This is a genomic window from Promicromonospora sp. NPDC090134 (assembly GCF_044746965.1).
Lineage (GTDB): Bacteria > Actinomycetota > Actinomycetes > Actinomycetales > Cellulomonadaceae > Promicromonospora.
This window is the reverse complement of record NZ_JBIVCZ010000010.1, coordinates 14,165-129,507: the sequence shown is the minus strand read 5'-3', so window position 1 is coordinate 129,507 and position 115,343 is coordinate 14,165. Positions and strand designations below refer to the sequence as shown.

At 72.3% G+C, this 115,343-nt stretch carries 95 protein-coding genes and 2 riboswitches (1 of these 97 cut by a window edge); of the genes, 68 read left to right on the top strand and 27 right to left on the bottom strand.

Annotation, left to right across the window (positions count from 1 at the left end; translation table 11 throughout):
• From ACIPN7_RS24050 to ACIPN7_RS23950, 21 genes are all read left to right on the top strand, one after another.
• Positions 1–5,943, top strand: the 3' portion of a protein-coding gene (locus ACIPN7_RS24050) for an RHS repeat-associated core domain-containing protein (protein WP_400548394.1). The gene continues 2,688 nt to the left of window position 1, outside the view; only the last 5,943 of its 8,631 coding nucleotides appear in the window; its start codon lies beyond the left edge, outside the window; its stop codon occupies positions 5,941–5,943.
• Entirely contained in the window at positions 5,943–6,386 is a 444-nt protein-coding gene (locus tag ACIPN7_RS24045; RefSeq protein ID WP_400548391.1) for an SUKH-3 domain-containing protein, read from the top strand. The genes ACIPN7_RS24050 and ACIPN7_RS24045 overlap by 1 nt, the downstream gene beginning before the upstream one ends.
• 220 nt (positions 6,387–6,606) lie before the next feature.
• Positions 6,607–8,184: a UDP-N-acetylmuramoyl-L-alanyl-D-glutamate--2,6-diaminopimelate ligase gene (locus ACIPN7_RS24040; protein ID WP_400548388.1), complete on the top strand. Its 1,578-nt coding sequence runs from the start codon at positions 6,607–6,609 to the stop codon at positions 8,182–8,184.
• A 70-nt stretch (positions 8,185–8,254) separates the two neighbouring features.
• Complete coding sequence (gene murF, locus ACIPN7_RS24035) at positions 8,255–9,724, top strand: UDP-N-acetylmuramoyl-tripeptide--D-alanyl-D-alanine ligase (RefSeq protein WP_400548385.1); 1,470 nt, start codon at positions 8,255–8,257, stop codon at positions 9,722–9,724.
• Positions 9,721–10,803: a phospho-N-acetylmuramoyl-pentapeptide-transferase gene (mraY, locus tag ACIPN7_RS24030; protein ID WP_400548382.1), complete on the top strand. Its 1,083-nt coding sequence runs from the start codon at positions 9,721–9,723 to the stop codon at positions 10,801–10,803. The genes murF and mraY overlap by 4 nt, the downstream gene beginning before the upstream one ends.
• Complete coding sequence (murD, locus tag ACIPN7_RS24025) at positions 10,800–12,296, top strand: UDP-N-acetylmuramoyl-L-alanine--D-glutamate ligase (protein WP_400548379.1); 1,497 nt, start codon at positions 10,800–10,802, stop codon at positions 12,294–12,296. The genes mraY and murD overlap by 4 nt, the downstream gene beginning before the upstream one ends.
• A gap of 19 nt (positions 12,297–12,315) precedes the next feature.
• The gene (gene ftsW, locus ACIPN7_RS24020; RefSeq protein WP_400548376.1) at positions 12,316–13,563 is read left to right on the top strand and encodes a putative lipid II flippase FtsW; all 1,248 of its coding nucleotides are present in this window, start codon (positions 12,316–12,318) and stop codon (positions 13,561–13,563) included.
• A gap of 93 nt (positions 13,564–13,656) precedes the next feature.
• Entirely contained in the window at positions 13,657–14,811 is a 1,155-nt protein-coding gene (gene murG / locus ACIPN7_RS24015) for an undecaprenyldiphospho-muramoylpentapeptide beta-N-acetylglucosaminyltransferase (protein ID WP_400548373.1), read from the top strand.
• Positions 14,808–16,310 carry a UDP-N-acetylmuramate--L-alanine ligase gene (gene murC / locus ACIPN7_RS24010; RefSeq protein WP_400548370.1) on the top strand — a complete coding sequence of 501 codons (1,503 nt, stop codon included), beginning with the start codon at positions 14,808–14,810 and terminating at the stop codon, positions 16,308–16,310. Before murG ends, murC begins: the two co-directional genes overlap by 4 nt.
• A complete protein-coding gene (locus tag ACIPN7_RS24005; RefSeq protein ID WP_400548367.1) occupies positions 16,310–17,323 on the top strand; it encodes a cell division protein FtsQ/DivIB in 1,014 nt (337 codons plus the stop codon). The genes murC and ACIPN7_RS24005 overlap by 1 nt, the downstream gene beginning before the upstream one ends.
• Positions 17,324–17,561: 238 nt before the next feature.
• Positions 17,562–18,902 carry a cell division protein FtsZ gene (ftsZ, locus tag ACIPN7_RS24000; protein ID WP_400548364.1) on the top strand — a complete coding sequence of 447 codons (1,341 nt, stop codon included), beginning with the start codon at positions 17,562–17,564 and terminating at the stop codon, positions 18,900–18,902.
• A 22-nt stretch (positions 18,903–18,924) separates the two neighbouring features.
• Positions 18,925–19,719 (top strand): peptidoglycan editing factor PgeF, encoded by a 795-nt coding sequence (gene pgeF, locus ACIPN7_RS23995; RefSeq protein WP_400548361.1) that lies wholly within the window; start codon positions 18,925–18,927, stop codon positions 19,717–19,719.
• A gap of 270 nt (positions 19,720–19,989) precedes the next feature.
• The gene (locus ACIPN7_RS23990) at positions 19,990–20,460 is read left to right on the top strand and encodes a cell division protein SepF (protein ID WP_182614681.1); all 471 of its coding nucleotides are present in this window, start codon (positions 19,990–19,992) and stop codon (positions 20,458–20,460) included.
• Between the two features lie 123 nt (positions 20,461–20,583).
• Positions 20,584–20,880 (top strand): YggT family protein, encoded by a 297-nt coding sequence (locus tag ACIPN7_RS23985; protein WP_400548357.1) that lies wholly within the window; start codon positions 20,584–20,586, stop codon positions 20,878–20,880.
• A 264-nt stretch (positions 20,881–21,144) separates the two neighbouring features.
• Positions 21,145–21,786, top strand: a complete 642-nt coding sequence (locus tag ACIPN7_RS23980; RefSeq protein WP_020016671.1) for a DivIVA domain-containing protein — start codon at positions 21,145–21,147, stop codon at positions 21,784–21,786.
• 198 nt (positions 21,787–21,984) lie between these two features.
• Complete coding sequence (locus tag ACIPN7_RS23975) at positions 21,985–22,452, top strand: TraR/DksA C4-type zinc finger protein (protein ID WP_036966460.1); 468 nt, start codon at positions 21,985–21,987, stop codon at positions 22,450–22,452.
• Between the two features lie 308 nt (positions 22,453–22,760).
• Entirely contained in the window at positions 22,761–23,267 is a 507-nt protein-coding gene (locus ACIPN7_RS23970) for a hypothetical protein (protein WP_377237124.1), read from the top strand.
• Between the two features lie 251 nt (positions 23,268–23,518).
• Positions 23,519–24,187 carry a signal peptidase II gene (locus ACIPN7_RS23965; protein WP_400548353.1) on the top strand — a complete coding sequence of 223 codons (669 nt, stop codon included), beginning with the start codon at positions 23,519–23,521 and terminating at the stop codon, positions 24,185–24,187.
• Positions 24,187–25,116 (top strand): RluA family pseudouridine synthase, encoded by a 930-nt coding sequence (locus ACIPN7_RS23960; protein WP_400548350.1) that lies wholly within the window; start codon positions 24,187–24,189, stop codon positions 25,114–25,116. The genes ACIPN7_RS23965 and ACIPN7_RS23960 overlap by 1 nt, the downstream gene beginning before the upstream one ends.
• 62 nt (positions 25,117–25,178) lie before the next feature.
• Entirely contained in the window at positions 25,179–28,727 is a 3,549-nt protein-coding gene (gene dnaE / locus ACIPN7_RS23955; protein WP_400548347.1) for a DNA polymerase III subunit alpha, read from the top strand.
• Positions 28,715–29,248: an NUDIX domain-containing protein gene (locus ACIPN7_RS23950; RefSeq protein WP_400548754.1), complete on the top strand. Its 534-nt coding sequence runs from the start codon at positions 28,715–28,717 to the stop codon at positions 29,246–29,248. The genes dnaE and ACIPN7_RS23950 overlap by 13 nt, the downstream gene beginning before the upstream one ends.
• A gap of 234 nt (positions 29,249–29,482) precedes the next feature.
• Here the strand turns inward: ACIPN7_RS23950 and ACIPN7_RS23945 are convergent, their stop codons facing one another.
• The 3 genes from ACIPN7_RS23945 to ACIPN7_RS23935 form a co-directional block, all read right to left on the bottom strand.
• Entirely contained in the window at positions 29,483–29,743 is a 261-nt protein-coding gene (locus tag ACIPN7_RS23945; RefSeq protein WP_400548344.1) for a hypothetical protein, read from the bottom strand.
• A gap of 10 nt (positions 29,744–29,753) precedes the next feature.
• Complete coding sequence (locus ACIPN7_RS23940; protein ID WP_400548341.1) at positions 29,754–30,689, bottom strand: hypothetical protein; 936 nt, start codon at positions 30,687–30,689, stop codon at positions 29,754–29,756.
• Positions 30,690–31,288: 599 nt separating this feature from the next.
• A complete protein-coding gene (locus ACIPN7_RS23935) occupies positions 31,289–35,695 on the bottom strand; it encodes a S8 family serine peptidase (RefSeq protein WP_400548338.1) in 4,407 nt (1,468 codons plus the stop codon).
• A 170-nt stretch (positions 35,696–35,865) separates the two neighbouring features.
• Here ACIPN7_RS23935 and ACIPN7_RS23930 point away from each other — a divergent pair, with 170 nt between their 5' ends.
• Positions 35,866–36,318 (top strand): cupin domain-containing protein, encoded by a 453-nt coding sequence (locus ACIPN7_RS23930; RefSeq protein ID WP_400548335.1) that lies wholly within the window; start codon positions 35,866–35,868, stop codon positions 36,316–36,318.
• Between the two features lie 9 nt (positions 36,319–36,327).
• Here the strand turns inward: ACIPN7_RS23930 and hisD are convergent, their stop codons facing one another.
• The gene (gene hisD / locus ACIPN7_RS23925; protein ID WP_400548333.1) at positions 36,328–37,653 is read right to left on the bottom strand and encodes a histidinol dehydrogenase; all 1,326 of its coding nucleotides are present in this window, start codon (positions 37,651–37,653) and stop codon (positions 36,328–36,330) included.
• Positions 37,654–37,689: 36 nt separating this feature from the next.
• Here hisD and ACIPN7_RS23920 point away from each other — a divergent pair, with 36 nt between their 5' ends.
• A complete protein-coding gene (locus ACIPN7_RS23920; protein ID WP_400548330.1) occupies positions 37,690–37,932 on the top strand; it encodes an RNA-binding S4 domain-containing protein in 243 nt (80 codons plus the stop codon).
• Between the two features lie 3 nt (positions 37,933–37,935).
• On the opposite strand, the gene ACIPN7_RS23915 is transcribed toward ACIPN7_RS23920, so the two are convergent.
• Positions 37,936–38,340 (bottom strand): pyridoxamine 5'-phosphate oxidase family protein, encoded by a 405-nt coding sequence (locus ACIPN7_RS23915; protein WP_400548327.1) that lies wholly within the window; start codon positions 38,338–38,340, stop codon positions 37,936–37,938.
• A 143-nt stretch (positions 38,341–38,483) separates the two neighbouring features.
• On the opposite strand from ACIPN7_RS23915, the gene ACIPN7_RS23910 reads away from it, so the two are divergent.
• Positions 38,484–39,809, top strand: a complete 1,326-nt coding sequence (locus ACIPN7_RS23910) for a carbohydrate-binding protein (protein ID WP_400548324.1) — start codon at positions 38,484–38,486, stop codon at positions 39,807–39,809.
• 75 nt (positions 39,810–39,884) lie between these two features.
• Here ACIPN7_RS23910 and ACIPN7_RS23905 read toward each other — a convergent pair whose 3' ends face one another.
• On the bottom strand, positions 39,885–40,754 hold the full coding sequence (locus ACIPN7_RS23905; RefSeq protein ID WP_400548321.1) for an oxidoreductase: 870 nt from the start codon (positions 40,752–40,754) through the stop codon (positions 39,885–39,887).
• 102 nt (positions 40,755–40,856) lie between these two features.
• Here ACIPN7_RS23905 and ACIPN7_RS23900 point away from each other — a divergent pair, with 102 nt between their 5' ends.
• The 8 genes from ACIPN7_RS23900 (at position 40,857) to ACIPN7_RS23865 (ending at position 49,006) form a co-directional block, all read left to right on the top strand.
• Positions 40,857–41,744: a helix-turn-helix domain-containing protein gene (locus ACIPN7_RS23900; RefSeq protein WP_400548318.1), complete on the top strand. Its 888-nt coding sequence runs from the start codon at positions 40,857–40,859 to the stop codon at positions 41,742–41,744.
• A gap of 67 nt (positions 41,745–41,811) precedes the next feature.
• The gene (locus ACIPN7_RS23895; RefSeq protein ID WP_400548315.1) at positions 41,812–44,331 is read left to right on the top strand and encodes a RecQ family ATP-dependent DNA helicase; all 2,520 of its coding nucleotides are present in this window, start codon (positions 41,812–41,814) and stop codon (positions 44,329–44,331) included.
• Between the two features lie 70 nt (positions 44,332–44,401).
• Positions 44,402–45,595 (top strand): histidinol-phosphate transaminase, encoded by a 1,194-nt coding sequence (locus ACIPN7_RS23890; protein WP_400548751.1) that lies wholly within the window; start codon positions 44,402–44,404, stop codon positions 45,593–45,595.
• The gene (gene hisB / locus ACIPN7_RS23885; RefSeq protein ID WP_377250375.1) at positions 45,592–46,191 is read left to right on the top strand and encodes an imidazoleglycerol-phosphate dehydratase HisB; all 600 of its coding nucleotides are present in this window, start codon (positions 45,592–45,594) and stop codon (positions 46,189–46,191) included. The genes ACIPN7_RS23890 and hisB overlap by 4 nt, the downstream gene beginning before the upstream one ends.
• Positions 46,192–46,196: 5 nt before the next feature.
• Entirely contained in the window at positions 46,197–46,799 is a 603-nt protein-coding gene (locus ACIPN7_RS23880; protein WP_400548311.1) for a hypothetical protein, read from the top strand.
• A gap of 2 nt (positions 46,800–46,801) precedes the next feature.
• Positions 46,802–47,446, top strand: a complete 645-nt coding sequence (hisH, locus tag ACIPN7_RS23875) for an imidazole glycerol phosphate synthase subunit HisH (protein ID WP_400548308.1) — start codon at positions 46,802–46,804, stop codon at positions 47,444–47,446.
• 97 nt (positions 47,447–47,543) lie between these two features.
• Positions 47,544–48,281, top strand: coding sequence for a bifunctional 1-(5-phosphoribosyl)-5-((5-phosphoribosylamino)methylideneamino)imidazole-4-carboxamide isomerase/phosphoribosylanthranilate isomerase PriA (priA, locus tag ACIPN7_RS23870; RefSeq protein ID WP_400548305.1), 738 nt, complete (start codon positions 47,544–47,546; stop codon positions 48,279–48,281).
• Positions 48,278–49,006, top strand: coding sequence for an SseB family protein (locus ACIPN7_RS23865; protein WP_400548302.1), 729 nt, complete (start codon positions 48,278–48,280; stop codon positions 49,004–49,006). The genes priA and ACIPN7_RS23865 overlap by 4 nt, the downstream gene beginning before the upstream one ends.
• Before the next feature lie 9 nt (positions 49,007–49,015).
• Here the strand turns inward: ACIPN7_RS23865 and ACIPN7_RS23860 are convergent, their stop codons facing one another.
• Genes ACIPN7_RS23860 through ACIPN7_RS23850 form a run of 3 tightly spaced genes read right to left on the bottom strand, consistent with a single transcriptional unit; the run spans position 49,016 to position 50,678 of the window.
• Positions 49,016–49,753, bottom strand: a complete 738-nt coding sequence (locus ACIPN7_RS23860; protein WP_400548299.1) for a S1C family serine protease — start codon at positions 49,751–49,753, stop codon at positions 49,016–49,018.
• The gene (locus ACIPN7_RS23855) at positions 49,750–50,301 is read right to left on the bottom strand and encodes a hypothetical protein (RefSeq protein ID WP_400548296.1); all 552 of its coding nucleotides are present in this window, start codon (positions 50,299–50,301) and stop codon (positions 49,750–49,752) included. Before ACIPN7_RS23855 ends, ACIPN7_RS23860 begins: the two co-directional genes overlap by 4 nt.
• Positions 50,301–50,678 carry a DUF1844 domain-containing protein gene (locus ACIPN7_RS23850; protein WP_400548293.1) on the bottom strand — a complete coding sequence of 126 codons (378 nt, stop codon included), beginning with the start codon at positions 50,676–50,678 and terminating at the stop codon, positions 50,301–50,303. The genes ACIPN7_RS23855 and ACIPN7_RS23850 overlap by 1 nt, the downstream gene beginning before the upstream one ends.
• 141 nt (positions 50,679–50,819) lie before the next feature.
• On the opposite strand from ACIPN7_RS23850, the gene ACIPN7_RS23845 reads away from it, so the two are divergent.
• From ACIPN7_RS23845 to ACIPN7_RS23810, 8 genes are all read left to right on the top strand, one after another.
• Positions 50,820–53,879, top strand: coding sequence for an alpha-mannosidase (locus tag ACIPN7_RS23845; RefSeq protein WP_400548290.1), 3,060 nt, complete (start codon positions 50,820–50,822; stop codon positions 53,877–53,879).
• 136 nt (positions 53,880–54,015) lie between these two features.
• Entirely contained in the window at positions 54,016–55,293 is a 1,278-nt protein-coding gene (locus ACIPN7_RS23840) for an extracellular solute-binding protein (protein ID WP_400548287.1), read from the top strand.
• A 184-nt stretch (positions 55,294–55,477) separates the two neighbouring features.
• Positions 55,478–58,831: a GH92 family glycosyl hydrolase gene (locus ACIPN7_RS23835; RefSeq protein ID WP_400548284.1), complete on the top strand. Its 3,354-nt coding sequence runs from the start codon at positions 55,478–55,480 to the stop codon at positions 58,829–58,831.
• A 587-nt stretch (positions 58,832–59,418) separates the two neighbouring features.
• Positions 59,419–59,530, top strand: a riboswitch (SAM riboswitch).
• 424 nt (positions 59,531–59,954) lie between these two features.
• The gene (locus ACIPN7_RS23830; RefSeq protein ID WP_400548281.1) at positions 59,955–61,115 is read left to right on the top strand and encodes an LLM class flavin-dependent oxidoreductase; all 1,161 of its coding nucleotides are present in this window, start codon (positions 59,955–59,957) and stop codon (positions 61,113–61,115) included.
• Between the two features lie 38 nt (positions 61,116–61,153).
• Positions 61,154–61,507 (top strand): rhodanese-like domain-containing protein, encoded by a 354-nt coding sequence (locus tag ACIPN7_RS23825; protein WP_400548278.1) that lies wholly within the window; start codon positions 61,154–61,156, stop codon positions 61,505–61,507.
• On the top strand, positions 61,504–62,844 hold the full coding sequence (locus ACIPN7_RS23820) for an O-acetylhomoserine aminocarboxypropyltransferase/cysteine synthase family protein (RefSeq protein WP_400548275.1): 1,341 nt from the start codon (positions 61,504–61,506) through the stop codon (positions 62,842–62,844). Before ACIPN7_RS23825 ends, ACIPN7_RS23820 begins: the two co-directional genes overlap by 4 nt.
• Positions 62,841–64,193, top strand: coding sequence for an LLM class flavin-dependent oxidoreductase (locus ACIPN7_RS23815; RefSeq protein WP_400548272.1), 1,353 nt, complete (start codon positions 62,841–62,843; stop codon positions 64,191–64,193). The genes ACIPN7_RS23820 and ACIPN7_RS23815 overlap by 4 nt, the downstream gene beginning before the upstream one ends.
• 37 nt (positions 64,194–64,230) lie before the next feature.
• The gene (locus ACIPN7_RS23810; protein WP_400548269.1) at positions 64,231–64,737 is read left to right on the top strand and encodes an RDD family protein; all 507 of its coding nucleotides are present in this window, start codon (positions 64,231–64,233) and stop codon (positions 64,735–64,737) included.
• A 91-nt stretch (positions 64,738–64,828) separates the two neighbouring features.
• Here the strand turns inward: ACIPN7_RS23810 and ACIPN7_RS23805 are convergent, their stop codons facing one another.
• From ACIPN7_RS23805 to ACIPN7_RS23770, 8 genes are all read right to left on the bottom strand, one after another.
• Positions 64,829–66,196, bottom strand: coding sequence for an NtaA/DmoA family FMN-dependent monooxygenase (locus tag ACIPN7_RS23805; RefSeq protein WP_400548266.1), 1,368 nt, complete (start codon positions 66,194–66,196; stop codon positions 64,829–64,831).
• Positions 66,197–66,206: 10 nt separating this feature from the next.
• Entirely contained in the window at positions 66,207–67,394 is a 1,188-nt protein-coding gene (locus tag ACIPN7_RS23800) for an LLM class flavin-dependent oxidoreductase (protein WP_400548263.1), read from the bottom strand.
• Positions 67,395–67,654: 260 nt separating this feature from the next.
• A complete protein-coding gene (locus ACIPN7_RS23795) occupies positions 67,655–68,650 on the bottom strand; it encodes an aldo/keto reductase (RefSeq protein WP_400548260.1) in 996 nt (331 codons plus the stop codon).
• On the bottom strand, positions 68,647–70,134 hold the full coding sequence (locus ACIPN7_RS23790) for an LLM class flavin-dependent oxidoreductase (RefSeq protein ID WP_400548257.1): 1,488 nt from the start codon (positions 70,132–70,134) through the stop codon (positions 68,647–68,649). The genes ACIPN7_RS23795 and ACIPN7_RS23790 overlap by 4 nt, the downstream gene beginning before the upstream one ends.
• A gap of 69 nt (positions 70,135–70,203) precedes the next feature.
• The gene (locus ACIPN7_RS23785) at positions 70,204–71,868 is read right to left on the bottom strand and encodes a dipeptide ABC transporter ATP-binding protein (RefSeq protein ID WP_400548254.1); all 1,665 of its coding nucleotides are present in this window, start codon (positions 71,866–71,868) and stop codon (positions 70,204–70,206) included.
• A complete protein-coding gene (locus tag ACIPN7_RS23780; RefSeq protein WP_400548251.1) occupies positions 71,855–72,778 on the bottom strand; it encodes an ABC transporter permease in 924 nt (307 codons plus the stop codon). Before ACIPN7_RS23780 ends, ACIPN7_RS23785 begins: the two co-directional genes overlap by 14 nt.
• Positions 72,778–73,710 carry an ABC transporter permease gene (locus tag ACIPN7_RS23775; RefSeq protein ID WP_400548248.1) on the bottom strand — a complete coding sequence of 311 codons (933 nt, stop codon included), beginning with the start codon at positions 73,708–73,710 and terminating at the stop codon, positions 72,778–72,780. The genes ACIPN7_RS23780 and ACIPN7_RS23775 overlap by 1 nt, the downstream gene beginning before the upstream one ends.
• A gap of 1 nt (position 73,711) precedes the next feature.
• Complete coding sequence (locus ACIPN7_RS23770) at positions 73,712–75,346, bottom strand: ABC transporter substrate-binding protein (protein WP_400548245.1); 1,635 nt, start codon at positions 75,344–75,346, stop codon at positions 73,712–73,714.
• A 254-nt stretch (positions 75,347–75,600) separates the two neighbouring features.
• Between ACIPN7_RS23770 and ACIPN7_RS23765 the strand changes: the two genes are divergently transcribed.
• Together ACIPN7_RS23765 and ACIPN7_RS23760 are read left to right on the top strand one after the other, a co-directional pair.
• Entirely contained in the window at positions 75,601–76,656 is a 1,056-nt protein-coding gene (locus ACIPN7_RS23765) for an NADPH-dependent oxidoreductase (protein ID WP_400548242.1), read from the top strand.
• Between the two features lie 100 nt (positions 76,657–76,756).
• Positions 76,757–77,776, top strand: coding sequence for an aldo/keto reductase (locus ACIPN7_RS23760; protein WP_400548239.1), 1,020 nt, complete (start codon positions 76,757–76,759; stop codon positions 77,774–77,776).
• A 38-nt stretch (positions 77,777–77,814) separates the two neighbouring features.
• On the opposite strand, the gene ACIPN7_RS23755 is transcribed toward ACIPN7_RS23760, so the two are convergent.
• The 5 genes from ACIPN7_RS23755 to ACIPN7_RS23735 all read right to left on the bottom strand — a co-directional run bounded on the left by ACIPN7_RS23755 (position 77,815) and on the right by ACIPN7_RS23735 (position 82,421).
• Complete coding sequence (locus tag ACIPN7_RS23755; protein ID WP_400548236.1) at positions 77,815–78,378, bottom strand: flavin reductase family protein; 564 nt, start codon at positions 78,376–78,378, stop codon at positions 77,815–77,817.
• Entirely contained in the window at positions 78,375–78,959 is a 585-nt protein-coding gene (locus tag ACIPN7_RS23750; RefSeq protein WP_400548233.1) for an NAD(P)H-dependent oxidoreductase, read from the bottom strand. The genes ACIPN7_RS23755 and ACIPN7_RS23750 overlap by 4 nt, the downstream gene beginning before the upstream one ends.
• Before the next feature lie 311 nt (positions 78,960–79,270).
• Complete coding sequence (locus tag ACIPN7_RS23745; protein ID WP_400548230.1) at positions 79,271–80,245, bottom strand: glycosyl hydrolase family 18 protein; 975 nt, start codon at positions 80,243–80,245, stop codon at positions 79,271–79,273.
• Positions 80,246–80,436: 191 nt separating this feature from the next.
• Positions 80,437–81,885, bottom strand: a complete 1,449-nt coding sequence (locus tag ACIPN7_RS23740; RefSeq protein WP_400548227.1) for a catalase — start codon at positions 81,883–81,885, stop codon at positions 80,437–80,439.
• 74 nt (positions 81,886–81,959) lie between these two features.
• On the bottom strand, positions 81,960–82,421 hold the full coding sequence (locus tag ACIPN7_RS23735; protein ID WP_400548224.1) for a Fur family transcriptional regulator: 462 nt from the start codon (positions 82,419–82,421) through the stop codon (positions 81,960–81,962).
• A gap of 288 nt (positions 82,422–82,709) precedes the next feature.
• On the opposite strand from ACIPN7_RS23735, the gene infC reads away from it, so the two are divergent.
• The 10 genes from infC (at position 82,710) to ACIPN7_RS23685 (ending at position 92,337) form a co-directional block, all read left to right on the top strand.
• Entirely contained in the window at positions 82,710–83,789 is a 1,080-nt protein-coding gene (gene infC / locus ACIPN7_RS23730; RefSeq protein WP_400548748.1) for a translation initiation factor IF-3, read from the top strand.
• A gap of 103 nt (positions 83,790–83,892) precedes the next feature.
• On the top strand, positions 83,893–84,087 hold the full coding sequence (gene rpmI, locus ACIPN7_RS23725; RefSeq protein WP_020016628.1) for a 50S ribosomal protein L35: 195 nt from the start codon (positions 83,893–83,895) through the stop codon (positions 84,085–84,087).
• A gap of 69 nt (positions 84,088–84,156) precedes the next feature.
• On the top strand, positions 84,157–84,540 hold the full coding sequence (gene rplT, locus ACIPN7_RS23720) for a 50S ribosomal protein L20 (RefSeq protein WP_285101606.1): 384 nt from the start codon (positions 84,157–84,159) through the stop codon (positions 84,538–84,540).
• A gap of 50 nt (positions 84,541–84,590) precedes the next feature.
• The gene (locus ACIPN7_RS23715; protein WP_400548219.1) at positions 84,591–85,439 is read left to right on the top strand and encodes a TrmH family RNA methyltransferase; all 849 of its coding nucleotides are present in this window, start codon (positions 84,591–84,593) and stop codon (positions 85,437–85,439) included.
• A gap of 44 nt (positions 85,440–85,483) precedes the next feature.
• A complete protein-coding gene (locus ACIPN7_RS23710; RefSeq protein ID WP_400548216.1) occupies positions 85,484–86,080 on the top strand; it encodes a VanZ family protein in 597 nt (198 codons plus the stop codon).
• Positions 86,081–86,149: 69 nt separating this feature from the next.
• Positions 86,150–86,602: a hypothetical protein gene (locus tag ACIPN7_RS23705; protein ID WP_400548213.1), complete on the top strand. Its 453-nt coding sequence runs from the start codon at positions 86,150–86,152 to the stop codon at positions 86,600–86,602.
• 44 nt (positions 86,603–86,646) lie between these two features.
• Positions 86,647–87,243, top strand: a complete 597-nt coding sequence (gene thpR, locus ACIPN7_RS23700) for an RNA 2',3'-cyclic phosphodiesterase (protein ID WP_400548210.1) — start codon at positions 86,647–86,649, stop codon at positions 87,241–87,243.
• A 577-nt stretch (positions 87,244–87,820) separates the two neighbouring features.
• Positions 87,821–88,888, top strand: coding sequence for a phenylalanine--tRNA ligase subunit alpha (gene pheS / locus ACIPN7_RS23695; RefSeq protein WP_400548207.1), 1,068 nt, complete (start codon positions 87,821–87,823; stop codon positions 88,886–88,888).
• 1 nt (position 88,889) lies between these two features.
• Positions 88,890–91,442, top strand: a complete 2,553-nt coding sequence (gene pheT / locus ACIPN7_RS23690; RefSeq protein WP_400548204.1) for a phenylalanine--tRNA ligase subunit beta — start codon at positions 88,890–88,892, stop codon at positions 91,440–91,442.
• Positions 91,435–92,337: an SDR family NAD(P)-dependent oxidoreductase gene (locus ACIPN7_RS23685; RefSeq protein WP_400548201.1), complete on the top strand. Its 903-nt coding sequence runs from the start codon at positions 91,435–91,437 to the stop codon at positions 92,335–92,337. Before pheT ends, ACIPN7_RS23685 begins: the two co-directional genes overlap by 8 nt.
• Before the next feature lie 291 nt (positions 92,338–92,628).
• On the opposite strand, the gene ACIPN7_RS23680 is transcribed toward ACIPN7_RS23685, so the two are convergent.
• On the bottom strand, positions 92,629–93,897 hold the full coding sequence (locus tag ACIPN7_RS23680; RefSeq protein ID WP_400548198.1) for a GDSL-type esterase/lipase family protein: 1,269 nt from the start codon (positions 93,895–93,897) through the stop codon (positions 92,629–92,631).
• A 243-nt stretch (positions 93,898–94,140) separates the two neighbouring features.
• Here ACIPN7_RS23680 and ACIPN7_RS23675 point away from each other — a divergent pair, with 243 nt between their 5' ends.
• Positions 94,141–95,433, top strand: coding sequence for a hypothetical protein (locus tag ACIPN7_RS23675; protein ID WP_400548195.1), 1,293 nt, complete (start codon positions 94,141–94,143; stop codon positions 95,431–95,433).
• An 84-nt stretch (positions 95,434–95,517) separates the two neighbouring features.
• Positions 95,518–97,344: a glycoside hydrolase family 15 protein gene (locus ACIPN7_RS23670; protein WP_400548192.1), complete on the top strand. Its 1,827-nt coding sequence runs from the start codon at positions 95,518–95,520 to the stop codon at positions 97,342–97,344.
• Here ACIPN7_RS23670 and ACIPN7_RS23665 read toward each other — a convergent pair.
• The gene (locus tag ACIPN7_RS23665; protein ID WP_400548189.1) at positions 97,290–98,069 is read right to left on the bottom strand and encodes an LLM class F420-dependent oxidoreductase; all 780 of its coding nucleotides are present in this window, start codon (positions 98,067–98,069) and stop codon (positions 97,290–97,292) included. The two genes, ACIPN7_RS23670 and ACIPN7_RS23665, sit on opposite strands and share 55 nt — an antisense overlap.
• Positions 98,070–98,109: 40 nt before the next feature.
• Positions 98,110–98,202: riboswitch (TPP riboswitch) on the top strand.
• Here ACIPN7_RS23665 and ACIPN7_RS23660 point away from each other — a divergent pair.
• Positions 98,194–98,973 carry a TenA family protein gene (locus ACIPN7_RS23660; protein WP_400548186.1) on the top strand — a complete coding sequence of 260 codons (780 nt, stop codon included), beginning with the start codon at positions 98,194–98,196 and terminating at the stop codon, positions 98,971–98,973. It overlaps the preceding riboswitch by 9 nt.
• 37 nt (positions 98,974–99,010) lie before the next feature.
• Positions 99,011–99,442, top strand: a complete 432-nt coding sequence (locus ACIPN7_RS23655; RefSeq protein WP_400548183.1) for an SRPBCC family protein — start codon at positions 99,011–99,013, stop codon at positions 99,440–99,442.
• A 47-nt stretch (positions 99,443–99,489) separates the two neighbouring features.
• On the opposite strand, the gene ACIPN7_RS23650 is transcribed toward ACIPN7_RS23655, so the two are convergent.
• From ACIPN7_RS23650 to ACIPN7_RS23640, 3 genes are all read right to left on the bottom strand, one after another.
• Complete coding sequence (locus ACIPN7_RS23650) at positions 99,490–100,248, bottom strand: methyltransferase domain-containing protein (protein ID WP_400548180.1); 759 nt, start codon at positions 100,246–100,248, stop codon at positions 99,490–99,492.
• A gap of 98 nt (positions 100,249–100,346) precedes the next feature.
• Entirely contained in the window at positions 100,347–101,813 is a 1,467-nt protein-coding gene (locus ACIPN7_RS23645; RefSeq protein WP_400548177.1) for a family 43 glycosylhydrolase, read from the bottom strand.
• Between the two features lie 412 nt (positions 101,814–102,225).
• Complete coding sequence (locus ACIPN7_RS23640) at positions 102,226–103,209, bottom strand: quinone oxidoreductase family protein (RefSeq protein ID WP_400548174.1); 984 nt, start codon at positions 103,207–103,209, stop codon at positions 102,226–102,228.
• A 103-nt stretch (positions 103,210–103,312) separates the two neighbouring features.
• On the opposite strand from ACIPN7_RS23640, the gene ACIPN7_RS23635 reads away from it, so the two are divergent.
• The 12 genes from ACIPN7_RS23635 (at position 103,313) to ACIPN7_RS23580 (ending at position 115,211) form a co-directional block, all read left to right on the top strand.
• Positions 103,313–104,410, top strand: coding sequence for an N-acetyl-gamma-glutamyl-phosphate reductase (locus ACIPN7_RS23635; protein ID WP_400548171.1), 1,098 nt, complete (start codon positions 103,313–103,315; stop codon positions 104,408–104,410).
• Complete coding sequence (argJ, locus tag ACIPN7_RS23630; protein ID WP_400548169.1) at positions 104,407–105,588, top strand: bifunctional glutamate N-acetyltransferase/amino-acid acetyltransferase ArgJ; 1,182 nt, start codon at positions 104,407–104,409, stop codon at positions 105,586–105,588. Before ACIPN7_RS23635 ends, argJ begins: the two co-directional genes overlap by 4 nt.
• The gene (gene argB / locus ACIPN7_RS23625; protein WP_400548166.1) at positions 105,585–106,538 is read left to right on the top strand and encodes an acetylglutamate kinase; all 954 of its coding nucleotides are present in this window, start codon (positions 105,585–105,587) and stop codon (positions 106,536–106,538) included. Before argJ ends, argB begins: the two co-directional genes overlap by 4 nt.
• On the top strand, positions 106,535–107,833 hold the full coding sequence (locus tag ACIPN7_RS23620) for an acetylornithine transaminase (protein WP_400548163.1): 1,299 nt from the start codon (positions 106,535–106,537) through the stop codon (positions 107,831–107,833). Before argB ends, ACIPN7_RS23620 begins: the two co-directional genes overlap by 4 nt.
• On the top strand, positions 107,830–108,759 hold the full coding sequence (argF, locus tag ACIPN7_RS23615; RefSeq protein ID WP_400548160.1) for an ornithine carbamoyltransferase: 930 nt from the start codon (positions 107,830–107,832) through the stop codon (positions 108,757–108,759). The genes ACIPN7_RS23620 and argF overlap by 4 nt, the downstream gene beginning before the upstream one ends.
• Positions 108,759–109,268 (top strand): arginine repressor, encoded by a 510-nt coding sequence (locus ACIPN7_RS23610; RefSeq protein WP_400548157.1) that lies wholly within the window; start codon positions 108,759–108,761, stop codon positions 109,266–109,268. The genes argF and ACIPN7_RS23610 overlap by 1 nt, the downstream gene beginning before the upstream one ends.
• A 52-nt stretch (positions 109,269–109,320) precedes the next feature.
• The gene (locus ACIPN7_RS23605; protein WP_400548154.1) at positions 109,321–110,568 is read left to right on the top strand and encodes an argininosuccinate synthase; all 1,248 of its coding nucleotides are present in this window, start codon (positions 109,321–109,323) and stop codon (positions 110,566–110,568) included.
• On the top strand, positions 110,565–112,040 hold the full coding sequence (gene argH, locus ACIPN7_RS23600; RefSeq protein ID WP_400548151.1) for an argininosuccinate lyase: 1,476 nt from the start codon (positions 110,565–110,567) through the stop codon (positions 112,038–112,040). The genes ACIPN7_RS23605 and argH overlap by 4 nt, the downstream gene beginning before the upstream one ends.
• A gap of 76 nt (positions 112,041–112,116) precedes the next feature.
• Positions 112,117–112,668, top strand: coding sequence for a uridine kinase (locus ACIPN7_RS23595; RefSeq protein ID WP_400548148.1), 552 nt, complete (start codon positions 112,117–112,119; stop codon positions 112,666–112,668).
• Between the two features lie 40 nt (positions 112,669–112,708).
• Entirely contained in the window at positions 112,709–113,383 is a 675-nt protein-coding gene (locus ACIPN7_RS23590; protein ID WP_400548145.1) for a DNA-3-methyladenine glycosylase, read from the top strand.
• A gap of 62 nt (positions 113,384–113,445) precedes the next feature.
• Positions 113,446–113,808: a PadR family transcriptional regulator gene (locus ACIPN7_RS23585; protein ID WP_400548142.1), complete on the top strand. Its 363-nt coding sequence runs from the start codon at positions 113,446–113,448 to the stop codon at positions 113,806–113,808.
• A complete protein-coding gene (locus ACIPN7_RS23580; protein ID WP_400548139.1) occupies positions 113,808–115,211 on the top strand; it encodes a permease prefix domain 1-containing protein in 1,404 nt (467 codons plus the stop codon). Before ACIPN7_RS23585 ends, ACIPN7_RS23580 begins: the two co-directional genes overlap by 1 nt.
• Positions 115,212–115,343: the final 132 nt, after the last annotated feature.

Genomic DNA, 115,343 nt, shown 5'->3' with positions numbered 1-115,343 from the left:
CCGGAGCTCGCGCTCGGGTACTCGAGCGCCGCCCTGGACGGGCGGGTGTCCAGCACGAACAACCAGTCCTCGTGGGTCGGGGACGGGTGGGACATGACCAGCGGGTTCGTGGAGCGCCGGTACGTACCGTGCTCCGAGGACCGCGACGAGGTGGGCGGGCAGTCGCCGAACAACTCTTCCCGCAAGACGGGCGACCTGTGCTGGGACAGCGACAACGCGTTCCTGGTGTTCAACGGGATGTCTTCGGCCCTGGTGAAGGCCGACGACGCCGCGACGACCGGCGCCATCGAGTGGCGCCCTGAGTCCGACGACGGCACGCTCGTGCAGCAGTACGGGCGACCGACCGGGGACGCCGCCAAGACCGATGCGGGCTGGGCCGGGGAGTACTGGAAGGTCACCACGACCGACGGCACCACCTACTTCTTCGGCAAGGACGAGCGGTACTCCGGCGACACGCTGGCACAGAACTCCCGCTGGACCGTGCCGGTGTACTCCAACCACTCGAGCGAGCCCGGGTACAAGACCGCGTTCAAGGACTCGGGGCAGCAGATGGGGTGGCGGTTCAACCTCGACTACGTCCGTGACACGTCGGACAACACGATGACGTACCGGTACGCGAGCGAGACCAACCGGTACGGCTCCAACAACAACACGGGTGCGACACGTGCCTACACGCGCGGCGGCACGCTGGACTGGATCAGCTACGGCACGCGCGCCGGGTCCGAGCCGGTCGACGCGGGCGGCGCAGGCTCGCCGAACCTGGTCGACTTCGCCGTTGCCGAACGCTGCCTGGTCGCGGCGACGGACTGCGAGATCACCGACCGCGGGACGACGGCGGGCGCGGTGCGCTGGCACGACACGCCGGTGGACCTGGAGTGCTCGTCCAGCACCAGTTGTCCGGACGTGCGGAGCCCGGCGTTCTTCTCGACCAAGCGCCTGACGACCGTGGTGACGAAGGTCAACGTCGGTGGCACGCTGACGGCCAAGGACACGGTCGCACTGACCCAGAAGTGGCGTGACCCGGGCGACGGTACGGGCCGAATCCTCTGGCTGGACGCGATCAAGCGCACCGCTAACGGTCCCAGCAGCGCCACGACGGACGACGTCGTCGTCGACCCCATCAGGTTCACGGCCGGTGATCAGCTCCCGGGTCGTGTCGCGGACACCGTCGCTGACGGTCTGCCTGCCATGAACCGTGCCCGGGTCGAGGAGATTACCACCGAGACCGGTGCGAGGATCTCGATCGAGTACACCCCGACCGAGTGCACGGCCGGCACGCATCCCGCCGTCGCGCAGGGCTATATCCCGATCGCGAACCAGTCGGCGAACGTGTCGCGGTGCTTCCCCGTGGTGTGGCACCCGTGGGGCATGCCCAAGCCGCGCAGCGAGTACTTCCACTCCTACATGGTGTCCAAGGTGACCCAGTCACCGGGCGAGAGCGGCGCGCTCGGCGTTTCTGTCGTCACCTCGTACTCCTACAGCGACGGCATCAAGTGGGCGCGGATCGACGATCCACTCACGCCCAAGAAGGACCGGACGTTCTCGGTCAACCGCGGGTACAAGACCGTGACCACCACGACCGGGACGGGCTCTGTCGCGGCGAAGACCCGGACCCAGTACCTGCAGGGCACGGGTGCGATCCTTGACCTGTCCGTGGACTCGATCACCACCCGTAAGGTCACGGACCACGAGCGGTTCGCCGGGATGCCGGTCGTCAGCTCGGTGCTCAACGGCTCCACCGAGGTCTCCAAGTCCGTCACGATCCCCGAGGCCAAGCAGACGGCGAGCACCGGGAGTGCCGGGACGGACGACCTGCTCGTTGCATCGCGCACTCTCCGTGTGGACACGTACAACGCCTCGTACCTTGCCGACGGGTCGCTTGAGTACGTGACGCGAACTGACACGGACTATGACGCGAACGGTCAGGTCACCGAGGTCGACGACTACGGGGCCTTCTCCGAGTCCGCCGAGGACAACACGACATCGGACGACCTGTGCACCAGGACCACCTACCTGACCAACGGCAACCACCTGGTGGTGCCGAAGGAGACCGAGACCGTCAGCGTGAGCTGCGCGACGACACCGTCCAAGCCTGCCGACCTGGTCGGCGTGTCGCAGATCAGCTACGACGGTCTCGCCTACAACACCGTGCCCACCAGGGGCCTGCCCACGAGCGTGAAGACGAACGACAAGGACGGCGCCCTAAGCGCCGCGTCCCCGGTGGTGGGCACCACCTACGACACCCGCGGCCGGACGACGAGCTCGACCGACCCGCTGGGGCGGGTATCCAAGACCGCGTACACCGAGGCCAACGGGGTGCTCACCCAGGTGACCACCACCAGTCCGGACCCGGACGGAACGGGCGACGGCGACGGTGACGGCGTCACCCTGACCGAGCACGCCTCCACCACCACGCTGCAGCCGCTGCTCGGTGTACCCACCACAGTGAGCGACGCGAACGGCCGCCTCACGACGGCGACGTACGACGCCGCCGGCCGTCTGCTCTCCGTGACGTACCCGGACCGCGAGGGCAAGTCGGCCAACGTCACCTACGCGTACTCGACCTCGCGCAACGGCGTGAACACGGTCACCACCAAGACGCTCGCCGCGGACGGCGCCAGCTATCACACGTCGGTCGCCCTGTACGACGGTCTGCTCCGTCCGGTCCAGACGCAGACGGAGTCCCTGGACGGGGACGACGAGGCCACCCACGGCCGGATCGTCACGGACACGGAGTACGACGCCAACGGGCGGGTCTCGTTCGTCACCTCCGGCTGGTTCGCGACCGGCAACCCGAGCACGACCCTCGTGGGCGCGGCCGTGCAGCCGGACGCCACCACGGTCTACACGTACGACGGCCTGGGGCGGGTCCGGACCGAGGCCCTGTTCACGGGGACGATCACGAACCCGGCCTACGAGCAGTGGCGCACCACCACGTACTACGACGGTGCCACGACCACGGTCATCCCTCCGGACGGCGCGACCCCGACCCAGACCGTGGTCGACGCCCGGGGTCGGACCGTCGCGCTGAGCCAGTTCCTGCGCGACCCGGTCGAGCATGCGGCGGTTCGCTCGCTGGCCGGCGTCCTGGACCTGGACGAGCAGACGACTCGGTACCACTACGACAAGGCCGGGCGACTGGATGAGGTGCTGGACACCGACGGCAACAAGTGGTCCTACGTCTACGACAAGCTTGGCAGGCAGCGCGAGGCCGTCGACCCGGATGCCGGCAAGACGGTCACCGAGTACGACGCCGCGGGCCAGACCACGTCGGTGAGCAACGGCGCGGGCCAGAAGCTCTTCTACACCTACGACAAGCTCGGACGTCGCACGGCCGTCCGGCAGGACTCGACCACGGGCGCAGTCCGGGCCAAGTGGACCTACGACGTCCTCACGCCCTACGCGGGTACGAACCCGCCAAGTGCGAAGGGACAGGTCACCAGCTCCACGCGGGTCGCGACATCGGCTGACGGCGGCGGGGAGTTCGTCACTGCGCTGACCGGTTTCGACAAGGCGTACCGGCCGACCAGCACGGTGACCGTCATCCCGAGCACCACCAAGATGGCCGGCCTGGCAGGCACCTACGAGCAGAAGGCCACCTACACCGCGGACGGCCAGCTCGCGTCGACCACGTACCCGGCGGCTGGCGGTCTGCGCAAGGAGACAGTGACCACCCATTACGACGACGACACGAGCGTCGCCGAGTGGATGGGCGGCGGGTTCGGGTGGGGCACGTATGTCGCGTCCAGCCGCACCGACGTGTTCGGCAGGCTGTCGTACCTCGACCTCGGCAACACCTACGGCACGGTCGTGTCGTACGGGTACGAGACGGGTACCAGCCGGCTGTATCGCGTGAAGCTGGACCGGGAACGGATCGGCGGCACCGAGCTCGATCTGACCTACGCGTATGACGACGCCGGGAACGTGCTCTCGGTCAAGGACCGGCCCACCGCGACGGGCCGTGCGGCGGACCGGCAGTGCTACCAGTACGACGCGCTGCGACGTCTGACCGAGGCATGGACCCCGGCGACCGGCGACTGCGGGCTGACAAGGTCGATCCCCGCGCTGGGCGGAGCCGCACCGTACTGGACCTCGTTCGAGTACGACGCGCTCGGCAACCGCACGAGCGAGATCTACCGCACTCGCGGCCTCGCCGGTGACATCGATGGTGGGCAGACCACCACGATGGACTACTCCTACGCGGGTAGCCGTGACCTCAACGCGGACGGCGACTCCACGGACGCGGGCGAGTTCGCCGGGCCGCATGCGGTCACGTCGATCACGACGGACGGCCCGAGCGGGTCCACGGCGTCGACGTTCACGTACGACAACGCGGGCCGGACGCTGACCCAGACGCAGGACAGCGACTACCTGACCACCAAGCTGTCGCTGGGCTGGGACCACGAGACCGAGCTGGCCTCGACCAGCCTTGCGACCACCGTCTACGCGGAACCCGACCCAGGGTCCGGCGACGACGACACCGACGGTGACCAGTCCTCGGGGACGGGACCGGACCGGGGCACGGGCACGACGACGACCGCCGCCGGCCGCAACCTCTACACCGCTGACGGGGACCGCATCGTGCGGACTGCGCCGGACGGGTCGATCACGGTGTACCTGGGTGGTCAGGAGATCACCAAGGCTGCCAACGGCACGGTCACCGGGGCGCGGTACTACAGCTTCGGCGGGCAGACGGTAGCGATGCGTACCGTCAACGGGCTGGGCGGTGTGACGTCGCTGATCAACGATCCGCATGGCACGCCGCTGGCTTCGGTGCACAACACCAACTGGGCCACCACGAGCGTCGACAAGCACTACACGCTGCCGTTCGGCGAGCAGCGCGGTGGGGTCTCGGCGCCCGGTGACCACGAGTTCCTGGGCAAGGTTCGAGATGAGGGCACTGGTCTGACGTTGGTGGGGGCGCGATGGTACGACGAGACCACTGGTCGGTTCCTGACCGTGGATCCGGTGATGGATCTGACCGACCCACAGCAGTGGAATGCGTACGCCTACGCCAACAACAACCCGATCACGTATTCCGACCCGACGGGGCTGTGGTGGGAAGCGCTGCCGGTCTCCAACATGGTCCAGAACAGCGGGACCGTTGCCTCTGCAGGCACTTCCAACGGCATCGCAGGTGGGCCATCGTGTCGATATGCGTCATGCGATGGGACCAACACGGGAGGTGAGTTTGAGGATCCCTACTTCCGGGATGGTGCCGGATTCCGGCTCGCCGAAGCCGTAAAGGCAGAACGGACGGCCCAGTACTGGGCGGGCCTTACTCCCGAGGGGCGGGCGCTAGAAGAAGCTGTGGCGGCCGGCCAGGGGCAGATACTTCCGGACTGGGCGCACACAGTGCTCGACTTTATAGGCCTTGCGCCGGTCGTCGGTGAGCCAGCCGATGCACTTAACTGCGCTGCCTACGGTCTCGAAGGCGATGCGCTCAATGCAGGCCTCTCCTGTGGGGCAACAATCCCTGTCGTAGGCTCTGCCTTCACTATTGCGAAGGGCGCGAAGGGTGCGGTCGATGTCGCCACAACAGAGAAAGCACTCGTAGCGGCACGTGATACCGCGGATGCGGCGTCTACGGCCACTTCGCGTAAACTTAGGCCCGGTGCTGGCGAAGCCTTGATCACTCCTACAGGGGGACTGTACACGCACGCTAGTGTTACCGGCCAAAAGGTTCCTGAAATACACCCAAGAGTCCAGGAAATGCTGGGTACCGTGACGTCTCCGGGAAATGGCCATGGTCGTTGCGGGCTGGTCTTTTGTCTCTCTAACGCCCTGGCGCAAGGTGACGATCCGACTAACGGCGTCGCGGCGGCAATCATGGTTCGCTCACCGAATCACAGGGACTACGGTAAGGGGATTGGGCCGTGCGACAGTTGTAAGGTTCTCAGCGAGGGATTCAATTTGACATTTGTGACAGGAAGGAGGGAATAGTGTTCGACGAAATCACTGATGCGACACTTGCGAAGGCCGGCTGGTTTCCTGGCCGATCAGTGTCTATCGACTCCTGGGTAGCGCTTCTAAGTGCCGAGGGGATTGAAGTGCATCGGGCGGCTGCTGAGTTTCTCGCGGAGTTTGGCGGCCTGGTGGCAGAGCATGAAGGTCCAGGAATCTCTCGTGCCCGTGAGTCTTTCGACTTTGATCCTGAGGCCTGCGTGGGTGAGGGTGACAGGTTTATTGAATGGTCGCAGGATCTTGGTCGCGAGATCGTTCCGGTTGGGTCGCTAGACGACGGAAGATTTTTCCTGGGCTTGGATGAAAATTCCGAACTCTACTCCGTGGAGGCTTTCGTGGCGAGCTTCGGTCGAATGCCGTCTGGCATGATCAATTTGGTTCGGGGCGTGATGCCTGAAGTTGTTGATGAAACGGAAGTTTGAGGACTCAATTTCTGCTTGGCCTGGTTGCCGGTGCGGTCCGGGGTATATCTGGGTCGTGTCGGGAGCGATTTGTTCGCTCGGACCGCGTAGCCAGCTGCGTTGACACGCCTGGTTGTGGTGTCACACCTGACTTGTCCACCGACCGGACCGCCCCACAACCACCACCCAAGGCCCACACCCAGGACGAGACCCCGTCCCCAGAGACGGTAGGTTCTTCTCCGTGACATCCCCGATCGACCGGATCCGACCGGCCGCCACGACAGCGCGCCAGGTCTCGGACCTCGCCGTCGCGTTCGGTCTCACCATCGCCCCAGGTCAGCCCGCTGACGCCGCGGTCACCTGCGTCGCCTCGGACAACCGGGTCGCGCAGCCGGGGGACCTGTTCGTGGCCCTGCCCGGCGCCCGGGCACACGGTGCGCAGTTCGCCGCGGACGCCGTCAGGCGGGGGGCCACCGCCGTGCTCACGGACGCCCGCGGGGCCGAGCTGCTCGCGACCAGCAGCACAGTTCCGGTCATCGTCGCCGACGACCCCCGCGCCATCCTCGGCCAGGTCGCCGGCTGGGTGCTCGGGAACCCGGCCGAGGACCTGATGACCTTCGGCGTCACCGGCACCAACGGCAAGACCACCACGACCTACCAGCTCGACCACCTGCTGCGGGCCCTGGGCTGGACGGGCGGCCTGATCGGCACCGTCGAGACGCGCTCCGGCGACCGGGTGATCGCCAGCACGCTCACCACGCCCGAGGCCGCCGACCTCCAGGCGCTGCTTGCCGCGATGCGCGAGGACCACGTGCGCACGCTGGCCATGGAGGTCTCCTCCCACGCCCTGGCGCAGCACCGCGTGGACGGCATCGTGTTCGGCGTGGCCGGGTTCACCAACCTGACGCAGGACCACCTGGACTTCCACGGCGACTTCGAGTCGTACTTCAACACCAAGGCCGACCTGTTCACGCCCGCCCGTGCCCGCCGCGGCGTCGTCACCGTCGACGACGCCTGGGGCGAGCGCATGGCCCGGGCCGCGCAGATCCCCGTCGCCACCCTGACCACGCTGCCGGACAAGGCTGCCGACTGGGTCGTGACCGACGTCGCGCCCCACGGCACGGGGTCCGCCTTCACGCTGACGCATCACGACGGGCGCACGCTGCGCACCTCCACCTCGCTGCCGGGCGGCTACAACGTGGCCAACGCGGCCCTCGCCGTCGCGATGGTGCTGGAGGGCGGCTCGGACATCCGCGACGTCGTCGAGGCACTGGCGACCGCCGACGGCCTGAGCGCCACGGTGCCCGGCCGCATGGAGGTGCTGGCCACGGCCCCGCGCGTCGTCGTGGACTTCGCGCACAACACCGAGGCCCTGGAGCTCTCCCTCGCGGCCCTGCGCCCGACGACGTCGGGCCGGCTCGCCGTCGTCTTCGGCGCCACGGGCGATCGCGACCCCGGCAAGCGCCCCTTCATGGGCGCAGCGGCGGTGCACGGCGCCGACGTCGTCTACGTCACGGACGACGACCCCCACGACGAGGACCCCGCGAAGGTGCGGACCGAGGTGCTCGCCGGCACCGGCGTCGCCGCGCCGGGCGGCACCGTCGAGACCGTGGACGACGGCGGCTCGCGTACGGTGGAGGTCCACGAGGTCGCCCCGCGCGCGGACGCCATCCGCACCGCGATCCTGGCGGCCCGCCCGGACGACACCGTGCTGGTGGCGGGTCGCGGGCACGAGACGATCCAGGAGATCGCCGGCGTGGACCACGTGCTCGACGACCGGGTCGAGGCGCGCGCCGCACTGGCGGCCCGCGGCGCGTGACCCGGCAGACAGAGCAGCACCCAGCACGCGCAACCCCAGCAGGACCCACGCAGGAGAGGACGACACAGGCATGATCGAGCTGACTGCGGCACAGGTCGCCGCAGCCACCGGCGGGCGGCTGCACGCCGACCCGGACGTCACGGTCACGGGAGCGGTGATCATCGACTCGCGCGACACCGGGCCGGGTGCCCTGTTCGTGGCCCTGCCGGGGGAGCGGGTGGACGGGCACGACTTCGCGGCCCGGGCCGTCGCTGCGGGTGCCGCGCTGGTGCTGGCGGGCCGCGAGCTCGACGGCCTGCCGACCGTCGTGGTGGACGACCCGCAGGAGGCCCTGGGCGAGCTCGCCCGGTACGTGCTGGCGACGGTCCGCGAGGCGGCCGCCGACGGCGAGGCGCCCCGGGTGATCGGCGTGACCGGCTCGGTCGGCAAGACCACCACCAAGGACCTGCTGGGCCAGCTCCTGGCCCCGGAAGCGGGCGAGGACGCGATCATCGTCCCCACGGGCTCGTTCAACAACGAGATCGGCCTGCCGCTGACCGTCCTGCGGGTCACCCCGGCCACGCGCTACCTGGTGGCCGAGATGGGCGCCGACCGCATCGGCAACATCGCCTACCTGACGCGCATCGCGCCGCCCGACGTCGGCGTCGTGCTCGCCGTGGGCGTGGCGCACGTGGGCCACTTCGGCAGCGTCGAGGCCATCGCGAAGACCAAGGCCGAGATGGTCTCGGGCGTGGTCGACGGCGGCACGGTCGTGCTGAACGCCGACGACCTGCGGGTCGCAGCCATGGCCGGCCAGGCCGCCCCCGGCACGACCCTGCAGACCTTCGGCACCATCCCGTCCGCCGACGTCCGCGCCGAGGACATCACGGTCGACGCCACGGGCCGCGCGAGCTTCACGCTCCGCGTCGCGGGGAGCACAGCGCAGGACGGCGCCACGGGCGAGCAGCGCGCCGACGTCGCCCTCCAGCTCGTCGGCCCCCACCACGTGAGCAACGCGCTCGCCGCGGCGACGGTGGCCCTGCGCCTCGGGGTGTCCGTGCCCGACGTCGCGCAGCGGCTCTCGGCCGCCACCGCCCGCAGCCCGCACCGCATGGCCGTCACCGAGCGGCCGGACGGCGTCACCGTGATCGACGATGCGTACAACGCGAACCCGGACTCGATGAAGGCCGCCCTGCGCACCCTCGCCGTCATGTCCGGCCGCACCCGCCGCTCCGTCGCAGTGCTCGGCGAGATGCGTGAGCTCGGTGAAGGCGCGCGCGCCGCGCACGACGAGATCGGCCGCCTCGTGGTACGGCTGAACATCAAGCAGCTCGTCGTGGTGGGCGACGGCGCCTATCACATCCATGAGGGCGCCATGCAGGAGGGGTCCTGGGGGTCGGAGTCGATCTTCGTGCCCGACCTGGACGCCGCCCGCGCAATGCTGGACGAGTCGCTGGAGCCCGGCGACGTCGTGCTCGTGAAGTCCTCGCTCGGCTCCGGACTCTGGGAGCTCGGCGACCACCTGTCGATGGCTCTGACCGCTAAGGACAACAACAAGTGATCGCGATCCTGGTCAGCGCCGCGGTGGCGCTGCTCGTGGCCCTGCTGGGCACGCCGGTCTTCATCCGGTTCCTGGTCCACAAGAACTACGGCCAGTTCGTCCGCGAGGACGGCCCCACGGGGCACTTCACCAAGCGCGGTACCCCCACCATGGGCGGCGTCGTCATGATCGCGGCCACCCTGGTGGGTGTCGCGGCCTCCATGCTGGTGTCGGGGCGGCTGCCGAGCGTGTCGGCGCTGCTCGCGCTGTACCTCATGGCGGGCCTCGGCCTGGTCGGGTTCCTTGACGACTTCACCAAGATCCGCAAGCAGCGGTCGCTCGGCCTGACGGCGCGCGCCAAGCTGATCGGCCAGGGCATCGTCGGCATCTCGTTCGCCGTGCTCGCGCTGCAGTTCCCCAACGAGAACTCGCGCACCCCGGCTTCCACCAAGATCTCGTTCCTGCGCGACACCGAGTTCGACCTGGCGTTCGCCGGCGCGACCGTGGGCCTGATCCTCTTCGTGATCTGGGCCAACCTGCTGGTCTCCGCCTGGTCCAACGCGGTGAACCTGACCGACGGTCTGGACGGCCTGGCCACCGGCGTCTCGATCATCACGTTCGGCGCCTACGTGCTGGTCGGCATCTGGCAGCTCAACCAGTCCTGCCAGTTCCTGGCCACGGCCGGCCCACGCTGCTACGAGGTGCGCGACCCGCAGGACCTCGCCATCGTCGCGGCCGCCGTCACGGGCGCCTGCGTCGGCTTCCTGTGGTGGAACGCCAACCCCGCCAAGATCTTCATGGGCGACACCGGCTCGCTCGCCCTGGGCGGCGCCCTGGCCGGCCTGTCGATCCTGAGCCGCACCGAGCTGCTGGCCGTGCTCATCGGCGGCATGTTCGTGCTGATCGTCTCGTCCGTGGTGATCCAGGTCGGCTTCTTCAAGATGACCGGCAAGCGCGTGTTCAAGATGGCGCCGCTGCAGCACCACTTCGAGCTCTCGGGCTGGGGCGAGGTCACCATCGTGATCCGGTTCTGGCTCATCGCCGGCCTGCTCGCGGGCCTCGGCATGGGCATCTTCTACGCCGAGTGGGTGGCCTCGTGACCGAGGCCCCCGGCCCGGCCGGACCGCAGGGCGACACCTACGGCACGGTCGAGCCCCGCGTCCCCCTGGCTGACGCCCGCGTCGTCCTGGCGGGCCTCGGCGTCACCGGACGCTCGCTCCAGCGGGTGCTCGAACCGCGCGTGGCTTCCCTGGTCACCGTGGACGACAAGGCGCACGACGCCGACCACGGCGCGCTCGACGCCGACGGCGCGGCCGCCGTGCTCGCCTCGGCGGACCTGCTCGTCGCCTCGCCGGGCTTCCCGCCGCACCACCCCCTCGTCGCCGCGGCTCTCGCCGCGGGCGTGCCCGTGTGGAGCGAGGTCGAGCTCGCCTGGCGCCTGCGCGCGAACCGTCTCGGCACCGACGAGCCGGCCGCGTGGCTCGGGATCACCGGCTCCAACGGCAAGACGACCACCGTCGAGATGCTGGCCGCGATCCTGCGGGCCGCGGGCCTGCGCACCGCCGCCGTCGGGAACGTGGGCCGCTCGCTGGTGGAAGCGGCCCTCGATCCGGCGCTCGACGTGATCGCCGTCGAGCTGTCCAGCTTCCAGCTCCACTTCACGCACACGATGTCGCTCCAGGCCGGCGCCGTGCTGAACGTGTCGGCCGACCACCTCGACTGGCACGGCTCGCTCGAGGCCTACACGCGCGACAAGGGCCGCATCTTCGAGCGCGTCCAGGTCGCCTGTGTCTACAACGTCGCGGACCCGACGACCGAGGACCTGGTGCGCGAGGCCGACGTGGTCGAGGGCGCCCGCGCCGTCGGCTTCGCGGTGGGCACGCCCGGCCCGGGCGACGTCGGCCTGGTCGACGACGTCCTCGTGGACCGCGCCTTCCACGCCGAGCACGACGACCCGGACCGCCGCAAGAGCGCCGCGGAGCTCGGCACCCTGGCCGACCTGAAGCAGCTCGGCGACCACAACGGCGTCGTGCCCACACACATCGTGGCGGACGCCCTGGCCGCCGCCGCGCTGGCCCGGGCGCACGGCGTGCCCGCGGCCGCCGTCCGCGACGGCCTGCGGTCCTTCGGACCCAGCGAGCACCGCATCCAGCGGGTCGCGGAGGCGGGCGGCGTCACCTATGTGAACGACTCCAAGGCGACGAACGCGCACTCCGCGGCCGCGTCCCTGGCAGGCTTCGCGCACGGCACCGTCGTGTGGATCGCCGGCGGCCTGGCCAAGGGCGCCACGTTCGACGACCTCGTGTCGTCGCGCGCGGACCGGATGCGCGCCGCCGTCGTGATCGGGGCCGACCCGGGCCCGCTGGCCGACACGCTGGCCCGACACGCGCCCAAGGTCCCGGTTGTGGTGATCGATCCCGGTGACACTGAGACCGTGATGCGCCGGGCGGTGACGGCCGCACGCGACCTCGCCCAGGCGGGGGACACCGTGCTGCTGGCCCCGGCGGGCGCGTCGCAGGACCAGTTCGTCTCGTACGCCCAGCGCGGCGAGGAGTTCGTCCGCGTGGTGCGTGACCTCACCACCACGCGCTGAGCGCGGGAGGGGGCAGGGGATGGCCACGACGACCACGAGCCGCAAGGCACCCGACCGCAAGGCACCCGACCGCCCGTGGCTCGGTCAGTGGAACGCGACGGTGACCAGCTACTACCTCCTGGTGGGTACCACCGGCCTGCTGACCGTGATCGGCCTGATCATGGTGCTCTCCAGCTCGACGGTGACCTCCATCGCGGAGGGCCAGTCACCGTACGCGGCGTTCCTGGTCCAGGCGCAATACGCCCTGATGGGCCTGCCCGTGCTGCTGGTCGCCGCCCACCTGCCGATCCGTTGGTACAAGCGGCTCGCGCTGCCCGCCCTCCTGGTCGCGCTCACCCTGCTCGTCGCGGTGATCTTCCTGGGCTCCATCCGCAACGGCCAGCAGAACTGGCTGGAGCTCGGCCCGTTCTCGTTCCAGCCCTCGGAGCTGGCCAAGCTCGCGCTCGCGGTCTGGCTCGGCACCGTGCTGGGCCGCAAGCAGGCACTGCTCGGGAGCTGGTCGCACTCGATCCTGCCCGCGGTGCCCGGCGCCGTCGCCGTCATGGGCCTGGTGCTCGCCGGAGGCGACCTCGGCACGGCCCTGGTGATGGGCCTGCTCGTGGCCGGCGCCTTCCTGGTCGCGGGCGTGCCCCTGTCGCTGATGGGGCTCGGCAGCGCCCTGGCGGCGTTCGTGGTCGGGTACGTCTTCATCCTGCAGCAGGGGTCGGGGGACCGGCTCCAGCGCATCATCGCGACCTACGGCGCCGAGTGCGACGAGACCTCGGAGTGCTACCAGTCCTTGCACGGCCTGTTCGGCCTGGGCACCGGCGGCCTGTGGGGCGTGGGCCTGGGCGGCAGCCGCGAGAAGTGGAACTACCTGCCCGAGGCGCACAACGACTTCATCTTCGCCGTGATCGGCGAGGAGCTCGGCCTGTTCGGCACGGTGCTGGTCCTGGCGCTGTTTGCCGTGCTGGGCCTGGCGATGAGCCGCGTGATCCAGCGGCACAAGGACCCGTTCGTCAAGGTGACCACGGCCGCCGTCGGCTGCTGGATCGTGGGCCAGGCGTTCGTGAACATCGGCGTGGTCATCGGGGTGCTGCCGGTGATCGGCGTGCCGCTGCCGCTGGTGTCCGCCGGCGGCTCGGCGCTGATCACCACGATGGCCGCGCTCGGGATGGTCATATCGTTCGCCCGGACGGAGCCGGGGGCTGCCAAGGCACTCGCTGCACGCGGTAGCGTCGTCCGCAAGTCACTGGCCGTGCTGGGCGGCGCGGTCCGGAGACGGTAGAAATGTGCACGGCGGCCTGATCTGTGACCAGATCCTGCACGGCAGGCCGCGTCGCGATCGATTCGCCCGGGCCCGGGCGACGACGAGAAGGTGATGATGAGCTCAGCAGTTGTGTCGGTGGTGCTTGCCGGAGGCGGCACCGCGGGACACGTGAACCCCCTGCTCGCGGTGGCCGACGAGGTGCGGCGCCGGGAGCCCGGCGCGCGCGTGCTCGCGCTCGGCACCACCACCGGCCTGGAGGCCGACCTCGTGCCGTCGCGCGGCTACGAGCTGCGCCCGATCCCGCGCGTGCCGCTGCCGCGCCGCCCCAGCCCCGAGCTGCTGCGGCTGCCCGGCCGGCTGACGGCCGCCGTGCGCGCCGCGGAGGACGCGATCGACGAGATCGGCGCGCAGGCCGTGATCGGCTTCGGCGGGTACGTCGCCACCCCGGCCTACCTCGCGGCCAAGCGCAAGGGTGTGCCCATCGTGATCCACGAGCAGAACGCCCGGCCGGGCCTCGCCAACCGGCTCGGCGCCCGGTGGGCGTCGCGGGTGGGCGTCACCTTCGCCGGCACGCCGCTGCGCGGCGGCATCCTCACGGGCCTGCCGCTGCGGCAGGCCATCGCGGGCCTGGTCCAGGCGCGCGAGGCCGACGCCGCGGGCGTGCGCGCCCGGGCCGCCGCCGAGCTCGGCCTCGACCCCGCGCTGCCGACCCTCGTGGTCACGGGGGGCTCGCTGGGCGCCCAGAGCCTGAACCGTGCCGTCTCGGGCGCCGCCGCCCAGATCCTCGCGGCGGGCGCGCAGGTGCTGCACCTGACGGGCAAGGGCAAGGCCGACGAGGTGCGTGAAACCGTGGCCGGCGTGGACGCCGCGCGCTACCAGGTGCGCGAGTACCTCGAGCAGATGGAGCACGCCTACGCCGTCGCCGACCTCGTCGTCTGCCGCTCCGGCGCCGGCTCCGTCGCCGAGCTGGCCGCGCTGGGCGTCCCCGCCGTCTACGTGCCGCTGCCGATCGGCAACGGCGAGCAGCGGCTGAACGCCGCCCCGCTGGTCGAGGCCGGTGGCGGCCTCCTGGTGGACGACGCCGACGTCACGCCCGCCTGGGTGGCCCAGAACGTTCCCACGCTGCTCGCGGACCGCGAGCGGCTCGGTGTCATGGCGAAGGCCGCGGGGTCGGCCGGCACCAGCGACGGCGCGGCACGTGTCGTCGATCTCGTCGAGCAAGCCGTACGGTCAGCAGGTACCGACACCACGGAGGTCAGGTCATGAGCACCACGGTCACGGATCAGATGGCGGATCAGGTCGCGAAGCTCGGCCGCGTCCACATGATCGGCATCGGCGGGGCGGGCATGTCCGTCGTCGCCCGGCTGCTCGCCGGGCGCGGGGTGTCGGTGCAGGGCTCCGACGCCGCCGAGTCGGACACCCTCGCGGCCCTGCGCGCCGAGGGCGTCCAGGTGTGGGTCGGTCATGACCCGGCCCACCTGAGCGGTGTGGACACCGTGGTGATCTCCAGCGCGGTGCACGAGGACAACCCGGAGCTCTCCGCCGCCCGGTCCCGCCGTCTCAACGTGTTGCACCGCTCGCAGGCCCTGGCCGCGCTGATGGAGGGGTCGCGCGGCGTCGCCGTCGCCGGCGCGCACGGCAAGACGACCACCTCGGCCATGGTCGCCACCATCCTGCGCGAGGCGGGGCTGGACCCGTCGTACGCGATCGGCAGCACGGTGCGCACCGCCAACGGCTCGACGCCGGGCGGCCACCTGGGCTCGTCCGACGTGCTCGTGGCGGAGGCCGACGAGTCGGACGGCTCGTTCCTCAACTACACGCCGACCATCGCTGTGGTGACCAACGTCGAGGCCGACCACCTGGACCACTACGGCACCCCGGAGGCGTTCAACGGCGCGTTCATCCGGTTCGCGCGCCGCCTGGTGCCCGAGGGCTGGCTCATCGCCTGCGCCGACGACGAGGGCTCGCTGTCCGTGGGTGCCACGATCTGCGCCACCGGTGGCCACGTCATCACCTACGGCACCAACGACACGGCCCGCGTGCGGGTCACCGACATCTCCACGACGCCGGAGGGCACCACTGCCGTGCTGCGCGGCGACGTGCTGGGCACCAACGAGCAGGTGGCCGACGGCGCCGGCGTGTCCGGCACCGTGCCTGGCATCCCGATGCGCCTGTCGGTCCCCGGCAAGCACAACGTGCTCAACGCGACGGCCGCCGTCATCGCGTCGGTGCTGCTGGGCGTGCCCGCCGAGCAGGCGGTCGCCGGGGTCGAGGCATTCGTCGGCACGGGCCGCCGCTTCGAGGAGAAGGGCCGGGCCGACGGCGTACGCGTCGTCGACGACTACGCCCACCACCCCACGGAGATCAAGGCCGTGCTGACCGCTGCCCGCGAGATCGCCGACGGCGGCCGCGTGCTCGTGCTGTTCCAGCCGCACCTGTACTCGCGCACCAAGACGTTCGCCGACCGGTTCGCGCAGGAGCTGTCCGCCGCCGACGAGGTGGTGGTCACGGACATCTACGGGGCGCGCGAGGAGCTCGACCCGACGGTCACGCCGAACACGATCGTCGACCTCATGACCGACCACGGCGCCGCCTACGCGGTGCCGGACCGCCTCGACGCCGCGCACGTGATCGCCGACCTCGCCCGGCCGGGCGACGTGGTGCTCACGGTGGGCGCCGGCGACGTCACCCAGCTCGGACCTGCCGTCCTGGCGCGCCTCGCGGGCCGCGTGGCGACCGGTACGCCGGGGCTGGGCGAGGACTGATGCGCCCGCCCGCGCGCCCTCGCGCCGCGGGCACGGCACGGCCGCGCCCGGCGGACCAGGGCGCGGCCGCACAGGACCAGGCCCGGGAGGACCGGACCGCGGCCGGGCCGCGGCCGGGCCCGGCGCGCTCGGCTCGGCCGCGGCAGGCCGAGGAGCGCCGGACCGACGAGCACCAGGCCGAGCAGCGCGAGGCCCAGCCGGCCCGGCCCCGCGCGCAGGCTGCTCGCCCCGAGGCCGGCCGCGCGCCGTCGTCGGAGGGCCGGCCCGGCGTGGTCTCGGACCAGCTCGCCGACCGCCTCGCGGAGCGCACCGCGATGGCGCGCTACCGCGTGTGGCGCCGGATCGGCTGGACCGCGTTGGTGGTCGCGGTGGCGGCGGGCCTCGGGTGGGCGACGTTCTTCTCGCCGTTGTTCGCGCTCGACGCGGAGCAGGTCCGGGTCACGGGGGAGGGCACCACGGTCGACGTCGGCGAGGTGCGCGAGGCCGTGACGGGCGAGGCGGGCGTGCCGCTGCCGCGCCTGGACACCGTGGGCCTGCGCGAGGAGATCCTCGCGATGAACGCGGTGAAGAACGTGCGGATCACGCGGGCCTGGCCGGACGGGCTCACGGTGGAGCTCACCTCGCGCGAGCCGGTCGCCGCGGTGCCGCAGCCGGGCGACGTGTACGCCCTGATGGACGCCGAGGGCGTCCGCGTCGCGACCGCCGAGGAGGTACCCGAGGGCCTGCCCTCGATCGTGACCTCGCTGTCCGACGCCGGGGCCGGCCGCCGTGCCCTGGACGCGGCCCTCGCGGTGCTCGGCGCGTTGCCGCCGAAGCTGGCGGCCGACATCACGACGGTGAGCGCGGCCACGCAGGACGACGTGCGGACCACGCTGTCCGACGGGCGCGTGATCCTGTGGGGGAGCGGCGCGGACGTGCCGCTCAAGACGAAGGTCGCGCAGACGCTGCTGCGGGCGGAGCCCACGGCGACCACCGTCGACGTGTCGTCGCCCGGACTGCCGGTCACGCACTGACCAGGTCACCTGCCGAGCGGGTCGCGCACCGACTCACGCACCGACCAGGAATAACATCGCTGTGATTTCTCGCGTGCATCGTTGCGCGACACGCGCAACGATGTCTTCGACACACCCCGGCGGCGCACCTACCGTCGAACTCAGCAGCAACCTGACATAACTCTAACCCTCTACCTCAACCTGAGACTTTGGGAGGGATGAGAGTCGGGACTCGGGACCCGAATCGAAAGGCGACGACGTGGCAACTCCGCAGAACTACCTGGCAGTAATCAAGGTGGTCGGTATCGGCGGCGGTGGTGTGAACGCCGTCAACCGCATGATCGAGGTCGGCCTCAAGGGCGTCGAGTTCATCGCGATCAACACCGACGCGCAGGCACTCCTGATGTCGGACGCCGACGTCAAGCTCGACGTCGGGCGCGAGCTCACGCGCGGCCTCGGCGCCGGCGCGGACCCCGAGGTCGGCAAGAAGGCCGCCGAGGACCACGCCGAGGAGATCGAGGACGTCCTGCGCGGCGCCGACATGGTCTTCGTCACCGCGGGCGAGGGCGGTGGCACCGGTACGGGCGGTGCCCCGGTCGTGGCACGCATCGCGCGCTCGCTCGGCGCGCTGACCGTCGGCGTGGTGACGCGCCCGTTCACGTTCGAGGGCCGGCGCCGCGCGGTCCAGGCCGAGAGCGGCATCGAGAACCTCCGCGACGAGGTCGACACGCTGATCGTGATCCCGAACGACCGGCTCCTGTCGATGTCCGACCGGAACGTGTCCGCCATCGCGGCGTTCCACTCGGCGGACCAGGTGCTGCACTCCGGCGTGCAGGGCATCACCGACCTCATCACCACGCCCGGCCTGATCAACCTGGACTTCGCCGACGTGAAGTCGGTCATGCAGGGTGCGGGCTCGGCGCTCATGGGCATCGGCTCGGCGCGCGGCGAGGACCGCGCGGTGCAGGCCGCCGAGCTGGCGATCTCGTCGCCGCTGCTCGAGGCCTCGATCGACGGCGCGCACGGCGTGCTGCTCTCGATCCAGGGTGGCAGCGACCTCGGACTGTTCGAGGTGCACGAGGCTGCGCGCCTGGTGCAGGAGGCCGCGCACCCGGAGGCGAACATCATCTTCGGTACGGTGATCGACGACGCGCTGGGCGACGAGGTGCGGGTCACCGTCATCGCGGCCGGCTTCGACGGCGGCCTGCCCAAGGAGCGCAAGGACAACCGGGCGCTCGGCCAGGTCGCCGGTGCGGTCGGCGCGGGCTCGCGCAGCCCCGCGACGGCTCCGGTCCCGCTGCCCGACGTGTCGGACGCCGCTCGTCGCGCGCCCGAGTACACCGGGGTGAACGGCATGCCGCCGTCGGTGCCGCCGGCGCACCAGCCCGCGCCTGTCTCGACGCTGCCGCGCGTGATCGACGACGAGGGCTCGGACGACGTGCCGCGCACGCTGGACGAGCCGGCGGTCGTGGTGCAGGGCTCGTTCAACCGGCAGGACGTGAACCGCGAGCAGGGCGAGCGCGTCGAGGTCCCGCCGCTGTACGACGAGAACCCGCGCCGTACGGCGGAGGACCTGGACGTCCCCGACTTCCTGAAGTGACCGGCCGGGTAACCTCACACCCGTGAGCGAAACCCGGACTCTTGCAGGCGTGCACCCCGTCGACCTGGGCGACGGGGTGCACGCCTTCTTCACGTCCAGCGCGGGCGGCGTCTCGCCCGCTCCGTGGGCGGCGGCGGACGGCGGCGGCGGCCTCAACCTGGGCCTGAACGTGTCCGACGACGACGCGCGGGTCGCCGTCAACCGGTCCCGTGCCGCCGAGCGCCTCGGCGCGCCGGTCGCGTTCGCCACCCAGGTGCACGGTGACGCGGTGCTGGAGCTCGGCGCGGCCGAGCGCGCGCTGTGGGCCGCACCCCGGCCGCCGGCCTCTGTGGGGGAGGGCGACGCGCTCGTCACCTCCGAGCGCGGGCTGGGCCTCGGGGTGCTGGTCGCGGACTGCGTCCCGGTGCTGCTCGCCGACCCGGTCGCCCGGGTGGTCGCCGTCGCGCACGCCGGGCGCAAGGGGGTGCTGGCCGGCGTGGTGCACCGGGCGCTGGACTCGCTGGTCGCCCGGGGCGCGGACCCCGCGCGCGTGCGCGCCGCCGTCGGGCCCGCGGTGTGCGGGCGGTGCTACGAGGTGCCCGCCGCGATGCGCGACGAGGTGGCCGCCGCCGTACCGGAGACCTTCGCGACCACGAGCGACGGCACGCCGGGCCTCGACCTGCCCGCCGGTGTTGTCGCCCAGCTCGCCGCCCGGGGAGTGGCGGCGACGCGGGTCGAGCGCTGCACGCGGGAGGACCCCGAGCTGTTCTCGCACCGCCGGGCGAGCGTGACCGGCGTCACGACCGGCCGTCAGGCGGGCGTCGTGGCGCTGTTCTGAGTCGCTGTGGCGGATTCCGGCCAGATCCGCGACACGCCGATCACAGTGCCCTGACCTGCGAAATCACACGGATGTCGTTTTTAGCGAGCAATCGCTGAACAACTTTGGCAAAGTTGTTCGTGGCACGGCGTGTCGCACTTCCGGGTCGGATTGCGCCGGGCTACTTTTGTCAAGACGACCTCGGTCGGAGGTCAAGGTCGGACCTGTTGTACGGGCCCGCTGGGACACAGACAGAAGGACGCACAGCAGGCGACGAACGGAGAGTGAGCGATGGCCGGAGCGCTTCGCAAGACCATGCTGTATCTGGGCCTCGCCGACGATCAGGGCGAGCAGGAGTACCTCGACGAGTACGACGAGGGCCTGGAGGAGAACGTGGAGGACCACCGACACGCGCAGGTCACGCCGCTGCACCGCGATGGCGTGCCCCACCAGGCGCTCTCCACCGGGGAGCTGCGCCGCATCACGACCGTGCACCCGCGCTCGTACAACGACGCACGGAGCATCGGCGAGGCTTTCCGCGCCGGCACTCCCGTCATCATGAACCTCTCCGACATGGACGACGCCGACGCGAAGCGCCTGGTCGACTTCTCGGCCGGCCTCATCTTCGGTCTGCACGGCTCGATCGAGCGGGTGACCAACAAGGTCTTCCTGCTCTCTCCCGAGCACGTGGAGATCGCGGCCGAGGAGCAGGTCGCCACCGAGAAGCCGAACGGACGCGGCGGCTTCTACAACCAGAGCTGATCACCACGAGACCTGAGCGGGGGGCGGTCGCCACACGGCGAACGTCCCCCGCTCATGTCTGTTCCCGCACCGCATCCGCGCAGGTTCATGGGATCCGGGGTGCGAACACGTTAAGTTGTGCGTGTGACTCTGATCCTGCAGTTCATCGGCTTCCTGCTGTGGCTCTTCATCCTGTTCCTCATTGGACGGCTGATCTTCGACTGGGTGCAGTTCTTTGCCCGGGACTGGCGGCCGCGTGGTGTTCTGCTCGTGGTCGCCGAGGCGGTCTACACGGTCACGGACCCGCCGCTGCGGTTCCTGCGCCGGCTGATCCCGCCGCTGCGGCTGGGCCAGATCCAGCTCGACCTGGCCTTCATCGTCCTGTTCTTCGGCGTCTCGATCCTCTCCCAGCTCGTCGGTTCCTGGGCCAGGATGCTCTGACGCCACCGAAAAAGTGGTGGAGATGTGCCGGTTCTTGTCGGGGTGGCGCACGATTCATCGAGGTGAGGCACAAGAACATTGACCGATGCATGGATCCGGGCTGGGGTGACACGGCACACTCTGTGAGGAAATCGTGCCCGGGGGTGCTCCCGGTGTCCCGGGCCGATGTCGTCCGCTACCGTGGGCTTCGGCGAAGGGCGCGCCGCTTGCTAGCGCCGACGTCCGAGTTCAGCGTTCCTACGTTCTAACTTTCGAGGTGACACGATGGCACTGCTTACAGCAGAGGACATCCTCAACAAGAAGTTCTCCGCGACGAAGTTCCGCGAGGGCTACGACGTCGAGGAGGTCGACGACTTCCTCGACGAGGTCGTGCGGACGCTGACCAACGTCCAGGAGGAGAACGAAGGCCTGCGGCAGAAGGTCGCGGCCGCCGAGCGGCGCATCGCGGAGCTGTCGCGCAGCGACGCCGCCGCCCCCGCTCGCGCGCAGGCCGCGCCGGTCGCGGCGCCCGTCATGCCGACCGGCCCTGCCGGCCCCAAGGGCAACGGCCCGGAGCCCGAGTCGGCGACCGGCATGCTCCAGCTGGCCCAGAAGCTGCACGACGACTACGTGCGCTCCGGCCAGGAGGAGGGCGACCGCCTCATCACGGAGGCCAAGACCGAGGGTGCGCGGATCGTGCGCGACGCCGAGGAGACGTCGCACCGCACGCTCTCCCAGCTCGAGCAGGAGCGTTCGCTGCTGGAGCGCAAGATCGACGAGCTGCGCCTGTTCGAGCGCGACTACCGCACGCGCCTGAAGAGCTTCCTGCAGAACCTGCTGGGCGACCTGGACGCGCGGGGCTCGGCCCTGCCGCCGCGGAACAACCAGCAGTCCGGCCGGCCGGCCGAGATGGCCCAGGGCATCTGACGGCGATCTGACAGCAGAGCACTGCTCGACACGCACGGCGGCCCGGACGTCCCCACCTCACGTCCGGCCGCCGTGCGAGTTGTGCGGCACACGCTCATCATGGGGGCGCGCCACAACGGCGCGCCCCGTTGTGCGTCTGGCCGCTTGTGCTTACGCTTCGTGCACTTGACCACCGGGGGCGACCGCGAAGGGGAACCCATGACCAAGATCTCGACTGCGACGCGAGCGGCGATCAAGCAGGAGTTCCCGAACCTGACACGAGACGTGAAGAAGTTTCCCGTCCGTGACGGTGAAGAACCCTGGACCGTCCGTGAGGCGGAGGAGCTGGCCGCGCTGCTCCTCGAGGACAAGGAGCGGCTGGAGCGCGAGCTGCACGTCGCCGACCGTGAGCTGTCGGACCTGCTCCGCAACTCGGGTGACGGCGCCGGCGACGACCAGGCCGACTACGGCTCGAGCGCCCTGGAGCGCGAGCAGGAGCTGACGCTCGTCAACAACATGCGTGACCTCCTGGACCAGACGAACCACGCGCTCGACCGGATCCGGAAGGGCACCTACGCCACGTGCGAGCTCACGGACCTGCCGATCGGCAAGGCTCGGCTGCAGGCTTTCCCGAGGGCCACGCTGTCGGTCGAGGCGAAGGCGCGCGAGGAGCGCCGCGGGGCCTGAGCGGCCGGCGTGACGACGAGGCCGCGCCGGACCTTGCACTGGATCCTGCACCGGATATCAACGCTGTGATGTCTGAGTTACGTGCATACCTGATGCATTGCCATGGAGTTCGATCCTGGAATGTCGCATTTCCTTCTCCAGGCGCCCCGTGCGGCACGTCACGTTCCGATTGACAGGGTGAATTTCACCCCGGATGCTCGTCCAGGTGAATCACACACGTGTGGTTCACCGCTATTTCGACGGACGCTATTCGAGGGGGAAACACAATGATCCGAGGATTCCGTGCAACGTGTCGTGCGGGTGCGGCCGTGGCAATGTCGGCCGGTCTGGTCGTCGCCGCGGCGACGGGCGCCAGCGCGCTGACCCAGGGCGACTCGCCCGAGGCGCACGTGATCAGCTCGGCCGAGACCAGCGAGGTGCTCGGCGGGATCGACGGTGCCGTCGGCGTCGTCGGTGCCGACGGTGCGCTCGACGTGCTCGGTGCGACCCAGAACGCGGAGCTCCCCGAGGGGATCGACGGCGTGATGGTCCCCGAGGAGGTCGCCACGGCTGGTGACGTCGTCGAGATCGGTGGCGACGGCAGCTTCAACGCCCTGAACAACGTCTGCGTCGCTCCCTGGTACTGGGAGGGTCCGGGCAACGTGGGCAGCACCGCGAACCTGACCGACTACATGGCCTGCGACGACGGCGACGCCGTCATCGGTGGCGACGGCTCGGTCAACGTCCTGAACAACGTGTGCGTCGCGCCGTGGCACTGGGACGGCCCGCTGAACCTGTTCCAGACCGGCAACGTGACCGGCTACGCCGCTTGCTGACGCTCTGACGTCAATGGACTGTCGCCGCGCGGTGACGCGGTGACGTCGCATCAGGCGAGGCCCTTTCCCGGATCTCCGGGAAAGGGCCTCGCTGCTTGTGTGCGCCGTCATTGCGCATTTGCGGATCTTTGTCCATAGGCTCCGTTTTTCGAGGTGCGCGGCGCATGATGTTTCCGCACCCTTCCGCGGTTCTCCGGCGCGGCGCCGGACGCTGGGTCGGGCAGGGCTCGCGGCATGGGAGACTTTGCCTGATGTCTACTCCCGCTGAACCCTCCGCCGTGGCCGGCGACGAGACGAGTCCCGCAGCCACGCCCTCGCCGTCAGGCAGCCGCGTGCTCGTTGCCTGGACCGGCGTGCTCGCGGCCCTCGTCCTGGCCGCCGACCAGCTCACGAAGTGGTGGGCCGAGTCCGCGCTGACGCCGAACGCCGAGCCGATCCCGCTCGTGGGTGACCTGCTCGGCCTGCGCCTGATCTACAACCCGGGCGCCGCGCTGTCGATCGCCTCGGGCTACACCTGGATCCTGACCATCGTCGTGACGGTCGTCGTGGTCTTCATCGTCCGGGCGATCGGCCGCCTCGGGTCGCGCGGTTGGGCCGTCGCGCTCGGCCTGCTGCTCGGTGGCGCCGTGGGCAACCTCATCGACCGCCTGGCGCGCGAGCCCGGGTTCGCGCGCGGGCACGTCGTGGACTTCATCGACTATGCCGGCTTCTTCGTGGGCAACGTGGCCGACATCGCCGTCGTCGCCGCGGCCGTGCTGATCGCGCTGCTCTCCCTGCGCGGGATCGGCCTGGACGGCAAGCGGCACACGGGTGACGAGGCGGACGAGGCGTCCGCGGACGAAGTGGCGTCCGACGCGCCGGGTGAGCCGTCCGGCACGCCCTCCCCGAAGCCGGCCGGCGAGCAGGGCGACCCCGCCTGATGGCGCTGCGCACCCTGCCCGTCCCTGACGGGCTCGCGGGCGACCGCGTCGACGCGGCGCTGGCCCGCATGCTCGGCTTCTCGCGGACGCGCGCCGCGGAGCTCGCCGAGGCGGGCGCCGTGTCGCTCGACGGACGCCAGGTGGGCAAGTCGGACCGCGTGGTCGCGGGTGGCTGGCTCGAGGTGGACATGCCGGAGGAGCGGCCCGCCGTCGAGGTCGTGGCGGAGCCCGTGCCCGGCATGGGCATCGTGTACGACGACGACGACCTGGTCGTGATCGACAAGCCCGTCGGCGTGGCGGCGCACCCGTCGCCGGGCTGGACCGGGCCCACCGTCGTCGGCGCGCTGATCGCCGCGGGCTACCGCGTCTCCACGTCGGGCGCGGCGGAGCGGCAGGGGATCGTGCACCGGCTCGACGTCGGCACCTCCGGCCTCATGGTCGTGGCGAAGTCGGAGGTCGCGTACACGGGCCTCAAGCGTGCCTTCAAGGAGCGCACGGTCGACAAGGTCTACCACGCGCTCGCCCAGGGCCACCCCGACCCGACGGCGGGCACGATCGACGCGCCGATCGGCCGGCACCCCAACTCGGACTGGAAGTTCGCGGTCACGGCGGACGGCAAGCCGTCGGTGACGCACTACGAGACGCTCGAGATGCTGTCCGCGGCGTCGCTGCTGGAGGTGCACCTGGAGACCGGGCGCACCCACCAGATCCGGGTGCACTTCGCGGCGCTGCGCCACCCGCTCGTGGGCGACCTGACCTACGGCGCCGACCCCGTGCTGGCCTCCAAGGTGGGGCTGACGCGGCAGTGGCTGCACGCGCACCGGCTGGGTTTCGAGCACCCGGTCACCGGTCGTTGGGTCGAGGTCGAGTCCCCGTACCCGGCCGACCTGGAGGCCGCGCTCGACGTGGTGCGGGGCGCGTACACGTGATGTGAGAAGTGGCTCGGCGTTGCTGGGCCGGAGTGTCGGAGAGCCGTCCTAAGATCGTGGACATGCCCTCCGCCACCGCTTCGAAGAGCGACGACTTCGTCCACCTCCACGTGCACACCGAGTTCTCGATGCTGGACGGCGCGGCGAGAATCGGCGACCTCATGGAGGAGGTCGGGCGGCAGGGGCAGCACGCCATCGCGACGACGGACCACGGATACCTGTTCGGCGCGCACGAGTTCTGGGCGCAGGCGCAGAAGGCGGGCATCAAGCCGATCATCGGCGTCGAGGCGTACATCACGCCGGGCACCAGCCGGTTCGACCAGACCCGTGTGCGCTACGGCGAGGCGGGCCAGGAGTCGGACGACGTCTCGGCGCGCGGTGCATACACGCACATGACGCTGCTGAGCAAGAACAACACGGGCATGCACAACCTGTTCCGGGCGTCCTCCCTGGCCTCCCTGGAGGGCCAGATGGGCAAGTGGCCCCGGATGGACCGGGATCTGCTGGAGCGCTACTCCGACGGGCTCATCGCGACGACCGGCTGCCCGTCGGGCGAGATCCAGACGCGGCTGCGGCTGGGCCAGTGGGACGAGGCGGTCCGGCAGGCCGGAGAGCTGCAGGACATCTTCGGCAAGGAGAACTACTACGTCGAGCTGATGGACCACGGGCTCGACATCGAGACCCGGGTGACCAAGGAGCTTCTCGAGCTGTCCAAGGTGATCGGCGCCAAGCTCGTGGCCACGAACGACCTGCACTACGTGCGTGAGGAGGACTCGACCAGCCAGGAGGCGCTGCTGGCGATCAACTCCGGCTCCACGCTGGACGACCCGAACCGCTTCAAGTTCGACGGCTCGGGCTACTACGTGAAGTCCGCCGCGGAGATGCGCAAGGTCTTCAAGGAGCTGCCCGAGGCGTGCGACAACACGCTGCTCATCGCCGAGCAGTGCGAGGTCTCGTTCGACACCTCGGCCAACTACATGCCACGCTTCCCCGTGCCGGACGGCGAGGACGAGATCTCCTGGTTCATCAAGGAGGTCGAGGCGGGCCTGCTGCGCCGCTACCCGAACGGCTACTCGGACGCGGTGCGCACGCAGGCCGACAAGGAAGTCGAGATCATCATCCAGATGGGCTTCCCGGGGTACTTCCTCGTGGTCGCCGACTTCATCAACTGGTCCAAGGACCAGGGCATCCGGGTGGGACCCGGGCGTGGTTCGGCCGCCGGGTCGATGGTGTCCTACCTGATGGGCATCACCGAGCTGGACCCGCTGGAGCACGGCCTGATCTTCGAGCGCTTCCTCAACCCGGAGCGCGTCTCCATGCCCGACGTCGACGTCGACTTCGACGAGCGTCGGCGCGGTGAGGCCATCCGGTACGTCACCGAGAAGTACGGCGACGACCGCGTGGCCCAGATCGTCACCTACGGCACCATCAAGGCCAAGCAGGCCCTCAAGGACTCCGCGCGGCTGCTCGGCATGCCGTACGCCATGGGGGAGAAGCTCACCAAGGCCATGCCGCCCGCCGTCATGGGCAAGGACATCTCGCTGAGCGGCATCTTCGACCCCAAGGACAAGCGGTACTCGGAGGCGGCGGAGTTCCGCCAGGTGCACGAGGCCGCCCCCGAGGCGCAGCGCGTGGTCGAGCTCGCCCGCGGTATCGAGGGCCTGAAGCGGCAGTGGGGCGTGCACGCGGCCGGCGTCATCATGTCGAGCGAGCCGCTGATCGACATCATCCCGATCATGAAGCGCCCGCAGGACGGCGCGGTGATCACGCAGTTCGACTACCCGACGTCCGAGGGCCTCGGCCTGATCAAGATGGACTTCCTGGGTCTGCGCAACCTCACGATCCTCGACGACGCGCTCGAGAACATCGTGATGAACGGCCAGGACCCGATCGACATCGAGAAGGTGGCGCTCGACGACAAGCCCACCTACGACCTGCTGGCCAGCGGCAACACGCTCGGCGTGTTCCAGCTCGACGGCGGCGCGATGCGCGCGCTGCTGCGGCAGATGCGGCCCGACAACTTCGAGGACGTCTCCGCCGTCATCGCCCTGTACCGGCCCGGGCCCATGGGCATGAACTCGCACATCAACTATGCGATGCGCAAGAACGGCCAGCAGCAGATCGAGGCGATCCACCAGGAGGTCGTCGAGCCGTTCGCGGAGATCCTCGACGAGACCTACGGCCTGATCGTCTACCAGGAGCAGGTGCAGCGCGCCGCCCAGATCATGGCCGGCTACTCGCTCGGACAGGCCGACCTGCTGCGCCGCGCCATGGGCAAGAAGAAGCCCGAGGTGCTGGCCAAGGAGTACGTCAACTTCGAGAAGGGCGCCAAGGAGAAGGGGTACAGCGCCGGAGCGATCAAGGCGGTCTGGGACACCCTGGTCCCGTTCGCCGGCTACGCCTTCAACAAGGCGCACTCCGCAGGCTACGGCCTCGTCGCATACTGGACCGCGTACCTCAAGGCGAACTACCCCGCCGAGTACATGGCCGGCCTGCTGCAGTCGGTGGGTGACAACAAGGACAAGATGGCGCTCTACCTCAACGAGTGCCGTCGCATGGGCATCACGGTGCTCCCGCCGGACGTCAACGACTCCGCCGCGAAGTTCACGGCCGTGGGCGGTGACATCCGGTTCGGGCTCACCGGTGTGCGCAACGTGGGCCGCAACGTCGTGGACGCGATCGTCGAGGCACGCGAGGAGAAGGGCACCTACACGTCCTTCCAGGACTTCCTGGACAAGGTCCCGGCGCCCGTCTGCAACAAGCGCACCATCGAGTCGCTCATCAAGGCCGGTGCGTTCGACTCGCTCGGCCACACGCGGCGCTCGCTGCTGGTGATCCACGAGCAGGCCGTGGACTCCGTGATCGGCGTGAAGCGCAAGGAGGCCGAGGGCCAGTTCGACCTCTTCGCCGACTTCGGCGGTAGCGGCGACGACGAGGGCATGGGTTTCTCGGTCGACGTGCCCGACCTGCCGGACTGGGAGAAGAAGCAGAAGCTGCAGTTCGAGCGCGAGATGCTCGGCCTGTACGTGAGCGACCACCCGCTGTCGGGCCTGGAGCACGTGCTCCAGCGGGCGGCCGACACCTCGGTCGCCTCGCTGCTCGCCGACGAGAGCCGGCCGGACGGCTCGGTGGTGACCGTGGCGGGTCTGCTCACCTCCGTGCAGCGCAAGATGAGCAAGAACGGCAACCCGTGGGCGGCCGTGACCGTCGAGGACCTGGAGGGTGCCGTCGAGGTCATGTTCTTCGGCGAGACCTATCTCGCCTACTCGACGATGCTGGCCGAGGACCAGGTGGTCGTGCTGCGCGGCAGGGTGCGACGCCGTGACGAGTCCATGCAGCTGCAGGCCATGGAGGTGGCCCTGCCGGACATCACAGCGAGCTCCGACTCGCCGTTGTCCGTGACCATGCCGCACACGCGCGCGATCGAGTCGGTCGTGGTCCGGCTGCGCGAGGTGCTCGCGACTCATCCCGGATCGGCGGAGGTGCACATCGCCGTGGCAGAGCCCGGCAAGCGGACCGTGATCCGCGCCGCCGACACCCTGCGGGTCGAGAAGTCGCCCGCGCTGTTCGGCGACCTCAAGGCGCTGCTCGGCCAGGGCTGCCTCTCGTGACCGAGGCCCCCGACGCGGCGCCGACCGAGACAGACCGTTACGACGAGCGCGACCACGAGCGGTTCACACTCGTGCCCGCCGCCTACCTCTACTTCCGGCGCGAGGGCCAGGTGCTGCTCCAGCTGCGGCAGGGCACCGGATATCGTGACGGCTTCTGGGCCTGCGCGGCCGCGGGACACGTCGAGGAGGGCGAGTCGGTGGTCGACGCCGCCGTGCGCGAGGCCCGCGAGGAGCTCGGCGTGGAGGTTGCGCCCGGCGACGTCCGGCCGCTCACCGTGCTGCACCGCGGCGAGCCGGGCGGGCCCGCGATCGAGCAGCGTGTCGACTTCATGTTCGAGGTGACCCGCTGGACCGGGACGCCGTCGATCCAGGAGCTCGACAAGGCCGCCGACCTGGCGTGGTTCCCGTTCGTGGGGCTGCCGGACCCGGTCGTGCCGCACGAGCTCGCTGTGCTGCGGGCGGTGCACGACGCGGGCCGGCATGGCACGGAGATGCCGCGGCTCATGACGTTCGGCTTCTGACCCTCAAGGTGTCACAGGCGAGGATCTTTGCAGCCAGCTTCAGCAAGCGGTCGACCGGGTTGGCCAAGGCAAAACGCCACCATCCTCCTTCAAGCACCACGTGATCGCGGCCGGCTCGGATCGCGTAGTCCAGCGCATTCTCTGAGCTGGGTTGGCGGTAACCGCACCATAAAATGTCGTCGCTGCGGTCGTGAGATCGGGCGGCAGGTCAAATGACTTGCCGCCCGATCTGAATTAAGAGGCGTTGCGTTCCGTTTTCAGATCGGCACGGCGCCTAGCACGGATCGCGAAGAACGATCCGAGCAACAACCCGACGGCCCACGCGGAACTCATGTCGAGACGGGAAGCAGCAGTGCTCACGATGTTGACCGCAACTAGGTAGATGATTCCTGCGACGGCAAGCAGGGGCAGCCCGAAGGCCAGACGGAGTCTCAGAACCTGAGCCATGGCGAACCCGTATACTGCGGCGGCCACGAGCCAGAACGGGTCGGACAAACTTACGCTCCTATCTGCACCATGAGTTCCTGTAAATGAGGACATCCCAGCGTCTATTGGTTGCCCATGCGTTAAGCAAGAAGCAGTATCCATTGCGCTGTACTGTGTTGTCGAGAGTGACAGCAGCCGTGCAGACTGCACCCACGATTGCAGCGGCAACGGGCCCGGCAAGTAGCGCGGCTGTAGTGATGCCCGCGCAAACTATCAGCTTGCCGTCGGCGAAGTCTGCGGTGCGCGCCTTGTTCATATACACCTGAACCAAGGGGGTGTAGGCCCAAACTACTCGGAATCCACCTCTGGACCATACAGGATCAGCGACGATCGGATACGTGTACGCGCCCTTGTGAGAAACCTCCATGCGTATTGTGTCCGCGCCGACAACGTACTTCACAGGTACTTCGCGGCCCTCTGCGTCGTAGGCCCAAGGTGCGCTGATTACGCCACTGACCTCCATGACTCGCTCGATATCATTGGGCTCGCCAATTTCGGGATCGTCGACAGGGGTGCATGGAGTGGGCTGACCGTCATCGGTTTCGCAGTCGGTCGCTTCATCGACTGGGACTTCGTTGCCGATCAGAATTGAGCCGTCTTCTTGTACCTCGACCTGTGTTCCGTCGGGGACGTCGATCCTATACTTGTAGAGCTCAGGTGCTGCCGAGTCGCGGATTACCTCTACGATTCGGCCACCACTGGGGTCTGACTGGACGACCGTGTCGCCCAAGACCTTCGTAGACGTCGCACTCGTCCCCTCGAACGTCGTCGATCCCTCATTGACTGTGACGCTCTGCCCGGGATCGCCGAGTCGGGTCATCGAGAACTGCCCGGAGCCGAGGTCGGAATCCGTGAACCCGGGACTCTCGATGTGGTTTGCGATTGCTGGATCACCAACGGCATCGGCTGCCAGGTTCATCGGGTTTGCGCTGATGATCTGCTCGGCCTCCGTCACTGGCTGCCACGCTGCTGCAGACGCTTGGTCTGCAGGCTGAGGCTCAGCGGCAATGGCTGTCGTGAGTGGGGAAACGACAAGTGCTATGGAGAGCATGAGCGCGACGCCAGCTGGGCGCACTCTAGGTCTGGGCTGCAAGTGTTCTCCTTGGGTATCCGGATAGCTTGGCCTGCGGTCCGCCGGACGGCTGGCTGCCCTAGCATTTCGCAGCACGTGGTAGAAAGCAAGCAAAACGGGCAAAACGGGCAAAGTGTGCGTAGCGTGGGCATTGGCCGCGTCGCATGCGAGCTGGGTCAGACGTTGCGGTGCTTCGAGCAGCTCGAGTTAGAGCGGTTTGCTGAATCGATCGCGAGTGTGCGGCCTGAGACATCACGCTCGTCTCTCGCGCTCGCATCCACCCGGCAATGGCTGCCCACGTAGCCGGGACGCTTCGTTCGGACAGGCGGAGTTTGCAGTATCCGTCTGAGGCCGACACGACGCAGGCCTGCGCTGCCATAGCTGAGCGTGCGGTTGTTCGGCGCTTGAAACCCGCCCCAACGTGTCAGACGCTCAGGTCACCAGGGTGACCTGAGCGTCTGACACCTTCGGGGCGGTCTAGATCAGCAGATGCCTACCTTCTGCCAGGGGCCCCACGGGATGCCCGGCTCCTGGCTGCGGGTCCAGTACTTGGCCCGCCAGAGCTTGCCCTCGTGCTCGACGGTCTCACCGCCGGTGTAGATCCACGAGTTCGTCCAGGCCTGGTAGGTCTCGTCGCCGCAGACGACGTCGGCCCCGACCTTGGCCCACGGGCCCCACGGTGTGGCGCCCGGCTTCTGGCCCTTGGTCCACCACTGCGCGACCCACACGGAGCCGTCGTAGAGGACTTCGTCACCAGCGGTGTAGATCGCCTTGCGGTCCCAGGCGGGGACGTCCGGCACACCCGTCACGTCGACGTCGACCTCGGTCACGGCCGGTTCGTCGAACGGGTTGTCGGTGACGTGCTCGGCGGAGTTGGTGTACGTGCCCGTCACCGCGTCCGGGGCTACCGTGACCTCGTACGACAGGGCGACCGGGTCGAGATCCGGCGCCACGTAGTCGAGGCAGATCGAGCCACCCTCGGTCAGGACCGACGACGGGTCGCCCGCGTTCACGACGGCGGTGCCAGCCGTGCCCGCGAGGTTCTCGATCCCGATCGTGGCCAGGTCGGGCAGCGCGCCGACGTCGCCGTACTCGAAGGTGATCTCGGGCCGGTCATCGGACACCGAGTTGTAGATCCAGGTCTGGAACGTGCCCACGGAGTTGGACAGGTCGGCCGGGTCAGCACCCCAAGGGAACGGGTCGTCCCACTGGACCACCGCGACCTCGCCGCCGGACGTCGCCAGCCGTACTCCGCGGTCGTTCGCGAGCGAGAGCTGCAGGTCGGACCAGAGCGGCGCGATGACGCCGTTCGGGCCGTCCGTGGCCGGGATCTCCTGCGGCTCCCACGGCTTGCCGATGTAGCCGCCCGCGATCGTGACCAGGCCGTCGTCGGAGACGATGAGGCCCGGCGACTGGTCGCCGTAGTGCGGGAACGGCCCGATGTTCGAGAACGCGTTCACGGCCGCGCTGTCGCCGTCGAGCGTGCTGAACCCGACGCCGACCGTGCCGAGGTCCAGGAACCCGGCCCACGCCGCACACTGCGGGCTGTCCGCCGGCGTCGACGCCACGTACGAGCCCACCGCGCCCACCTGGGTGGGCAGTTCGACCTCCCAGGTGATGGTCTGCCCGTCGACGACGCCGTCACCGGTCACCGACGCCTCGTCGATGCTCAGCCCGTCCGGCACCGTGTCCGTGATCGTGTAGGTGAGGTCGTCGGGGGTCACGTTGGGCTGGACGGTGATGTCGTACCCGATGGTGTCGCCGATCCCGGCGGCGTCGACCGAGGCCGTCTTGGTCACGTCGTCGGCGACTCGGGAGATGCGGACCGGGATCTCGCCGATGTCGCCCGGGCTGTCGGGCGACGTGCCGAGCACCGCGGTGCCGAAGTACAGGTCACCCTCGTCGGCCGTGGGCAGGTCCCAGTGCAGCCGCACGTCGTACGGCTCGCCCACCGGCACCTCGCCGTCGGGTCCGGCCACCCCGGCGTTGCCGAGGTCCTCGGTCGGGACGACGGCGGTCGCCAGCGTGTGCGCGTCCGGCTGGTCGCCGGTGCCGGTCCAGTTCTGCACCAGCACCCACCACGTCCCGGACTCCGGGTCCGGGATGTCGCACGCCTCGGCGGCGGACGACGTCGTGGACGCGCAGACCTGGGTCGCCGGGCTCGGCGTGTCACCGGTGCCGACGAACATGTCGAGGTCCGGCGCCTCGGCGGCGGTGATCTCGGCCACGAGCCGCGCGGCGCCGTCGGGCACCTCCAGCGTGGTGACCTCGACCTGGCTCAGGTCGTCGAACGCGTCGGCGTTGGTCGGGTCCTGGCTGAGCGAACCCTCGTGCAGGTCCGCCTCGACGAGACCCTTCACCGAGCCGGTGAAGTCGCTGACCGCGATGGACTTCAGGCCGGTCACGGCCTGCGAGCCGGTGTCCCGGCGCGTGGTGACGTCGATCTCGCTCGGCAGGATCGCGCCGGACGGGACGACGGCGACCGGCAGGGTCACCGCGGGCAGGTCCTCGTTGCTCGGGGTGAGCGTGATGCGCCCGAACAGGGTCTCGCCGTCAGGGGCGCCGTCGACGTCCGCGGTGACCGAGATGCCGAGCGAGTCGCCGGGGGACACGGTGTCCGCCGACAGGTCCACCGACAGGGTCAGGGCGTCGTCGGACTCCACCGACGCCGTCCACGTGACGCCGGCCGGGGCCGACGGCGGCGCGACCGCCGTCCGCTCCCAGGAGCAGGTGGCGAGGCACTGGGTGTCGGCGAAGGACGGCAGGTTGAGCGTGCTCGGGTCGCCGCCCTGCTCCGGGTCGGCGGCCAGGTAGTTCGCGCCGGTCTCGTCGAACAGCAGGCCCGCCTGGACGGCGGCCCCGATGTCCATGTGCCCGCTGCCCTGCTCGTACGGCGTGGCGGGCGAGCCGTCGAAGTCCTTGACGGTGGTGCGCGCCGTGGTCATGAGTGCCGACTGCTGCTGCGCCGGGGTCCACTCCGGCCGCGCCTGTGTGAGCAGGGCACCCGCGCCGGCCACGTGCGGGCTCGACATCGAGGTGCCCGAGATGATGCCGTACTCGACGTGGTCGTACGCGCCGTCGGCGACGCCGTAGGCGGCGAGGATGTCGACGCCCGGGGCGGTGATGGACGGCACGATCGTGTCGACGGCCCGGTTGGGGCCGCGCGAGGAGAAGCTGGACATGGTGTCGCCCAGCGCGTCGTCCGTGATGAACGTGGTGCCGGCGATCGTGCCGGTGTGGTCCGAGCCCTCCGCCAGCCAGGCCCGCAGGGTCTCGCCGTCGGCGTAGCTGATGGCGACACCCGGGACGGCGAACGCGTCACCGAGCAGCGACCCGCCGTTGACCTCGTCGTTCGTCAGCACGAAGCCGGTGGCGCCCTGCGCCGCGACGTTGGAGGACTTCTCCACGCGGCCGTTGCCGCCACGGGCGCAGACCACGATCTTGTCGGCGTAGTCCGCCTCGTGGCCCGTGGTCGTGGTGCACTGCGGGTCGCCCACGGATCCCGCGTCGATGATCCCGGTCGCGGGCAGCGACCCGGTCAGGGACTTGCCGGTGAGGTCGGCCAGGTCGCCCGCGCTGCTGGTCAGGTCGCCCAGGGCGTTGAGCATGTGCCGGTTGTGCGTCGAGGCGCCCACCGACGTGATCCACGGTGCGTCGGCCGGGGAGCCCATCGTGGCGAACCCGGGGCCGTCGTTGCCGTTGGAGGTGGCGACGAAGATGCCCGCGGCGCGCGCGTTGAGGAACCCGAGCGCGTCGAAGTCGTTCCACAGGTCCGACGGCGACGAGGAGCCGATCGAGTAGTTGATGACGTCGACACCGTCGGCGATGGCCTGGTCGATCGAGGCCGTCAGGCCCGCGGTGGTGCAGCAGCCGCGGTAGCTGATGACGTTCGCGTGCGGGGCCACGCCCGAGACGTCGAACGTCGGCGGGTTCGTGCCCTCCGGCGCCGTCGGCGTCACGTCGTCGACCACGTTGCCGCCCGAGGTGGAGGCCGTGTGCGAACCGTGCCCGTCCTCGTCCAGCGCGCTGCGGTCGGCGGCGCTCAGGAACCCGTAGGCGCCGATGAGCTTGCCGTTGCAGGGGAAGTCGGGGTCGTACTGGTCGGTGTTCGCCGGGTCGCAGACGCCCAGGTAGTTGCCCGCGCCGAGCGGGTTGGTGTGGGTGTAGCCGTCGTCGCCGGTCTCGGCGAACGAGGGGCTGGAGGGGTGGATGCCCGTGTCGATGGTGCCGATCACGACACCCTCGCCCTTGTAGTCCTCCGGCAGGTCGAGCTCCTCGACGGCGTTCCACAGCGCGTCGGCGTTGCTCCAGGCCGGACCGGCGTCCGTGTGCAGCTCGTGCTCCTTGTCGAGCGCGATGTGCGCGACGGCGGGGTCCTTGGCGACCTCCGCGGCCTCCTGCGGCGTCAGGACGGCGGACAGGCCGTTGGCGGCGAACTGGTACGTGAACGGCACCTCGACGTCGTGGCCGACCTTCCGCTCCATGCGGGTGACGAAGTCGTCCTGCTCCGCCTCGAGGAACTCCGTGTACTCGCGCACCCGGGTGGTCGACGGGTCGAGCGTCCGGCCCGCGCGGGGTGCCGTGGCGGCCAGCCCCTCGACGCCACCGGCGTAGGTGGGCACGGCGGCGTCGGCCAGCCGGATGAGGTAGGTGCGCTCCGCCTTGCCGCGGCCGAGGGCGAACTTCTGGATGCCCGCGTCCCGCTCGACCCCGGCCTGCGGGGTGGTCTCCGCCGGCACGAGGTTCTCGGCCAGGGCGTCCCGGGGGTCGACCTTGTCGGCGGACGGTGGGGCGGAGGGGACCACGGCGGCGGCCGCGGGCGTGAACGCCGCCGCCAGTGCCGTGACCGCGGCCACGGCGAGCAGGGGCGTTCTGGACCTGTATGACATGGAGGCTCCCTCGGTACGGCAGCGATGGAACGAGCAACGTGCAGGTGTGCGACATTCCTCGCTTACCGCCTGGTGCCATGTCAATGCTTCTGTACAGGATTCACCCAGTCACAGATCAGGAGGGTGCGCGGTCGAGACGTCGAGACGAACACGACGAAAGGCGCAGCACCATGACTGAGAACCACGCGGAGCACCTGCACCAGGCCGGCGAGCACTCCGGGCCGGTGGCGAGCTGGATGACGGCGGCCACGATGCTGCAGGACGCGTCGCCGATCACGATCCCCGAGGGCGCCTCGGCGATGACCGTGCACGTCCAGTGGGAGCCGGGCGACGCGGGCACCCCGCCGCACCGGCACTCCGGGCCCGCCTTCGGGTACGTCATCCAGGGCGCGGTCCGGTTCGAGCTGGAGGGCGAGCCCGAGCGGGTCGTCGAGGCCGGCGGGACGTTCTGGGAGCCGGGCGGCGACGTCATCCACTACCAGGACGGCAACGCCCTGGACGACGCCCGGACCGAGTTCGTGGTGACCATGATGTGCGCCCCGGGCAAGCCGATGCTGGAGCTGGTGGCCGAGTCGGAGCTGGCGCAGCGCGCGCACCTGCGCGCGCCGCGCCCGGGGGCCTGACCTGACGAGCTAGTGGAACCGTCCGCGCACGGCCTCGCCGTGCGCGGGCAGGTCCTCGTCGTTGGCCACGGCCACGATGCGGTCGGCGAGCTCCTCGAGCGCGTCGCGCGTGTACTCGATCTGCTGCACCGACTTGAGGAAGGCGTGCACGCCCAGGCCGCTCGCGAAGTGCGCGGTGCCGCCGGTCGGCAGCACGTGGTTGGACCCGGCCATGTAGTCACCCAGCGACACCGGCGACCACGGGCCCACGAAGATCGCGCCCGCGCTGTGTACGCGCGACGCCACCCGGGCGGCGTCAGCCGTCTGGATCTCCAGGTGCTCCGCGCCGTACGCGTTCACCACGGCGAGCCCCGCGTCGATGTCGTCCACCAGGACGATCGCCGACTGCGGGCCGTCCAGGGCACGCGCCACGCGAGTGGCGTGCTTGGTGGCCGACGCGAGGTCCTGGACCCGCGCCTCGACGGCGGAGGCGAGCTCCACCGAGTCGGTGACCAGCACGGACGCCGCCATGGGGTCGTGCTCGGCCTGGCTGATGAGGTCGAGGGCCACGTGCCCGGCGTCGGCGGTGCCGTCGGCGAGGACGGCGATCTCCGTGGGCCCGGCCTCGGCGTCGATGCCCACGACGCCGCGCACCAGCCGCTTGGCCGCGGCGACGTACACATTGCCCGGGCCGGTGATGACATCCACGGGCTCGCACAGGGTCGTGCCGTCCTGCTCCGTGCTGCCCGCGGCGCCGTACGCGAACATCGCGACCGCCTGCGCGCCGCCCACGGCGTAGACCTCGTCGACGCCGAGCAGGGCGCAGGCCGCGAGGATGGTCGGGTGGGGCAGGCCCCCGTTGTCTTTCTGGGGCGGGGACGCCACGGCCAGGCCGGGCACGCCCGCCTCCTGCGCGGCGACGACGTTCATCACCACCGACGACGGGTATACGGCCAGGCCGCCCGGCGCGTACAGGCCGACCCGCTGCACGGGGATCCAGCGCTGCCGCACGACGGCGCCCGGCGCGAGCTCCGTCACGTGGTTGGCCGGAAGCTGCTCCGCGTGCACCCGGCGCACGCGGCGGATCGACTCCTCCAGGCCGGCGCGGACCAGCGGGGTAATGCTGTCGAGCGCGTCGGCCAGGGCGGACGCGGGGACCCGCAGGTGCTCGGGCGCGATCCCGTCGAACCGCAGCGCGATCTCGCGCAGGGCGGCCGCGCCGCCCTCCCGGACCTGGCGCAGCAGGGGCTCGACCACATGGACGGCCTCGTCCACCCCGACCTCGGCTCTGGGCAGGACGTCGAGGAGGGCGCGGCGGCCCAGGGACCGGCCGCGCAGGTCGATACGTTGGATCACCCGGCCAGTCTATGGCGGCAGGCGGGAGACAATGATGTGGTGTCCAACTCTGAGTCGAACGTCCCCGAGGTCCCGATCCGTGACGACGTCATCCGCCTGGGTCAGTTCCTGAAGCTCGCCGACCTCGCCGAGGACGGCGCGCAGGCCCGCGACCTGATCGCCGACGGCGAGGTGCGGGTCAACGGCGAGGTCGAGACGCGCCGCGGCCGCCAGCTCGTGCGCGGCGACCGCGTCAGCGTGCTGATGCCGGCGGGCGAGGTGGCAGCGGTCGTCGGCTGAGCGTCAGGACGCCATGTACGTCGACGCCATCACCTTGTCGACCGTCACGCGCAGCACGATGCGCTCCGGGTTCGGCCCCAGCTCGCGGTAGCGGCGCGCGTAGCGGGCGACGGCGTCGGCGATCTCGGCCTCGTCCTCGCTGACGGCGATCGTGCCCTCCAGCGTGATCCACCGGCCGCCGGAGACCTGGCACAGGGCGGCGCGGGGCTCCCCGCCGTCGGGCCCCGGGGCGGAGTGGCGCGCCTTGAACGACGCGCGGTTCGTGGTGATGCGCGCGACCCCGGCGTCGGCGTCCCAGGTGAAGGCCACCGGGACCACGTGCGGCGTCCCGTCGGGGCGCAGGGTGGTGAGGGTCGCGAGGTGGCGCTCGGTGACGAAGACGAGCTGCTCGGGGTTGAGTCGGATCACGCCGCGAGTCTAGGTCGGGGCGGGTGAGTGCCCGGCGTCGCCGTGTGGTCGGGGTGTGGGTTCCCCGTATTCCCGGGGGTCCGGCATTTGGCTAGCGTTCCTGACAAATGCCACGGCGACACACCACGGTCCTGAGGAGTGCCATGAGACGGCGTACATCGTTCCTGGCGGCGGGAGTCACCGCCCTGCTGGTCACCGGACTCGCCATACCGGTCGTCGTCGCGCAGGCCGGGCCGGTGGCCCAGGCCGCGGCCGCCGACTGCGCGGCGTCCGCCTGGGCGGAGGGCAGCTCCTATGCCGCCGGCGCGCACGTGACGCACCGCGGCCGGGCCTACACGGCCCTCGTGGCGCACACCGCGTACGTGGGCGCGGGCTGGAGCCCGGACACCACGCCCAGCCTCTGGTCGGACGACGGCGCGTGCGCCACGCAGCCCGACCCTGACCCGACCGATCCCACGCCCGACCCCACGCCCGACCCCACCGACCCGACGCCCGACCCCGAGCCGACGCCGACGGACTGCAGCCAGCGCCCGCGCCCGTCGGGCAAGGTGCTGCAGGGCTACTGGGAGAACTGGGACGGCGCGAGCAACGGCGTGCACCCCGGCCTCGGCTGGATCCCGGTCACCGACTCGCGCATCACGCAGCACGGCTACAACGTGGCCACCCTGGCGTTCCCGGTGATCCGCTCCGACGGAACGGTGCTGTGGGAGGACGGCATGGACTCCGGCGTCCAGGTGCCCAGCCCCGAGGAGATGTGCGCCGCCAAGGAGGCCGGCCTGACGATCCTGATGTCGATCGGCGGCGCCACCGCGGGTATCGACCTGTCCTCCCAGGCCGTGGCCGACCGGTTCGTCGCCACCATCGTGCCGATCCTGCGGGAGTACAACTTCGACGGCATCGACATCGACATCGAGACGGGCCTGACGGGCAGCGGCTCCATCACGCAGCTCTCGACGTCGCAGGCCAACCTCATCCGGATCATCGACGGGGTGCTCGCCGGGATGCCGGCCGGGTTCGGCCTGACGATGGCGCCCGAGACCGCGTACGTGACCGGCGGCAGCGTCACCTACGGCTCGATCTGGGGCTCCTACCTGCCGATCATCAAGAAGTACGCCGACAACGGGCGCCTCTGGTGGCTCAACATGCAGTACTACAACGGCTCGATGTACGACTGCTCCGGCAACTCGTACGCGGCCGGGACCGTGGCCGGCTTCCAGGCCCAGACCGACTGCCTCGACGACGGGCTCGTCATCCAGGGCACCACGATCCGCGTGCCGTACGAGAAGCAGGTGCCCGGGCTGCCCGCCCAGCAGGGCGCGGGCGGCGGGTACATGGCGCCCGCGCTCGTCTCGCAGGCGTACGGCTCGTACAACGGGGCGCTCAAGGGCCTCATGACGTGGTCCATCAACTGGGACGGGTCGCGCGGCTGGACCTTCGCCGACAACGTCAAGGCCCTGCAGGGCCGGTAGGGACGACGGCGCCGGGCGGGCGGACCTGGGGGTCCGCCCGCCCGGCGCCGTCCGTGCGCCGTCCGGGCGCGGGTGTCAGGCGCCGATCGCGTCCAGCACGGCCACCTCGTCGGCGGGCAGCGGGAGCCCGGCCGCCGCGACGTTCTCGCGCAGGTGGGCCACCGACGACGTCCCGGGGATCAGCAGGATGTTCGGCGAGCGCTGCAGCAGCCAGGCCTGCGCGACGGCGGCCGGGGTGCTGCCCAGCCGGGCCGCCACGGCGTTCAGCTCCGCCGACTGGAGCGGCGAGAAGCCGCCGAGCGGGAAGTACGGCACGTAGGCGATGCCCTGCTCGGCCAGCGAGTCGATCAGCGCGTCGTCGTGCCGGTTGGCAATGTTGTACATGTTCTGCACGCCCACGACCGGCGCGATCGTCTGCGCCTCGGCGACCTGCTCCGCCGTGACGGTGCTGACGCCCAGGTGGCTGATCAGGCCCTCGTCCCGCATCGCGGCCAGGGCGGCGAACTGCGGCGCCAGCGACCCGGGCTCCGGGGCCTCGAACCCGCCGACGCGCAGGTTCACGACGTCGAGCCGGTCCAGGCCGAGGTGCTCGAGGTTCTGCTCGACCTGACGCCGGAGCTCGTCCGGCTCGCGGCGGAACACCCAGTGCCCCTCGGCGTCGCGCACGGCGCCCACCTTGGTGACGATGTGCAGGTCCGCCGCGTAGGGGTGCAGGGCCTCGCGGATGATCTCGTTGGTGACGTGCGGGCCGTAGAAGTCGGCGGTGTCGATGTGGTTGACGCCGAGCGCGACGGCCTCGCGCAGGACGGCGACGGCCGCCGCGCGGTCTGCGGGCGGGCCGAAGACACCGGGGCCGGCGAGCTGCATGGCGCCGTAGCCGACGCGGTTGAGGGTCAGGTGGTCGGCGAGCGTGAAGGTGCCGCCGGGGAGTGTCTGTGTGCTCATGGCTCCACCGTGCGGCGGCCCGGCGCGGACAGGCAGTGCCCGGACGATCCTGGGAGTACGGGGACCAGGCACGCGCGTGCCGCCCGGCCTACGGTGGTGGGCATGAGCAGGGAGACCCAGCTGAGCGAGTACTTGCGGGCGCGCCGCGAGCTGGTGCGGCCCGCCGACGTCGGGCTGCCGGAGGGCGGCGTGCGGCGCGTGGCGGGCCTGCGCCGCGAGGAGGTGGCGCTGCTCGCGGGCATCAGCGCCGACTACTACCTGCGGCTGGAGCAGGGCCGCGACCGCAACCCGTCGGCGCAGGTGCTGGAGTCGCTGGCCCGCGTGCTGCTCCTGGACGAACCGGCCACGCGGCACCTGCTGGACCTGGCGGCACCCGCGCCGCGCAGGCGGCGTCGTCGGCCGCGCCGCGAGGTGGTGCCCGCCGGGACGCTGCGGCTCCTGGAGCGGGTGGGCATCCCGGGGTACGTCGAGGGGCGCTACTTCGACGTGCTCGCGGTGAACCGGCTCGCGGAGGCCCTGTCGCCCACCCTCCGGGTGGGCCGCAACCGGCTCCGCGACCTGTTCCTCGACCCCGCCGAGCAGGCGATGCACCCGGACTGGCCCGACGTGGCGCCCAAGATCGTCGCCCGGTTCCGCGAGGCGGTCGGCACGGACACGGACGACGAGCGCCCCGAACGGCTCGTCGGGGAGCTCTCGCTCGCCTCGGAGCGGTTCCGCACGCTCTGGGCGCGGCACGACGTGAACCTCGGGAGGCCGCACGTCACGCGCATGCTGCACCCCCAGGTCGGGGAGCTGGAGCTCGACATGGAGAAGCTGTCGATCACGGGCACCGACCGGCAGATGGTCGTGCTGCTGCACGCCGCCCCGGACTCGCCGAGCGGCGAGCGGCTGGCGCTGCTCGCGTCGCTCGCGGCGTCGGTGGGTTCGACGGGGATGCCGGACGACGCGGCGGCGCGCGCGGAGACGACGTCGGGATCGTCGGTCGAATAGTGTGCCGAGCGCGGCGGCTGTGGATAACCGGCTCGCGGTGTCGGTGGCTGCTCCTAGGATCGATGACGTGACCAAGGACCCCTTCGCAGACCTCCCCTTCGCCATGGAGGAGCCGCCCGACGACGCCCACCTGACCGACATCGGTGACCCGGGGCTGCCCCCGTCGGCACGCAACACCCCGGAGGCACAGGCGGCGAAGCTGCAGATGCTGCGGGGCCTGCTGCCCGACGGCGGCGTCGCGGCCGCGGCGCCCGTCCGCCGGTGGCCGCCCGCCGAGCCGGACGTGGCCGCGCCGGAGGCGGCGGAGCCGGGCGAGCACGCACCGGTTGTGGACGAGGCCGATGCCGCGGAGGCCGCCCCGGCCGCCCGCGCGGTCCCGGCCGCCTCGCCCGGCGCCTCGCTGCGCGAGGAGGCAGAGGCCGCGCTGCGCGAGCTGGTGGGCCGCGACGACGCGCGGCTGCGCGACGACCAGTGGACGGCGATCGAGGCGCTCGCGGCGTTCCACCGGCGGGCGCTCGTGGTGCAGCGCACCGGGTGGGGCAAGTCGGCCGTGTACTTCGTGGCGACCCGCCTGCTCCGGGCCCGGGGTGCCGGCCCCACCGTGATCGTCTCGCCGCTGCTGGCGCTCATGCGCGACCAGATCGCCGCCGCCTCGCGCGCGGGCATCCGGGCCGTGACGATCAACTCGGCCAACATGACCGAGTGGGACGAGGTGCACGCCTCGATCGCGCGCGGCGAGGTCGACGTGCTGCTGTGCTCGCCGGAGCGCCTGAACAACCCCGGCTTCCGCGACGAGGTGCTGCCGCGCCTGGCGGCCGACGCCGGCCTGGTGGTCATCGACGAGGCGCACTGCATCTCGGACTGGGGCCACGACTTCCGCCCCGACTACCGGCGCATCCGCACGCTCCTGGCCGACCTGCCCGCTGGCATCCCCGTGCTGGCCACCACGGCGACCGCGAACGAGCGCGTCACGGCCGACGTGGCCGAGCAGCTCGCCGTGCACGGCGACGCGGACGCCGGCGAGGACGTGCTGGTGCTCCGGGGCGGGCTCGACCGCGAGTCGCTGCACCTGGCGGTCCTCGAGCTCGGCGACCAGCCCACCCGGGTGGCCTGGCTGGCCGAGGCGCTGCAGGACATCGAGGGGTCGGGCATCGTCTACTGCCTCACGGTCTCGGCCGCGGAGCAGGTGGCCGAGCAGCTGCGCGGCTACGGCCTCGCGGTGGCCGCGTACACCGGCCGCACCGAGCCGGCGCAGCGCGAGCAGCTCGAGGCCGACCTCAAGAACGACGACGTCAAGGCGCTCGTCGCGACGTCCGCGCTGGGCATGGGCTTCGACAAGCCGGACCTGGCGTTCGTGGTGCACCTCGGCGCGCCGTCGTCGCCCATCGCGTACTACCAGCAGGTGGGCCGCGCGGGCCGTGGCGTCGACCAGGCGCTGGTGGTGCTGCTGCCCGGCACCGAGGACAAGGCGATCTGGGAGTGGTTCGGCGAGCAGGCGTTCCCCGCCGAGGGACAGGTGCGGGCCACGCTCGACGCCCTGGCCGGCGGCGGCACCATGTCCACGGCCGTGCTGGAGACACAGGTGGACCTGCGCCGTTCCCGCCTGGAGACCATGCTCAAGGTGCTGGACGTCGACGGCGCGGTCCGGCGGGTGAAGGGCGGCTGGGAGGCGACCGGGCAGCCCTGGTCGTACGACGCCGAACGGTACGCGCGCGTCGCGGCGACCCGGGCCGCCGAGCAGCAGGCGATGGTCGACTACGTGAACACCCCGGGCTGCCGCATGGCCTACCTGCGCGCCCAGCTCGACGACCCCGACCTGACCCCGGGCTGGGAGTGCGGGCGCTGCGACCGCTGCGGCACCATGGCGCTGCCCGAGGCGCCCGACGCCGAGGCCGTCGCCGCCGCGCGGGCCGAGATGGACCGTCCGGGCATGGAGGTCGAGCCCCGCAAGATGTGGCCCACGGGCCTGGCCTCGATCGGTCTGGACCTCAAGGGCAAGATCCCGCCCGCCGAGCTCCCTGAGCCCGGCCGGGCCGTCGCGCGGCTCGACGGCCTCGGCTGGTCCGGACCGCTGCGGGACCTGCTCGCCCCGAACGCGAACGACGCCGAGCTGCCCGTGCCGCTGCGCCGGGCCGCCGCACGAGTCCTGGACGAGTGGCCCGCGCTGCGCCTGCCCGTGGAGAACGGCGAGGCCGACGGCGGCGACGCCCCGGGCGGGGCCGAGCCCGGCCCGCTCGTGATCGAGGCCGTCGTTGCGGTCCGTTCGATCCGGCGGCCCCAGCTCTCCTTCCACCTGGCCACCGGGTTGGCCAAGTACCTGGGCGTGCCGATGATCGGTGCCGTCGGCCCGGTCGCGGGGCAGGAGGAGCCGGGCCGGCACGACGTGAACTCCGCGATGCGGCTCGCCGGCGTGGCCCGGCGCCTGCAGCTCCAGCTCGGCGAGGGTGCGCTGCGGGGTCTGCCGGGCCGGTCCGTGCTGCTCGTGGACGACTACACCGACTCGGGCTGGACCCTCACGGTGGCGTCCCGGCTGCTGCGCCAGGCCGGCGCGGCGGCGGTGTACCCGTTCGTGCTGGGCGTGCGGTGACCAGCGCCACCCGCCCGGTGGGCGGACGGGTGCCGGGTCCGCGTCGTGCGGTTCGTAGACTGGTGCGGTGATGACCAACACCGTCGACCAGCAGGGCGCGGGGGGCAGCGCCACGGCGTCCTCGGTGCGGCTGCCGCTGCGCCCGGAGCTGGCGGACGAGGAGCCGTACGGCGCGCCGCAGCTCGACGTCCCGGTGCTGCTGAACGTCAACGAGAACCCGTACCCGCCCAGCGAGGACGTGGTCGCGACCATCGCCGAGGACGTGGCCCGCGCCGCCCGCGGGATGAACCGCTACCCGGACCGGGACGCCACGGTCCTGCGCCAGGACCTGGCGGACTACCTCACCCTGGAGACGGGGGTGCGCCTCGACCACTGCGACGTCTGGGCGGCCAACGGGTCCAACGAGGTCATGCTGCACGTGCTGCAGGCCTTCGGCGGCCCGGGCCGCACCGCGCTGTCGTTCGCGCCCACGTACTCGATGTACCCGGAGTACGCGCGCGACACGCACACCACCTGGGTGGTCGGCCGTCGCGAGGACGACTTCACGCTCGACCCGGCGCACGCCGCCGCGAAGATCCGCGAGGTGCGCCCGTCGGTGATTCTGCTGGCCAGCCCGAACAACCCGACCGGCACGGCGCTGCCGACGGCCACCGTCGAGGCGATCTGCGAGGCGGCGCTCGGTGTCGACCTCGACGGCGCGCGCCCGGTCGTCGTGGTCGACGAGGCCTACGCGGAGTTCCGGCGCCCCGGGACGCCGTCGGCGGTCGCGCTGCTGGAGCGGTACCCGAACCTGGCCGTCTCGCGCACGATGTCCAAGGCGTTCGCCGCGGCCGGTGCGCGGCTCGGCTACCTGGTCGCGTCGCCCGACTTCGTGAACGCCCTGCGGATCGTGCGCCTGCCGTACCACCTGAGCGCCATCACGCAGGCCGCCGCCGGCGCTGCGCTGCGCCACCGCGAGTCGCTGATGGCACAGGTCGCCACGCTGCGCGCCGAACGGGACGCCACGGTCGCCTGGCTGCGCGAGCAGCGGCTCCCCGACGGCCTCCCGTTCGACGTCGCGGACACCGACGCCAACTTCGTGCTGTTCGGCACGTTCGGCGACCGGCACGCCGTGTGGCAGGGTCTGCTGGACCGCGGGGTCCTCATCCGCGAGACCGGCCCGGACGGCTGGCTGCGGGTGTCGATCGGCACGTCGTCCGAGATGGCCGCGTTCCGCGCGGCGCTCACCGAGGTACTGCGGGAGCAGGGGGAGGAACAGGCATGAGCAGGACAGCCCGCGTGGAGCGCGCCACGTCCGAGTCGAAGGTGCTGGTCGAGCTCGACCTCGACGGCACCGGGCGCACCGACATCAGCACGAGCGTGCCGTTCTACGACCACATGCTGACGGCGCTCGGCAAGCACTCGCTGATCGACCTCACCGTGCAGGCGACCGGCGACACCCACATCGACGCCCACCACACGGTGGAGGACGTCGCGATCAGCATCGGCGAGGCGCTGCGCCTGGCGCTCGGCGACAAGGCCGGCATCTCCCGGTTCGGCGACGCGCTCGTGCCGCTCGACGAGGCGCTCGCCCAGGCGGTCGTGGACGTCTCCGGCCGGCCGTACCTGGTGCACGAGGGCGAGCCCGCGGGCCAGGAGTACCACCTCATCGGCGGTCACTTCACGGGGTCGCTGACGCGGCACGTGCTGGAGTCCATCGCGCACCACGCGGGCATCTGCCTCCACGTGCGCGTGCTTTCCGGACGCGACCCCCACCACATCGTCGAAGCTCAGTTCAAGGCGCTGGCGCGTGCGCTACGCGCCGCCGTGGCCGTCGACCCCCGCGTCGACGGCATCCCGTCCACGAAGGGTGCGCTCTAGCAGCCATGTCCGAAAGCCCCAGGCCCGCGAACGACGGGTCCGACAGCAGCACGCCGGCCGGCGACGACCTGCCCGACTTCGACCTCGACAACCTCGAGATCCCCGACGACCTGTCCTCCCTGACCGGCACCGGGGAGCCCGAGTTCGCCGCGATCATCACCCAGATCGCCGGCGCCGAGCCGCTCGCGGCGGCCAGCTCCCTGGCCCAGCTCGACCTGGACGCGGTGCCGACCTCGGTCGGCGCGGTCGGCGTGCTGCGGGACCGGTCGGGCGACGCGCCCGAGCAGGCCGCCGCGGCGATCTCGCAGCTCGTGCGGGGTGTCCCGCTCGTGCTGGTCACCCGCACGGGCGAGCAGATGACGGCGGTCCGGTTCGCCGACGGCGTCCGCGGCGACGAGCTCGCGCCGGGGCTCGTGCTGGGCGGTGCGCCCGAGAACGTCGTCGACCTGCTGACCGGTGCTACGGCCGTGGCCGACATCGAGGGCGTCGTCGGCTCGGACTCGATCAGCAAGTTCAAGGCGATGCGGATGCTGACCGCCGCCGCACGCAAGGCCCGTAAGAGCATGGGCAAGGGCGAGACGGGTCCGGACAGCAAGGACGGGATCTGACCGTGGGCGCGCGCGTCGTCGTCCTCGACTACGGCTTCGGCAACGTCCGGTCCGCCGTCCGGGCCCTGGAGCGGGTGGGCGCCGAGGTGACGCTGACCGCGGACCGGGCCCTCGCGCAGGACGCGGACGGCCTGGTCGTGCCCGGCGTCGGCGCGTTCGCCGCCTGCATGGCGGGTCTGACGGCGGTGCGCGGCCACGAGGTCGTCGGCCGGCGCCTGGCCGGCAACCGTCCCGTGCTCGGCATCTGCGTGGGCATGCAGGTCATGTTCGACGCCGGGGTGGAGCACGGCGAGCGCACCGACGGCATTGGCGAGTGGCCCGGCGTCGTCGAGCGGCTGCACGCCGACGTGGTGCCCCACATGGGCTGGTCGCCGGTCGAGGCGCCGGAGGGCTCCGCCCTCTTTGCCGGGATCGCCGACGAGCGCTTCTACTTCGTGCACTCGTACGCAGCCCAGACGTTTACCAAGGGGTACGACGAGAACGCGGTGGGCCGGTTCACGCCCCCGAGGGTCACCTGGGCCGACCACGGCGGCCGGTTCGTCGCGGCGGTCGAGGACGGGCCCCTGGCGGCGACGCAGTTCCACCCCGAGAAGTCCGGCGACGCGGGAGCCCAGCTCCTGGAGAACTGGCTCACCTCCCTCGCCTAGCCCCACCCGTCGGGTGCTGGGTATGGGTTGCGCAGACACCGCTCAGCCCACCGATACCCAGCACCCGACGCAGACAGAAACTCAGACTTGGAGAGACATGACCGACCGACTCGTGCTGCTGCCCGCCGTCGACGTGGCCGACGGCCAGGCCGTCCGCCTCGTCCAGGGGGAGGCCGGCTCGGAGACCTCGTACGGGGACCCGCTGACCGCCGCCCTGGACTGGCAGTCCGGCGGCGCAGAGTGGGTCCACCTCGTGGACCTCGACGCCGCCTTCGGGCGCGGGTCCAACGCCGAGCTGCTCGCCCGGGTGGTCGGTGAGCTGGACGTGCAGGTCGAGCTGTCGGGCGGCATCCGCGACGACGAGTCGCTGGAGCGCGCGCTGGCCACCGGCGCCCGCCGCGTCAACCTCGGCACCGCCGCCCTGGAGGACCCGGCCTGGACGGCCAAGGTCATCGCCGAGCACGGCGACCGCGTCGCCGTCGGCCTCGACGTGCGCGGCACCACCCTCGCCGCGCGCGGCTGGACCAAGGAGGGCGGCGACCTCTGGGAGGTCCTCGGCCGCCTCGACGAGGCCGGCTGCGCCCGCTACGTGGTCACCGACGTGACCAAGGACGGCACGCTGCGCGGCCCCAACGTCGACCTCCTGTCCGACGTCGCCGCGCGCACCCCCGCGCACGTCGTCGCCTCGGGCGGCATCTCCTCGCTCGACGACCTGCGGGCGCTGCGCGCCCTGGGCACCATCGAGGGCGCCGTGGTCGGCAAGGCCCTGTACGCGGGCGCCTTCACGCTCCCCGAGGCGCTCGACGTCGCGGGGCGGCCGGGGGCCGCCGAGTGAAGTCCATCCAGCCGTCCAGCCAGTTCGCGGGCGACGACGGCTCGGCCGACGCCGAGCTGACCCGCCTGCTGGAGGGCCACTCGACCGGGACGGTCCCGCTGCGCGACGTCGTCGCCCGGCTGGCCGAGACCCGCGTGCTCGTGCCGGTGCTGGCCGAGGCCGGCGCCGTCGAGCAGAACCCGGACGGGCTGACCGTCGACAAGGAGGCGTCCTCCGGCGTCGTGGCCCTGGAGGCCCCGGACGGCCGCCGCGCCCTGCCGGTCTTCACCTCCGTGGCGACCATGCAGGCGTGGCGTGCCGACGCCCGGCCGGTCCCGGTCGAGGCGGCCCGCGCCGCCCTGTCGGCCGTCAACGAGAACTGGGCGCTGATCGTCGTGGACCCCGCCGGGCCGGTGACGGCGCTGGTCCCGCGCCCGGCCGTGTGGGCGCTGGCGCAGGGCAAGCCCTGGCAGCCCGCCCTGGTGCCGCACGAGGACGGGCTCGCCGTCGACCCCGAGGTCGCGTCCGAGGTGGCGGTCGCCGCCGCACCCGTGCAGCACGTCGTGCGGGCGCACGCCGAGCCCGGCCGCAAGGCCGAGGTCGCCGTGGTGCTCGCCCTGGACCCGGGCCTCGACCGGGCCGGGCTCGACGCGGTGCTGGGTCAGGTCAACGCCCGCCTGGCGGCGTCCGAGGTGATCTCCGCACGCGTGGACTCCCTGGAGCTCCGCATCGGCGCGGCCCGCTGAGCAGCCCGCTCAGCAGCCCTTGGCCGGCGTGAACGCCGTGTCGTCGGCCAGCATGTCCTGGAGGGTCGACAGCGGCACCAGCAGGCTGTTGTCGTCGGCCGTCTTGGCATAGACGACGCCGATCACCCGGCCCTGGTCGTCCAGCGCCGCCGACCCGGACGACCCGGGCTCGACCGGGGCGTCCGTGAGCAGCACCTCGCCGAGGTTGGCGTTCAGCGGGTCCCGCGTGGTGCCCATGACCTCGCCCTCGGTGACGGTGAGCTCGCCGCCCGCGGGGTAGCCCACCACGGTCACGGGGTCGCCGCGCTCCGGGTCGGCCTCCGCGAGCTCCGGGTGCGACGGCAGCGGGTCGGTCGTGCGGACCACCGCGAGGTCCGCGAGGCCCGCGGTCGACGTGGCGCCGACGGTGATGTCGTGCCCGTCGTAGGTGCTGACCTCGAGGTCCTTCGAGTCCGCGACCACGTGCTTGTTGGTGATCAGCGTGTGCTCGTCGATCGCGAAGCCCGAACCGGTCGACAGCTCCTCGCATCCCACGTTGCGGATCCGGACCGCCATCCGCTCGACGGCGTCGAACCCGTCCGGGCTCAGCGCGTCCCCGCCGGCCGCGGGGGACAGGTCCACCGGCGTGGACGGCACGATGTCGCTCGGCACGGGGTCCGGCAGGGGCGGCAGCACGCCGCACCCGCCCAGCGCCCCGGTCAGGACGAGCCCCGCGAGGAAGGCGCGCGAACGGGCGCTCCACCTCACTGGCGCAGCTCCCGCTGCAGGGCCTCGTTGGCGTCCTCCGCATCGGCGCACAGCGCGTTGACCTCCCGCTCGTAGCGGGCCAGGTCCGCGGGCTCGTACTGGTCGGCCTCCTTGAGGTAGCCGACGAGCTGCTCCTGCCCCGACACGCACTGCCCCAGCGCCGAGGCCACCGTGGCGGCGGCCGCGCTGACCTCTGTCTGGTAGTCGAGGTACTGCTGCGAGGCGACGTTCTCGTCACCGAGCTGCGCCTTCTCGTTCGCGAGGTCCGTGATCCGCGACGTCGCCGTGGAGAGCTGGTCCCGCGCGGCCTTCAGCTCGGCGTTCGCGCCGTCGAGCTGCATCCGCAGCGAGGCGACCTCGTCGGCGTAGCCGTGCGCCTCGGCCTCCCAGTCGGAGGCCGTGCGCTGCCAGCGGACCGTCGTCAGCCACAGATAGGCGCCGACGGCGATCGTCGCCACCAGCACGATGGCGAGCACCCGAGAACCACCCCGACGGGGCCGCGGCGCCCGCCCCGGTTCCGGTACCGCCTCGACGGGAGCCTCGGTCATCAGACGACGGAACCCGTGTACTTCTCGCCCGGACCCTCGCCCGGCGCGTCGGGGATCACCGACGCCTCCCGGAACGCGAGCTGGAGGCTGCGCAGGCCGTCACGCAGCGAGCGGGCGTGCTGGTTGCCGATGTCGGGCGCGCTCGCGACCACGAGCGCGGCCAGCGCCGTGATCAGCTTGCGCGCCTCGTCGAGGTCCTTGAGCTCCTCGGCGTCGTCGCCCTCGGCCAGCCCGCACTTGACCGCCGCGGCGCTCATCAGGTGGACGGCGGCGGTCGTGATGACCTCGACCGCGGCGACCTCCGCGATGTCCCGCGTGGCCTGGTCGGAACCCACCGGGGCGTCGGTTCCGGTGAGTGTCTCGTCGCTCGTGCTCATGGGCACCATCCTTTCATCCCCCCGGGGGTGCGGACGCCCACCGGATGCGGCGTCCGACACCTGCCGAACGCCCTCCGGACGACGGCGTGAGTCTGGGTTAGCCTGCGTGCGTTCAACGGTGAAACACGGGAGGCCCTTTCGATGCACGACGACATCACACTGACCACCGGGCGCGCGCACCGGGTGCTGACCGAACGGATCTGGCCCGCGGTCCACGAGACGTCGGTCCCGCTCGAGGTCGAGTGGCACGCCCTGCCGGGGGAGCCGATCCCGCCGGCCGAGGGCCTGGCCCTCGCGATGCAGCCGTACGAGCTGGGCACCCCGTGGGGCCCGGCCTGGGGCACCACCTGGTTCCGGCTGACGGGCACGGTGCCCGCCGAGTGGGCCGGGCGCACCGTCGAGGCCGTGGTGGACCTCGGCTTCGACGTCGACCGGACCGGGTTCCAGGCCGAGGCGCTGGTCTACACGCCGGACGGCAGCCCGGTGAAGTCGATCAACCCCCGTAACCAGCACGTGCCCGTGGCCGACGCCGCGGCCGGCGGCGAGCGGGTCGAGCTCTACCTGGAGGCGGCGTCCAACCCCGTGCTGCTGGGGCACAACGTGTTCGAGCGGACGACGGAGGGCGACACCGCCACCTCGTCCCCGCACCCCCTGTACACGACCCGGCGCATCGACCTGGCGATCTTCGAGTCCGAGGTGCACGACCTCGCCCTCGACGTCGAGGTGCTGCTGGAGCTGCAGGCCGAGCTGCCCACCGGACCGCGCCGCATGCGCGTGCTCCAGGCCCTCGACGACGCCCTCGACGTGCTCGACCTGCAGCGCATCCCCGAGACCGCCGCCGCGGCCCGGGCGGCGCTCGCGGACGTGCTCGCCAGCCCCGCCGAGCACAGCGCCCACGAGATCTCCGCCGTCGGCCACGCCCACATCGACTCCGCCTGGCTGTGGCCCGTGCGCGAGACGATCCGCAAGGTCGCGCGCACGACGTCGTCCATGGCCGACCTCATCGGCCGCACCGACGACTTCGTGTACGGCATGTCGTCCGCGCAGCAGTACGCGTGGGTCAAGGAGCACCGGCCCGAGGTGTGGGCCCGGGTCAAGGAGGCCGTGGCGTCCGGCCGGTTCCTGCCGCTGGGCGGCATGTGGGTCGAGTCCGACACGGTGATGCCGTCGGGCGAGGCGCTGGTGCGCCAGTTCTCGCAGGGGCAGCGGTTCTTCGAGCGGGAGTTCGGCCGGCGGTCGCACGGCGTGTGGCTGCCGGACTCGTTCGGCTACTCGCCGGCCCTGCCGCAGCTCGTCCGCCGCGCCGGGTTCGACTGGTTCTTCACGCAGAAGATCTCCTGGAACCAGGTCAACGTCTTCCCGCACCACACGTTCTGGTGGGAGGGCATCGACGGGTCGCGCGTGCTGACGCACTTCCCGCCGATGGACACCTACAACTCGCAGCTCTCGGGCGAGGAGCTCGCCAAGGCGACCCGCCAGTTCCGCGAGTCGCGGCGCGCCACGGGTTCGATCGCGCCCGTCGGCTACGGCGACGGCGGCGGCGGCACCACCCGCGAGATGACCGGCCGGGCCAAGCGGCTCGCGAGCCTCGAGGGCAGCGCGAAGGTGCGCTGGGAGCACCCGGACGCGTTCTTCGAGCGCGCCCGCGCGGAGCTGGTCGCGTCGGGGACGGATGACAGCGCTGTCTGGGTGGGCGAGCTCTACCTGGAGCTGCACCGGGCGACGCTGACCTCGCAGCACCGGACCAAGCAGGGCAACCGCCGCAACGAGCAGCTCCTGGTCGAGGCCGAGGCCTGGGCGGCCACGGCGTCGGCCCGGACCGGGGCGGACTACCCCTACGACGAGCTCGACTCGCTGTGGCAGCAGGTCCTGCTGCTCCAGTTCCACGACATCCTGCCCGGCACGTCCATCGCCTGGGTGCACCGCGAGGCGGTGGCCCAGCACGCGGCGATCACGGAGGGGGCGCAGGCGATCATCGAGCGTTCCCTGCGGACGCTGGTCGGCGACGGCGAGGTGGCCCTGCGGGCCAACCCCGCGGTGTTCGCGCAGGCGGGCGTGCCGGCCCTCGGCGTGGCCCCGGCGTCCGCCCCGGAGGCGGCGTCGAGCACCCTGAGCGAGCTGCCCGACGGCGGGTACGTGCTGGCGAACGAGCTGGTCCGGATCACGCTGGACGTCGCGGGCCACGTGACGTCCGCCGTCGACCTGGCCTCCGGCCGCGACGCGGTGGCGCCCGGTCGCGAGGCGAACGTGCTGCAGCTGCACCAGGACTTCCCGAACAAGTGGGACGCCTGGGACGTGGACCGGTTCTACCGCAACTCGGTGACCGACCTGCGCGAGGCCGAGAAGGTCACCGGCGCCGTGGAGGACGGCGTGGCCGTGGTGACGGTGCACCGGCAGTTCTCGGCGTCCAGCCTGGACCAGGTGATCACGCTCGCGCCGGGCAGCCGCACCCTCGAGGTGGACCTGCGGACCGACTGGCACGAGACCGAGAAGTTCCTCAAGGTCGCCTTCCCGCTCGACGTGCGCGCTGAGCACGTGGCCGCCGAGACCCAGTTCGGCTTCCACAAGCGGGTCACGCACACCAACACGAGCTGGGAGGCCGCCAAGTTCGAGACCTCCATGCACAAGTGGCTGCTCGCGCAGGAGCCGGGCTTCGGCGTCGGGCTCGTCAACGACTCGTCGTACGCCTACGACGTGACACGCGAGGTGTCCGAGCAGGGCGTGGCACCGGCGCCGGGCGTGCCGGAGGTGACGACGACCGTGCGGCTCTCGCTGCTGCGGGCGCCGCGGTTCCCCGACCCCGAGACCGACCAGGGCCTCCAGACGCACCGGTACGGCCTGGTCGTCGGCGCGGACACCGCCGTGGCGACCGAGGCGGGCGCGACCTTCGGCGCGCGGCCGCGGGAGCTGCGCGGGGCGGCGGGCTTCGAGCCGCTGGTCGGTGTGTCCGGCGGCGCGACGCTGTCGGCCGTCAAGCTGGCCGACGACCGGTCGGGCGACCTCGTGGTGCGCGTCTACGAGGCCCACGGCCGCCGCGCGTCGGGCACCGTGACGGTGGCGGCACCGGTGAGCGGTGCCCGGACGGTCAGCCTCATCGAGGACGACGTGGACGGCGGCGCCGTCGACGTCACGGCGGACGGCGCCGTGACCGTCGAGCTGAGCCCGTTCGAGGTGCGCACGCTGCGCTTCGCCCTGGCGTAGCACCCGCCTGGCCGGGCCGGCAGTTCACCCGGGTGAGCTGCCGGCCCGGCACGTCCGGGCACCCTGCCGCCCGTAGGCTCGGCAGCGGCGACATCGACCCCAGACGCGACGAAGCCTCTGCCGGAAGGAACTGTCCATGATCATCACGAGGTTCGGGGTCGCGGGAGCGGCCCTGGCCGTACTGGCCGCCCTGGGCGGCTGCACCCTCGACGGCGGGGGTGCGGCGGATCCGGACGGTGGCGCGCAGGACGTGACGGGCGAGGTCACGCTGCAGACCTGGTCGCTCAAGCCCCGCTTCACCGGGTACGTCGAGGGCGTCATCGCCGACTTCGAACGGGAGTACCCGGGTACCGAGGTGACGTGGCTCGACCAGCCCGGCGACGGCTACTCGAAGACGGTGCTCGCACAGGCCGCCGCGGGCGAGCTGCCCGACGTCACGAACCTGCCCCCCGACTTCGCGCTGGCGCTGGCCCGGGAGGGCCTGCTCACCGACCTGACGACGGTCGACGACACGCTCGAGGACACCTACGTGCCCGGTGCGCTGGCCGCCTACCGGTACGCGGGCCTCGAGGGCACGTTCGGCTTCCCGTGGTACCTGACCACGGACCTGAACTACTGGAACAGCGCGATGTTCCAGGACGCGGGGCTCGACGCGGCCGCGCCGCCGACCAGCCTCGACGAGCTCGTCACCCAGGCGCGGATCATGCACCACGCGACCGGCGGGTACCTCATGAGCCGCAAGCCCGGCGTGGGCGACTTCGCGGCTGCCGGCATCCCCGTGCTGTCCGACGACGGCACCAAGTTCACGTTCAACACCCCCGAGGCGGCCGCTCTGCTCGACGTCTACCGGGACGCGTACGCCGAGGGCCTCATGCCCGACGACGTGCTCACGGACGCCTACCTGGGCAACAGCCAGCTCTTCGCCGAGGGCAAGGTGGCCTGGTCGACGGGCGGCGGCAACTTCATCAACAGCGTGCTGGAGAACAACCCGGAGCTGGAGGGCAAGATCGCCTCCTCGCCGTACATGGGCGCCACGCCGCTGTACGTCCAGGGCCTGTCGGTCTCGAGCACGTCCACGAACCTGCCGGCAGCGGTGGCACTGGCCCGGTTCGTCACGAACGCCGTCAACCAGGAGGCGTTCTCGGCCGAGGTGCCGGGCGTCTTCCCGTCCACCGCGGCCTCGCAGGAGAACCCGGACCTCGCGCAGAGCGACGGCACGCCGCAGGGCGACGCCAAGGCGATCGCGTTCAGCAACCTCACCACGGCGCGGGTCCTGCAGCCGGTCGAGATCAGCGAGGCGATGACCACCGTCATCAACCAGCAGCTCGCGGCCGCGATCACGGGCGACAAGACGTCGCCGGAGGCCCTCGATGCCGCCGTCGGCGAGTGCAACAAGCTGCTCGCCGACCAGTGACCGGGCTCACCGTGCACGTGGCTACGCTGCTGACCATCACCACGGTGCCGACGGACCTCCCGCAGGGTGAGGCCGCGGCAGCAACCAGGGCGCTCCTCGCCCGCGACGAAAGGCCAACTGCAATCGTCTACGACTCCGACGTCGCCGCGCCCGCTGTGACGACAGCGCTGTCAACGGTCCGCGCATGACCGGGCCCGCACACGTCCCCGCCGGCCGCCCCGGCGCCGGCCTGACCAGCGAGCACGCCACCCGCGTGCGGCACCGCGGCGAGGGCCGCACCGTGCTGCTCGACGGGCTGGACGTGCCGGTCGAGGCCGGCACCGAGCTGCGCTACGCCGTGCTGCCCGTGCTCGACGAGAAGCTCACCTACCGCTCCACCCACGTGGCGCTCGACCTGCTGCTCGACGACGGCACGTGGCTCTCGCTCACCGACCCCGGGCGCGACCTGCTGGACCAGCACGGGATGCCCGCGACCGCCGTCGGGCAGGGGGAGGCCCGGATCCTGGTGCCCGATCACTGGAACCTGGTCCGCGTGGACCTGGGCCCCGTGGCCCGGGTGCTGCCGGGCCGCCGGGTGCGCGCGGCCGCCGCCGTGACCGCCGCGCCCGACGGCGGGCGCGCCGAGGCGTGGTTCGACACGGTGTCGGTGGGGCCGCGCGTCGCGCGCACGGTCACCGGCCGCACGGACCTCGTGGACACCCGGCGCGGCACCCACTCCTCGGGCGCCTACTCGCGGGGCAACAACGTGCCCGCGGCCGCGGTGCCGAACGGCTTCACGATGTGGGTCCCGCTCACCGACGCCGCCTCCGAGCGCTGGCTGTACTCCTGGGCCGCGCACAACGGCCCGGACAACCGGCCGCGCCTGCAGGGCGTGGGCATCTCGCACGAGCCGAGCCCGTGGATGGGGGACCGCGACCAGCTTGCGTTCCACCTCGTGCCCGCCTCACGCGACGGCGACGACGTGCCCGACGCCGGCCTCGACGCCCGCTCGGTCGGCTTCTCGCACGACGACGAGACCGCCCGGCCGCACCGGTACGACGTCGGCCTGGACGACGGCGCGCGCGTGGCCGTCGCGGCGTCCGACCACGGCGGCGTGCTCCGCCTCACGTTCCCGGACGGTGCCACGGCGGGACACCTGCTGATCGACGCCGTGGGCGACTCCGGCGCGGACGGCCCGCCCGTCTCCGTCACCGTGCACGACGACGGCACGCTCACCGGCTGGAGCGACCACGGCAGCCCGCTGTCGGTGGGCCGCAGCCGCATGTACGTCGTGGGGCGCATCTCCCGGCCGGTCCTGCGCACGGGTCGCGCCCGCGGGCGGGACCACGCGACGTACGCCACGGTCGCGCTCGACCCGGCCGCCGGGGCGGGCGTGGCCGACGCCGCGGCGGGCCGCACGGTCGAGGTGCGCGTGGCGACGTCGTACATCAGCGAGGAGCTGGCCTGGCTCGCGCTGGAGCGCGAGGTGTCCGGGACCTTCGACGAGGTCGCCGACGCCGCCCGCGCGCAGTGGGAGGAGCGGCTCGGCGTGCTCGACGTCGACGGCGCCTCCGAGGAGCAGCAGGTCACGCTCTACTCGAACCTGTACCGGCTGAACCTGTACCCGTCGTCGTACACCGAGGTCGGGGCCGACGGCACGCCCGTGCACGCCTCGCCCGTGCTCGACGGCGCCCCGGTGGTGCCCGGCGAGATGTTCGTGAACCACGGGTTCTGGGACACCTACCGCACCTGCTGGCCGGCGTACGCCCTGCTGTACCCGCAGGTCGCGGCCCGGCTCGCCGACGGGTTCGTGCAGCAGTACCGGGAGGGCGGCTGGGTCGCCCGCTGGTCGTCGCCGGGCTACGCCGACCTGATGACGGGCACGTCGTCCGACGTCGCCTTCGCCGACCTGTACCTGCGCGGCGTGGACCTGCCCGACCCGCTGGCGACCTACGACGCCGGGCTGCGCAACGCCACGGCGCTGCCCACCCGGTCCGGCGTGGGACGCAAGGGCCAGGACTTCGCGCTCACGCACGGCTGGGTGCCGCGCGACGTCGAGGAGTCGGTGTCGTGGAGCCTGGAGGGCTACATCAACGACGCCGGGCTCGCGCGGATGGCGCAGGCGCTCGCGGACGCGCCCGGGACCCCGGACGAGCGCCGTCGGGCCCTGCGCGACGAGGCCGCCTACCTGCGGCAGAGCGCGCTCGGGTACGTGCACCTCTTCGACGCCGCCACGGGGTTCTTCCGCGGGCGCGCCCGGGACGGGGCGTTCGACCCGGCGCCGTTCGACCCGGACGCGTGGGGCGGCGACTACACCGAGTCCGACGCCTGGAACTTCCTGTTCCACCCCGTGCACGACGGCGCGGGGCTGGCCGCCCTGCACGGCGGGCGCGCGGGGCTGGAGCAGCTGCTGGAACGGTTCTTCGCCGCGCCGGAGCGGGCGGACAAGCCTGGCTCGTACGGCAACCCCATCCACGAGATGTTCGAGGCGCGCGACGTGCGCCTGGGCCAGCTCGGCCAGTCGAACCAGGTGTCGCACCACATCGCGTGGACGTGGTCGGTCGCCGGGCGGCCCGACCGCACCCAGGAGGTCGTGCGCGAGATCCTGACCCGGCTGTGGACCGGCAACGACATCGGTCAGGGCTACCACGGCGACGAGGACAACGGCGAGATGTCGGCCTGGTACGTGCTGGCCGCGCTCGGGCTGTACCCGCTGGAGATCGGCTCGCCGCGCTGGGCGGTCACGTCGCCGCTGTTCGACCGGGCGGTGGTGCACCGGCCCGACGGCGACCTCGTGATCGAGGCCCCCGGGGCGGCCGGTCGGCAGTACGTGGCGGGGCTGGACGTAGCTCGGCCGGATGTGGCGGGCGGTGCCGGCGCGGCTGCGGCGGGGTCGGACGCGGCCGCGGCCCGGGTGATCACGACGCCGTCGATCGACAACGTCGACCTGGTCGGGGGAGCGACCCTGCGCTTCGCGCTGTCGGAGATCCCGACCCGGTGGGGCGTGCCGTCGGACGACGAGGCTGGTGCTGGTGCTGGTGCTGGTGCTGGTGCTGGTGGTGGTGCTGGCGCTGCTGGCGCCGCGGGGATCGGCGACGACTCGGCGCCCGAGCGGCCGTGGCGGCGAGCCGATGGCGGCTGGCGCAGTGCCGAGGGTGCGCTGCCGCACCTGACCGACGGCGACCTGACGACGTCGGCCGCGGTGGACGGCGCGCTCAACTGGGCTCCCGGTGCGGACGTCCCGGCCGGATCGATGCTGCGCGCCTACACGTTGACCTCGGGCCCGACGTCCGAGCCGGCGTCGGCCAACGGCGCGCCCGGGCTGTCCTCTGCGGAGGTGCCCGGGTCGTCGACCGTCGAGAGGGTGTCCGGACCGCCGTCGGCCTGGCGCCTGGTCGCGGCCGACGGGCGGGTGCTGGACGAGCGGTCCGGCGAGGCGTGGCGCTGGCCGAACCAGCTCCGCCCCTTCGTGCTCGACGAGCCGGTGCCGCTCACGGGTCTCCGGCTGGAGCTGGCCGAGCCCGGCGCCCTCGCCCAGATCGAGCTCCTCCTGGGCTGACCCGAGAGTGCGCTTCTACCCAGTCATTGGGCCCGGAATCACCCCGATTCCGGGCCCAATGACTGGGTAGAAGCGCACTTCTGCGTCGTGGGGGCCGGGGCTCGACGGCGTCGGTCTATCGCAGATCGGCTGATCGCTCGGCCCGTCTCGTGACTGCGTCCGCCTGCCGACGCCGGCGCGTGACCCCGGCCTCTTGCCGAGGTCGGCGCGTGAGCGAGCGAACGGACCAGGCGAGAGTGCGCTTCTACCCAGTCATCTGGCCCGGAATCGGGGTGATTCCGGGCCCAGTGACTGGGTAGAAGCGCACCTTGCTGGTCCGGGGCCGCGCGGTGTCGGTTCGGGGGCGCGCCTTGCGGGGCCGGGTCCGGGTCCGCGCCGTGTCGGTCCGGGCGTACCTCGCCCGGCCGGCGCGTGCCGTGTCCCGGCCGGCGTCCACCAGCGCGCACCCCCGAGCCGCGGCGAGACCTTGGTCCCGGGATGTGAGATCTGCGCAAGGATCATTGACTTCTATGGGTTCCATTCGTATCTTCTGTGACATCGAGACCAACCGCACTTATCCGATCGGAGAGATGTAGAAAGCCTCGACAGGTCATGAGTTCCGACGCGAAGCCCCGGCTGGTCGGACGGCAACCCCCCGCGCGGGTGGGTGCCCCGGGTGAGGACCAGGTCCACCGCCGCCGGCGGATGACAACACGCGTCGCTCGCCGCTGGGCGAGCAGGTGAGGAGAACGACGATGACCCGGAGCGCTGCCCCCGCCGTCCACGTGTCCCTGCCGTCCCGGAACGTCACCGTGCGGGCTGGTGCTGCCCCGCGCGAGCACATGTCGCGCGAGCACATGTGTTGTCACTGTTCCTGTCGCTGACGGCGACAGCCGGACAGTGACCGTCCCGACGCGCTGACCGGTCGCCACAGCCGCCACCGGTCCGCCGCCCGGAACTCCTCTCGGCGTCGCACGCCGAGCCCTGGCCGTATCCGGCCCTCACGTCCCTGACCGGACGTCCCACTCCTGCCCTCTGGCAGCCACGCTCCCGGGTGACCCCTGGACGCCGTCGCGCACCCTGCGCGCGCCGGCCGGGTCCTCCGGGCGCCGTCGCGCAGCCGCAGCCCGAACGGAGCCCCGCCGTGCCGTACCCGTCGCAGCCCACGTCCCTCGCCCCCACCTCCTCCCGTCCCGTCGTGCTCGGCGTGGATCTCACCTCCGCCGGTGCCCGTCCGGGCGCCCACCGGGCACGTGGCCCGGTGGCTCCGCGCCCGTTCGACGGCGAGCGGTTCCTGCACCTCGTGCGGACCGCCGACCGCGGCCTGCTCGACTTCGTCAGCCTCGACGAGGGATTCCTGCTCCACCCCGGCCGCAGCCAGGTCACGGGGCGGCTGGACACGGCCGTCGCCGCGGCCCGGGCCGCGCGGGTCACGGCCGGCATCGGGCTGGTCGCCGCCGTCGACACGGTGCACGTCGAGGCGGCCCACGCCGCCGTCGCGCTGAGCAGCATCGACCGCGCGAGCAGCGGCCGGGCCGGCTGGCAGGCGGTGCGGCAGAGCAAGCTCCCCGAGGCCGACGACGCGTGGGCCGGCAGGGTCGAGCTGGGCATCCGGTCCGTGACGCAGGTGTGGACGGGCCGACCCGGCAGCGGGGCGGGCGCGGTCGAGCTCGACGCCGAGGGCCGGTTCCGCGTGGACCACGACGGCATCCGGTTCGCCGTCCGGGGCCGCCCGGCAGCCGGCACGGACGACGTCCTGCCGCAGACGCCCCCGCCCGTCGTCGTCCGCGTGCGCTCCGAGGCCAGCGCCGCGCTGGCCGGCCGCACCGCCGACGTCGCGCGGATCACCGTCACCGACGCCGCGCACGCGGTACGGCTGCGCCGGCTCGTGCGGGACGCCGCACTGTCCGCCGGGCGCGACCCCGAGGAGCTCCGCGTGCTCGCCGAGGTCTACGTGGTGCTCGCGCAGGAGCGGGCCAGCGCCCGGGCCCGGCTCGAGCTCGTCGAGGCGCTGGAGGGCACGGCGGTCATGGGCGACGGGCTGGTCGTCGCCGACACGCCGGACGAGCTCGCCACCCTGATCGCCGACTGGACCACCGTCGGCGCCGTCGACGGGTTCCTGCTGCAGCCGTCCTCGCTCAGCTCCGACCTCGACGCGATCACCGACCACCTGGTGCCCGCGCTCCAGCAGGCGGGCCTGTTCCGCACCGAACGGACGGCGACGTCGCTGCGCGGCTCGCTCGGGCTGTCGGACGCAGGGGCCGCCGAGCGGGCGCTGCCCACGGGCCGGCTCCTGAGCGCCTGACCACCCGACGAACCACCGTCCACCCGGAGGAGACCACCATGACCACCCCTGAGCTGCAGACCCCCGGCGCCGCGGGCGCCAAGGTCGCCGGCGGCGCCCTGCTGATCGACGTCCGTTCCGCCGCGGGCCGCGCCTCGGCGGGCGAGATCCCGGGCGCCACGCTCGCGGACCGCAACAACCTCGACGCGCTGTTCGGGCCGTCCGACAACCCGGCGATCACCCTCGACACGCCCGTCGTGGTCGTGTGCGGCTCCGTCGACGGCTCCGGCCCGGTCGCGGAGGCGCTCGCGGCCCGCGGCTACACCGACGTCTCGCACGTCGACGGCGGGTTCCCCGCCTGGAAGGAGGCCGGGCTGCCCGCGGCGGAGGCCGAGCCGAGCGCGGCGCCATGACCGGCTTCGCCACCCGGCAGGTGCACGCGCGCAGCACGGGGCGGGACGACGCCGGGCGCGCTACCGGCGCGCCCGACACCACGCCATCGGCCCGCGCGGTCCCGCGGGCCACGCCCGTCTACCTGACCGCCGGGTTCGAGTTCGAGGAGTGGGAGCAGGCCGCCGGGCACTTCGGCGCGGGCGAGGGCTTCGCCTACACGCGCACCGGCAACCCGACCACGGCCGCCGTCGAGCAGCGGATCGCGGCCCTGGAGGGCGGCACCGACGCGCTGTTCCTGGCCAGCGGCCAGGCGGCCGTCACGGTCGCCCTGCTCGGCCTGGTCGAGGCCGGGCAGCGCGTGCTCGCCGCGTCCAGCATCTACGAGGGCACGCGCGGGCTGCTCCTGGAGAACCTGCCGCGCCTCGGCATCGAGGCCGACTTCGTGGACGACGCCGCCGACCCCGCCGCCTGGGAGCGTGCGATCCGCCCCGAGACGCGCGTGCTGTTCCTGGAGTCGATCCCGAACGCGCGCAACGACCTGCCGGACCTCGCGGCCGTGGCCGACGTCGCGCACGCGCACGGGCTGGTGCTCGTCGTGGACAACACGCTGGCCACGCCGTACCTGCTTCGGCCCATCGAGCACGGCGCCGACGTCGTGGTGCACTCCGCCAGCAAGTTCCTGGCGGGGCACGGCTCGGTGCTGGGCGGCGTCGTCGTCGACTCCGGGACGTTCGATCCGCGCGCCGCGGGCGCGCTCTACCCGCACCTCGTGGCGCCGAGCCGCACGGGCGGGCCGAGCGTGGCCGACCGGCACGGCGGGAACGCACGCCTCGCGTACCTGCGCGAGACGGTGGCGCCGCGCTTCGGCCCGACGCCGTCGCCGCTGAACGCGTTCCTCGTGGGCCAGGGCATCGAGACGCTGTCGCTGCGGGTTGCGCGGCAGAGCGCCGCGGCGCTGGAGGTCGCGCGCTGGCTGGCGTTCCGGCCGGAGGTGGCGTCGGTGGACTACTCCGGGCTGGACTCCAGCCCGTCGCACGCGCTGGCCAAGCGGTACCTGCCGGACGGCCAGGGCTCCGTGTTCACCTTCACGCTGCACGGCGGCGCTCCCGCGGCACGCGCGCTGGTCGAGGCCGTGGAGGTCTTCACGCACATGACCCACATCGGCGACGTGCGCTCGCTCGTGCTGCACCCCGCGAGCACCAGCCATGTGCTGCGCACCCCCGAGGAACGGGCCGCCTCGGGCATCCACCCGGGCACCCTGCGCCTCTCGGTCGGCATCGAGGACCTGCCCGACCTCATCGCGGACCTCGACCGCGGGCTGGCCGCCGCCCGCACCCCACGCAAGGAGACACCATGACCCGCCGGCAGCACCTCGGCTGGTTCCTGGCCCGCGGCTTCGGGCCGCACGGCTGGGGCCACGACTACCTGGACTGGAACTACGACTGGACCCGGCCCGACCTCTACGTCGAGTCCGCCCGCGCCCTGGAGCAGGCGGGCGTGGACCTGCTGATCATCGAGGACGCCCCGTCGCTCGGCAGCCCCGAGACCATCGACCTGCGCGTGCGACAGGCGTTCGGCGGCCCCAAGCACGACCCGCTGCTGCTGGCCCCGTACCTGTTCGCCGCGACCCAGCACCTCGGGATCGTGCCGACGGTCAACCCGGCCGCCGTGCTGCCCTACACCGGGGCGCGGCAGCTCGCGACGCTCCAGCACCTGTCGGGCGGTCGGTTCGGCCTCAACCTCGTGACCGACACCGGCAGCGCGCGGCACTTCTCGGCCGCGCCGCCGCTGGGGCACGACGCCGCGTACGACCGCGCCGAGGAGTGGCTCGACGGCGTCCGCGCGCTGTGGCGCTCCTGGGACGACGGCGCGCTGATCGCCGACCCGGGCGCCGTCGGGCCCGGCGGTGTGCGGACCGGCGGCCGGTACGCCGACGGGCGCCTGCTGCGCCCGGTGCGGCACCGCGGCGAGCACTTCGCGTTCGACGGCCCGCTCAACGCCCTCCCGTTCGACGGCGGGGCCGACGGCGAGCCCGTGATCGTCTCGCCCGGCGGGTCGGGGCGCGGGCTGGCGTTCGCCGGCGCGAACAGCGACGTCCAGCTCGCGCTCGCGCCGCTGCACGAGAAGAGCGTTCGCGACTACCGGGCCCGCGTCCACGCGTCGGCCCGCGCGGCCGGGCGAGCCCTGGAGCACGTCAAGGTGCTGTTCGCGATCAAGCCGGTGCTGGTCGCCAGCCCGCAGGAGGCCGACCGGCTGGTCGCGGCGTCGGCGAACCCGGACGACGCGACGCTGCTGCGGATCGCCGAGCAGCAGTCCAGCGACCTGGAGACCGACCTGACGGCGCTCGACCTCGACAAGCCGCTGCCCACGGGCCTGTTCGGCGACCACGTCTCGCACGGCTCGATCAAGCGGCTCGTGGGCGACCACGACCTCGCCACCACGCCGCTGCGCGTGCTGCTCGGCGGGCTCGCCCGCCTGGGCCGCATCGCCGACCGCACGGGCTGGGTCGGCACCGCCGGGGAGCTCGCCGACCTCATCGAGGAGCTGGGGGAGTGGGGCAACGACGGCGTGCTGCTGTGGGGCGACCTGCACCCCGTCACGGTGCACCGCACGCTCGACGAGCTGGTCCCGATCCTGCGCCGCCGCGGCATCCTGCGCACGGAGTGGGCCGACGGCGGCCTGCGGGCCAACCTCCGGGCGTTCTGAGCGCGCCCCGGGGCCGGCGCGCGGTAGCGTCAGCGACGTGAACTCCGAGGCCTGGCGGCGCATCGTGGCGTGGCTCGTCGACTGGCTCTGCTTCCTCGTGTGGCTCGCGGCGCTCGCGGCGATCGGCATCCCGCTGTACCTCTCCGGCGTGACGGGCGAGTGGTCCGCCGCGACCACGAACGTGGTCTCCGCGCTCGTCACGGCGGTGCCGCTGACGATCTTCCTCGCCGTCCTCGAGTCGGGCACCCGGCAGGCGACGGTCGGCAAGCGCGTACTGGGACTGAAGGTGGTGGGCGCCAGGGACGGCGGGCGGCTCTCGTTCGCCTCGGCGCTGCTCCGGAACGCGCTCAAGGTCGCCGTGCCGTGGACCATCGGGCACGCCGCGGCGATCGGCCTCGTCGGGTCGTCGGAGGTCGGACCGGGCCTCATGATCCTCACCGCGGCGGCCTACGTGCTGCCGGTCGTCTACGTGGTCACGCTGTTCGTCGGCGAGGGGCGCACGCCGTACGACCGGGCCGGGGGAGACAGGGTCGTCCGCGCTTGAGCGCGGGTCTCCGCGGGCGGCAGCGGCGCTGAGGGTCGGCAGTCCGCCAACTGCCGAGCACGGCGCCAAGGCGCGGCGTCCGGCCGCCTCCCTACGCCGCGCCGACGGCGGCCGCGCGGCGGGTGAGCGGGGCGCGCAGGCCCAGGTGCTCGCGCAGGGTGGTCCCCGTGTACGACGTCGGGTAGGCGCCCCGCTCCTGCAGCTCGGGGACCACCCGGTCGACGATGTCGTCCAGGCCTGACGGCACGATCCACGGGCTGATGTTGAAGCCGTCGACGGCGCCGGTGCGCACCCAGCGGATCAGGTCCTCGGCCACGGCGGACGGCGTGCCCTGGAACCCGCGCTCGCTGCTGTTGCGGACCACGAGCTCGCGGATCGACAGGTGCTCGGCCTCCGCCAGCGCCCGCCACCGCGCCGCGATCTCGCGGGTCCGCGCCCCCGTGGTGGCCGAGCCGCGCTCGCCGCCGAGCTCCTCGACCACCGGGTCGTGCGCGGGCAGCGGGCCGTCCGGGTCGTAGCCGGACAGGTCCTCGCCCCAGATGTTGCCGACGATCGAGAGCGCCGTGGCCGGGGTGACCTGGTTCCAGCGGACCCAGCGGGCCTTCTCCTCGGCGTCGGCGGGCGTGTCGCCCACGATGACGCCGGTGCCCGGGAAGATCTTGACGTCGTCCTCGGGGCGGCCGGCGGTCACGGCCCGGCGGCGGATGTCGGCGGCGAACTCCAGCGCCTCGGCCAGCACCGAGCCGTGGCGGGAGAAGATCACGTCCGCGTTGGCCGCCGCGAAGTCCCGGCCCTGCGGCGAGTCGCCCGCCTGGAAGATGATCGGGTGCCCCTGCGGGCTGCGCGGCGTGGTGGGGTCGAGCTCGACGTCGAACAGGGCGCCGTGCTCGGAGACGTGTGCGACCGTCCCGCTGAACGCGTCGCTGCCGCCCGTGTCCGGGAAGGCGTCCCAGATCTGGCGGGCGACGTCGAGCTGCCCCTGCGCCCGGTCGTAGCGCAGGGCGTGGTCGAGGTAGCCGCCACGGCGGAAGTTGGCCCCGGTCCAGGCGTTGTCCGTGGTCACGACGTTCCACGCGGCCCGGCCGCCGGACAGCACGTCGAGGCTCTGCAGGCGCCGGGCCAGGTCGGCCGGGTCGTTGTACGTGGTGTTCTGGGTGGCGACCAGGCCGATGTGCGTGGTGATCGCGGCCAGCGCGGCGAGCTGGGTGATGGCGTCCGGGCGGCCCACCACGTCGAGGTCGTGCAGGGCGCCGCGCGACTCGCGCAGCCGCAGGCCCTCGCCGAGGAAGAACGCGTCGAACAGCCCGCGCTCCGCCGTGCGGATCACGCGCTCGAAGGTGGCGAAGTCGGTCTGCGACCCGGACTCCGGGTCGGACCAGATCGTGGTGTGGTTGACGCCCTGGAAGAAGACGCCGAAGTGCACCTGGGCGTCGGGGCGGGTCACGGGGAGGCCGGTCATGGCGGTCTCCTCAGGCGTTCGGCGCGTCGGCGAGGACACGCGTGTCGTAGCGGTTGGCGGGGCGCGGCAGCCCGAGGGACTCGCGCAGCGTGGCACCGGGGCGCGGCGCCGCGGTGAGGCGGGCGGCGCGCAGGGCGGGCAGGACGTCGCGGGCGAGCACGGGCAGGTCGACGTCGAGCACGGCGGGCAGCAGCCGCACGCCGTCGACCGGCCGGCGTCCGTCCGGTCCCGGGGTGGCGAGCTCGGTGAGCAGGGCGACCAGCCCGGCGGCGTCGCCCGCATAGCGCAGGGCGCGCGTGTCCCACGGCGAGCGGACGCCGGCGGGCGTGCTGGCGTCCAGCACCGCGAGCCGGTCCGCGCCGGTGCGGCCGCCGGCGTCGAGCACCACCTCGAGGTCGACGCCGGCCAGCGGCGAGTGCTCGCGCGCGGCGGTCGCGTCGCCGCGGGCCGCGCCCACGCCGGCGCCGCCGACCAGCGTGACGTCGACGAGGCGCTCCGCGCCGCCGGGACGGCCGCCGGTGCCGTCGAGCGCCGGCGGCACGTCGCCGTCGGCGGCCAGCACCACGAGCTGCCCCTGGGGCGGCCGGGGCGTGATGAGCGGGCCCTTCACCGAGAAGGTCTCGCCCACGAAGTCGACGTGGTGGATCCGGTCGCGGTCGACGTACCGGCCGGTGGGGACGTCGCGGATCACGGCGTCGTCCTCCCACGAGTCCCACAGGTCCCGGACCACCCGCACGACGTCGCGCGCCTCGCGGGTCACGTCGCCCACCACGGGGCGGCCGTAGGCATCGGCCGTCGCGGCGTCCCGGGTCACCGCCGCGATCCAGCCGGCGCGGCCGGCCGCCGCGATGTCCAGCGACGCGAGCTGCGCCGCGACGTGGAAGGGCTCCGGGTAGGTGGTCGGTACCTGCGGGACCAGGCCGATCGCCGTCGTCGTGCGGGACACGAAGGCGGCGCGGGTGACGGACTCCAGCCGGGCCGACGCCGGCGAACCGGGTACCGCCGGGAGCAGCGCGTCCGTGAAGGAGACGAAGGTGAGGCCGGCGTGCTCGGCCTGCCGGACCGTGCGGGCCAGCCGGACGCCGGACACGAGGTCGGCGCCCGCGAGGCGCGCGACGACGGCGGCCGCCGGGTGCGCGCCCGCGCCGTCGGCGTCGAGCCCGACGAAGAAGGGCGAAAGGGGCTGTGGAGCGGACAAGAGAACCTCCGATGTCGTCGCGGCGCACCCCCGCGGACCTGCCGCGGACGCCGACCGCGCGCAACATAGCCCCGCCCCGGCCGGACGCAATGGCCGGGCCGGATCGTCTCGCCATCCGGTCGCTGCGACGCGCCGGCCGCCTCTCCACCGCCCGGACGCCGTGGTTGACCACAGCGGTTGCTGCCAGAGAACGCCCCTCTCTGGCAGCAACCGCTGTGGTCAACACCGACCGGGTCCGGCACGGCGGGGCCGGGCGGGGGTCAGCCGACGCGGCCCGGGCCGCCCGTGAGGGTGCCCGGGAGCAGCGCGCGGAGCTCCTGCTCCTCCTCCGGGGTGGGGACCCAGCGGGTGGCCAGCAGGTTCTCGTCGAGCTGCTCCGGCACCGTGATGCCGGTGATCACGCTGGTCACCGTGGGCTGCGCCAGGAGCCAGCCCAGGGCGAGCGCGCTCGGCGTGACGCCCCGGTCGGCGGCGAACCGCTCGAACCTCTCCAGCGCGTCCCACGGGGCCTCGCCGAGCAGGTACGTCTTGAGGTTGGTGATCTTGGCGCCCTCCGGCGCGTTGTCCCGCGAGTACTTGCCGGTCAGCAGCCCGTTCTGGAGCGGGAAGTACGGCAGGAACCCGAGGCCGAAGTGCTCCAGCGCCCCGATCAGCTCCTCCTCGGGCCTGCGCCACAGCAGGCTGTACTCGTCGGTCGTGGAGACGAACCGGCCGTAGCCGCGGGCCGCGGCCACGCGGTCGGCGTCGGCGAGCTGCCAGGCCTTGAAGTTGGACGCGCCCACGTACCGCACCTTGCCGTCGCGCACCAGGGTGTCGAGCGCGGAGAGGGTCTCCTCGATCGGGGTGAACGGGTCCGGGAAGTGGATCTGGTACAGGTCGATGTAGTCGGTGCCGAGCCGGCGCAGGCTGTCCTCGACGGCGGCCAGGACGTACTTGCGCGCCCCGGTCCGGCTGTACGAGGGACCGCGGTCCGCCGCCAGCGACCGGCCGAACTTGGTGCCGATCACCACCTGGTCGCGCCGCCCGGCCAGCGCCGTGCCGAACAGCTCCTCGGACAGGCCGGTGCGGTCGCCGTACCCCTCGGCGACGTCGAAGTAGGTCACGCCCAGGTCGATGGCGCGGTCCACGATCCGGTTGACCTGCTCCTGCCCGACGGCGCGCATGCCGCTGCGGCCGAACGTGCTGGCGCCCACGCCGAGCTCGGACAGGACCAGGCCGGAGCGGCCGAGCGCGCGGTACCCCGCGGGGAGCGTCATGCTCGCGCCTCCTGCCCGGCGGGCTCCGGCTGCTCGGACGACGGCGCCGCGAACTGGTTGGGCGGCACCGGCAGCCCGAAGTGCCCGCGGAACGTGTCCGCCTCGTACTCGGTGCGGAACACCCCCTTGTCCTGGAGGATCGGCACCACCTGCGAGGTGAACCGCTCGAGCTGGTCGAGCATGGCCGGCGACTGGATGTTGAAGCCGTCGGCGGCGCCCTGCTCGAACCACTCGATGAGCGTGCCCGCGACGTCGTCCGCCGTGCCGATGGCGAGCGGGAAGCCGCCCCCGATGGAGTTGTGCAGCAGGTCCCGGCCGCGCACCGTGCCGGCCTCGACGGTGCGGCCCGTGCGGTCGGCGATGGTGCGCAGCAGCTTCTGCCCGACGTCGTTCAGCTCGGCGGCGAGCGACGGCGTCAGCACGCCGTCCAGGCCCAGTGGGCGCAGGTCGGCGCCGGTGCGCTCACCGATCGAGCGCAGGCTGCGCGCGCCCATCGGCAGGGGCGCCCGCCCCCGCTGAGCCGCCTGGAACGCCTCGCTCGTGTAGTAGTCGTCCGCCTGGTCCCCGGCCACGGGGTCGTCGTCGACCGGGAGGCCCGCGTTCAGCCGGTCGAAGAGCTCGATCGCCTCCTCGCGCGTGTCGCCGATGACGGGTGTGATGCCCGGCAGGAAGAAGATGGGCTCCTCGCGGCCGCGCAGGCGCAGCGCCCGCTCGCGCACGTCGGCGTTGAACTCCGCCGAGACCTCCAGGGTGGGCGGGCCGGTGAAGTTGATGTCGCAGTACCGCGCCGTGAGCTCGCGCGACAGCTCGGAGCCGCCCGCGTACAGGAGCGGCACGTGGCCCTGCGGCGGGCGCAGCATCGGCAGCGTGCCCGCCACGGAGAAGAACTCGCCCTGGTGCTCCAGCCGGTGGATCCTGCTCGGGTCGAGGTACTCGCCGGACTCCTTGTCCTGGAGGTAGGCGCCGTCCTCGACGCTGTCCCAGAGCTTGCGGATGACGTCGATGAACTCGGCCGCCCGGCGGTAGCGGCTCTCGCCGCCCAGGTCGGGCAGGCTGAAGTTCTTGGCCGCGAGGTCGTTCGCGCCGAGCACCACGTTCCAGGCCAGGCGTCCGCCGCTGAGGTGGTCCAGCGACGCCGTCAGCCGCGCCAGGATGTACGGCTCGTAGAAGGTCGGGTGGGCGGTCACCGCGAGCCCGATCCTCGACGACTGCAGGGCGAGCTGCGAGGCCAGCGTGAACGGTTCGAGGCGCCCGGCGTTGTGCGTGGTCCCGTAGTGCTCGCGGTAGACGTCGCCCGGAAGCGTGTCGCCGAGGAAGAAGAAGTCGAACTTGGCGTCCTCGACCAGCTTGAGCACGTGGGCGGGGTAGGCGAGGCCGAAGGGGTCGGGCGCGGCCGACTCCGGCAGCCGCCAGCCGCCCCAGTGGGTCCCGTTCAGCCAGTACATGTATCCGAGGTGCAGCTGGCGCTGTGCCGGCTCGCCCATGGCGGAGTCCTTTCGTTCGGTGCGGTGGTGCGTCGTTCTTGTCGTAGCGCGGGGGTCACGGCGTGGGGGTCACGGCGTGCTCGTCGCCGTGGCGGCGGCCGGGGCCGCCCCCGGGATGGAGGCCAGCAGCCGGCGGACGTAGTCCGTCCCGGGCCGGGAGATGATGTCGGACGCGGGGCCGTGCTCGACGACGTCGCCGTGCCGGAGCACGAGGACCACGTCGGACAGCTCCGCGACGACGCCGAGGTCGTGCGACACGAACAGGTACGTCAGCGAGAGCCGGTCCTGGAGGTCGAGCAGCAGGTCGAGGATCTGCCGCCGCACGGTGACGTCGAGCGCGGAGACGGGCTCGTCGAGCACCAGCACCTCGGGGTGCGGCGCGAGCGCGCGGGCGATCGCGACCCGCTGCCGCTGGCCGCCGGAGAGCTCGGCCGTGTAGCGGTCGGCGACCGACGCCGGGAGTCCCGTCTGCTCCAGGAGCTCGGCGACCCGCCGCGCGCGCCGGGCGGCGCCGCCGATCCGGTGGCCGGTCAGCGGCTCCTCCAGGATCGACCGCACGGTGGTGCGCGGGTTCAGGGAGGCGAACGGGTCCTGGTAGACCATCTGGACCTTGCGGTACAGCGCCGCCTGGCCGGCGCCCCGGCGGTGGTGGACCACGGGGGCGCCGTCCACCGTGACGCTGCCCGCGCTGGGTGGCGTCAGGCCCGCCAGCAGCCGCACCAGCGTGGTCTTGCCCGACCCGGACTCGCCCACGATGCCCAGCGTGGTGCCCCGCCGCACCTCGAAGCTCGCCCCGGCGACGGCGGTGACCGCCGTCCGGCCGCGGTGGGCGCGGAACGTCTTGGCGACGTCGCGGGCCCGGACCACCACGGGGGCGTCGGCCGGGACGCGGGCGGCGGTGCGCTCCTGCCGGTCCGCGGCGGCGTCGGCCCCGGAGAAGCCGAGCGAGGACGACCGCAGGAGCTGCTCCGTGTAGGCGTCCCCGGGGTCGGCCACGACCTCGCGCGTGCGGCCGGAGCGCACCAGCACGCCGTCCTTGAGCACGGCGATCTCGTCGGCCCGTTCGGCCGCGACCCCGAGGTCGTGCGTGACGAGCAGGACGGCGAGGCCGTCCTCCGCGACCAGGCCGCCCAGCAGGTCCAGGATCGTCTTCTGGACGGTGACGTCCAGGGCGGTGGTCGGCTCGTCCGCGACGAGCAGCCGTGGCCCCGTGGACATCGCCGCGGCGATCAGCACGCGCTGGCACATACCGCCGGACAGCTCGTGCGGGTAGGCGCCGTAGATCTTCTCGGGATCGCGCAGCCCCACCTTGCCGAACAGCTCGAGCACACGCTCGCGGCGCTCCGCCTTGCCCGCCAGCCCGTGGGCGCGCAGCGGCTCGCCCGCCTGGACGCCCACGGGCAGGAGCGGGTTGAGGCCGAGCAGGGCGTCCTGCGGGATGTACCCGATGTCCTTGCCGCGGATCGCGCGGCGCTCCCGCTCGGCCAGGCCCGTCAGCTCCCGGCCGGCGAAGGTCACGCGGCCGGCGGTCACGCGGCCGTTCTCGGGCAGGGTGCCGGTGACGGTCCGGCCCAGGGTCGACTTGCCCGAGCCGGACTCGCCGACCAGCGCCAGCACCTGGCCGGGACGCAGCGAGAGGCTCACGCCGTCGAGCACGCGGACCGGGGGACGGCCGGGCAGCGCGAACTGGGCGCTGACGCCGTCGAGGGTGAGCAGGGGTTCAGGCGACGACACGGGTTCTCCCTCGGTCGATCGACCGGCCGATGCGGTACACGGCCAGCACGGAGACGACGATCACGAGGCCGGGCAGCAGGCTCAGCCACCACTGCGCGGCGATGAAGGTGCGGCCCTCGGCCACGAGCAGGCCCCACTCGGGCGTGGGCGGCGGGGCGCCGAGGCCGAGGAAGCTCAGCGAGGCGACGGTGAGGATGGCGCTGCCGATCTCCATCGTGGCGTAGGCCAGCACCGACCGGGTGGCGTTCGGCACGACGTGCCGGAACAGCCGGTACGCGTAGCCGTGGCCGGCGAACACCGACGCCTCGACGTACCGGGCGCCCGCGACCTTCAGCACCTCCGACCGCATGAGGCGGGCGAACGTCGCGGTGCTGTTGATCCCGATGGCCACGGCGATGTTGAGGGTGCCGTGGCCCAGCGCCGAGATGATCGCCAGCGACACGATCAGGCTCGGCACCGCGAGCATGACGTCGACGACGCGCATCAGCACGCTGTCGAGCCAGCCGCGCACGGCGCCCGCGACGAGCCCGATCAGCGACCCGCTCACCAGCCCGATCAGCACCGCGATCACGGCGGCCTGCAGCGAGAGCCGGGTACCGTGCACGGCGCGCGTGAACTGGTCGCGGCCCAGGTCGTCGGTACCGAACAGGTGGTCGGGCCCGGGCGGGAGCAGCATGGCGTCGCCGCTCTGCGCCAGCGGGTCGCCCGGCGCGAACAGCGTCGGGGCGAGCGCCGCCGTGACGATCAGCACGAGCCACACGTACGACACCAGCAGGCTGGGCGTGCGCGCGACGTCCAGCAGCCGGGCGAGCCACCTGCGGCGTCGTCCCGCGCCCGGCCGGGCCGGGGACGGCGCGGCCGGCCCCGCCGGACCCGCGGCGACCGCCGCCCTGGTCTCCGTGACGCTCATCAGCCCTCCAGCCGGATGCGCTTGTCGACCAGGGGGTAGACCAGGTCGACGACGAAGTTGACGGTCACGAAGATCAGCGCGCTCACGGTGACGGCGACCAGCACCACCGGCATGTCGCGGCCGTTGACGGAGTCCACGACGAGCCGGCCGATGCCGGGCCGCGAGAACACCGTCTCCGTGAGCACGGTGCCGCCGACCATGACGCCGATGAGCGTCCCGAGCGCCGTGATCACGGGCAGCGACGCGTTGCGCAGGGCGTGCCGCACCACGACGTCGAACCGGCTGAGCCCCCAGCTCCGCGCCGTCTCGATGTACGGCGAGGTCAGCGCGCCGCGCAGGTTGGCCGTCAGGAGCTGGGAGATGGTCCCGCCGCCGGCCACGGCGATCGACAGCGAGGCCACCAGCAGGCCGAGGAACGTCCGGTCGCCGAACGCGTCGATCCAGCCGAGCCGGAACGCGACGAGCTGCACCAGCACGAGCGCCACCAGGAACGGCGGGAGCGAGACGGCGACCGGCGGCAGCGAGACGAGCAGCTCGCGCAGCCACCGCCAGTCGGTCAGCTCGATGACCACGGACAGCGCGACCCCCAGCAGCACCGCCAGCGCCAGGCCCAGGAACGCGAGCTGGAGCGTGGCCGGGAAGGCCTCGAAGAACACCTCGACGGCGGGCCGGCGCTGGTAGAGGCTGTCCCCGAAGTCCCCGAGGACGGCACCCGACAGCGCGTCCCCGTACTGCACCAGGACCGGGCGGTCCAGGCCGAGCAGCTCGCGCTGCTCGGCCAGGAGCTGCTCGACGTCGCCGCCGGAGGCGCCCATCGTGAGGCCGCCCGCCGCGTCGCCGGGCACGATGTAGAGCAGGAAGAACGCCCCGGTGAACGCGCCCCACACCACGATCGCGGCGTAGGCCAGGCGCCGGAGCCCGTACCTCAGCACCTCACTTCTCCGACAGCCAGGCGTTGTAGAGGTACTGGTCCAGGCCCACGGACTGGATGTCGTGCACCGTCGGCTGGAAGGCCCAGATGTCGGTGTCGTTCACGATCGGCAGCACGTAGGCGTCCTCGACCAGGAGCTGGGCGGCCTCGTCGACGATCTTCTGCCGCGCCTCCGGCTCGATCACGGTGTTCTGCTCCTGGAGCAGGTCGTCGAGCCTCTGACCGGTCTCGTCGTCGTCCGCGATGAAGGAGCGGTTCGAGCCCGTCTCGACGCCGTAGTTGGCGCGCAGCACGTCGGGGTCCGGCGTGGAGTGGTACCAGTAGGCGATGTCGTACTCGCCCGAGAGCAGCTTCTCGTTCGCCTCGGCGTCCAGCGGCGGGTCGAGGACCAGCTCGATGCCGAGCTCCTTCCACTGCGCCTGCACCACCTGCTCGGCCGCGCCGTCCCGCGGGAAGCGGAAGGAGAGGCGGTCGCCGTCGGCGTTGACGCGGATGCCGTCGGACCCGGTCTCGGACCAGCCGGCCTCGTCCAGGAGCCGCTTCGACAGCTCCGGGTCGTACGTGAGGTACTCGCTCTGGTCGGAGTAGAACGGGTTCGCCTCGCTGAGCGGGCCCGTCGCGGCCTGGTCGTAGCCGCCGGAGACCAGCTTCGTGAACTCCGCGCGGTCGATGCCGTGCTGGAGCGCCTGGCGCACCCGGACGTCCCCCAGGATCTTCGACGAGGTGTTGACCGGCCACTCCGTGCCCGTCGCCGGGTTGGTGGTCTCGGTGATGGTCAGCCCGGCGGCCTCGAGCTGGTCCACGTACTTCGCGTTGACCCAGTAGACGAACTGGAGCTCCTCGCCGCCGATGACGGCGCCGTTGCGCACGGAGTCCTCGGGGATGATCTTGTAGACCACCTCGTCGAGGTACGCCGGCCCGGAGCGCCCGAAGTACTCGGGCGCCCAGTCGTAGTCCGCGCGCTTCTTCAGCACGATGCGCTGGTTGGGCGTGTACTCCTCCAGGTAGAACGGGCCGGAGCCGTCCAGGAACTTCTGGCGCTCCTCGACCGGGAGCGCGGCAGTCCTCGCCGACACGATGCCCGCGTGCGCACGCGACAGGCTCACGAGGAACGCGGCGTTCGGCTTGGCGAACTCCACCTCGACCACGTGCTCGGACGGCGTCCGGATCTCCTTGATGCCCTCGACGATGGTCTTGGCGCTGGAGTGGATGCCGGGTCGGTCGAGGCTCTCGAAGTTCTGCTTGACGACCTCGGACGTGAGCGCGGTGCCGTCGTGGAACGTCACGTCGTCGCGCAGCGTGAACGTGTAGACGCGGGCGTCCTCGACGGTCCAGTCGGTGGCCAGCCAGGGCTCGATCTCCTTGGTCTCCGGGTTGAAGAAGACCAGCGAGTCCGTCAGCGCGCGGGCGACGGTGCGCCACACCTGGTTGACGACGGCGGCGTCGACGCCGTTGGGCTCGGCGGCCAGCCCGATGTTGAGGGTGCCCCCGGGGCGGTCCTCCTCGGGGACCGGCGCAGACGCCGTGCCGGAGCCGGTGCTGCAGGCGGAGACCACCAGGGACACCAGCACGGCCGCGGTGGCGGCGACGCGCCACCGTCCGGGCCTGTTCGTGGTGGGCCTTCTCGTCGTGGCCACGGTCTTCCTCCTCGGATCGGGAACGTAGGTGACACCGCCCCTTGCAGTGCGGCGGGAATGAGACGGGAAAAAATCCGACGAGTCAACCAATCCGGCAAAGAGTCCATATAGTGGGCGGATGGCATCCGCAGCCCTGTCACCAGGCGCGACAGAGCCGCGCGACTCCTGTCCGGAGAATGAGACGGCGAACTGGGGCATTGACGAAGAGCCCCCGACATGAGTGTCTGGCCTTCCGTCCACCCCACGGAGCACTCATGACAGCCATCGACGCCTTTCTGGTCACCACCCCGACCGAGACAGCTCCCGCACCGCCGGCCCGCAGGCCGACCCGGATCCCCCGAGCACCGCGGGCGCACCAGCCCGGTACCACGCCCGAGATCGCGCGCGACGAAGCGCACGACTCCCCGCGCGACCTCTCCGAGCCCTCCGAATCGCCCGAGCACGCCGGCCGCCTCGCCGCCGCCCGCGTGCAGGTCGCCGCCCGCTACGGCGTGAGCGCGCGGCGCGCCGACACCGCGGCCCCGCAGGTGTCCGCGACCGTCGCCGCCGCGGCGGACCTCCCGCGCTCCGTGCTGGACGTCCAGCTCGCGCACCGCTCGGTCCGGCGGTTCCTGCCCGGACCGCTGCCGCCCTCCGTGCTGCCCACCCTGGTGGCGGCCGCGCAGTCCGCGCCCACGACGTCGAACCTCCAGCTCTGGAGCGTCGTGGCCGTCACCGACCCGGCGCGCCTCGCCCGCGTCGCCGGCCTGTCCGGCGAGCAGGAGCACGTCCGGGACGCGCCGCTCCTGCTGGTGTGGGTGGCCGACGTCGCCCGCGTCCGCGCCCTCGCCGAACGGCGGAACACGTCCGTGCACGCGACGGGTTACCTGGAGACCACGGTCACCGCGTACCTCGACACGGCGCTCGCGGCCCAGAACGCCATGGTGGCCGCCGAGTCGCTGGGGCTGGGCACCGTCTACCTCGGCGGGGTCCGCGACCGGCCGGAGGAGCTCGCGGCCGAGCTGCGGCTGCCCCGCGGCACCGCGCCGGTGGTGGGTCTCGTCGTCGGGCGCCCCGACCCGGCCCGCCCGGGACGGGTCAAGCCGCGGCTGCCGCAGGCCGTGGTGCTGCACCACGAGACCTATGACACGGCGCGGCAGCTGCGTCCGCTGGCGGCCTACGAGAAACGTATGACCGACTTCTACCGCGAGGAGGGGCTCGACGGCGGCTGGATCGGGCGCACCCTGACCCGGCTGCGCGGGCCCGGAGCCCTGCGCGGGCGGGAACGGCTGCGGTCGGCGCTGACCGCGCTGGGCCTGCCGTCCTGGTGACGGACCGTCGCGCCGCGTCGGCGGCGAGGCTGCCGTCTCGCCATGCGAGAGCATGCTGGCGCCCCTTGCCGACGGCGCGGCGGGGTGGTCGGCTGCGGGCATGACCACTGCCGGCAGTCCCATCCCGCCCGTCCCCACCCGCACGCTGGGCTCCGGCCCGCACGCCCTGACCGTCTCGGCGGTCGGGTTCGGCGGCATGTCCGTCGCCGACTCGTACGGTCCGGCCGACGCCGCCGAGGCCGAGGCGGTGCTGCTGCGCGCGCTCGACCTCGGCGTCACCCTGATCGACACCGCCGACGTCTACGGCCACGGCCGCAACGAGGAGCTGATCGGCCGCGTGCTGGGCCCGCAGCGCGACCGGATCGTGCTGGCGAGCAAGCTCGGCCTGCCCCCGGTGGGCGGCCACCCCGACGGCCGGCCCGTCGACGGGCGCCCCGAGTACGTGCGCCACGCGATCGACCGGTCGCTGGCCCGCCTGGGCACCGACCACCTCGACCTGTACTACCTGCACCGGGTGGACCCGCAGGTCCCGGTCGAGGAGACCGTCGGCGCGCTGGGCGAGCTCGTCACGGCGGGCAAGGTGCGGGCCGTCGGGCTGTCGGAGGCCGGTGCCGAGACCGTGCGCCGCGCCCACGCGGTGCACCCGATCACCGCCGTGCAGAGCGAGTACTCGCTGTGGACCCGCGACCCGGAGGACGCCGTGCTGCCCGCGCTGCGCGAGCTCGGCATCGGCTTCGTGCCGTTCTCCCCGCTGGGCCGCGGCATCCTCACCGGCACCGTCGACTCGACCGACACGCTCGCCGCCGACGACGTCCGCCGCAGCCACGCCCGCTACGCCGGTGAGGCGTTCGAGCACAACCGTGCGCTGGTGCGCTCCCTGGAGTCGCTGGCGGCCGAGCGCGACGTGACCACGGCCCAGCTCGCCCTGGCGTGGCTGCTCGCGCAGGGCGACGACGTCGTGCCCATCCCCGGCACCAAGCGGCTGCGGTACCTGGAGCAGAACGTCGCGGCGGCATCGCTGGCCCTGTCGGCGGACGACGTCGCGGCGATCGGTGCCGTCATCCCGCGCGACGCCGTCCAGGGCGTCCGCCACCCCCGCCCGGACCTCCTGGAGGCGTGAGCCAGGGGCGGGGCCGCCCGGCGGCCCCGCCCCCTCGGTCAGATCGCCGTGTCGTCGCCGATGCGGTGGTAGCCGCGGTTCTTGTACACCAGGGGAGACGCGGCGGGCTCCCCGCCGGCCTCGGTGAGGCTGGACGCCAGCGCGCGCAGCGAGACGAGATAGCTGTCGCCGATCGGCGTGCGCTGCACCACCCGGGCCCGGAACCAGGACACGGCGCCGTCGATGACGGGCTCGCCCGTGGGCAGCGGCGTCCAGCCGCCGTCGGCGAACCGGTCGATGCCGCTCGTGGCGAACCGGGCGGAGACGTCGTCCTGGTGGTCGGCGAGGAAGCTGACCGCGAGGGTGCTGGCCTCGGAGACCGCGGGCCAGGACGACGAGGTCGAGGCGAGCGAGAACGCGAGCAGCGGAGGCGCCGCGGAGACCGAGATGACAGACGTGGCGGTGAAACCGACGGGCCGGTCCTCGTGCAGCAGCGCGACGACGGCGACGCCGGCGGGGTGGTTGCGGAAGACCGTCTTGAACTCGTCGGGGCTGAGCTGGGGCTCGTCCTGCTGGGCCAAGAGCTCCTCCAGGGCGGACAGGTCGATGTTCTCGGCGGTCATCGCACGACCTCCTCGACACGGGCGAGGCTCGTGGCCCGCCGCAGCGGCTCGCCCGCCCTGTCCAGCCAGGCCTCGATCACGCCGTCGAGGTCGGCGAGCTGACTCTCCGTGACGGTCAGCGAGCGGGCCGGCACCACGGCGCCCAGCTCGACGAGCACGGGCCGCAGGTGCACCTCCCCGGCCAGCGCGTGCGCGGGGTTGCCGGAGACCACGAGCGGGACGGCGACCACGCCGGCCAGGCCGTCGTTGCCGTACAGGTCGAGGAAGGCCTTGAGCAGGCCGGTGTAGGCCGCCTTGTAGACGGGCGTGGCGATCACGGCGACGGTGGCGCCGGCGAGACGCTCCTTCGCGGCGTCGGCCTCGGGGTGCTCGGTGGCGAGGACCTGGCCGGCGAACGCGGCCAGGTCGATCGTCGCGACGTCGTCGATGCCCAGGTGCGCGGCGATCCGGTGCGCCGCCGCCTCGGCGGCGCGCAGGGTGCGCGACCCGGGACGGGGGTTCCCGGAGACGACCACGACGGTGGGTGCGGGCGGGGTGATGGTCGGTGCGGTCGGTGCGGTCGGTGCGGTCGGTGAGGTCATGGGAGGGCTCCTCGCAACGTGTTGAGCTCGGTGGTCGCGCGGTGGGCGGTTGACCGTGAGGGAGGTATAGGCGGCCAATCGGAAGATGACCAGGAGGAGACCCGGACTTCTCACTATCCGGACCCCGACCTGGACGGAACGTCAGCCGAAGGCGCGCGCCAGCCCCTTCCCGTCACGATGGAACTCGCCCTGCCGGTCGTCGATTCCCACGGTGCCCGCGTCCCGGGGCTGACCCGAACGGTCGACAAAACGTCAGGTGGTCGGCAGCACGAGCTGCCGACCACCTGACGAGCTACCGACCGTCTGACGTCCTACCGACCACCCACCACGTCCGCCACGTGCGAGAACCAGGACTCGCGGCCGCCGCCGTCGTACCCCACGGAGTTGAAGTACTCCCAGCCGAAGACGCCGCCGAAGTCCGGGTGCCGGTCCACCAGGGTGCCGACCGTGGCGTCGAAGGTGTGCGGGTCCACGTACCCGCTGCAGTTGCCGGGGTTGGTCACGGTGCCCGCCACGACGCGGCCCGGCGTGAAGCCGTTGGCGAGGATCTGGTCGTACACCGTCGTGGTGCGCAGGTCGCCCCAGCCGCAGTAGAACTGGGTGTTGTACCAGTCGATCCGGTCACCGGCCTGCCGCTCCAGCTCCGCGTAGGAGAACCCGCCCGAGAAGCTGCTGCGGCCCGCCATGTCGGTGGCGACGGGTGTCAGGGTCACCACGAAGTCCGGCCCGAAGTCGGCCCGCAGCGTGTCGACCAGGTGGATCGTGTCCGCCAGCGAGAACGTCTCCTCGATGTCGAGGTCCACGCCGTCGAGGTCGTAGGCGCGCAGGAAGTCGCGCAGCACCGGGTAGAACCGGTCGAAGTCCTCCCGCAGGTAGCGGTAGGTGCCGGGGGCGGCGCCGCCGAGGAACGCGCTGACCGTGACCCCCTGGTCCTGCATGGTCGCGAGGTCGTCCCACATGACGCCGAGCTCTGCGTGGTCGGCCGGGATGTCGTTCACCGTGAGGGACGCGTCGGCGTTCAGGTGGATCGCGCCCACGTTGACGTCCGTGACCGAGCCGAGCAGCGGCTTGGGGTCCACGTAGCGGCGGACGCCGTCCGAGCCGGTCTCGTAGATCGTCTGGTAGAAGGCGATGACCCGGTGGTCGGCGGCTGCGGATGCCGGTTCCTGCGCTGGTCCCTGGGCTGGTTCCGGCCCCAGGGCCACGGCGGCGGGGCCCGCCGCCGCGATCAGTGCCAGCAGGCCGGCCGTCAGCGCGGCGCCGAGTCGGACGAGCGAACGGGACATCGGTGGCTCCCTCTCTCCAGGCGGTCTCGGGCGGTGCCCCGCCGAAGCGCTGCGGAGCACCCCTGGGACCGTAGGCGGCGCCTCCGCCGTCGGACAAGGAGGGCCGGCGGACCATGGGGAAATCCCTCATGCCGGTACGGCAGAGGCCGGGCCCCTCGTGGGGAGCCCGGCCTCGGCGTCGTACGGGAGCGTCAGGAGGCGACGGCGGCGCGCAGCTTGGCGCCCAGCTCCTCGTCCACGTTCGTCCAGTACTGGAAGAAGCGCTCACGGATCTCGTCGATCGTGATCGACTGGCCCTGGCCGGTCAGAGTCTCCAGCAGGCGGGCCTTGGCGCCGTCGTCGTAGACCTCGCGGTAGAGCGTGCCCGGCTGGACGAAGTCGCCGTCCTCGCTGTGCAGCGTGGCGGCGGTGCGCACCAGCTCGCCGTCCGACTCCCAGGCGCCGTCGTGCCCGCGGGCCGGGTCGGCCACGGGGCCGCCGAACGAGTTCGGCGCGTAGTTCGGCGTGCCCACCTCGTTGAAGTGGTGGCGCTGCGAGCCGTCCTGCGAGTAGTTGTGCACCGGCGCGGCGTGCGGCTGGTTCACCGGCACCGACTGGTAGTTGGTGCCCACGCGGTAGCGCTGCGCGTCCGGGTAGGAGAACACGCGGGCCATCAGCATCTTGTCGGGCGAGATGTCGGTGCCCGGGACCTGGTTGGCCGGGGACAGCGCGATCTGCTCGATCTCCGCGAAGTGGTTCTTCGGGTTGCGGTTCAGCGTGAAGTGGCCGAAGTGGATCAGCGGGTAGTCCGCGTGCGGCCAGACCTTGGTCAGGTCGAACGGGTTGAAGCGGTACGTCTTCGCGTCGTCGTACGGCATGACCTGGACCTTGATGTCCCAGACCGGGTTGTCGCCGCGCTCGATGGCCTCGTAGAGGTCGCGACGGTAGTAGTCGGCGTCGGCGCCGGCGATCTTGGCCGCCTCGTCGTTGTCGAGGAACTTGACGCCCTGGCGGGAGATGAAGTGGTACTTGACCCAGAACTTCTCGCCCGCGTCGTTGGTCCACAGGTAGGTGTGCGACCCGTAGCCGTTCAGCTCGCGCCACGAGGACGGCAGGCCGCGGTCGCCCATGAGGTAGGTGACCTGGTGCGCCGACTCCGGCGACAGGGTCCAGAAGTCCCACTGCATGTCGGCGTCGCGCAGGCCCGACCACGGCAGGCGCTTCTGGCTGTGGATGAAGTCCGGGAACTTGATCGCGTCGCGGATGAAGAACACCGGCGTGTTGTTGCCGACGATGTCGAGGTTGCCCTCGGTCGTGTAGAAGCGCAGCGCGAAACCGCGCACGTCGCGCCAGGTGTCGGGGGAGCCCATCTCGCCGGCGACGGACGAGAAGCGCAGCGCGACCTCGCCCTTCGCGCCCGGCTGGAAGGCCGCCGCACGCGTGTACTGCGACACGTCACCGGTGATCTCCCACTCGCCGAAGGCGCCGCCGCCCTTGGCGTGCACGATCCGCTCCGGGATGCGCTCGCGGTTGAACTGGGCGAGCTTCTCGACCAGGTAGCGGTCGTGGAGGACCGTGGCGCCGTCGGCGCCGACGGTCAGCGAGTGCGCGTCACTGGCGACCGGGGTACCGGTCTGCGTGGTGGTGTAGGGAGTAGTCATTCAGACGTGCCTTCCTCTGCTGCTGCTTGCGGGGGTTCTTGCGGGGTTCCAGCGGGGCTGGAAGGTCTGTGCGGTCAGGGCTGCGTGGTGGGGTCCGCGGCGGAGCCCCGGTCGCGGCAGTCGGGACACAGCCCCCAGTACGTCACCTCGGCGGTCTCGACCACGAACCCGTGGTCGTCGCTTGGGGTGAGGCAGGGCGCGTGGCCCACCGTGCAGTCCACGTCGCCGATGGCGCCGCAGGAGCGGCAGACGATGTGGTGGTGGTTGTCGCCGGTGCGGCGCTCGTAGCGGGCGGGGTGCCCGGCGGGCTCGATGCGGCGCAGGAGCCCGGCGTCGGTCAGCGCGTGCAGGAGGTCGTAGACCGCCTGCACGGAGACGGTGCCGAGCTCGGAGCGGACCGAGCCCAGGACGGCGTCGGCCGTGGCGTGCTGGTTCTCGCCCACCGCGCGCAACGCCGCCACGCGGGCGGCGGTCACGCGCAGGCCGGCGCCCCGGAGGAGCTCCTCGGGCGACGCGGCGGGGGCGGTGGACGTCATGACCAGCAGCCTAGGCCCTAGACTGGAATCGTTCCAGTTGAGTGGGGCAACGGGTTTCGCCCGCCGGAAAGAGGGCGGTCGACCTCACACCTGGCCGCGTGGCGGCGGCTCTCCTCCTGCTGGTATCGTGTAGGTACGACCGACCCGGTGCGAACCGGGTGCGCAAAGTGGATTCCATCCCACCCGAGTCACGACGGTGCACCGCAAGGTGCCGACAGAGGCCGGGTCCTTGGTCGGGTACGAAGGTCCGGCGGTGCTGTTGCCGGGTCGGCGTGTCCTTTCCTCGTGATGGCCTCCACCTGTGTTCAGGGCGGGGGCCATTTCCCGTTCCTGGTGGTCCATCAACGACTTCTTAGGAGCATCACCATCACCGAGCCTCGCATCAACGACCGGATCCGTGTCCCCGAGGTCCGACTCATCGGTCCTGGCGGGGAGCAGGTCGGCGTGGTTGCCACGGCGGTCGCCCTGAAGCTCGCCCAGGACGCTGACCTCGACCTCGTCGAGGTCGCGCCGGACGCCCGCCCGCCCGTCGCCAAGCTCATGGACTTCGGCAAGTTCAAGTACGAGTCCGACATGAAGGCGCGTGAGGCCCGGCGCAACCAGGCGAACACGGTCCTCAAGGAGATCCGTTTCCGCCTCAAGATCGACCCGCACGACTACGGCACCAAGAAGGGCCACGTCGAGCGGTTCCTCTCGGCCGGCGACAAGGTCAAGGTCATGATCATGTTCCGTGGCCGCGAGCAGTCGCGCCCGGAGATGGGTCGTCGCCTGCTGGAGCGCCTGGCGGAGGATGTCGCCGATCTCGGTTTCGTCGAGTCCATGCCCAAGCAGGACGGCCGCAACATGACCATGGTCCTCGGGCCGGTCAAGAAGAAGGCTGACGCCAAGGTCGAGCAGCGCAAGCGCGCTACGGAGATCAACGCGGGCCGGATGACCAAGTCCGAGGCCAAGGCCCAGGCACGTGCGGTCGACGAGGTCGACGACGTGGAGCCCGCCGAGGACCAGGTCGACGAGACGGTCGAGACCGTGGTCGAGGAGCCCGCGGTCGCGGCTGCTCCGGAGCCCGCCGAGGCGCCGGTCGTCGAGCCCGAGCCCGAGCCGGAGTCGGAGCCCGTCGTCGAGGCGGAGCCCGAGCCGGTCGCCGAGGCCGAGCCGGTCGTCGAGGCCGAGCCGGTCGTCGAGCCCGAGCCCGCCGCCGAGGCGCCTGCCCCGGCAGCGCCGAAGCCGGCCGTCAAGCCCGCGGCAAGGACTGCCTCCAAGCCGGCAGCGAAGCCCGCCGCCAAGGCAGCTCCCAAGCCGACCCCGGCCCCCAAGCCGGTGCCGAAGCCCGTGGCCCCCAAGCCGCGTGCGCCGCGCCAGGCCGGCTGAGACCGAGGTCCTCAAGACCACCACGACACCGGGCCGGCTGACCGGCCCAGGTACACGTCGCCGTTCCAGCAACGGTCGACCGACATGAGGAGAGACGGCAGTCATGCCGAAGAACAAGACGCACTCCGGCTCCAAGAAGCGGTTCCGGGTCACGGGTAGCGGCAAGGTCATGCGCGAGCAGACCAACGCCCGCCACTACCTCGAGCACAAGTCCAGCCGTCGTACGCGTCGTCTGGCCGTGGACCAGGTCGTCGCGCCTGCCGACGTCAAGAAGATCAAGAAGCTGCTCGGTAAGTGATCCCCGTGGCGCGCGCCTGACGCGCGCCGCCCGGAACCCTTCCAGCCCCGAAGTAACAAGGAGTCTCACGTGGCACGCGTGAAGCGGGCAGTCAATGCCCAGAAGAAGCGCCGTACGACCCTCGAGCGCGCCGCCGGTTACCGCGGCCAGCGCTCGCGCCTCTACCGGAAGGCGAAGGAGCAGGTCACCCACTCGCTCGTCTACGCCTACCGTGACCGGAAGGCGCGCAAGGGCGACTTCCGCAAGCTGTGGATCCAGCGCATCAACGCTGCGTCCCGCGCGGAGGGCCTGACCTACAACCGCCTCATCCAGGGCCTCAAGGCCGCTGGTGTCGAGGTCGACCGCCGCATGCTCGCCGAGCTCGCGGTCAACGACGTGGCGGCGTTCAACGCCCTCGTCCAGGTCGCCAAGGACGCGCTGCCGGCGGACGTCAACGCCCCGGCCGCTGCCTGAGGTTGAGCATCTCACCGGACGCCCGGACAGTGTCCTCCTCGGAGGCATCCGTGCCGCTTGACGTGACGCTCGCGAATCCGCGAGCCGACCGGGTCAAGCAGGTGCGGTCACTGGCCGGGCGTTCGGCACGTTCCCGGCACGGTCTGTACCTGGTCGAGGGCCCCCAGGGGGTCCGCGAGGTCGTCCGGCACGCCGCGTCGTCGGTCCGGGACGTCTACCTGACGCCGTCGGCCGCGTCGCGTTACACCGAGATCGTCGACGACGGGCGCGCGGCCGGGGTGTTCCTGCACGTCGGCACCCCGGAGGTGCTCGACGGGATGAGCGCGGACGCCCAGGGTGTGCTCGCCGTCGTCCGCTCCACCGCGCCCACGCTGCGCGAGGCGCTCGACGCGCGGGACCCGGAGCGCGCCGGCCGGCCGCTCCTGGTCGCGGTGCTGGCCACCGTTCGTGACCCGGGGAACGCCGGCACCGTGATCCGTGCCGCGGACGCCGCGGGAGCGGACCTCGTGGTGCTCGCGGGGGAGAGCGTGGACGTGCACAACCCCAAGGTGGTGCGCTCCACCGCGGGGTCGCTGTTCCACCTGCCCGTGGTGACGGGCCTCCCGCTGGACGGCGCGCTGGCGGAGCTGCGTGCCGCCGGGTGCCAGGTCCTCGCCGCGGACGGCACCGGCCCGTTCGACCTGGACGACCTGCTCGACGATGCCGGCAGCGGTACCGCCCCGGACCTCGCCGGGCCGACGGCCTGGGTCTTCGGCAACGAGGCCTGGGGACTGCCGGAGGCCGACCGGGCTCTGGCTGACGCCGTGGTGCGCGTGCCGATCCGCGGCCGGGCGGAGTCGCTCAACCTGGCGACCGCGGCGACGGTCTGCCTGTACGCGAGCGGCAGGGCGCAGCGCTGAGGCTGCCCGAGGCCGCCGCCGACGTCTGGGGCGCCTGGGGCCACGTGCTGCGGCCCGCCGCCCTGGCGCTGGTCGTCGCCGTCCTGGCGATCCGCCTGCTCGTGCGGGTCCGGCGCCTGCGGGGAGTCCCGCACGCCCGCGCCTGGCGGCACTCCGTCGCCGAGGTCGGCATGGTCGTGGGCACGGCGCCGTGGGTGTGGATGATCCTCACGCCCCAGCCCGGTGAGCGCGGCCTCTCGCTCGTCCCCTTGCGGGACCTCGCCGACCAGCTCTCGGGGCCGGTCCCCGCGGCGGTGGTGCAGGTGGGCGGCAACCTCCTGGTCCTCGCCGCGCTCGGCTTCTTCCTGCCGGTGCGGTTCGAGCTGGTCGCCGGGGCTGGTGCTGGTGCCAGGGCTGGCCTTCCGTCAGGCGCGCGGTCCGTCCCCGCGTCCGGGTCCGCTCGGCGCACCGTGGCGGTGCTCGCCCGGGTCGCGGTCGTCCTCGTGGGGGTCGCCGCGACCGTGGAGGTGCTCCAGTACGTGCTGCGGCTCGGTCGGGTGACCTCCGTGGACGACGTGCTGGTGAACGTCGCGGGCGGCCTGTTCGCGGCGCTGTGCTCCCGCAGGTGGTGGGCGGACCGTGCGCCGCTCGGCGGGCGCTGAGGACGCCCGGGCGGGTGACTCTTGCGCCCTGGCGTATCGCGTCGCGACGCGGTCACCTACCGTGGGCAGATGAGGTACATGCCTGATCTGAACCGCATCAGCGAGGCCCTGACCGGAGCGTTCGGCGTGCGGCAGGTGTACGGAGAGCCGATCGAACGTGATGGGACCCTCGTGATCCCGGCCGCCCGGGTGGCGACCGGCGGGGGCTCAGGTGGCGGAGGCGGCAGCGAGCCGGGTGGCCACCACGCCACGGGCGGCGACGCCGAGGGTGGGGCCGGGGCGGCCCCCGATGCCGACGCCGAGGCGGACGGCGAGACAGGCGCCCTCGGGGAGGGTGGCGGCGGCGGGTTCGGCTTCGGCCGCCGCGCCGAGCCGGCGGGCGCCATCGTCGTGGACGACCAGGGCGTGCGCTGGGTACCGGCGGTCGACGTGAACCGGATCGTCCTCGGGGGCCAGATCGCGTTCGTGGTCGCGGCCGCCGTGGTCGCGTGGGCCGTGACGCGCCGCCGCCGTCGTCGGTGAGAAATGGGCTCCCCGCAGGGTGGGCCCGCCCCTAGGATCGTCAGGTGCGGTTGTTCACGGCGGTCATCCCGCCCCAGAGCGTCCTTGACCATCTCGGGCTCGCGATCGATGGCGTACCTGCCTCTCCGCGGTGGGTACCCCGCGAGAGCCTCCACATCACGCTCGCGTTCTACGCCGACCTCCCGGAGGGGACGGTTCCTGAGCTGCGCGACGACCTGTCCGACGTCGCGCGCAAGCACGGGCCCGTCGACCTCCGGCTGCGCGGCGCCGGGTCGTTCGGGGCGCGGGTCCTGTGGATCGGCATCGACGGCGGCACCGAGGCCCTGAAGGACCTGGCGGCCGACTGCCTGTCCGCGTCCCCGCGCGAGGTGCCCGACGACGTGAAGCCGCACCGGGCGCACGTCACCGTGGCGCGCGCCCGCGCCGGGCAGGTGAAGCCGCCGCGCGGCCGGGACCGCTGGGGCAAGCGAGCCGGTGCCGAGCCGCGGTCGGCGCTGGAGCCCGCCGCCCAGGCGCTCTCCGTGTACGCCGGACCGCAGTGGACGGCCGACTCGTTCGCGCTCGTCGAGTCCCACCCGGGGGAGGGGCCCCAGGGTGGCCCGCGGTACGAGGTCGTGGAGACCTGGGCGCTCGAGGGCTGACCGGCCCCGGTCGGGTCGGGCGCCGTCTCCACGGCCGGGACCAGGGCCGCCCCGGCCGTGGAGACATGGCTGTTCGAGGTGCCGACGCTCGGTGAACCGGACGCGCCAGGGAAGAGGCCGTGGCAACGGCCCGCGCGTCCCGCTCCGCCTGCCTCCGCATTCGAACATGTGTTCCACACTAACGCACTGTTTCGCGATGCGCCACCGATCGTGGTCAAGGACGTTCGCGTGTGGTTTTCCGAGAGCAAACGCCCTAAACGGGCAGGACTGCGCGCGGTGTGGTGCGAGGCTATGCCCGCTCACCGACACGAAGAAAAAGTGTGCCAAGCGCCACGACGTGGGGCCCGTGAATCGCGTTGCCCGGTCGCGGCGAGGCATGGAATGATGGCGCCATGCAGCTACTGACCCGCCGATTTATGCGGCCCGCCACGGGCCGTGCGGCGAGCGCTGCGCGCGGGCACTGAGCTGCCCTGTGGACAACGCGTCCTGAGCCCTGGCGGGCACCTAGACTTCAGATGCCGGTACGGGTCCCCACGCAGGGACCGGACCGGCTCCCGAATCCGCCAGGAAGGCAAGCATGTCCACGCCCGATGAGAAGGCACCCATCGATCCGCTCGACGAGGCGGCACTCGACGCCGCGGTCAAGACCGCTCTCGACGACATCGCGAAGGCCGGCGACCTCGACGCGCTGAAGGCCGTCCGCACGCTGCACACGGGGGACCGCAGCGCCCTGGCCCTCGCCAACCGGGGGATCGGCGCACTGCCGGGACCCGACAAGGCGAAGGCCGGCAAGCTCGTGGGCCCGCGTCGCGGCCGGATCAACCAGGCGATCGCCGCCCGCCAGTCGGAGCTCGAGGCCGAGCGCGACGCGCACGTGCTGCTGGAGGAGACGGTCGACGTCACCCTCCCGGTGCGGCGTGCGACGGCCGGCGCCCGGCACCCGATCGAGCTGGTCCAGGAGCGCATCGCCGACTTCTTCGTGGGCCTCGGCTGGGAGATCGCCGACGGCCCCGAGGTCGAGGCCGAGTGGTTCAACTTCGACGCCCTGAACTTCGGCCCGGACCACCCCGCCCGCCAGATGCAGGACACGTTCTACGTTGCGGGGCAGGACGGCGCCGACTCGAACCTCGTGCTGCGCACGCACACCTCACCGGTCCAGGCGCGCTCCCTGCTGGAGCGTGGCGTGCCCCTGTACATCGCGTGCCCCGGCAAGACGTTCCGCACCGATGCGCTCGACCAGACCCACACGCCGGTGTTCCACCAGGTCGAGGGCCTCGCCGTCGACAAGGGGCTCACGATGGCCAACCTCGTGGGCACCCTGGACGCCTTCGCCCGGGCGATGTTCGGGCCGGAGGCCAGGACGCGCCTGCGCCCGGCGTTCTTCCCGTTCACCGAGCCGTCCGCCGAGATGGACCTCTGGTTCCCGCAGAAGAAGGGCGGCGCCGGCTGGATCGAGTGGGGCGGCTGCGGCATGGTCAACCCGAACGTGCTGCGCGCCGCGGGCGTGGACCCGGACGAGTACACGGGCTTCGCGTTCGGCATGGGCATCGAGCGCACGCTCATGCTGCGCCACTCGATCGCGGACATGCACGACATCGTGGAGGGCGACGTGCGCTTCTCCACCCAGTTCGGGACGGAGATCTGAAGTGCCCCTCATCGTGAAGGACTGGCTCGCGGACCACGTCGAGCTGCCCGCGGACCTGACCGCCGAGCAGCTCGCAGCCGACCTGGTGAAGGTCGGCCTGGAGGAAGAGGCGATCCACGGGGCGGCCGTGACCGGCCCTCTGGTGGTGGGCCGCGTCCTCGAGATGACCCCCGAGCCGCAGAAGAACGGCAAGACCATCAACTGGTGCCGGGTCGACGTCGGGCCCGAGCACAACGACGACGAGGGCGCGCGCGGCATCGTCTGCGGCGCGCACAACTTCGGCGTGGGCGACTACGTCGCGGTCTCGCTGCCCGGCACTGTGCTGCCCGGCCCGTTCCCGATCGCCGCTCGCAAGACCTACGGGCACGTGTCCGACGGCATGATCTGCTCGGTCCGGGAGCTCGGGATCGGCGAGGACCACGATGGGATCCTGGTGCTGACACGGCACGGGTTCACCGAAGAGGACCTCACTCCGGGCCAGGACGCGATCGTGCTCCTGGGCCTCGGGGACGAGGTCCTCGAGATCAACGTGACCCCCGACCGCGGCTACGCGTTCAGCTACCGCGGCGTGGCGCGCGAGTATGCCCACTCCACGGGTGCCAAGTTCACCGACCACGGCCTGGCCACCGGCGCCGAGCCCGCGGCCACCCCGGACGGGTTCGAGGTGCGGGTGCAGGACGACGCGCCGATCAACGGCGTCGTGGGCTGCGACCGCTTCGTGACGCGCGTCGTGCGGGGCATCGACCCGTCCGCGCCCACGCCCGCCTGGATGAAGCACCGCCTCGAGGGCTCCGGCATGCGGTCCATCTCCCTGGCGGTCGACATCACTAACTACGTGATGCTCGACCTCGGGCAGCCGCTGCACGCCTACGACCTGGCGCAGGTCTCGGCACCGATCGTGGTCCGCCGGGCGACCGCCGGCGAGCGCCTGACCACCCTCGACGACGTCGACCGGGCCCTGGACACCGAGGACCTGCTGATCACCGACTCGCCCGACGGCGCGGGCAGCCGCGTGCTCGGCCTGGCGGGCGTCATGGGCGGAGCGTCGTCCGAGGTCAGCGCGACCACCACCGACGTGCTCGTCGAGGCGGCGCACTTCGACCAGATCACGGTCGCCCGCACCGCCCGCCGGCACAAGCTCCCGAGCGAGGCTGCCAAGCGGTTCGAGCGTGGTGTCGACCCGCTGCTGCCCGCCGTCGCGGCGCAGCGCGTGGTCGACCTGCTGGTCGAGCTCGGCGGCGGTACGGCCGACGCCGCGGTGAGCGACCTCGACGAGACCGGGACGCCCGCCCAGATCGCGCTCAAGGTCACCGAGCCCACCCGGCTGTCGGGTGTCGAGTACACCCCGGAGCAGGTGCGCAGCACGCTCGAGGAGATCGGCGCCGGCGTCGGGACCGCCGGCGAGGGGGTGCTCACGGTCACGCCGCCGTCCTGGCGGCCCGACCTGACCGAGCCCGCCGACCTGGTCGAGGAGGTCGTGCGCATCCAGGGCTACGACGAGATCCCGTCGGTGCTCCCCGCGGCCACAGGGGGCCGGGGGCTCACCACCGAGCAGCGCACGCGGCGCTCGGTCGCGCGCGCCCTGGCCGAGGCCGGATTCGTCGAGACCCTCAGCTACCCGTTCGTGGGCACGCCCGAGTACGACGCCCTCGGCCTGCCGGCCGACGACCAGCGCCGTGTCTCGCTCCGCCTCGTCAACCCGATGGCGGACGACAGGCCGCTGATGCGGTCCAACCTGCTGGTCACGCTGCTGGAGACCGTGCGGCGCAACGTGTCGCGCGGGCTCACCGACCTCGCGGTCTACGAGATCGGGCTGGTCACCACGCCGGCGGAGGGCGCCCCCGTGGCGCCGACGCTGCCCGGCGGTGTGCGGCCCAGCGACGAGCAGCTCGCGGCGCTCGCGGCGGCGGTCCCCGACCAGCCGCGCCGGGTCGCCGGTGTGCTGACCGGCAAGCGCGAGCTCGCCGGATGGTGGGGCTCGGGCCGTGCCGCCGGCTGGGCGGACGCCCTGGAGGCGGCGCGCCTCGTGACCGAGCGCGCGGGGGTCGACGTCGTCGTCTCCGGCGATCCCGACCGGATGCCGTGGCACCCGGGGCGCTGCGCGCGTCTTGAGCTCGCGGACGGGACGCTCGTCGGTCACGCCGGTGAGCTGCACCCCAAGGTCGTCGAGGCGCTGGGGCTGCCCGCGCGGGCGGCGGCGTTCGAGGTGGACCTGACGGTCCTGGTCGGCGCGGCGTCGGGCGAGCCTGTCGTCGCGGCGCCGGTGTCCGCGTTCCCCGCGGCCAAGGAGGACTTCGCCTTCGTGGTCGACGGCGGCGTGCCCGCCGAGGTCGTGCGGTCGGCGATCGTGGCCGGGGCCGGCGACCTCCTGGAGGACATCGCCCTGTTCGACGTCTTCACCGGGGAGCAGGTGGGCGAGGGCAAGAAGTCGCTCGCGTACTCGCTGCGCCTGCGCGCGGCGGACCGCACCCTGTCCGCCAAGGAGGTCCGCGCGGTGCGCGACGCCGTTGTGGAGTCGGCGTCGGCCGCGGCCGGCGCGGTGCTGCGTGGCTGACGCGCCCGCTGCGGGCGCCGCTCCGGCGGCGGGCACCCCTTCGGGGGCGCCCGCCGCCGTCCCGCCGGCACGGACGGCGCTGGTCACGGGCGCCTCGCGCGGCATCGGCCGCGAGATCGCACTGGGTCTCGCGCGAGCAGGGGTGCACGTCGCCCTGCTCGCGCGAGACGCGGCGCGGCTTGAGGCCGTGGCCGCCGAGGTCCGGGCCGCCGGGGTGGACGCCGTGGTGCTCGCTGCCGACGTGTCCGACCCGGCGGCGGTGCGCACCGCCGTCGAGCAGGCGCAGGACGCGCTCGGCTCGGTCGACCTGCTGGTCAACAACGCCGGCGCCATCGAGTCCGAGCACCCGCTGTGGGAGGCTGACCCCGACGAGTGGTGGTCGGTCTTCGAGACCAACGTGCGCGGCCCGTTCCTGTTCAGCCGCTGGACGGTCCCGGGCATGATCGCGCGCGGCGGGGGCCGGGTCGTCGACCTGGCCTCGGGCGCGAGCTCGCACGAGATGCGGGGCGGCAGCTCGGCGTACAACGCGAGCAAGACCGCCCTGCTGCGGATGGGCGCCAACCTGCACGACGACGGTTTCTGCCACGGGATCCGCGTCTTCGAGCTGGCACCCGGCGTCGTGAAGACGGACATGTCCACGGGTATGACGCTCCACGAGGGCCGCACCGAGTGGACCCCCGTCGAGCGCGTGACCGACGTGGTCAACGCGATCGCGGCCGGCGAGCTCGACATGTGCTCGGGCTGGTTCCTGCGGGTCTCGGACGACACGCCCGAGTCGCTGCGGGCGCGGGCGGCCGAGGCCGCCGAGCAAGGCGCCGAGGGCACCGCGCGCCGCCTGCGCGTGCTCCCGGCGGGTAGCGGCGACCCGCTGACGCGCGCCCTCACGGGCCGCTGACCCAGCACTCCCTCATGCCTCGCTGACGCGGCCCTCACGACCCGCTGAAGCGAGCCCTGACAACCCGCTGACGCGGGCCCTGAGAACCCGCTGACCGGGGCACGCGGCTGGCTGACCCGGTCGCGTCTTCTCCTTCGAGGCCCGGGTTTCTTCGCTTTGAGCCAGCTCAAAGCGAAGAAACCCGGGCCTCGAAGGTGATCGAGAGTGACGGCGACGGTGACGGTGACGGTGACGGCGACGGTGACGGCGAGGACGACGGGGGCGGGCCCGCGACTGCCGGGCCCGCCTCCGTCAGCGGGCCGAGCGGGCCGAGCGCGCCGCGCGCGCCGCGCGCGCCGCGCGCGAGAGACGGTCCAGCGGCACCGACCGGGCGATCGCCGACTGACCCGCGATGTTCGCGTGGACCCCGTCTCCGCTGTCGTACGGCGGGTAGATGGAGTTTGGGTTGTTCGGGTCGCGCAGCACGGCGTCGAAGTCGAACACCCCGTCGCAGGTTCCTGAGCAGTTGCCGCCTGCCCGGACGAAGTCGTTCACGACCGCGCGCCGCGCGTTCTGCTCGGCCGTGTAGCCGGGACGCGGCGTGATCGGCGTGACGAAGACCTTGATCCCGGCCGCCCGCAGGCGGGCGAACGTGTCCCGGTAGGCCGCCAGGATCGTCTCGGCGCTGCAGTTGTTCGCGAGGTCGTTGGTGCCGTAGTAGTAGATGACCGCCCGGACGCGGTGCAGCGCGAGCACGTCTCGGTCCAGGCGCGAGACGCCGTCCAGGCCGCCGGCTCCGCACGCGGGCGCCGCCGTGGTCCCGGCGATCCCCTCGTTGACCACGGCGACCTGACGGTCGGCGGGCAGCTCGTCCACGACCCGCCGCGCGAGCGTGTCGGTCCAGCGCTGGAAGACGGCCGGCGGCGGGCAGCCGGTACCGCAGTTGTCCGCGCCCACGCCGTCGACCACCGAGCTGCCGTAGGCGACCACCGTGCCGGCGACGTCGGGGCCGAGCACGTCCACGGCGCTGACCAGGTAGGTCCAGCCGTGCGTGTCGGGGAAGCCGGCGCCCGAGGTGTCGGCGGTCGTGTTGCCGCCGCCCGCCGCCGAGAAGTAGTTGGTGCGGCCGGCCAGGTCGTGGAGCATCATCCGGGTCGGGTTCGCGAGGTAGAAGCTCACGGCCAGGTCGTCCATGGCGGACGTGGCCAGGTTCACCGGGTCGCTCCAGACCTCGCCGCCGGCCGGGACCGACACCGTGGGCGAGCCGCCGAAGGTGACGGTGCGCAGGCTCTCCGGCCGCACGGCCGCGCCACCGGCGCTCAGTCCCGCGGTGGTCGCGTTCACCACCAGGGGTGCCGTGCCGAACTGGTTCTGCAGCCGCACGCGCAGCGCGGAACCGCCCTGCGTCAGCCGGGTCACGACCCGGACCGACCGGTTCTGGAACGTCTCCGGGCTCAGCCCGGAGCTGCGCTGCTGCGACTGCGTCCACGACGTCGACCACTCGTCGGCATCGGGCGCGGACGCGCCGGCGGTGACACCGCCGCCGACGGCGATCCCGGCCGCCGTGACGAGCGTGATCAAGGTACGTGCAAGGTCTCGGAACACCATCGGTCCACCCGCTTCGTTGCTCGAGTCGTCGCTGATCGAGTACGTGACGTGGCACCGAGCGCCCCGCCAGGCGGAACACCCGCCAGACGGAACGTATGACCCGGGCACCCGACTGTCAACGCTGTCATCGCCGACCGGGTGACTTTTTTGCTGGCGAGCGGGCGCGCCCGCTCCTACGGTGTGCAGGCAACCGTCCCCTCGTGCAAGGAGACCATCATGCGCCGTCGTCGCCGCTCCGCACTCGCCGTCGCGAGCCTCGGGCTGGCCGCCCTGCTCGCCACCGCGGGCCAGGCCACAGCAAGTCAGGCCACCGCGAACCTGACCCCGTCCGGGCAGTCCGAACAGGCCGGGCAGTCGGAACAGGCCGACCAGGCCGCCCTGGCGGCCGGCGCGACCCCGCTCACCGCGAGCAACTTCCGTTACACGCTGTCGCAGACGTCGTCGTCGCTGGTCAGCGCGCTCGACTCCGCGCTGCCGAACGTGACCATGGGCGCGGTGGCCGACGATGCGAACCGCACCCCGAGCTGCGGCAGCGCCCCCTCGGTCACGAACCGCACCGCGTACTACTGCTGGAACGCAGGCGACCAGGACACGGACGCCTGGTATCCGCAGGGCATCACCACCAGCTCGGACGCGTACGCCGAGGGCACCTACGACGGCAAGCGGATCAACCTGGTGAGCTGGTACGACCACGCCGAGGACGGGATCGACAAGGGCGTCCGCATCAGCGTGTCGAACCTGTCGGCGAGCGCCTCCGCCCCGCCGTACCGGCACATCCTGCTGGTCGAGCCGAGCGGGACGGCGAGCGCGCCGTCGTTCAAGGCCGTGAACGTCCACGCGGGCGGCATCATGTGGTACGGGAACCTGCTGTACGTGGCGGACACGAGCGGTGGCTTCCGGGTGTTCGACCTGAACCACCTGTGGCAGGTCTCGACGGGCGACTCGTCGGCGATCGGGCGGCAGTCGGACGGCTCGTACCAGGCCTTCGACTACAAGTACGTGCTGCCGCAGACGGCGAAGTTCACCGACTCCACGGCGGGCGGGTACGCGCAGCTCCAGCACTCCTCGGTCTCGCTGGACCGGACGAGCACGCCGGACTCGGTGGTCGTCAGCGAGTATCGCAGTGCGGCCGACGTCGACGCGGGCGCGCAGGTCAGGACGATCCGGGTGCCGATCGACTACACGAACCGGTACCTGAAGCCGGCGTCGGACGGGATCATCAAGGCGACCGAGGCCTACCGGACGGACCTGGAGAGCGTGCAGGGTTCGACGGCGATCAACGGTGAGTTCTTCTTCTCGCAGAGCGACGGCTCCGACCACTCGGACCCGAACTCGGACGGTGACCTGCACACCTTCGTGGCGCCGTCGGGTTCGATCGTGCGGCACGGGAACGCGCTGACCGTGGGGGCGGAGGACCTGTCCTACGACCCGACGCGGGACTATCTGTGGTCGCTCGGTGAGTACCCGGGCTACCGGTGGGTGTACGCGGCGGACGCGTCGTCGTTCTGAGCCTCGCCCGCGACACGTCGGGTGGGCGAGCCTGACCCGACGTGTCGCCTGGTGAGCGGGCCGCGCGGTCCCTAGTCTGATGGTGTGGCGCGTCGCATCGAGGACTACGGGATGGTCGGTGATCTCCAGACCGCCGCGTTGATCGGCCGGGACGGATCGATCGACTGGATGTGCCTGCCGCGTTTCGACTCGCCGGCGTGCTTCGCCGCGCTGCTCGGGGACGAGCGGCACGGGTCGTGGCGCCTGGGCCCGACGTCGGGCGGCGACTGCACGAGCCGGCGCTACCGGGACGGCACGCTGGTCCTCGAGACGGAGTGGGACCTGCCCGAGGGCCGGGTCCGGGTGATCGACCTGATGCCGCCGCGCGGTGACGAGGCCGATCTGGTCCGGATCGTCGAGGGCGTCAGCGGCAGCGTCCCGATGACCACCGAGCTCCGCCTCCGGTTCGACTACGGGAACATCGTGCCCTGGATCACCCAGGACGGGGACGCGCTGCGCGCCGTGGCGGGCCCGGACTCGGTGCGCATCGACTCGGCGGTACCGATGACGCGGGAGGGCGTGAGCGACGGGTCGGTGCTGCGGGCCGAGTTCACCGTGGGGCCTGGTGAGCGGGTGTCGTTCGTCCTGAACTATCACGCGTCCCACCTGGAGACCGCCGATCCCGTGGAGCCGTACGGCGCGCTGCGCGACACCGAGGACTTCTGGCAGGCCTGGCTCACCGGGTGCTCGTACGACGGGCCGTGGGTCGATGCCGTCCACCGGTCGCTGATCACGCTGAAGGCCCTGACCTACGCGCCGACGGGCGCGATCGCGGCGGCGGCCACGACGTCGTTGCCCGAGCAGCTCGGCGGCACCCGTAACTGGGACTACCGGTACTGCTGGCTGCGCGACGCCGGGCTGACCCTGCAGGCCCTGATCGGCACGGGCTTCATCGACGAGGCGCGCGAGTGGCGGGCGTGGCTGCTGCGCGCGGTGGCGGGGGACCCGGCGGACCTGCAGATCATGTACGGGCTCGACGGCCGGCGGCGGCTGCCGGAGTACACGCTCGACTGGCTGCCCGGCTTCGAGGGTTCCGCACCGGTGCGGATCGGCAACGACGCGGCGAGCCAGCTCCAGATCGACGTGTGGGGCGAGACGCTGGACGCCCTGCACCATGCGCGCGAGGCGGGGCTGGAGCAGGACGAGGACGTGTGGCGGCTGCAGCGGGCGCTGCTGGAGCACCTCGAGGAGCACTGGGACGACCTCGACAACGGGCTCTGGGAGGTGCGCGGCCCCCGGCGCGCCTTCGTGCACTCGCGCGTCATGGCCTGGGCGGGTTTCGACCGAGCCGTGCGGGCGGTCGAGAAGTACGGCCTGGCGGACGAGCCCGTCGAGCGCTGGCGCGCCGTGCGCGACCGGATCCACGACGACGTGTGCACCCACGGGTTCGACGCAGAGCGGAACACGTTCACGCAGTTCTACGGCTCGGACGGGCTCGACGCCGCGCTGCTGCTGATCGGCCAGGTCGGCTTCCTGCCCTGGGACGATCCCCGGGTCGTCGGCACCGTGGACGCCGTGCAGCGCGAGCTCGGCCAGGACGGGCTGCTGCGGCGGTACCACAACGAGGCCGACGACCAGGTGGACGGCCTGCCCGGCGCCGAGGCGACGTTCCTGGTGTGCAACTTCTGGCTGGTCGACGCGCTGCACGGCATCGGCCGGGTCGACGAGTCCGTCGCCCTGTTCGAGCGGCTGCTCGCCGTGCGCAACGACCTGGGGCTGCTCAGCGAGGAGTACGACCCCGCCACGGGCCGGCACCTCGGCAACACGCCTCAGGCGTTCAGCCACCTGGGCCTGGTGAACAGCGCGCTGCGGCTGGGTCAGCCCCGCGAGTCGCGCCAGGCGACCCAGTCCGTGACGGTCGACAGGTCGTAGTCCGGCCCGGTCACCCCGACGGTGAACAGGGTGACCCCCGCCGCGACGAACGCCTCGCCGGTCGTACCGGGCGCGCCCTTGGCCTCCACCGAGCGTTCGACCAGCGCGGCGGTGTCGCGCCCGACGGCGGCCCCGTGCTCGTCGAGGATCGCCGACTTGCTCGTCAGGGTCGGCAGGTCGCCGAACGAGTGCCAGATGTCGGCGTGCTCGGCCACGATCCGCAGCGTCTTGCGCACGCCACCGCCGCCGATCAGGACCGGGATCTCGCGCGACGGCGCCGGGTTGCCGGCTGCCAGCCGGGCCTTGATGCGCGGCATCGCGTCGCCCAGGCTCGCGATGCGCGAACCCGCCGTGCCGAACTCGTAGCCGAACTGGTCGTAGTCCTTCTCGAACCAGCCGGCGCCCAGGCCCAGGATCAGCCGCCCGCCCGAGATGTGGTCGACCGTGCGGGCCATGTCCGCCAGCAGGTCGGGGTTGCGGTAGCCGATGCCGCTCACGAGGGCGCCGATCTCCACGCGCTCGGTCTGCTCGGCCCACGCGCCGAGCATGGTCCAGCACTCGAAGTGCTTGCCGTCGGGGTTGCCCCGCAGCGGGAAGAAGTGGTCCCAGTTGAAGATGACGTCCACCCCGGCATCCTCGGCGCGGAGCACCGCGTCGCGGATCGCGGAGTAGTCGGCGTGCTGGGGCTGGAGCTGGACACCGATGCGGATCGGGCGGTCTGTCATGGCGGCAGCCTACGACCCGCCGGATCCGATAGCCTCTGCCGCACGTGACACGGGGTGCCCTGCCAGGGCTGAGACCACACCCGTCGAACCTGATCCAGATCATGCTGGCGAAGGGATGTCCACCGTGACTTCTTCTGCTGTCCCCGTTTCCGCCGGGCCGTCCGGCACCGCCGCGCCGTCCGGCCCCGCCGCCGTCCGCCCCTTCACCGAGGAGGCCTGGGAACGCATCGCGGGCTGGCGCGACGCCGTCGAGCACATGCCGTTCGTCCGGGCGCTCGCGGACGGCTCGCTGCCCGCCGGGTCCTTCGCGTTCTACCTCGCCCAGGACGCCGCCTACCTGCGCGAGTACTCGCGCGTCCTGGCGGGCGCCGCGCGGGTGGCGCCCAACCCGGCCGCGCAGGGCTTCCTCGCGCGGTCGTCGGTGACGGCGCTGGAGGTCGAGACGGCGCTCCACCGCGACTGGCTGGGCGCCCATGCCGGACTGGTGGCGGGCGACGTCGCCGCGGTCGAGCCGTCCCCCGTCACCGCGGCCTACACGGGACACCTGCACGCCGCGGCGTCGGGCAGCTACGCGGAGACGGTCGCCGCGCTCCTGCCCTGCTACTGGCTCTACGCGCACGTCGGGAGCGTGCTCGTGGACCTCGCCGGACGCCGCCCCGGCGGCCTGGCGGGCCACCCGTACGGGGCCTGGATCGGCACCTACGGCGACGAGGCCTTCCAGGAGTCGACCCGCCAGGCCCGTCGCCTGGCCGACGATGCCGCCCGCTGGGTCTCCCCGGACGAGCGCGAGCGCATGCTGCGGGCGTTCGAGATCTCGTCGGTGCACGAGTACCTCTTCTTCGAGCAGGGCTTGACCGCCCCCACCTGGCCGACGCCGCCCATGTGGGCCGAGACTAGGGGGTGACGCCGTCGACGGCGCCGACCAGAGGACAGGAGCACCGATGCCGAACTACAGCACCTCCGCCGAGATCGACGCGACACCCGAGGAGGTGTGGGCGGTCCTGTCCGACGTCGAGCACATGCCCGACTGGACGTCGTCCATGAAGTCGGTCGAGATCATCGACGGGCCCAACCCGCCCGACGTCGGCACCCAGGTGCGGATCGAGCAGCCGGAGCTGCCGCTCGCGGTCTGGCTGATGGACGAGTGGGACCCGCCGCGGCACTTCGCGTGGATCACCGAGGCGCCGGGCGTGACCACGCAGGCGGAGCACCTCGTCGAGCCGCTGCCGGATGGCCGCTCCAAGGTGACGCTCGCGATCACGCAGACCGGCTCGCTGGCGTGGCTGGTCGGCGGCCTGGTGGGCAAGCGGACCCGGGAGTACGTCGACACCGAGCTGGCCGGGCTCGAGGTCCGCGTCACCCAGCAGGGCTGAGGCCGGGGCGGCCCACTCCGCTTGGCGCGCCCTCGTCGCCCGGGGTCTCAGGCGCGGGTGGCCACCGCGAACACCCGGCGGAACGCCAGCGGGGTGCCGTGCGCCCGCTCGGGGTAGGCCTCCCGGAGCGCCGCGCCGAACTCCTCCTCGAACCGGGCGCGCAGGCCCGGGTCCTTTGCCTCCAGCGCCTGGAGCGTGGGCTGGGCACCGGTCGCCGAGATCCAGCGCAGCACCGGGTCCGGCCCCTGCAGCACGTGCGTGTAGGTGGTCTCCCACGTGTCGACGGCCCAGCCCGGCCGGGCCAGGATCTCCAGGTACTCGGCCGGGTCGGCGGTGGCCCGCCGCTCGACCGGCCCGACGACGTCGGCGTACGGCGCGCGGGTGGCGACCTCCCGCAGGAGCCGGTGGCTGGGCGCGTCGTGGTTGCCCGGCACCTGGAACGCGAAGGTCTGCGCGGCCCGGTCGGCGAGCGTCGTGAGGAGCTCGCGGTGCCCCGGGACCCACTGGAGTGCCGCGTTGCTGATGACGAGGTCGGCGGTGTGGTCGTCGGTGCTCAGGTCGGCCAGCACGTACTCGGTCGCCGGGTCGGCGGCGCGGGCCTCGGCGATCATGGCGGGGGAGGCGTCCACCCCGGTGACGCGCGCCTCGGGCCAGCGCGCGCGGAGCACGGGGGTGAGGTGACCCGGGCCGCAGCCGAGATCCACGATCGTGCCCGGCGCGGCTGCCACGCGGGCGACCAGCTCCGTGAACGGCCGCGACCGCTCGTCCGTGTACTGCAGGTAGGCGCCGGGGTTCCAGTCGGCCATCACAACTCCTCGCCGTCGAGTATCTTGATGTCAAGATACATCACGGCGGGCCGGGCCGCGGCGTCCGCCGGGCTCGCGCCGGGCGGACGCCGTCCGCCCTACGCGACCTCGATGTAGTCCAGCTCGGTGAACGCCGTCCCCTTGCCCAGCCGGATGGTGTTCCAGCCGGCCTGCAGCGTGATGTCCTTGCCGGCCTGCTGCCAGTTGTCCCAGCCGGTGATCGGGTAGCTGATGGACCCGGCCGACGCCCCGTTGACCGTGACCGTGTGCGACGCCGTCACGGCCGAACCGTTGGCGTAGCCCACGTGCAGCGTGTAGCTGCCGGACGTCGGCACGTAGATCGACCCGACGTCGACCCAGCTGTCGGCGTGGTCGATGTACGCGGCGACCTTGCCGTCCGACGCGCCGGCCGCGTTCTCGCGGACCGTGCAGTTGTTCAGGGTGCCGCGCTCGGCCTCGTAGCGCACCCGGCTGCCGCGCACCACCGGGTTCGAGTTCGCCCAGCCGAGGTCGGCGACGTACATGCCGCGCCCGCCCGCGTCCCGGTGCCCGTGGAAGATCAGCTTGTCGCCCCCGGCGTCCCGCAGCACGTCGGCGCCGCCGGGGCCGGACACCGCGCCGTCGAGCGAGTCCGTGGTCATGAGGAACCGGAACGCCTTGGTGTAGGGGCCGGTGATCGAGTCGGCCACCGCGTAGCTGGTGCCGTACGAGTTGGTGCTGTACGGGCCCGCCGAGTAGAAGAGCACGTACTTGCCGCCCACCCTGGTCACGACGGGCGCCTCGATGATGCCGGCCTCGTCGGCCCGGTCGTTGCGCAGCACCTGGGTGGCGCCGCCCTGGAACGTGATGCCGTCCGCGGCCACGCGCTGCACGTGGATCCAGGTGGTGGCGCCGATGGCGTTGCCGTCGTTCTTCCACAGGATGTACCGGGTGCCGTCGGTGTCGACGAAGCTCGACGCGTCGATCGCGCCGCCCGCCTCCAGCGGGCAGATGAGCGGCTCGCTGCCGACCGGGGCGAACGGGCCGCCGGGGGAGTCGGCCAGCGCCGCGCCGATGCACTGCCGCCCCGACGCGGTGTGCCACGCCGTGTAGTAGAGGAGGTACTTGCCGTCGGCGCGCTGCGAGACGTCGGGCGCCCAGGTGCGCCCGGTCTTGGCCCACGCGCCGAGGGTCGGCAGGGCGTCGGCGGACTGGAAGGTCCACGGCCCGTCCGGGTCGGGCGCGGTGGCCCAGGGCAGGTTCTTGCCCTGGTTGGTGGCGTACGCGTAGTAGGTGCTCCCGAACTTCGACACGTCGGGGTCGGGGAAGTCGCGGTCGAGCACGAGGCTCGGCCCCACCGTCGTCAGGACGGAGACGTCGTCCGCAGTTGCGTCTTCTGCGTCGGCGTCGGCGCCGGTGTTGAGCGGGTCGGCGCCGGGCGCTGCGTCTGCGGGAGCTGCGACGGCGGGAACGCCGTCGTCGGCCGGTGCCGCAACCGCGGGGGCAACCGCGAGGACACCTGCGGCGAGGGCAGCGGCCGCCGCGCCGGCGACAAGCTTGAGCGGGCTGAAGCGAGGAAGTACCACGTTGAACCTCCGGGCGAGAGAAACTCGACGGGTGAATTGTCGCTATCTCGCGGCTCTGTGTAAAGGGCCTGGCCCGTGCCGGGCTGCTCGCGAGTGATTCCGGTCCAACGTTGGATCGGTTCGGTGCCGGTGCCCGGACCGTCCGCGCCGGTTGGGTGCGGACCCGTCCGGAGGTCGGGTGCCGACGCCGTCCGGCTGCCGCTGGCGCGCTGTGGGTAGCCGCGCCGTCGGCAGTTTGCAGCGCTGTCGGCAGTTTGCACCACAGACTCGGCACTTTGCATCGAGGTCGGCACAGGCCTGTGCCGACCTCGATGCAAACTGCCGACTCCACTGCAGCCTGCCGACTCCACTGCAGCCTGCCGACTCCACTGCAGCCTGCCGACTCCACTGCAGCCTGCCGACATCCGGGACCTCAGGGGACCAGCAGCACCTTGCCCGTCGTCGCGCGGGACTCCAGCGCCTGGTGCGCCTCGCCGGCGTCGGCGAGCGGGTAGGTGGCCCCGATGCGGACGTCCAGGTCGCCCGACGCCGCGGACGACAGCACCTCCGACGTGCGCCACTCCAGCTCCGCGCGCGTGAGGGCGTAGTGCGCGATCGTCGGCCGGGTGAGGTACAGCGAGCCGCCCCGGTTGAGGCGCTGCGGGTCGAACGGCGGCACCTGGCCCGACGACCCGCCGAACAGCACGAGCATCCCGCGGGGGCGCAGCGAGGCGAGCGACGCGTCGAAGGTGGTCCGGCCCACGCCGTCGTACACCACGTGCATGCCCTGGCCGTCGGTCAGCTCGCGCACGAGCGCGGGCAGCTCGGCGGTGATGTCGTCCATCGTGGCGTAGTCGATGGTGTGCGCCGCGCCGGCCGCGGCGGACAGCGCCGCCTTCTCCGGCGTCGAGACCGTGGTCACGACCCGCCCGCCGCGCGCGACGGCGAGCTGGGTGGCCAGCAGCCCGACGCCGCCCGCGCCCGCGTGCATCAGCACGTCGTGCCCGGGCTGCACCTCGAACGTGGACCGCACGAGGTAGTGCGCCGTGATGCCCTGCAGGGGGAGCGCGGCGGCGGTGGTCAGGTCGAGCCCGTCGGGCACGTGCACCACGCCGGAGGCGTTCACGGCGACCAGCTCCGCGTACGAGCCGGGCCCGTCGTGCCATGCCACGCGGTCGCCGACGGCGAATCCCGCGACGCCCTCGCCCAGCGCCTCCACGGTGCCCGCGCCCTCGGCGCCCACCACGTGCGGGTACTCCATCGGGTACACGCCCGCACGGCGGTAGGTGTCGATGAAGTTGACACCGGCCGCGGCGACGCGGAGCAGGAGCTGCCCCGGCCCGGGTTCCGGGTCGGGGAACTCGGTGTACGACAGGACCTCGGGGCCGCCCGCCTCACGGGCTACGACTGCGCGCATGGGCCGAGCCTACGTCGCGTGCTCCGGGGTCCGAGGACGGGCCGCCCGTCCGCCGTCCGGCACGGGTTTCGCCCTCGCTGCATAACTATGTACACTACCGAATATGTCCAGCAGCCAGCTCATCCGAGTCGCCGTCGCGGGCGCTTCCGGCTATGCGGGCGGGGAGGTCCTGCGCCTCCTCGCGGCCCACCCGTTCGTCGAGATCGGCACCCTGACCGCGCACGCGAGCGCCGGGTCGAGCCTCGGCGAGGTCCAGCCGCACCTGCGCGGCCTCGCGCACCGCATCCTGGAGCCCACCACGCCCGAGACGCTCGCCGGCCATGACGTCGTGGTGCTCGGCCTGCCGCACGGCGCGTCGGGCCAGGTCGCCGCCCAGCTCCCCGACGACGTCCTGGTCATCGACCTGGGTGCCGACCACCGGCTGGAGTCCGCGAGCGACTGGGAGCAGTTCTACGGCTCGACGCACGCGGGGACCTGGCCGTACGGCATGCCCGAGCTGATCCACGCCGAGACGCCGGGCACCGACCTGGCCACGACCGACCTGACCGCCGCCGCCCGCCAGCGGGACAAGCTGCCCGGCGCGCGCCGCATCGCCGTGCCCGGCTGCAACGTCACCGCGGTGACCCTGGGCCTGCAGCCGGGGGTAGCGGCGGGCGTGGTCGAGCCCACGGACATCGTCGCGGTGCTGGCCAACGGCTACTCCGGCGCGGGCAAGGCGCTCAAGCCGCACCTGCTGGCGAGCGAGGCCCTCGGTTCGGCCCAGCCGTACGGGGTGGGCGGCACGCACCGGCACATCCCGGAGATCCAGCAGAACCTGCGGGCCGCCGGCGCGCCCGAGGTGGGCATCAGCTTCACGCCCACCCTGGTGCCGATGGCGCGCGGCATCCTCGCGACCGCGACCGCCCGGCTGGCCCGGGGCGCCGACCCGGAGCAGGTCAGGGCCGCCTGGGAGGCCGCCTACGCCGACGAGCCGTTCGTGCACCTGCTGCCCGAGGGTCAGTGGCCCAGCACCGCGATGACGCTCGGCGCCAACACGGCCGTCGTGCAGGTCGCCGTCGACGCGGCCGCCCGCCGGGTCGTCACGGTCACGGCCATCGACAACCTGGTCAAGGGGACTGCGGGCGCCGCGGTCCAGTCCATGAACCTCGCCCTCGGCCTGCGGGAGACCGCCGGCCTCATCACCGAAGGAGTCGCACCATGACGGTGACCTCCCCGCAAGGGTTCCGCGCCGCCGGGGTCACGGCGGGCCTCAAGGCCTCCGGCAGGCCGGACCTGGCGCTGGTCGTCAACGACGGCCCCGAGTTCGCCGCCGCCGCGGTGTTCACGAGCAACCGCGTCGTCGGCGCGCCGGTGCTGTGGTCGCGACAGGCCGTGAAGGACGGCGTCGCCCGCGCGGTGGTGTTCAACTCCGGCGGGGCGAACGTGTGCACCGGGCCGGGCGGGTTCCAGGACGCGCACGCCACCGCCGAGAAGGTGGCCGACGAGCTCGGCATCGGCGCCATCGACGTGCTGGTGGGCTCGACCGGCCTGATCGGCGTGCGGCTCGCCGCCGACAAGCTGCTCGCCGGCATCCCCGTCGCGGTCGGCGCGCTCGCGGCCGACGACGCCGCCGGGCAGGCCGCCGCCACATCGATCATGACCACGGACACCGTGGCCAAGACGGCGGTGCGCACCGTCGAGACGCCGTCGGGCACCTTCACCGTGGGCGGCATGGCCAAGGGCGCGGGCATGCTCGCGCCCGCCCTGGCGACGATGCTGTGCGTGGTGACCACGGACGCCGTCGTCCCCGCCGCGGACGCCGACGCCGCCCTGCGGGCCGCCACACGCGTCACCTTCGACCGCGTCGACTCCGACGGCGCCATGTCCACCTCCGACACCGTGGTGCTCATGGCGTCGGGCGCCTCCGGCGTGCCGACCGACCTGGCCACCCTCACCGAGGCCGTCACCGCGATCTGCGCGGACCTCGCGCGGCAGCTCGTGGCCGACGCCGAGGGCGCGTCCCACGACATCGCCATCACCGTCACGAACGCGACCACCGAGGACGCCGCCCTGGCCGTGGCCCGCGCCGTGAGCCGGTCCAACCTGGTCAAGGCCGCCGTGTTCGGCAACGACCCCAACTGGGGCCGCATCCTGTCCCAGGTCGGCACCGTGCCCGAGGAGGTCGCGCCGTTCGACCCCGCCGAGCTCGACGTGAGCGTCAACGGCGTCATGGTCTGCAAGGCCGGCGGCGCCCACGAGCCGCCCGAGAAGGTCGACATGGCCGCGGCCCGCGAGGTCACGTTCACCATCGACCTGCACGCCGGCGACGCCGAGATCACGCTGTGGACCAACGACCTGACGCACGACTACGTCCACGAGAACAGCGCGTACAGCACATGAGCAGCGACATCGTGAACGGGCTGCGGCCCGACCAGAAGGCCGAGGTGCTCATCGAGGCCCTGCCCTGGCTGCAGGAGTTCTCCGGCGCGCTCGTCGTGGTCAAGTATGGCGGCAACGCCATGATCGACGCCGAGCTCAAGGCCGCCTTCGCGCAGGACATGGTGTTCCTGCGCCAGGTGGGGCTGCGGCCCGTCGTCGTGCACGGCGGGGGACCGCAGATCAACGCCATGCTCGACCGCCTCGGCATCGAGTCGGAGTTCAAGGGCGGCCTGCGTGTCACCACGCCGGAGGCCATGGAGATCGTGCGCATGGTGCTGACCGGCCAGGTCAGCCGGGAGCTCGTGGGCCTGATCAACGCCCACGGCCCCGTCGCCGTGGGCCTCTCCGGGGAGGACGGCGGACTGCTCGGCGCCCAGCGCCGGCACGCGATCGTCGAGGGCGTGCCCGTCGACGTCGGCCTCGTGGGCGACGTCGTCCAGGTGGACCCGCGCGCCGTGGAGGACCTGCTGGAGGCCGGGCGTATCCCCGTGGTGTCCACCATCGCGCCCGACAAGGACGACCCGACCCAGGTGCTCAACGTCAACGCGGACACCGCGGCGTCGGCGCTCGCGGTGGCGCTGGGCGCCAAGAAGCTCATCGTGCTGACCGACGTCGAGGGCCTCTACACGGACTGGCCCGACAAGGGCTCGCTCGTCGAGCGGATCACGGCGCCCGAGCTGGCCGAGCTGCTGCCTACCCTCCAGGCGGGGATGGTGCCCAAGATGGAGGCGTGCCTGCGCGCGGTCGAGGGTGGCGTGGGCGCGGCGACGGTCATCGACGGACGGCAGCCGCACAGCGCGCTGCTGGAGGTCTTCACCACGCGGGGCAACGGCACGATGGTGGTCGCGGGGCCCGCACCGGCCGAGCCGGCCGAGGCAGCCTTCGAGGCACAGGAAGGAACGGACGCATGAGCACGGTCATCCCGGCCGACGAGGCCGCGGCCCTGACGGCCGACGGCTCCGCCGCAGCATGGACCCAGCGGTACACGGGCGCGGTGATGGACACGTTCGGCCCGCCGCAGCGCGTGCTGGTGCGCGGCGAGGGCGCCTACGTGTGGGACGCCGACGGCAAGCGCTACCTCGACCTGCTCGCGGGCATCGCGGTGAACGCGCTGGGCCACGCGCACCCGACGCTGACGGCCGCGATCAGCGCCCAGCTCGGCACGCTCGGGCACGTCTCCAACTTCTTCGGCACGCCCGCCCAGATCGCGCTCGCCGAGACGCTGCTGCGCGTGGCCGAGGCGCCGGAGGGCTCGCGCGTGTTCCTCACCAACTCGGGCACCGAGGCGGTCGAGGCGGCGTTCAAGATGACGCGCCGGGTCGCGACGTCGTCCGGCGTGGGCACGCGCACGCGCGTGCTGGCCCTGGAGGGCGGCTTCCACGGCCGGTCCATGGGCGCGCTCGCGCTGACCGCGAAGGCCGCGTACCGCGAGCCGTTCGAGCCGCTCCCGGGCGGCGTCGAGCACCTGCCGTTCGGCGACCTGGCCGCCCTGGAGGCCGCGTTCACGCCGCAGTCCGTGGCCGAGCACGGCGAGGTCGCGGCCCTGGTGGTCGAGCCCGTGCAGGGCGAGGCCGGTGTGCGGCCCCTGCCGCCGGGCTACCTCGCGGCCGCCCGCCGCCTGACCCGGGCGCACGGCGCGCTGCTCGTGCTGGACGAGGTCCAGACGGGTGTCGGCCGGTGCGGTTCGTGGTTCGCCTACCAGCAGCCGGAGATCGGCGGCGGCATCGTGCCCGACGTCGTCACGGTCGCCAAGGGCCTCGGCGGCGGCTTCCCCGTGGGCGCGGTGATCGCGTACGGCGAGGCGGCCCGCCTGCTGGGCCGCGGCCAGCACGGCAGCACGTTCGGCGGCAACCCCGTGGCCTCGGCCGCGGCGCTCGCGACGCTGGGCGTGATCGAGCGTGACGGTCTGCTGACCAACGTGCGCGAGGTCGGGGCCCTGCTGCGCCAGGAGATCGAGATGTGCGGCAGCCCGCTCGTCAAGGAGGTCCGCGGGCGCGGCCTGCTGCTCGCCGTCGTGCTCAACGAGCCGGTGGCGCCCCAGGTCGCCACCGCCGCCCTGGAGGCCGGACTGATCGTCAACGCGGTGGCGCCCGACGCGATCCGGCTCGCTCCGCCGCTCATCCTGACCGCGGAGCAGGCCACGGAGGCCGCCCGCTTCTTCGCCTCGCTCGCCGAGCACGTCGAGACCACGGAGGACCCCGCATGACCCGCCACTTCCTGCGCGACGACGACCTGACGCCCGTCGAGCAGAAGGCCGTCCTGGAGCTCGGCCTCGCCCTCCGCGCCGACCGGTACGCGAAGCGCCCGCTGGAGGGCCCGCGGGCCGTCGCGTTCATCACCGACAAGCCGACGCTGCGCACCCAGGTGTCGTTCGCCGCCGGGATCGCCGAGCTCGGCGGGTTCCCGCTCGTGGTGGACGGCCGGCTCGCGCAGATCGGCGTCCGCGAGTCCGTCGCGGACACCACCCGCGTGCTCGACCGGCAGGTGTCCGCCATCGCGTGGCGCACGTTCGGGCAGGACCGCATCGAGGAGATGGCGTCCGTCTCGCGCGTGCCCGTGGTCAACGCCCTGACCGACGACTTCCACCCCTGCCAGATCCTCGCGGACCTGCTCACGGTGGCGCAGCACCGGGGGCTGGAGAGCCTGCCCGGCACCACGTTCGCCTACGTGGGCGACGCCGCGAACAACATGGGCAACTCCTACCTGCTGGGCGGTGCGACGGCCGGCCTGCACGTGCGGATCGCCGGCCCGGAGGGCTACCTGCCCGACGCCGCCATGGTCGCCCGGGCGACCGAGATCGCCGCGACCACGGGCGGCTCGGTGACCGTGACGACGTCGGCCAAGGAGGCCGTTGCCGGGGCGGACGTCGTGGCCACCGACACCTGGGTGTCGATGGGCGACGAGGCCGAGGCCGAGGCGCGGTCCAAGCCGTTCTGGGACTACCAGGTCAACGCGGAGCTGCTCGCGGGCGCCGCCCCGGACGCGCTCGTGCTGCACTGCCTGCCGGCCTACCGCGGCAAGGAGATCACCGCCGACGTCATCGACGGGCCGCAGTCCGTGGTCTTCGACGAGGCCGAGAACCGCCTGCACGCGCAGAAGGCGCTGCTGGCCTGGCTGCTGGAGCAGGGCTGATGGTCGCCCGGCAGACCGCGACGACGGCGACGACCAAGGCGGCCCGGCACGCCCGGATCACGGCGATCGTCACGCGTAACGCGATCCACTCGCAGGCCGAGCTGGCCGACGCGCTGGCGGCGGACGGCGTGAGCGTCACGCAGGGCACGCTGTCGCGCGACCTGATCGAGCTGCAGGCCGAGAAGGTACGCGGCTCGGACGGCACGCTCGTCTACGCGGTCCCGGGCGAGGGCGGCGACCGCAGCGCCCAGTCCGACGCGAGCGAGGAGTACCTGTCCGCGCGGCTGGCCCGGCTCGCCAAGGAGCTGCTGGTCTCGGCCGAGTCGTCGGGCAACCTCGTGGTGCTCCGCACCCCGCCGGGGGCGGCCAACCTGCTGGCCTCGGCCATCGACCACTCCGTCTTCCCCGGGATGCTGGGGACGATCGCGGGGGACGACACGATCCTCGTGATCGCGCGCGACGCCGACGGCGCCGCACTCGCGGGCCGCTTCCTCGCGCTCAGCGCCTGAGAACCCACAAGAATTGCACCTGAACACCACCACCGGAAAGAGAACGTCAATCATGACTGAACGCGTCGTGCTCGCCTACTCGGGCGGCCTGGACACCTCCGTCGCCATCGGCTGGATCGCCGAGGCCACCGGGGCCGAGGTGGTCGCCGTGGCCGTCGACGTCGGCCAGGGCGGCGAGGACATGAACGTCATCCGCCAGCGCGCGCTGGACTGCGGCGCCGTCGAGGCGTACGTCGCCGACGCGCGCGACGAGTTCGCCGCCGAGTACTGCATGCCCGCGCTGCGGGCCAACGGCATGTACCTCGACCGCTACCCGCTGGTCTCCGCCATCTCGCGCCCCGTGATCGTCAAGCACATGGTGCGCGCCGCCCGCGAGTTCGGTGCCTCGACCGTGGCCCACGGCTGCACCGGCAAGGGCAACGACCAGGTCCGGTTCGAGGTGGCCACCACGTCGCTCGCGCCCGACCTCAAGTCGATCGCGCCGGTGCGGGACCTCGCGCTGACCCGCGAGAAGGCCATCGACTACGCAGAGAAGCACGACCTGCCGATCGCGACCACGAAGAAGAACCCGTTCTCGATCGACCAGAACGTGTGGGGCCGCGCCGTCGAGACAGGCTTCCTCGAGGACATCTGGAACGAGCCCACCAAGGACGTCTACTCCTACACGGACGACCCGACGTTCCCGCCGGTGGCCGACGAGGTCATCCTCACCTTCGAGCAGGGCATCCCCGTGGCGATCGACGGTGTGCCCGTCACCCCGCTGCAGGCCATCCAGGAGATGAACCGCCGCGCGGGCGCGCAGGGTGTCGGCCGCATCGACATCGTGGAGGACCGGCTCGTGGGCATCAAGTCCCGCGAGATCTACGAGGCCCCGGGTGCGATCGCGCTGATCGCGGCCCACCAGGAGCTGGAGAACGTCACGCTCGAGCGCGAGCAGGCCCGGTTCAAGCGCCAGGTCGAGCAGCGCTGGAGCGAGCTCGTCTACGACGGCATGTGGTTCTCGCCGCTGAAGAAGTCGCTGGACGTCTTCGTCGACGACACCCAGAAGTACGTCTCGGGCGACATCCGCATGGTGCTGCACGGCGGCCGGGCCACCGTGACCGGACGCCGCTCGGAGCAGTCGCTGTACGACTTCAACCTCGCCACCTACGACGAGGGCGACGCGTTCGACCAGTCGCAGGCCCGCGGCTTCATCGAGATCTACGGCCTCACCGCCAAGCTCGCCGCCGCGCGCGACGAGAAGTTCGGCAACGGCGTGGACCTCGGTGCCAGGGCGAACCTGACGGCGGGCGCGCTGTGAGCGAGCACGACGGCAAGGATGTCGAGTCCGCGACCTCGCGGACCGTCGGCGCGCACACCGGCCCGAAGGTCGCCCTCTGGGGCGGCCGGTTCGCCGGCGGGCCGTCGCCGGAGCTGTCCGCGCTGTCGCAGTCGACGCACTTCGACTGGCGGCTCGCGCAGTACGACATCGCCGGGTCGCGGGCGCACGCCCGCGCCCTGGCGGCGGCCGGTCTGCTCACCGGGCCGGAGCTCGCGCGCATGATCGACGCGCTGGACGTGCTGGAGCAGGACGTCGTCTCGGGCGCCTTCCTGCCGGTGCTCGACGACGAGGACGTGCACACGGCGCTGGAGCGCGGCCTGCTGGAGCGCGCCGGCGACGAGCTGGGCGGCAAGCTGCGCGCCGGCCGGTCCCGCAACGACCAGATCGCCACGCTGGTGCGGCTGTACCTGCGCGACCAGGCCCGCACCGTGGGCACGCAGGTGCTCGACCTCGTGGACGAGCTCATCGTCCAGGCGGCCGCGGCCGGGAGCGCCCCCATGCCGGGACGCACCCACCTGCAGCACGCCCAGCCGGTGCTGCTGGCGCACCACCTGCTGGCGCACGCGTGGCCGCTGCTGCGCGACGTGGACCGGTTCCTCGACTGGGACGTGCGCGCCTCGAAGTCGCCCTACGGGTCCGGCGCGCTCGCGGGCTCCTCGCTGGGCCTGGACCCGGCGGCCGTGGCCGCCGACCTGGGCCTGGAGGGCGGTCCCGTCGAGAACTCGATCGACGGCACGGCCTCGCGCGACGTGGCGGCCGAGTTCGCCTTCGTCGCGGCGATGATCGCGGTGGACCTGTCGCGCATCGCGGAGGAGGTCATCCTCTGGAACACCAAGGAGTTCGGGTTCGTCCGGCTGGACGACGCGTACTCCACGGGCTCGTCGATCATGCCGCAGAAGAAGAACCCGGACATCGCCGAGCTCGCGCGTGGCAAGGCCGGGCGCGTGATCGGTGACCTCACCGGCCTGCTCACCACGCTCAAGGGTCTGCCGCTCGCGTACAACCGCGACCTGCAGGAGGACAAGGAGCCGGTGTTCGACCAGGTGGCGACCCTCACGGCGGTGCTGCCCGCGTTCACGGGCATGGTGCGCACCATGGTGTTCGACACCGACCGCATGGCCGAGCTCGCGCCGCAGGGCTTCTCGCTCGCGACCGACATCGCCGAGTGGCTCGTCAAGCAGGGTGTGCCGTTCCGGGTGGCGCACGAGGTGGCCGGCTCCTGCGTGCAGGAGTGCGAGGCGCGCGGCATCGAGTTGTGGGACCTGTCCGACGAGGACCTGGCCAAGATCTCGGAGCACCTCACCCCCGAGGTGCGCTCCGTGCTGTCGGTCGAGGGCTCGCTCGCCTCGCGCGACAACGTGGGCGGCACCGCCCCGGCGCGGGTCGCGGAGCAGATCGAGGCGGCCAAGGAGCGCGCCACGGAGTTCCGCTTCTGGGCCCAGCCGAGCTAGGACCACCCAGCGATCGTGCCCGGATCTCACGTGGATTCCGGGCACAATCGCTGGGTAGACCTATGAGGGGAGTGGTATGACCGTCACGCCGGGAGTGCTGGGTGAGGTGCTGGGGCGGATCCGGGTGGTCGACGCGCGTCTGGTGTGCGTCGACGGGCCCGCCGGGTCGGGCAAGACGACGCTGGCCGCGCAGCTCGCGGACGCGCTGGAGGCCCCGGTGATCCACATGGACGACCTCTACGAGGGCTGGGCGGCCGGGCCCGACGGCGGCGCCGAGAACCTGCGCCGCTGGGTCCTGGACCCGCTGGCCGCGGGGGATCGGGTGCGTTACCGGCGCTACGACTGGGTCGAGGGCGACTGGGCCGAGTGGCACGACGTCCCGCCGTCGGCCCACCTGGTGGTGGAGGGCTGCGGCGCGGGCGCGCGCCAGGTGGACGCCTTGGGGGCGTTCCGCATCTGGGTCCAGGCGGACGACGCCGAGCGGCTGCGCCGCGGCCTGGCCCGCGACGGTGAGGACGCGCGCGAGCACTGGCTGCGCTGGATGGCCGACGAGGCCGAGCACTACGCGCGCGAGCGCACCCGCGAGCGGGCCGACCTGCATGTGGACGGGGTCGGCGCGCTGATCTGATGGAGCGGACATCCCAGGAGCGAACCCGAGTGACGCACCCATGACCGTGCCCGCCCGCCAGTTCTTCGACCGGCCCGTGGTCGACGTCGCGCGCGACCTGCTCGGCGCTGCCCTGGCCCGCAGCACCGTCGACGGTGCTGTGACCCTGCGGATCACCGAGGTCGAGGCCTACGACGGGACGAACGACCCCGGATCGCACGCCTTCCGCGGCCCGAGCCGGCGCAACGAGACCATGTTCGGCGAGCCCGGACGGTTCTACGTGTACCGGCACCTGGGGCTGCACTACTGCGCCAACGTGGTCTGCGGCCCGGCCGGGACGGCGTCCGCGGTGCTGCTGCGCGCCGGCGAGGTGACGGGCTCCGGACCTGAGGGACTTGCGCTCGCGCGGACCCGGCGCCTCGCGTCGGGTGTGGCGCGCACCGACCGCGACCTGGCCCGGGGACCGGCCCGGCTCGCCGTCGCGCTCGGCCTCGACCTGTCCGATGACGGCGCGGACGTGACCGACCCGGCGGGTGCGGTGGTGCTGGAGGTGCCCGAGGCGCCGTCGGGCACCGTGCTGTCCGGGCCCCGCGTGGGCGTGAGCGGCGACGGCGGCCGCGCCGACCTGTATCCGTGGCGCTTCTGGCTCGACGGCGAGCCGACGGTGTCGGTCTATCGGCCTGCCACGAAAAGGCCCGCGAAACGGCCCGCGACGCAACGTCCCGCACGAACCTAGTTCTCCTATGCCTAGTGCTGCTAGGGTAGGCATCCCTAGCAGCACTAGGCATAGGAGTGCAGGTGCACATCGACAAGGATCTGGTCGCGGCGTCCGCGACGCCGCTCGTCCTCGGCATCCTGTCCGACGGCGAGTCGTACGGCTACGCGATCCTCAAGCGCGTCAACGAGCTCTCCGGCGGCCGCATGGAATGGACCGACGGCATGCTCTACCCCCTGCTCCACCGGCTCGAACGCCTGGAGTACGTCAAGGCGACGTGGGGCACGTCCGACGTCGGACGGCGGCGCAAGCACTACGCGATCACCGCGTCCGGCCAGGAGGCGCTCGCGGAGCGGCGGCAGCAGTGGGCGGTCGTGTCCGACGCGCTCAAGCAGGTCTGGCAGGACGTCCAGCCCGGCCCTGCCGTCGCGGAGGGGTGGGCCTGATGAGCGACCAGAACGCGAACGGTCCCGCCCAGCAGACCGGGCCGGCCGAGCACGTCGTGCTGGAAGAACAGATTGACCTGTGGCGCGGCTACGTCCAGCGCCGTCGGGCCATCTCCGCGGCCGACGTCGACGAGATGGAGGACCACCTGCGCGGCCAGGTCAGCGACCTGACGGCCAGCGGGCTGGAGGACGAGGAGGCCTTCCTCGTGGCGGTCAAGCGCATGGGCAACCTCGACGAGGTGTCTCGCGAGTTCGCGCGTGAGCACTCCGACAGGCTCTGGAAGCAGCTCGTGCTGGTCCCCGAGGAGCCGAGCGACGGTGGGCGCTGGCGCGAGCTGGCCGTGGTCCTGGCGCTCGCGGTCGGCGCGGGGATCGCGCTCAAGGTGCTGCTCGCCGCCACGACTGGCAACGAGCTGGTGCTCGTGCGCAACGCCGTCTTCGCCGTCCTGCCGTTCCTGGCCGGGTACTTCGTGTGGAAGCGGCGCGTCCCGTGGCGCGTGGGCGCCACCCTGCTCGCCATCACAACGGCGCTCGCACTGGTGGTCAATCTCTACCCGTTCGAGTCCGGGCCGTACGACGAGCCCGGCATGACCGAGTTCCTCGCGATCAGCCACACCCCCGTGGTGCTCTGGCTGCTCCTCGGAGTCGTGTACGCGGGCGGCGCGTGGCGGTCGGGCGCGCGGCGCATGGACTTCGTGCGGTTCACCGGCGAGCTCGTCATCTACCTGGCGCTCATCGCGCTCGGCGGCGGGCTGCTCATCGGGCTCACGTTCGGCTCGCTCAGCCTGGTCGGGGCCGACTTCGAGCCCTTCCTCGGCGACTGGCTCCTGCCGTTCGCCCTCCCCGGTGCCCTCCTGGTCGGCGCATGGCTGGTCGAGGCCAAGAAGAACGTCGTCGAGAACATCGCCCCGGTGCTGACCCGCGTGTTCACGCCCCTGACGATCGTCATGCTGGTCGCGATCTTCGTCGTGCTGGTGGTGAACGGCCCGCTCACCTCGGTCGACCGCGAGCTGCTCATCCTCATGGACGCGATCCTCGTGCTGGTCCTGTTCCTGCTGCTGTACTCGATCTCGGCCCGCGACCCGCTCGCCCCGCCCGGGATCTTCGACTGGCTGCAGCTCGTCCTGGTCGGCGCGGCGCTCGCGGTGGACGCCGTGGCGCTGACCGCGATGCTCACCCGGATCGCCGAGTTCGGCTTCACCGCCAACAAGGTCGCGGCGCTCGGGCTCAACCTGGTGCTGCTGGTCCACCTTGCGTGGGCGGCGTGGCTGGCGACCGGCTTCGTCCGGGGGCAGCGTAATTTCGGTGCGATCGAGCGCTGGCAGACGGCGTACCTGCCGGTCTACGCGGTGTGGGCGACGATCGTCGTGGTCGCCTTCGGCCCGATCTTCGGCTTCGCCTGACGGTCCAGGGCGAGATCGGTCGGTTGACCTGAGATCGGTCGGGCGACCCCCCCGGCACCCGGGAACCCCCCCCCACCCGGCCCCCCCGGCGGCGGGGCGGCCCCCCCGGGGGGGTGCCCCCCCCCCCCCCCC

Coding starts and splice junctions, on each gene's coding strand:
- murF (WP_400548385.1), top strand. CDS start 8,255: ATGATCGAGCTGACTGCGGCACAGGTCGCCGCAGCCACCGGCGGGCGG.
- ftsW (WP_400548376.1), top strand. CDS start 12,316: ATGGCCACGACGACCACGAGCCGCAAGGCACCCGACCGCAAGGCACCC.
- murG (WP_400548373.1), top strand. CDS start 13,657: ATGATGAGCTCAGCAGTTGTGTCGGTGGTGCTTGCCGGAGGCGGCACC.
- murC (WP_400548370.1), top strand. CDS start 14,808: ATGAGCACCACGGTCACGGATCAGATGGCGGATCAGGTCGCGAAGCTC.
- ACIPN7_RS24005 (WP_400548367.1), top strand. CDS start 16,310: ATGCGCCCGCCCGCGCGCCCTCGCGCCGCGGGCACGGCACGGCCGCGC.
- ACIPN7_RS23990 (WP_182614681.1), top strand. CDS start 19,990: ATGGCCGGAGCGCTTCGCAAGACCATGCTGTATCTGGGCCTCGCCGAC.
- ACIPN7_RS23980 (WP_020016671.1), top strand. CDS start 21,145: ATGGCACTGCTTACAGCAGAGGACATCCTCAACAAGAAGTTCTCCGCG.
- ACIPN7_RS23975 (WP_036966460.1), top strand. CDS start 21,985: ATGACCAAGATCTCGACTGCGACGCGAGCGGCGATCAAGCAGGAGTTC.
- ACIPN7_RS23965 (WP_400548353.1), top strand. CDS start 23,519: ATGTCTACTCCCGCTGAACCCTCCGCCGTGGCCGGCGACGAGACGAGT.
- ACIPN7_RS23960 (WP_400548350.1), top strand. CDS start 24,187: ATGGCGCTGCGCACCCTGCCCGTCCCTGACGGGCTCGCGGGCGACCGC.
- dnaE (WP_400548347.1), top strand. CDS start 25,179: ATGCCCTCCGCCACCGCTTCGAAGAGCGACGACTTCGTCCACCTCCAC.
- ACIPN7_RS23935 (WP_400548338.1), bottom strand. CDS start 35,695: ATGTCATACAGGTCCAGAACGCCCCTGCTCGCCGTGGCCGCGGTCACG.
- ACIPN7_RS23930 (WP_400548335.1), top strand. CDS start 35,866: ATGACTGAGAACCACGCGGAGCACCTGCACCAGGCCGGCGAGCACTCC.
- ACIPN7_RS23910 (WP_400548324.1), top strand. CDS start 38,484: ATGAGACGGCGTACATCGTTCCTGGCGGCGGGAGTCACCGCCCTGCTG.
- ACIPN7_RS23905 (WP_400548321.1), bottom strand. CDS start 40,754: ATGAGCACACAGACACTCCCCGGCGGCACCTTCACGCTCGCCGACCAC.
- ACIPN7_RS23900 (WP_400548318.1), top strand. CDS start 40,857: ATGAGCAGGGAGACCCAGCTGAGCGAGTACTTGCGGGCGCGCCGCGAG.
- ACIPN7_RS23890 (WP_400548751.1), top strand. CDS start 44,402: ATGACCAACACCGTCGACCAGCAGGGCGCGGGGGGCAGCGCCACGGCG.
- hisB (WP_377250375.1), top strand. CDS start 45,592: ATGAGCAGGACAGCCCGCGTGGAGCGCGCCACGTCCGAGTCGAAGGTG.
- ACIPN7_RS23880 (WP_400548311.1), top strand. CDS start 46,197: ATGTCCGAAAGCCCCAGGCCCGCGAACGACGGGTCCGACAGCAGCACG.
- priA (WP_400548305.1), top strand. CDS start 47,544: ATGACCGACCGACTCGTGCTGCTGCCCGCCGTCGACGTGGCCGACGGC.
- ACIPN7_RS23855 (WP_400548296.1), bottom strand. CDS start 50,301: ATGACCGAGGCTCCCGTCGAGGCGGTACCGGAACCGGGGCGGGCGCCG.
- ACIPN7_RS23850 (WP_400548293.1), bottom strand. CDS start 50,678: ATGAGCACGAGCGACGAGACACTCACCGGAACCGACGCCCCGGTGGGT.
- ACIPN7_RS23845 (WP_400548290.1), top strand. CDS start 50,820: ATGCACGACGACATCACACTGACCACCGGGCGCGCGCACCGGGTGCTG.
- ACIPN7_RS23840 (WP_400548287.1), top strand. CDS start 54,016: ATGATCATCACGAGGTTCGGGGTCGCGGGAGCGGCCCTGGCCGTACTG.
- ACIPN7_RS23835 (WP_400548284.1), top strand. CDS start 55,478: ATGACCGGGCCCGCACACGTCCCCGCCGGCCGCCCCGGCGCCGGCCTG.
- ACIPN7_RS23825 (WP_400548278.1), top strand. CDS start 61,154: ATGACCACCCCTGAGCTGCAGACCCCCGGCGCCGCGGGCGCCAAGGTC.
- ACIPN7_RS23820 (WP_400548275.1), top strand. CDS start 61,504: ATGACCGGCTTCGCCACCCGGCAGGTGCACGCGCGCAGCACGGGGCGG.
- ACIPN7_RS23815 (WP_400548272.1), top strand. CDS start 62,841: ATGACCCGCCGGCAGCACCTCGGCTGGTTCCTGGCCCGCGGCTTCGGG.
- ACIPN7_RS23805 (WP_400548266.1), bottom strand. CDS start 66,196: ATGACCGGCCTCCCCGTGACCCGCCCCGACGCCCAGGTGCACTTCGGC.
- ACIPN7_RS23795 (WP_400548260.1), bottom strand. CDS start 68,650: ATGACGCTCCCCGCGGGGTACCGCGCGCTCGGCCGCTCCGGCCTGGTC.
- ACIPN7_RS23790 (WP_400548257.1), bottom strand. CDS start 70,134: ATGGGCGAGCCGGCACAGCGCCAGCTGCACCTCGGATACATGTACTGG.
- ACIPN7_RS23780 (WP_400548251.1), bottom strand. CDS start 72,778: ATGAGCGTCACGGAGACCAGGGCGGCGGTCGCCGCGGGTCCGGCGGGG.
- ACIPN7_RS23765 (WP_400548242.1), top strand. CDS start 75,601: ATGACAGCCATCGACGCCTTTCTGGTCACCACCCCGACCGAGACAGCT.
- ACIPN7_RS23760 (WP_400548239.1), top strand. CDS start 76,757: ATGACCACTGCCGGCAGTCCCATCCCGCCCGTCCCCACCCGCACGCTG.
- ACIPN7_RS23755 (WP_400548236.1), bottom strand. CDS start 78,378: ATGACCGCCGAGAACATCGACCTGTCCGCCCTGGAGGAGCTCTTGGCC.
- ACIPN7_RS23750 (WP_400548233.1), bottom strand. CDS start 78,959: ATGACCTCACCGACCGCACCGACCGCACCGACCGCACCGACCATCACC.
- ACIPN7_RS23745 (WP_400548230.1), bottom strand. CDS start 80,245: ATGTCCCGTTCGCTCGTCCGACTCGGCGCCGCGCTGACGGCCGGCCTG.
- ACIPN7_RS23740 (WP_400548227.1), bottom strand. CDS start 81,885: ATGACTACTCCCTACACCACCACGCAGACCGGTACCCCGGTCGCCAGT.
- ACIPN7_RS23735 (WP_400548224.1), bottom strand. CDS start 82,421: ATGACGTCCACCGCCCCCGCCGCGTCGCCCGAGGAGCTCCTCCGGGGC.
- infC (WP_400548748.1), top strand. CDS start 82,710: ATGGCCTCCACCTGTGTTCAGGGCGGGGGCCATTTCCCGTTCCTGGTG.
- rpmI (WP_020016628.1), top strand. CDS start 83,893: ATGCCGAAGAACAAGACGCACTCCGGCTCCAAGAAGCGGTTCCGGGTC.
- ACIPN7_RS23705 (WP_400548213.1), top strand. CDS start 86,150: ATGAGGTACATGCCTGATCTGAACCGCATCAGCGAGGCCCTGACCGGA.
- pheS (WP_400548207.1), top strand. CDS start 87,821: ATGTCCACGCCCGATGAGAAGGCACCCATCGATCCGCTCGACGAGGCG.
- ACIPN7_RS23675 (WP_400548195.1), top strand. CDS start 94,141: ATGCGCCGTCGTCGCCGCTCCGCACTCGCCGTCGCGAGCCTCGGGCTG.
- ACIPN7_RS23665 (WP_400548189.1), bottom strand. CDS start 98,069: ATGACAGACCGCCCGATCCGCATCGGTGTCCAGCTCCAGCCCCAGCAC.
- ACIPN7_RS23655 (WP_400548183.1), top strand. CDS start 99,011: ATGCCGAACTACAGCACCTCCGCCGAGATCGACGCGACACCCGAGGAG.
- ACIPN7_RS23650 (WP_400548180.1), bottom strand. CDS start 100,248: ATGGCCGACTGGAACCCCGGCGCCTACCTGCAGTACACGGACGAGCGG.
- ACIPN7_RS23640 (WP_400548174.1), bottom strand. CDS start 103,209: ATGCGCGCAGTCGTAGCCCGTGAGGCGGGCGGCCCCGAGGTCCTGTCG.
- ACIPN7_RS23635 (WP_400548171.1), top strand. CDS start 103,313: ATGTCCAGCAGCCAGCTCATCCGAGTCGCCGTCGCGGGCGCTTCCGGC.
- argJ (WP_400548169.1), top strand. CDS start 104,407: ATGACGGTGACCTCCCCGCAAGGGTTCCGCGCCGCCGGGGTCACGGCG.
- argB (WP_400548166.1), top strand. CDS start 105,585: ATGAGCAGCGACATCGTGAACGGGCTGCGGCCCGACCAGAAGGCCGAG.
- ACIPN7_RS23620 (WP_400548163.1), top strand. CDS start 106,535: ATGAGCACGGTCATCCCGGCCGACGAGGCCGCGGCCCTGACGGCCGAC.
- argF (WP_400548160.1), top strand. CDS start 107,830: ATGACCCGCCACTTCCTGCGCGACGACGACCTGACGCCCGTCGAGCAG.
- ACIPN7_RS23610 (WP_400548157.1), top strand. CDS start 108,759: ATGGTCGCCCGGCAGACCGCGACGACGGCGACGACCAAGGCGGCCCGG.
- ACIPN7_RS23605 (WP_400548154.1), top strand. CDS start 109,321: ATGACTGAACGCGTCGTGCTCGCCTACTCGGGCGGCCTGGACACCTCC.
- ACIPN7_RS23595 (WP_400548148.1), top strand. CDS start 112,117: ATGACCGTCACGCCGGGAGTGCTGGGTGAGGTGCTGGGGCGGATCCGG.
- ACIPN7_RS23590 (WP_400548145.1), top strand. CDS start 112,709: ATGACCGTGCCCGCCCGCCAGTTCTTCGACCGGCCCGTGGTCGACGTC.
- ACIPN7_RS23580 (WP_400548139.1), top strand. CDS start 113,808: ATGAGCGACCAGAACGCGAACGGTCCCGCCCAGCAGACCGGGCCGGCC.